Source organism: Flavobacterium rakeshii, from assembly GCF_009741375.1.
Taxonomy (GTDB): domain Bacteria; phylum Bacteroidota; class Bacteroidia; order Flavobacteriales; family Flavobacteriaceae; genus Flavobacterium; species Flavobacterium rakeshii.
On sequence record NZ_WOWP01000021.1, the window covers coordinates 1 to 93004 of the forward strand.

Consider the following 93004-nt stretch of genomic DNA (forward strand, 5'->3'; position numbering starts at 1 on the left):
TGCAAATATTTTCTAAACTTTTTTCAAAGCCTTTTTAAAGCAACTCCCTTTATTTAAAAGGGTTTCAGAACATTTACACTACCAAAGAACCTTGCTGTTATTGCGGGTGCAAAAGTAGCCATCTTTTCCGCTTTCACAAACTTTTAATGCTATTTTTTTAATGTTTTTTTAACCTTATTTTATAACTAACTGAACAGATGTGTTTTGAAAACAAAAGTTTTTTTTTGAGAAAGACTTGAGGTAATCAAAAACAACTATACTATACATAAGAATGATCCCACCTACTCTATTATATATAGTGTAATGATTACTTAATTAGAATGCTCATCATAGTAACGCACTGCAAGGTATATATTTTCAAAACCTAAAAAACCTGATTTAAAATGGTTAAGTACGCTTGGTTTATCGATAAATAACCTACTTAGTAACTCAAACCAGTCTTCATCCATACGTAAAAGATGCATTTCGTTATCCTTTTCTATAAAATAACAGGTTCCCTGATGACCGGTAGCATATCCGTACAGCTTTAAATCTTTACCTTTATATAGTAACAAGAGCCAATCTTCTTTTGAATCGAGCGTTTCTACTTTTGGTTTATCCCTATACTCATATATATACTGACCTGTTTTATACACCAAACCTACTTCGCCCTTAAACTTTATTTTCTTCCCCTGTTTGGAAATAATGTAACGGGAACCCAGCAAAGGCTTATATACATCACCATATATAGTGTCGTTATTTTTTATAAGATAATCATCGTGATTATTTATTGAAGTATCTTTTTTAGCATTGAGTCCAGTATAGATACCGTCTTTTAGCTCTTTATTAGTCGTAACATAACCGTTATAACGATACCCTTTCAGCTTATCGGCCTCATACCTGGTAAACGATTCGTCTTTATCATTATCAAATTTCAGGAGATAGGTTTTTAGCAACTCCTCTTTCACAGCTCCATATATAGTATCTCCGTTTTGGGTAACAACATAATCCAAAAAGAAATGCTCTCTACCCGCATTTGTTTCCTGCGCCCGCGCACTATTAAAAAAGAATGTGCAAAAGATATATAATAAGAATGCTTTAGTGAAGGACATATAATTGATTTGCTTTTACTGATTTCTAAATATAGTCATAACGATTTTTGAACTACACCTATATAATAGGTATTAATCCAGGAAATGGAGATCAAAAAAGTAACCTTCCGTATCGGGGTCATAATACACATTAATCTCTTTTTGCATATATAGCTTAATTAACAAATTGTCTTTATCAAGAGGCACACTACACTCAAAAGTATGAACTAAACCATCTATCTCTACATTTGCCTCAATTATACTATCTATATACTCTACCTCTATTTCATCATGACTGTTGTACATAGCCGACTTTAAGCTATCACTATAGTAATCTTTTGCCCGTACAGTAGCATAACGTCTTTTTTCTTTAACCGTGTAATCATTAAAGGAGAGTGCTATTTTAATCCCGTCATCGCGGAGTTTGGTTTTATATTCAGATGTTAGTATTTTTTGTGAACGCCTCAATTTCAAGTCATTCCTTTTAAACCATAGTAAAACCAATAACCATAGAGCTATTACCGTAAGCACCATATAATCTTGTGCTGACATTTGAAAGATAAGGGTGGTCATTTTTATTATTTTCCCAAATATAACAAATAGCCTTTATACTTTAGCCCCGATAGAGCCGGCATCCCTGCAACGCAGTGAAAGGATACAGGCGAAAGCGGGAAAATGGTTTGCCGGCACTCCCCCTGCATTTCGCTCCTGATAATTTTACCCCTGTTATTTTCAGGATTTAGCAATATACCCCCCTTTAATTTTGAACACATACTAATATTATGTTAAGCAATGTCTTACAATTTTAAAAGCTGTAAGAATTTACTATTTTTAAGCTTTCTCACTTTTAAATACTTTTAAAAATGAGCCACAGTAATAAACCTAATGCTACACGTACACTTATATATATAGGTATAGGTGTAGCCATAAGTATATCTGGTACTTTTATGAGTTGTAACGATAAATTTATTGAAAGCCAAACCGTGTTTGACCTTCCGGTAAACAGAACCATGCAGGAACTACTTGCCGGATATGACACCGACGGCGATAAGAAAATAACCAAAGACGATGCCCCTAACAAAGATTACTTTTTAGTAAGCACTAAAGGAGACACCGTTATTATAAGAAATACCTACTACCTGTCTAACCTGTTGCAGGAACTTGCCATTGCAAACGAAAATGCACAGGATACAGCCCTTATTACCCTTAGGCAGATACAGGAACCACCTGCAGAACGTATATCTCGCCGCATAAAAACCCAATTTTGGGACGACCTTACCCGTACTATTGACGAAAAAGGGATTAACCGTATTATGGACGATGATAAAATGCATGATGAACGCAGACGCATTTATGTTCCGTATGATGATCATGTAGGGATTGCCTATTTCCAAAACCTGCAAAAAAAGATGCCGAAACTGGAGGTGGTTGTGCTTCCGGAAAACATTACTCCCGAATATGTTGAGTCTATTAACAACATGCCGGGTATTTTGGCACTAAAAATAGAGAACAACAAAGGAGTTCCGTTTGTGGTTCCCGGCGGAAGATTTAACGAGATGTACGGCTGGGACAGTTACTTTGAGGGTGTAGGCCTTATTATTGACCATAGGCTGGATCTTGCCAAAGGCATGGTAGATAATTTTTGCTACCAGATAAGGCATTACGGAAAAATACTAAACGCCAATCGTTCCTATTACTTAACCCGAACACAACCTCCGTTTCTGTCGTCATATATAAGAGAGGTGTATGCTGCCATGCATCCTAAAGATAAAAAATGGCTGGAGGAATGCCTTGCTACCGCCATAACAGAGTATGAAAATGTATGGGTGCAAAGCAAAAGACACACACCCACCACAGGACTTAACCGTTTTTACGCTAGCGGAAAAGGGATTCCGCCGGAAACAGAACCGGGGCATTTTAAGGCGGTACTACAGGAATATGCCGACAGGCACAAAATTGCAGTGGAAGAATTTGAAGAACTCTATAAAGCGGGAGTAATTAAAGACAGTGCTCTGGACCGTTATTTTACGCACGACCGTACCCTGCGCGAAAGCGGACACGATACCAGCTGGCGACTGGACAACATTGCTGCCGACCTGAATTGTGTTGACATCAATGCTCTGCTATATAAATATGAAAAGGATTTTGAGTTTTTAATAGGTACCTATTTTAAGGACAACTTTACCGTAAACGGAAAAACCTACACATCGGCTTACTGGAGTGAAAAGGCTGCCGACCGACGTGAACTCATGGAAAAATACATGTGGGACGAAAAAGCAGGCTGCTTTTTTGACTACAACTTTAAGAAGGAAGAAATAACCGATTATATGTCGGCTACCAATTTCTTTCCGTTATGGGCTGGGTTGTGTACTCATGAGCAGGCCGAAAAAATGGTACCTATATTAATGAGTGACCTCAAGGCTAAGGGCGGTATACTGGCATCTACAAAACAATCGTTAGAGAAATATAAAACCAACGATGTACAGCGTCAGTGGGATTACCCTAACGGATGGGCTCCGCACCAAATGCTGCTATGGAAAGGACTTATTGATTATGGTTATGAAAAAGAGGCTCGCGAACTAATATACCGCTGGCTATGGACCATTACACAAAATGCGGTTGACTATAACGGCACAATCCCCGAAAAATATGATGTGATAAACACTACACACAAGGTATATGCCGAATATGGAAATGTAGGAACCGAGTTTGCTTACATTACAAAGTCGGGCTTTGGATGGATGAATGCGTCTTACCAGTACGGGCTCTCGTTACTGCCGCAGGAGTACATTCAAAAACTGGATAATTTAGAAAACCCCGATGTGGTTTTTGGGGAGTAAAAATGCTAATGGTTAACCTATTTTTTATCCATTAATTTAAAAGCATCGGTTCTGGTTACGTTTTTACCGTCAAAGTAAAAATAGGCGTACAGGGGGAAGTCGGTTTCTTTAACAATTACCTGCCTCTGTTCTCCCTTATTAATGTATACTACATTTTTTTGGGTGTACTTAATTTCTATTTTAAGTGAATCCATACGGGAAGTTACTGCATCATGATACAACATATTATCATCGGCCAAAGTATAAAAGCTCCCCTCACCTATTTCCTTTTTTAAATCGTTAATCTGACTGGAGTTTAACGCTACCACAATTACCGTAGGTTTATCCAGTATAAACTGTTCGGCTGTCATAACGAGTTTTGTATGCGGGGAGTCGGCATCAGTATTTAAGTCTTGATTATCATCATGCGCACTTCCACTTCCTCCGTTAACAGTTTGCTGTACTTCTGTAGTGGTTTCATTCCCACTGGTAAGCTCCGGTTCGGTTTTAGCATCCCGCTTGCAGGAATACAAAGCAAGCACTGCCAGTAAAATAACAATGCGGTTCATAGGATTATGGTTTTAGGTTGCCCCACTAAATTAGTCAATTTTAACGTTTTATAAGAAATAACATTATCTTTTTATTTGCAGTGTTTTATAATTTAAAAATAAAGTTAACTTTGAAGCAAAACAAAAACTAACTTTTACTATGAATGATGCTCAATTTCACCTGGTGGTAAACCACCTGCCTATTATCACTCCTATTATAGGACTTGTAATTATGCTTGGCGGATTCATTTCGGGTTCGGAAGCTGTAAAGCGCGCTGCTTACTTTATTTTTGTACTAACTGCTTTATTTGCTATCCCTGCAATGGCATCGGGCGAAGGTGCCGAAGAAATTGTGGAACACCTGGGTGCCGATCATCATTTAATCCATGAACACGAAGAGAAAGCCGAAACGCTTGCCATGCTTTGCTATATACTGGGCGGACTTAGCCTTGCCGGACTTTGGGCAAGTTTTAAAAACAAGTCGTTTGGTAAAGGCATCGCTATTGTAGTTTTACTGTTTAGCGGTGTTGTAGGTTACTTTGGTTATGAAACCGGACATACAGGAGGCGAAATAAGCCACCCTGAAATAAGAGCCGACTTTAAAGCCGAAGAGCATGAAGACCACGACCATGACCACGAAGGCCACGATCATGATGAGCATGACCATCACTAGGATATAACGATTATATACATAAAAAAATCCCGCTCAATGAGCGGGATTTTTTATTATCAGGTTATAATAGAGATTTCTCCACTTCACTCCGTTTCGGTCGAAATGGAAAAAACCAGTCTCCCGCTTATTGAAATTTGTTCCATTTCGAGTGGAGTGTAACGGAATCGAGAAATCTCAAATCTCAACTTTTAAAATATTTAAATTTAGTATTAAATTCCACAAAATCTAATCACCTACCATATTGCCTTTGTACAGTTAATACATTATATTTGCATTCAATAAAATTTTTATAATGATAAATATTACATTACCGGACGGTTCAGTCAAAAAATTTGACGCAGGGGTAACGCCAATAGACGTTGCCATGAGCATTAGTGAAGGATTAGCAAGAAACGTAATTTCGGCTTCCTTTAATGGTACAACTGTTGAAACCAAAACCCCACTAACGACCGACGGTTCATTAATATTATACACCTGGAACGATAAAGAGGGTAAAAAGGCTTTTTGGCACTCTACTTCTCACGTTTTGGCACAGGCATTGCAGGAAATGTACCCGGGCATTAAGCTTACTATTGGTCCGGCTATTGACAATGGTTTTTATTATGACGTAGATTTTGGCGATCAAACCATTACCGATAAGGATTTCAAAGCTATTGAAGAGCGCGTGCTTGCCATTTCCAGAGAGAAACACGAATTTAAAATGCGTTCGGCTACAAAAGCTGAGGCGCTTGAGTTTTATAAAAGCGAAAACAACCCATATAAGGTTGAGCTTATTGAGAATCTGGAAGACGGTACTATCACATTTTGTGACCACGCTACCTTTACCGATTTATGTCGTGGTGGGCACATCCCGAACACAGGCATTATTAAAGCGGTAAAAATTATGAGCGTTGCCGGTGCTTACTGGAGAGGTGACGAGAAAAACAAGCAGCTTACACGTGTATACGGTATATCGTTCCCTAAACAAAAAGAGCTTACAGAGTATCTTGAGTTACTGGAAGAGGCTAAAAGACGTGACCACAGGAAACTGGGTAAAGAACTTGAGCTTTTTGCGTTTTCAAGCAAAGTAGGACAAGGTTTACCGTTATGGTTACCTAAAGGTGCCGCACTTCGTGACCGCCTTGAGCAGTTCCTTAAAAAAGCACAGAAGAAAGCCGGATACGAGCAGGTTGTGAGTCCGCACATTGGTCAAAAGGAACTTTATGTAACTTCAGGCCACTATGCAAAATATGGGGCCGACAGCTTCCAGCCTATCCACACTCCAAACGAGGGTGAAGAGTTCTTACTAAAACCAATGAACTGTCCGCATCACTGCGAGATATACAATACAAAACCATGGTCGTACAAAGACCTGCCAAAACGTTATGCTGAGTTTGGTACTGTGTACCGTTACGAGCAAAGTGGTGAGCTACACGGTTTAACACGTGTTCGCGGATTTACTCAGGATGACGCACACATTTTCTGTACTCCTGATCAGCTGGATGAAGAATTCAAAAAAGTAATCGACCTGGTACTTTATGTATTCGGTTCGCTTGGATTTGAAAACTTCAGCGCGCAAATTTCGCTTCGTGATAAGGAAGACAGAGAAAAATACATTGGTACTGAGGAGAACTGGGAAAAAGCAGAAAACGCTATTATCAATGCAGCTAAAGACAAAGGTCTTAACACTGTAGTTGAATATGGTGAAGCAGCTTTCTACGGTCCAAAGCTTGACTTTATGGTGAAAGATGCACTGGGCAGACAGTGGCAGCTTGGAACAATTCAGGTAGATTACAACCTGCCGGAGCGTTTTGACCTAACATACAAAGGTGCTGATAATGAGCTTCACCGCCCTGTAATGATTCACCGTGCTCCATTTGGATCAATGGAAAGATTTATTGCGATTTTACTTGAAAATACAGCCGGAAACTTCCCGCTTTGGTTAATGCCAGAGCAGGCTATCATACTGTCTCTTAGCGAGAAATATGAAAATTATGCTAAAAAAGTTTTAGATTTGCTGGAAAATCACGAAATTCGCGCCCTAATTGATAACAGAAACGAAACGATTGGTAAAAAGATTCGTGAAGCCGAAGTTCAAAAGCTTCCGTTTATGCTGATTGTTGGTGAGGAAGAAGAGAAAAACGGAACGATATCTGTGCGCCGTCACGGAGACGCAGGTAAATCGAACCAAACAATGTCTATAGAACAATTTGCTGCCCTTGTAGAGGAAGAAGTGAATAAGACATTAAAACCATTTGAAGTTTAACATTTAAATTTTTATAGCCATAGCAATAAGAAACAACAGAGGATATCAACCTCGCGTAGAGAAAAAAGATCCGCACAGGATAAACAGTTACATCCGCGTACCTGAAATCAGGCTGGTAGGTGATAATGTGGAACATGGTGTTTACAACACATCTAAAGCTCTGCAAATGGCAGAGGAGATGGAACTGGATTTGGTAGAGATCTCTCCAAATGCTGCACCTCCTGTATGTAAGATCATGGATTATAAAAAGTTTCTTTACGAGCAAAAGAAACGCGATAAAATGCTTAAAGCAAAATCTTCACAAATTACTGTGAAGGAAATTCGTTTTGGTCCTCAAACCGATGAGCACGATTACGAGTTTAAAAAGAAAAATGCTGAGAAATTTCTTAAAGAGGGTTCAAAATTAAAAGCTTTTGTATTCTTTAAAGGACGTTCTATCATATACAAAGAGCAAGGACAAATACTTCTTTTAAGGCTTGCCCAAGATCTTGAAGAATACGGTAAAGTAGAATCTATGCCGGTTCTTGAAGGTAAAAGAATGATTATGTTTATCGCTCCTAAGAAAAAGAAATAAGACTGTAAAGTTATAAGGTCGAAAGTCTAAAGCAGAGGCTTGTTATTTACAACAGGCTTATTACTTTATGACTTTCGGCTTTAAAGCTAAAAAAAAGTAGTAAGTAAGATAATTTTAATACAGGAAGAAAATGCCTAAAATGAAAACTAAATCCAGTGCTAAAAAGCGTTTTAAGCTTACAGGTTCTGGTAAAATCAAAAGAAAGCACGCTTTCAAAAGTCACATCCTGACAAAAAAATCTAAAAAGCGTAAGCTGGCTCTTACTCACTCAACTCTTGTTCACAAAGTTGACGAAAGAAGCGTGAAAGAGCAATTAAGACTTATCTAATATATAAGTCCGGTTAAAACAATTTAATAACCCTGGAGTATGGCTTTTTAAGTCTCCTATAAATAACGGAGCGCCTACTACAAAAAACATTTAAAATTATGCCAAGAGCAGTAAATTCAGTTGCTTCAAGAGCTAGAAGAAAAAGAGTATTGAAGCAAGCCAAAGGATACTTTGGAAGACGTAAAAACGTTTGGACAGTAGCTAAAAACGCGGTTGAGAAAGCAATGGCTTACTCTTACCGTGACAGAAAACAAAAGAAGAGAAATTTCCGTTCTCTTTGGATTATGCGTATCAACGCTGGTGCAAGACTACACGGAATGAGCTACTCTCAATTCATGGGTAAAGTGAAAGCTAACGGTATTGAACTTAATCGTAAAGTTCTTGCTGACCTAGCTATGAACCACCCTGAAGCTTTTGCAGCTATCGTTAATAAAGTTAAATAATTACGTAAACAATATATTATCTTACTTATAATAAAACCCGCTCAATGAGCGGGTTTTTTATTTATATTGCCACCTGTAAACCATCCTGACCAAATTATGTTTTGGAATAAAAAAAACAAACCTCCTGTTACTCCTGAAGACAAAGAATGGGTAGAAGATAAACTTCTTGCAATAAAATCCATCTTTACTGAAGTTGATTATTATAAGAATATTGAAACAATTTTACCAACTAAAAGATTTTATGATAAAGAGTTTAACGGTACCGAAGATGATGCCTGGTTTATTTTAGAACAAACAAAAATATATATGGACATACCTCATGAAGGTATAAAACTTGAGTTCTTTTCAAACAGCCCTATAGAAATGGCTGATGGCACACTATTAAGCACACCTTCTGATAACATGCAAGGTACATGGATGAGTGCAACAGGAACATATCAAAGTAAAGGAGAAGAGATTATTATTTCTATAGAAAAAGAACAGCTTAAAAATCCACTGGAACTTATAGCAACCATGTCACACGAACTGTCACATTATATACTTCTGTATGAAGGGTGGATTTTAGAAAATGATGAATATCTCACAGACCTATTAGCTGTTGCTTATGGTTTCGGAATATTTATAGGAAATACAAGATTTAATTTCTCTACCTTTTCAAACTTAAAAGGAAGCGGTTGGCAAATGTCCAGAAAAGGTTATTTACCCGAACAGGTTGTTGCTTATGCAATGGCATGGTTAAGCATATACCGCAACGAAAATACCGACTGGAAAAAATTCCTGAACAAATCTATGCTAAAATATTTTGAACAAAGCGTACAGTATATAGAAAGCAACAGAGATAAAATTCGTTTTGAATAAAAAAGTCCGCTTAAAGCGGACTTTTTTATTATGTTTTAAGTTTCTTTTTCCTTGCTGCCGGGAACAACACATTGTTTAATATAAGCCTGTAACCCGGTGAATTAGGGTGCAGGTCTAACACTGTAGGTGCATCGCCTACCCTATGCTGATAATCTTCAGGGTCATGCCCTCCGTAAAAAGTGAACATCCCTTTTCCTTTCGTACCGTGTATATAGCGGGCTTCTCCGTTTTGAAGATTTTGCCCCATTATAAGTACGTTCGATTTTACTAAACTTTCATCAAACGATGTGGTTTGCCCCATAAAACCTTTTACCAGTTGTGTATGGTTTTGGCAAAGCATTGTAGGGATTGGGTCCCACTTTGCCGAATACTCCATTAACGTAAAATAATCGTTATCCATAAGCACCTTACGCTTGGTGGTCATATCAATGTCTGAAAATTCATAAACCACAGGGTTACGCTCCAAATGGAAATCTTTAAACGCCATTGTTTTGTTGTAATCAATACTTGCCTGATAGTTTGGATCACTAGGATCACCGTCAAACATGGTTTCACAAATATCTACTCCTTCTGCCGAAAGGGCAATATCAAAACTATCGGTAGCCGAACACATAGCAAACATAAAGCCGCCACCTATTACAAAATCCCTAATTTTATTAGCAACAGCCAGTTTCTCTTCAGATACTTTACTGTACCCCAGTTTTGCCGCCAGTGCCTCGGCCTCTTTTTTCTGTTCAATATACCACGGTGCATTGCGGTAGGCTCCAAAAAAGCGACCGTACTGTCCTGTAAAATCTTCATGGTGCAGGTGCAGCCAGTCATATAATAATAAGGCATCATTTAAAACCTCTTCATCATATATTTTTTCAAACGGAATCTCGGCATAAGTAAGCACCAAGGTTACGGCATCATCCCACGGCTGCTTTCCTGCGGGGGTGTATACCGCAATCTTAGGTGCTTTTTCAAGAACAACGGTCTCCATATTTTGAGACGGACTACTAATATCATCCTGAATGAATTTAGCCTCCCCGTCGCTTATTACTTCAAAGGTCACTCCCCTAATTTGGCACTCACGTCTTATCTCTTCGGCATCAGGAAGCAAAAATGAACCTCCCCTATAATTAAGCAGCCAGCTGGCTTTATAATTCTTCTCCAAAACCCAATAAGTTATCCCGTATGCCTTTAAATGGTTTTGCTGCGTACTTTCATCCATCGGTATTAAAATCATGGAAGCACGGCCCGCAAACGAAACCAGTAAAAATAATAGGAGTATGAATTGTTTTTTAAGCATTTTAAAATAGATTTTATTCAAAGATAAACTAAAAGCAGCGGTAATACACGGCTATTAGTTTACATAGAGTAACGATTTACAATTTAAGGTATTATAAAAGTATCAAAAAGAAATAAAAAAAGCACATCCAAACGATGTGCTTTCTATATTTTTTAAGGTTACATAATGTTTTACGCCTTAGGGTTCTAGTACTACCACATGTTCTGCTTCGTGTACTTCAATGTCCCAAAGGGCTTTTTCGGCTTCTGTACTGGCTTGTAAAAAGTCGTTGTTCATATGTTTGCGGGGTTATAATTGGTTACTTTGCTATTCTTTGTTATTTAGAACGGAACATCGTCATCATCATGCGCTCCGCCACCGCTGTTCATGTTACTACCAAAGGCTTCGTTTGCCGAAGGCAGGTTTTTAATTATACCGGCATTGTCGTTATCATTCATACTCGACGGAAGCTCGTCAAACGGCGAAGCGAAATCGTCAAGGTTATCAAACTTACCGAGACTACCTACGAATTTAAGCCTGATGTTATCCAAACCACCATTACGGTGCTTAGCCACGATAAACTCGGCCTGACCCTGTGTTGGCGATCTTTCTTCATCATCCCATTCGTCAATCTTATAATATTCAGGACGATAGATAAACGATACGATATCGGCATCCTGCTCAATCGCACCCGATTCCCTAAGGTCAGATAGTAACGGCCTTTTGCTCGATCCCCTTGTCTCTACCGCACGAGACAGCTGTGATAGTGCAATTACCGGAACGTTAAGCTCTTTTGCCAGTGCCTTAAGGTTACGGGAAATGGTCGAGATTTCCTGCTCACGGTTACCTCCGTTTTTCCCTGCCGCACCACCGGCGGTCATAAGCTGAAGGTAGTCAATAATAATCATCCTGATTCCATACTGGGAGGCAAGCCTCCTTGCTTTTGCCCTAAGGTCAAAAATGGAAAGAGATGGTGTATCGTCAATATATAAAGGAGCTTTTTCAAGATCCCTAACTTTAATACTTAGTTGTTCCCACTCGTGTTTTTCAAGTTTACCGGTACGCAGCTTTTCAGACGACAGTCCGGTTTCGCTCGAAATCAAACGGGTAATTAGCTGTACCGAGGACATCTCCAGGGAGAATACTGCCACACCATGGTTAAAATCGATAGCAATATTTCTTGCCATAGAAAGTACGAAAGCGGTTTTACCCATACCCGGCCTTGCCGCAATAATGATAAGGTCACTGGGCTGCCAGCCCGATGTAAGCTTATCCAAATCGTGAAAGCCAGTTGCAACACCACTTAGTCCTTCCTTACCTGCAATTTCCTCAATACGTTTCTTTGCCTGAATAACAAGGCTCTGCGCCGTTTCAGAACTACGCTTAATATTACCTTGCGTTACTTCATACAGTTTTGACTCTGCCTGGTCCAGCAGGTCAAAAATATCTGTTGTCTCATCATAAGCCTCTTCGATAATTTCGCTCGATATTTTGATAAGGCTTCGCTGAATAAATTTTTGTAATATAATCCTTGAGTGAAACTCAATGTGAGCAGAAGACGATATCTTTTGCGTTAACTGTATAAGATAAAAGTCTCCACCTACCTGATCCAGTTTTCCGTTCTTTTTAAGCTGAGCAGAAACTGTTAATAAGTCAATTGGCTGGGTGTCGTTAAATAGTTGGACTACGGCCTCAAAAATAAACTTGTGGGCCTCTTTATAAAAGGCATCCGGCTGTAATATATCTATTACCTCGTCTACCCCTTTTTTGTCTATCATCATGGCACCTAAAACAGCCTCTTCAAGGTCCAGCGCCTGCGGTGGCAGCTTACCTTTCTCCAAGTTGATAATAGATGATTTATCAACTTTTACCGGGTTTACGTTCCTGATGTTTTCCATTATGCTAATGTAATTAAATTTAAAATGGGTGCGTTAAGCAATTGTTAAGAACCTTGTGTTAATTAACTGTTGATAAACTGTTAACCAACTGTTTATAAGTCAAAAAAAATCCGAAGCTGCAAGGCTTCGGATTAATAATGCAGTTAAAACAAGGTTATTCTTTAAATTCCCCCATTTTACTATACTTATCCATCCTTTTCTCAATCAGCTCTTCTGTTGATAAGTCTTTAAGTTCTTTATGTGCTTTTAAGATGAATTTCTTTACACTTTCGAAAGTGGTTTCTCTGTCATAGTGAGCACCTCCAAGTGGTTCAGGAATAATATCATCAATAAGCTTTTGTTTTTTCATGTCAAAAGAAGTAAGCTTTAATGCCTCAGCAGCCTGCTCCTTAAACTCCCAGCTTCTCCAAAGGATTGAAGAACACGATTCTGGCGAAATAACAGAGTACCATGTATTCTCCAGCATGAATACTTTGTCTCCAACACCAATACCTAATGCTCCACCGGAAGCACCCTCACCTACTATAACGGTAATAACAGGTGTTTTAAGGCGTACCATCTCAAAAATATTTCTTGCAATGGCTTCTCCCTGCCCTCTTTCCTCTGCTTCAAGCCCTGGGTATGCACCCGGAGTATCTACTAGAGTGATTACAGGAATACCAAACTTCTCGGCCATTCTCATAAGGCGTAACGCTTTACGATATCCTTCAGGGTTAGCCATACCAAAGTTTCTGTATTGTCTTGTTTTGGTATTGAAACCTTTTTGCTGACCTACTATCATAAACGACTGATCGCCTATTTTTGCAAGTCCACCCACCATTGCCTTATCATCTTTAAAGCTACGGTCTCCAAACAGCTCAAGGAAAGTTCCGTCAGACAGTGCCTTGATGTAGTCCATTGTGTATGGACGACTAGGGTGTCTTGAAAGCTGAACCCTTTGCCATGCAGATAGGTTCTTATATATGCTTTTCTTAGTTTCTTCTAACTTTTTCTCAATTTGCTTACATGTATTAGATACATCCACATCCGATTCCTGACCAATTAGTGTGCATTTATCTAACTGATCTTCAAGCTCTTTAATCGGAAGCTCAAAATCTAAGTATTCCATAGTACAGGCAGATTTTTTAATATAGTTCGAACTACAAAGATAGAATTTTACCTTTAGAAAGAAAGAATTATATTTTTTTAAGTTTGTTTTTTGGGTAATTCTTTATTACCCCATTGAATATCACGGTGCTAAGAATTATAGCAGCTCCTAAATAAAATGCAGGGCTCATTTTTTCGTCCCCTTTAAACACTAAAACCGCAAGAATTATCCCATAAATAGGTTCCAGGTTTATAGTAAGCATAACGGTATATGGGCTTAAAAACTTCATTACCTTAACCGATGCTATAAATGCATAAGCCGTACATGCAGATGCCAGTACAAACAGCCATAACCAGTCTTCACCGGTAAGGGAGAAAAACTGAGGTGTAAAGTTACCTGCAAACAACATATATATAGTAAGGAAGAAAACTCCTCCAAGCAGTTCCCAAAACGATACCTGAGTTGCATTATGCTTTACAGCATATTTACCGTTAATGACCGAGAAGGTTGCCGACAGGAATGCCGATGATAATGCCAACAGTATACCATACAGGTAGTCACCCTCAAAACTAAATATAATGTATAGCCCGGCCACTACAAATAACCCGAACATTACCTCATACCATATTACCTTTCGCCCATATAGGAGCGGTTCTAATAACGAGGTAAAAAAGGCTCCGGTTGAAAGACATGCCAGTGTAACCGAAACATTAGACACTTTTATAGCCTTAAAAAAGGTAAACCAGTGCAGTGCTATAACAAGCCCTGCAAACAGGAAACCTAAAAGTGTTTTACTAGGTACTTTTAATGAAACTTTTGTGATTTTTGCATACAGCAAAACAAGCAGTACTGCTATACCCATTCTATACCACACCAGTGGAAGGGCATCAATCGTAATTTGTTTTCCGATAACAGCAGTAAACCCCCATATAAATACTATTAAATGAAGGTGTAAATAACTTTTTAATTTATCTCCGGGCATTTCTTAAAAGGAAAATAGCTAAAATACCAAAGGTTACATTTGGGATCCAAACAGCCAGAAGCGGTGACATACTTGATTTCTCCCCCATTGTACCAAAAACTTTATCAAAAAACACATAAGAAAACGCTAAACCAATTCCCATGGCCAGGTTTACTCCCATACCTCCCCTTCGCTTCATGGAAGATACGGCTACGGCGATAATAGTAAGGATAAATGCCGAAACGGGTATACTATACTTTTTATATTTTACAACCAGATAACTGTCTATGTTAGCTGATCCTCTTCTCTTTTCTTTCTCAATAAATTTGTTTAGTTCACCAAGTGTCATAGTCTCAGCAACATAAACCGTTGGAGTAAGTTCATCAGGCTCAAAAGGCAGTTTCATTACTTTTTGCGACTCCCTTATAATTACATCATTAGTAGCACCATCGCCCACAATTCTTTTATTGTAACCATATAAAGTATAGGTACTGTCTTTAGGGTTCCATGTAATGGTATTGGCATTTATCTTAGAAACAAGTACATCTCCGTTATATGTTTCAAGATTAAATTTACTTCCTGTTTTAGACACATAGTTAAATGTCCCTACATATATACTTTGAGTATCGTTAACCTGTTTATATACCTGATCGCTCTCCCTAATCTTGGCATTATTCTTTAAATAGGTATACCTAAAATCATTGAATCCTTTACTGGCTTTTGGCACAAAAAAGAATCCCATAACTAATGCAAGCAGTGATATAAACGTAGCTCCTATAAGATAAGGCCTTAAAAATCGCATAAACGATATACCCGACCCCAATATGGCAATAATCTCTGTATTATTAGCCAGCTTTGACGTAAACCATATAACCGAAAGAAACAGAAATATAGGGAACAGCATATTGGCAAAATACAGAGTAAAATCACCATAATAGCCTGCAACTTCGGCAAAGGGCACATTTTTAGCCAGTATTTTATTTATTTTTTCCGATACGTCTATAACAATCCCTATGGGAATAAACATAAGCAACATTACAAAAAACGTTGCCAGGTATCTTTTTAAAATGTACCAGTCTATTATTTTCACTCCGGTTCGTTTTGAATATAGTTACAGCCTTTGGCTCATTTGTTTTACCATTTTTTCTTTCCACTCACGGAAATCTCCCGCTAAGATATGTTTTCTTGCCTCACGAACCAACCACATATAGAAACCAAGATTGTGTATGGTTGCTATTTGTTTTCCTAAAAATTCGTTTGCAGCAAAAAGGTGCCTTAGGTAAGCTTTAGAGTATTCGGTATCTACAAAAGTGATGCCCATTTCATCAATAGGAGAAAAATCATCCTCCCATTTTTTATTTTTAATGTTAATACTACCGTTTGCCGTAAACAACATACCGTTACGGGCATTACGCGTAGGCATAACACAGTCAAACATATCTATACCAAGGGCGATATTCTCTAATATATTAATAGGAGTACCTACTCCCATAAGGTAACGTGGCTTATCTTCCGGAAGTATATTACATACCACCTCGCTCATTGCATACATTTCCTCTGCCGGTTCTCCTACAGAGAGTCCGCCAATAGCATTACCTACAGCGCCAGCGTTAGCGATATATTCGGCCGATTGTGCCCTTAAATCCTTATAAGTACTCCCCTGTACAATTGGGAAAAATGCCTGATCGTAACCATACTTTACCGGAACTTTTTCAAGGTGGGCAATACAACGATCCAGCCAACGGTGCGTCATGTGCATGGAGCGTTTTGCATAACGGTAATCACATGGGTATGGAGTACACTCGTCAAACGCCATAATAATATCGGCACCAATGGTACGCTGAATTTCCATTACGCTTTCGGGCGAGAAAAAGTGGTACGAACCGTCAATGTGTGATTTGAATTTAACTCCCTCTTCCTTAATCTTACGGTTGCCCGATAACGAATATACCTGGTATCCTCCACTATCGGTAAGGATGTTTCTGTCCCAGTTCATAAACTTATGAAGTCCTCCCGCTTTTTCCAGTATTGGGGTTTGCGGACGCAGGTACAGGTGGTAAGTGTTACCTAAAATTATATCGGGGTTAATATCGTTTTTAAGCTCACGCTGATGTACTCCCTTTACGGTAGCTACGGTACCAACCGGCATAAAAATAGGCGTTTCTATTGGTCCGTGGTCGGTAGTAATTAAACCGGCCCTGGCTTTAGACTGAGGATCTTTGGTAATTAAATCAAATTTCATATTCCGTTTTTACAAGGCGCAAAGATAGGTAATACATATGAGATTTTTACACTGAAAAACAGGGCGGTTACTAAGGTAAATTTGCAAAACGGCTGCAAAAAATAAATTTGTTAACCGTTTGCTGCCCGATGTAACCAACACTTCACACAAAAAATAACAATACTAATAATCGTATAATCTAAACTTTACCTGTAAAAAAACAACTTTAAAAACCTAAAGCCTTAATAATCAAAAAGAAACACCTTTACAAAACCCCTGCAAAGGTTTTGCAAAACAGATGCAAAACACTGACATTGACAATGACATTGACAATGATATTGAATATGATAATGATATTGAAATGAAAAGAGGGGTATGGGGAGAAAAACAGAAAAAAACGGATTACCGAAACGGCTTTTTTAGTAAGTGAAATTAATTTGCCAATAGCAAAAATAAGAATTACTTTTGCACCCAGTTTAACTTATTATAAAAATGAAGGCTAACACACAACAACTAAACGATTTAACGATTCAGGTAAGAAGGGACATCCTTCGAATGGTTCATGCGGTAAACTCAGGACACCCTGGAGGTTCGCTTGGATGTGCTGAATTTATGGTAGCACTTTACCAGGAACTTATGGACCGTAAGGAAGGTTTTGACATGGACGGAATTAACGAAGATATCTTTGTTCTTTCTAACGGACACATCTCTCCTGTATTTTACAGCGTGCTTGCAAGAAGCGGATACTTCCCTGTATCAGAGCTTGCTACGTTTCGTCACATTAACTCAAGACTTCAGGGTCACCCAACAACTCACGAAGGTCTTGAAGGTGTAAGAATCGCATCTGGATCACTTGGACAGGGACTTAGCGTTGCTGTAGGTGCAGCCCAGACAAAAAAATTAAACAACGACAATCACCTTGTGTACAGCCTTCACGGTGATGGTGAGCTACAGGAAGGTCAAAACTGGGAAGCTATCATGTATGCTGCTGCTTACAAAGTAGACAACATTATCGCTACGGTTGACCTTAACGGAAAACAAATTGACGGCCCTACAGACGAGGTTCTTAACATGGGAAGCCTTAGAGCTAAGTTTGAAGCCTTTGGATGGGATGTTCTTGACATTGAAAAAGGTAATGACATGGAGGCTGTTGTAGCCGGAATGACCGAAGCTAAAGCTAAAACAGGTAAAGGAAAACCGGTTTGTGTACTGCTTCATACCGAAATGGGTAACGGTGTAGACTTTATGATGCATACTCATGCATGGCATGGTAAAGCTCCTAACGATGAGCAACTTGAAAAAGCTTTAGCTCAAAACCCTGAAACTTTAGGAGATTATTAATAGAAGATTTGAGATAACAGATATGGGATTTGAGATTTCTGAATTCTCACTACTCAATTCTCACTACTAATTTTAGCAAAATGAAAAAATACACAAATACAGGAAATAAAGATACTCGTTCTGGTTTTGGTGCAGGCCTTACAGAACTTGGTAAAACAAACGAAAATGTTGTTGCACTTTGTGCTGACCTTATCGGGTCGCTTAAAATGGATGACTTTAAAGCTAACCACCCTGAGCGTTTCTTTCAGGTAGGTATTGCCGAAGCTAACATGATTGGTATGGCTGCAGGTATGACAATAGGTGGTAAAATTCCTTACACAGGTACTTTTGCCAACTTCTCTACAGGTAGGGTTTATGACCAAATCCGTCAGGCAGTAGCTTATTCAGATAAAAATGTAAAAATATGTGCATCTCACGCCGGTTTAACACTAGGTGAAGACGGTGCTACACACCAAATACTTGAAGATATAGGTTTGATGAAAATGCTTCCGGGCATGACTGTAATCAATACTTGTGATTATAACCAAACTAAAGCGGCTACTATCGCTATTGCAGAGCACCACGGTCCTGTATACCTACGTTTCGGTCGTCCTTCTGTACCAAACTTCACTCCTGAGAACGGAGAGTTTGTAATTGGTAAAGCTGTGATGTTAAACGAAGGTACAGATGTTACTATTGTTGCTACAGGTCACCTTGTATGGGAAGCACTTGTTGCTGCTGAGGCTCTTGAAGCTAAAGGTATCTCTGCCGAGGTTATTAACATCCACACTATTAAGCCACTTGACGAGGAAGCTATCCTTAAATCGGTTGCTAAAACAGGATGTGTAGTTACTGCCGAAGAGCACAATGTTCTTGGTGGTCTTGGTGAGAGCGTTGCACGCACACTTGCTGCAAATAACCCTGCTCCACAGGAATTTGTTGCTGTTAACGACAGTTTTGGTGAAAGTGGTACTCCTGCCCAGCTTATGGATAAGTACAAGCTTAACAACGAAGCTATTGTTGCTGCTGTAGAAAAAGTAATAAAGAGAAAATAATTCTCCCTTACAATACATTAAAAATCCCAACCTAACGGTTGGGATTTTTTTTACACCTATGCTTTCATTACTATAAAATACACCATAAAAAAAGCCTCTGCAATTGCAGAGGCTTTTTAAAATATCTTTATTATCTCTTAGTCTATTTCCTGATGACAGGCAGAATCAAGGTGTAATTTAATTCCGCTACTACAGGTAGGTATGTTTTCAAAATCATAAACCTCATCAGTACCCGGTATAGTAATTTCATCTCTTGTTGGGTAACCGTCGTTATCATCATCTGTATCAAGATAATTTGCTATACTATCGCCATCTGTATCATAATTTAAAATATCTCCGTCTTCAGGGTTTATTTCATAACGGTTAGGAATACCGTCACCATCTGAATCAAAAATATTCATATCATACAGTTTAAAACTAAATACAAGCGGACTATATGATGGGATATTTACCTGAGCACTGTCGTAGTAACCAAAAGCAGAAGGTAAAAACATTACACCAGCACCAAAATCTGTAAAACTTGCAGGATCAGGATTACCGGGTATATCATTATAAATACCTGTTTTAAACAAAGGGATTATTTCCTGCCATCCTGTAATAAGTCCAAATAGTGAGTTAAAACTTTCAGGATATGGGTTATAATCAAATTGTTTATCATCTAACTTCCAGCCTCTGTAAGCCACCTTTACCTGGTCGTATTTTGTAGGATTCTCGCCTGCACCTTCATTAAGTACAAGGTAGTATAATGTATGCTCTACGTCGTCAAGCGTAACAACCTTGTTCATTAAAGGATATTCTGTTTGTTCCCAAATAGATGTTTGCGGATTAGCTTCGGTTATAGAGTCTATAACAATAGTAAAATCTTCATCAACACTAACTATATAATGGGTATTCAGATAATTTTCTAAATCAGCCTTATCGGTCACATATTGTTCACCATAATCCCTTGGCGGAGCAATACTGGTATCGTCATCTTTTTTACATGAACCTAAAAAAGCTAAAGACAACAGGCTTAAAGCCATCAAACATCTCTTCATTTTAATTTTTTTTAATGGGCGCAAGATACAATTTTCATTTATTTTTGTATTGCTTTATAACAATGAATTTAAGGATTTAGTATGAGGATAGATAAATATTTATGGTGCATTCGCTACTATAAAACCCGCAATATTGCAACCGAAGCCTGTAAGAAAGGTCACATAACCATAAACGGGCAGCAGGCAAAGCCATCGCGTGAGGTATACCCTACCGATAAGCTTACCGTAAGAAAAGACCAGATAAACTATAAACTTACCGTGTTAGACATTCCGCCAAACCGTGTTGGGGCTAAACTTGTGGATATTTACCGTAAGGATGAAACTCCGGCAGAAGCGTTTGAACACCTGGAACTGCTTAAACTGTCTAAAGATTATTACCGCGCTAAAGGCACCGGACGCCCTACCAAAAAAGACAGGCGTGACCTGGACGATTATGCCGATGATTTTGACGACGATTTCATTACCGGAGAGGATAGCGAAATATAACTTTTAAAAGCTTCGTTATACCCAAACACTTTTTATCTTTGAAAAACTAAAACAATACCCAATGAAAAATATAATCCTTACACAACAGGAAATAGAACATAAAACTAAAAGAATTGCCTACCAGATATATGAAACCTTTGTAGATGAAAAGGAGGTTGTTATTGCCGGAATTGCATCTAACGGTTATGTTTTTGCCGAAAAGCTGGCCAAAATGGTAGACGAAATCTCTGACCTAAAGGTTACCCTGTGTGAGGTAAAAATAAACAAGCAAAACCCTATTGAGGAAGTTATCACCTCTATCCCTGCCGAAGAATATGCTAACAAAGCTCTTGTACTGGTAGACGATGTACTTAACAGCGGCACTACCCTTATATATGGCGTTAAGCATTTTCTTCATGTTCCGCTTAAAAAATTCAAAACTGCGGTACTTGTAGACCGCAACCACAAGCAATACCCCGTTAAAGCCGACTTTAAAGGGCTATCGCTTTCTACCTCACTACAGGAACATATACATGTAGTATTTAATGATAATGAAGAGTATGCCTATTTAAGCTAAAATTAAAACAGGCTCATAATTTCATTAACAATATTCTCGGTTGTTTTACCATCTGTCAGGATTACGTGTTTTGACTGATGGTAAAAATAACTGCGGTCAAACAAATGTTTGGCTACAAACTCCTCCTGCTCCTCCGGCGGTTGTTTATCAAACAACGGTCTTCCGCTCCCGTCTGCCCTTAACCTTTTTAACAGTTCGGGTATACTAGCCTTTAAATATATCGACATAACATCGTCACGCTTTAAAAACTCGTGGTTATTGGCATAACACGGTGTTCCGCCCCCTAAGGCAAGTATTAAACCTTTATCGTCGCTTAGAGCGGCTTTAAGCGCTTCGTGTTCCAGTTTGCGAAATTTTATTTCTCCGTCTTCCGAAAATATGTCCGAAACACTTTTTTGAGCATTTTCTGCTATAATATCATCCAAATCCCTGTAGGGAATTCCCGATGCTTTTGATAATAACTGCGCAATTGTTGACTTTCCGGAGGCCATGTAGCCTGACAGCAAAATTTTTTTCATATAATAAATCCCTATAAATTAAGGCGTTAAATAAATTAATAAAAAAAAACTCAAATTTATGACATTTTCGCTTTGAATTATAAAGAATACATGCGTATATTTGCACCCGCATTCAGGGAATGAATAATGACTCGATAGCTCAGTTGGTAGAGCACAACACTTTTAATGTTGGGGTCCTGGGTTCGAGCCCCAGTCGGGTCACTAAGAAAGACCAAAATTATTTATCCCTGAAAGCAATGACTCGATAGCTCAGTTGGTAGAGCACAACACTTTTAATGTTGGGGTCCTGGGTTCGAGCCCCAGTCGGGTCACAAAAAAAGTTAAGCGTTCTTTATGCTTAACTTTTTTTTTTTGCTTTATACTCAACGGCCATGTGGAGGAATTGGTAGACTCGCCATCTTGAGGGGGTGGTGCTGCAAGGTGTGCTGGTTCGAATCCAGTCATGGTCACAAACAAAAAAAGCCTGAGAATTTAGTTTCTCAGGCTTTTTTTATAGCTTCCGGCAAGCCATCCTTCTAAAGTTTTTTTATTGTTATTTAATTTTTTTTTAAAGATATTGGAGCTTCTGTTACTATCCATTAAAAAAATAATTATGACTCCGGAAAAACTTTTAGACTATATAGCAGAAAGAAACTACGAAGCTGTAGAAAACGTACTACAAAACGGATTTGACGCCAATACCCTTCTACAAAACGATACTACCGGTATACAATGGGCGTCCTATACAGATGATTTTAGAATGATAGAAATTTTCTGGAAACACGGAGCCAAACCTACTACTGAATACATTGAAGATATTGTGACCGAATTTGAAAAGGGTAAAACTTACCTCGATTTAAAAGAAGCTGAAGAAAATCCAGGTGATTATCCTGATTTGACAAATGATTTTTCGGTTACAAAATGGGAGATTCTAAAAGGACAGTTTAAAATAGAAGAAGAAAACTATTATTCTATCGTCCTACCTGTATCCAAATTTGTTCTGGACAATGAAATCATCTCTACATCGATAGATTTGCATGCCATTGAATTGCCTGAAAACCTACATAGCTATGTTGGAAAAACCGTTTCCTTCCCCGTAAACCCAAATGAAGGTTATATTGATGGTTCTGTTTTTCTAAGAAACGCTCACAACCCTGTAGATGTAACCGAAATCAGATTCTTAAAACTTGAAAAAGACTTTATCGAACTCGAACTTACCATGATGTTTGATTTTGAATATGAAGATGTCGGATTAAAAAATGAAACAACAAAATTTGTAGTACAATTGGCTATAGTAAAATGATGTTGAATTTGAAGTACATACCTAATTAAAAAGAACAATAGCCTCATCAAATTAAATAAAACCCGTTTTGTAACGGGTTTTATTTTTTAATACCTTTCCTGTATCTCCAAACATAGCAGGTTTCAGATTTTATAACCGGGCAATGATTAAAAAAAAGGAGTTACTGAATACAAAAAATGGAAAGATGGACTTATTTGACCAAACAACCGGTAAAGAAAAAAACTGGCTTCCGTATGAGGGTACAGTAAATTATTACGGTAGGATATTAAACAGAGAACAAGCCGACTTTTACCTGAAAAAGCTTTTGGAAACCATAGAATGGCGAAATGACGAAGCAGTAATTTTCGGGAAAAGGATAATAACCAAACGTAAGGTAGCCTGGTATGGCGAAAAGCCGTTTGAATACACTTATTCGAACACCACAAAACATGCATTACCCTGGACAAAAGAACTACAGGAACTAAAACTTTTAACCGAACAGGAAACAGGCGAAACGTTTAACTCCTGCCTGCTTAACCTGTACCACGACGGAAACGAAGGGATGGCATGGCATAGCGACGGAGAAACAGACCTAAAGAAAAACGGAGCAATAGGCTCACTGAGTTTTGGTGCAGAAAGAAAATTTGCCTTTAAGCACAAAGAAAGCAAGGAAAAAATAGATCTCTTTTTAGAACACGGTAGTTTACTGGTAATGAAAGATACCACACAAGAGCATTGGCTTCACCGTTTACCGCCTACAAAAAAGATTACTACTCTGCGGGTAAACCTAACCTTTAGAACTATTGAAGAGGAAAGATCTAAATATTAATACTTATAAGTACATTGCATCTTTAAAAAAGTAACATCTCACTTACATGAACGTACAGCAACAAATACAGGAACACATAGACAGCCAGCCCGAACCTAAGCGTGCCGACATGCTACAACTACACAACCTCATGCTACAAATACTACCCGAAGGGAAACTGTGGTTTGATAGTGGTGTTGACAGTAACAATAAAACGGTTGCCAACCCTACAATAGGGTACGGTTTCTTTGTTATTAAATATGCTAACGGTAGTACCCGTGATTTTTTCCAAATTGGTGTAAGCGCAAACAAAACAGGAATATCGGTATATATACTGGGACTGAAAGATAAAAAGTACCTTGCTCAAACCTATGGAGAAAAAATAGGCAAAGCCAGCGTAACAGGCTACTGCATTAAGTTTAAAGCCTTAAAGGATATAAATATAGATGTGCTTGAAGAAGCTATTCGTTACCGACTTGAAAATGAATAACTATTTCGCTTTCTCTACTTTTAAAAACATCCCTTTAGAAGCTGGCATTGTATCTTTAAACCCAAACTTTTCATACAGGTATGAGGCATCTCCGTCGGCTATTAGGCTAACATAACAGGAATCCGGAAGATGGTTATTAATAAAATCGGTAAGATTTGCCATAATAAGCCTTCCAAGTCCTTTACCCTGATAGTTTGGATCTACACAAATATCTACCACCTGGCAAAAACAGCCTCCATCACCAATAATACGTCCCATTCCTATAACCTGATCATTATGCACTAACATTACACAGTGTAATGAATTGCTTAGTCCGGTTTTAGCAGCCTGTAGTGATTTAGCCGATAATCCGCATTTTACTCTTAATTCGGTATATACTTCAAAAGGAATGGTATCATTAACAACTTTAATTTCTTCAATCATGTTTTTTATATAAAAGATGGTTTTAAGATGTACTTTCCATCAAAAGTAAAAACATTTTAAATGTTAGTTGGGCTATCCTACGTAGAAATTTTACTACTTTTAAATCATTGTACTATAAACAATGAAAAAGCTGTTTCAAAATATAAAACTTATAAGCGTTTTATTTTTAGCGCTATGTAGTATTTACTGCTCTTGTGGTAAGAATTACACAAAAACCGAATCACTGCCTAAAAGTGTTTCAATTTTAGTTAAGGATAGGAAACTAAAACTACAGGACAGTCTTATAGATCGTTTTATGACCGACTTTAATAATGTCGAAAAAGTAAACAAACAAGACTTACCATTCCCTGTGTTGTTTGAGCTACAACTGGAATATGAAGGACATACAAAAACGTATATATCAAGCGGGGGTATATACACTATAGACAGCACTTATATTAAACCTAAAACAGACCTTGTATATAAATACTGGAACATTGAAGAGGGACAAATTTTAATGCTACCCCAAGAGGTAAAAAAGCCATGAACAACGACACTTTTTATTGTAAATTCATAGAACCGGAAGAATCACTGGCCGACTTTGTGGAAAGCATCGGGGTGTTTCATAATCCGGCCGATGAACCACGGGATGTTGTTGTATTGCCCGACGGACGCATAGACCTGTTTTTTTCCCGTTCGGCTACCGAGCCTTTTCATGTAACACTCATGGGACTGGAAACCGAACCCGAGCAACGAAGCGTTACACCACAAACTCTAAACTTTGCTATTAGCTTTAAACCCCTGGCGGTAGAGTATATTTTACAGACTTCCATAGCCGAATTTCTAAACAGTGCACAAAACTACCCGAATAACTTTTGGGGTTTTAATGATACCGACCTCAACGATTTTGATGCCTTTTATAAAAAGATTTCCGATAAAGTAAAAACACTTATCCCGAAAGAGATTGACGAAAGGAAACGCAAACTGTTTAACCTTATCTACGAATCTAAGGGAGAAATGACAGTACAGCAACTATCCCAAAGCGTATCATGGAGCAGCAGGCAAATTAACCGTTACTTTAACCAGTACCTCGGGCTTTCCCTAAAATCCTATTGCAATATACTCCGCTTTAGGAAATCACTGGAACATGTTGCCAAAGGAAAACTGTTCCCCGAACTTAACTTTACCGACCAGAATCACTTCATTAAGGAGATAAAAAAATTCTCGGGCGTAGTACCAAAAGAACTGTCCAAAAACAAAGACGACCGATTTGTACTATTATCCCTCCTGAAACGAAAATAACTTTGTACCGTTAATTAAAATTAATGGTATGAAATTAAACAACAAAAAAATAGCAATTGTAGGTGGCGGTCCCGGCGGACTAACACTGGCAAGACTCCTGCAACTTAAAGGAGCCAATGTAAAAGTATACGAAAGGGATTTTAACAAGCATGCCCGTGTGCAGGGTTCGCCACTGGATCTTCATAAGGATTCGGGGATTGCAGCGCTGCGTGCCGCTAACCTGCTTGAGGAATTCAAAAAAGCCTACCGCCCCGGTGCCGACAGGCTCACCATGACAAACCATCTTGGCGAAGTACTGTTTAGCGACCACGACACTACTCACAGAGAAGACTTTGACAACGAAGGCTTCCGACCTGAGATAGACCGTGGTCCGTTACGAATGTTACTGCTGGACTCCCTGCAACCCGAAACCGTAGTATGGGATTGTCATTTTATCGCTATGGAAAAGCAAAACGAAGGCTGGTTACTGCATTTTAAAAACGGAACTACTGCTTATGCCGATATTGTTATTGCTGCCGATGGTGCTAACTCAAAAATACGCCCCTATCTTACCGATATAAAAGCATTCTATTCAGGTATTACCATGATTGAGGTAAGCGTTCCCAATGCCGAAAAAGGTGCACCAAACATTTATAAATTAACCAACGGCGGTAAGATAATGGCTTTTGGCAACGGAAAGTGTTTACTTACCGGACTTAAAGGTAACGGAGACCTTGGGTATTACATTAGCCTTAAAACCGATGAAAACTGGGCTGAGGCAAATAATATAGACTGTAACAGTAAAGAACAGCTGTTGGAATGGTTTAAAAACGAATATGCTGAATGGGACAGCAACTGGTATGAACTGTTTGAAAACATTGCAACACCTTTTATACCCCGCCCTATTTACTGCATGCCGCTTAACCAGTACTGGGAAGCACAGCCTAACCTTACCCTGCTTGGCGATGCCGCACACGTAATGCCTCCGTTTGCAGGAGAAGGTGTTAATATGGCAATGAAAGATGCTTTGGAGCTTAGTGAATACCTAACCTCAGCCGAGTATGTTACTGTACACGATGCCATTGCTGCCTACGAAAAAGGTATGCGCAAAAGGGCATCGGGCATAGCACAGGAGTCCCTTGATAACGGAGAACGTATGCACTCTAAAGATGCTGCTAATGCAATGGTCCAGATGTTTAGCGAAATGGAATAAAAAAAGCCAGTCTCCCGACTGGCTTTTTCAATAACTAGTAAACAATATAATTACGCTAAATCAAATCTGTCTGCATTCATAATTTTATTCCAGGCAGCCACAAAGTCGTTTACAAACTTATCTTTGGCATCGGCGCTGGCATATACCTCAGCAACTGCCCTAAGTTCTGAATTCGAACCAAAAACAAGGTCGGCACGCGTACCTACCCATTTCGCCTTACCTGTATTACGGTCGCTGCCTACGTAAGTTTCCCTTTCGTCAGATGTGGCTTTCCACTCGGTATTCATATCCAGCAGGTTCACAAAGAAATCGTTTGTTAACTGCCCCGGCCTATCGGTAAACACACCATAGTTCGATCCGTCAAAATTAGTATTAAGTACACGCATACCTCCTAAAAGCACTGTAAGTTCAGGCGCAGTTAGGGTAAGCAATTGCGCCCTGTCTATTAATAGTTCTTCGGTAGACACCTGCGATTTCCCTTTGCGGTAGTTGCGGAAACCATCGGCAAACGGCTCAAGGTAACCAAACTGTTCTACATCGGTTTGCTGCTGTGAGGCATCCATACGCCCGGCTGCAACTGGCACAGTAATATTATGCCCTGCATCTCTGGCTGCTTTTTCTACTCCGGCAGCCCCGGCAATAACAATAAGGTCGGCCAGCGATACTTTTTTACCTCCGCCCTGAGCGGCGTTAAAGCTGTTTTGAATATCTTCCAGTTTACCCAGTACTTTTTGTAACTGTACTGGGTTGTTTACCAACCAGTCTTTTTGTGGTGCTAAACGGATACGTGCTCCGTTTGCTCCTCCCCTTTTGTCTGATCCGCGGAAGGTTGAGGCAGAAGCCCATGCTGTAGATACAAGTTCTGACACGCTTAATCCCGACTCCAGTACTTTTGCTTTTAGTGCAGCCACATCACTGTCGTTTACCAGTTCGTGGTTTACTTCAGGGATTGGATCCTGCCACAGCAGTTCTTCCTGTGGTACTTCAGGACCAAGGTAACGCGTTTTAGGTCCCATATCACGATGCGTTAGTTTGTACCATGCCCTTGCAAAAGCATCGGCAAACTCATCAGGGTTTTCATAAAAGCGTCTTGATATCCTTTCATATTCCGGGTCAAATTTTAAGGAAAGGTCGGTTGTAAGCATTGTAGGCCTGTGTTTTTTACTTCCGTCAAAAGCATCAGGTATTATATTATCAGCATTTTTAGCCACCCATTGGTGTGCCCCTGCCGGACTCTTAGTCAGTTCCCATTCGTAACCAAACAGGTTTTCAAAAAAGTTGTTACTCCACTGTGTAGGTGTTTTGGTCCAGGTCACTTCCAGTCCGCTGGTAATGGCATCACCGCCTTTACCCGTACCGTAGCTATTTACCCAGCCCAGTCCCTGTAACTCAAGGTCGGCTCCTTCCGGTTCAGCCCCCACATTATCTGCAGATGCAGCTCCGTGTGTTTTGCCAAAAGTATGTCCTCCGGCAATAAGCGCCACCGTTTCCTCATCGTTCATTGCCATACGACCAAAAGTGTCTCTAATATCCTGTATTGCTGCTACAGGGTCGGGATTTCCGTCTGGCCCTTCAGGGTTTACATATATAAGTCCCATCTGTACGGCTGCAAGAGGATTTTCAAGGTCGCGTGTATGTTTGTCTCCGTCGGCATCATCGTCAGATACTGTTACACCGTGTCCTTCTACTACACCTTCAGAACCATGCCCGTAACGGATATCTCCGCCCAACCAGGTTGTTTCACTACCCCAGTATACATCTTCTTCAGGCTCCCATACATCTTCACGACCTCCGGCAAAACCGAATGTTTTAAAGCCCATAGACTCTAAGGCCACATTACCGGTAAGTATCATTAAATCGGCCCACGATATTTTTTTTCCATATTTCTGTTTGATAGGCCAAAGCAGTCTTCGAGCCTTATCAAGGCTAACGTTATCAGGCCAGCTGTTAAGCGGAGCGAAACGTTGTTGCCCTGCACCTGCACCACCACGACCGTCACCTACACGGTACGTTCCGGCGCTGTGCCATGCCATACGAATGAATAACGGACCGTAATGTCCAAAATCGGCAGGCCACCAGTCCTGAGAATCGGTCATCAGTGCATGCAAGTCTCTTTTTACTTCTTCAAGATCAAGGCTGTTAAAAGCTTCGGCATAATTAAAGTCTTTATCCATAGGGTCAGACAGCGATGAGTTTTGTCGCAGCACACTTACTTTAAGCCTTTTAGGCCACCAGTCGTTGTTTTGGGTTCCCCCACCGGCAACATTGCTTTTCATACTGCCGTTATGAAACGGACATTTACTGATATCGTTTTCTTTTCCCATAATTTAATAATTTATGATTGGTTAATACTTTGTTCATTTTTTTGTTGTTACTCAACCATATAAAGTTATGATTTTAAGACAGATAATCAAAGGAGTTTAAAATCAATTAATTCTATATCATAATAATTAAAACCTATTTTACACACTCTTAAAAATAGAATTACATGATAGTCTTATTTTTAGGAGTACCACTTTGAAAGAAAACCATCTTTATAAATTGATTAATTAGGCTACAGTTAAAGTATTTTAAAAGTGATATAGGTCACCCTTTTTAGCGTGTTTTAATAGCGAACTTTGTTTTGTAACCAAATTTTAAGACATGGATACTACAAAACAGGATAGTTTGGCTATTGCCGAAATATTGGAACAACTATATTTTAAAGGATTGTATGAAGGAGATATTAACCTGCTCAGGGAACTTTTTAATCCCGGCACTCTACTGTTTGGCGATGTAAACGGGCAACCCTATGCCAAAACACTGGAAGAATATTTAGAGGGAGTTGCTAACAGGGTAAGCCCAAAGGATTATGGCACAGTGTTTAAAGGAAAAATCATAGCTATTGATGTGATTAACACTATAGCAATGGCTAAAGTAAACCTAAAAATGTATACCTTTAATTACTACGATTTACTTACTTTTCATAAGCTTAACGGTAAATGGGTAATAGTAAACAAAGCCCTCACAAATGTAAACGAATAACAATTTTTAAACCCTTAAACCATGTGGTACAATAATAAAGTAACCGAGATGCTGGGTATTAAATACCCAATAATGCAGGGACCCTTTGGCGGCGGACTCTCTACACCAAAACTGGCAGCTACTGTTTCAAACATGGGAGGTCTTGGCGGGTATGGTGCCTACACCATGAGCCCACAGGATATTTATGACATTGACAAACAAATTAAAGCACTTACTAATAACCCTTATAATATCAATCTTTGGGTTTCAGACACCGATGCCATAAACGGCACCGTTAGCAATGAGGTATACGAATATACCAAACAACGCTTTAAACCTTATTTTGATAAGGCAGGAGTCGAAATGCCCGATAAACCTGCTCCGTTTAAGTCAAGGTTTGAGAATCAGTTACAGGCTATCCTTGATATAAAACCTAAAGTATTCAGTTTTATGTTTGGACTGTTGCCGGAAGATGTAATGGAACAATGCCGTAAACGCGGTATAAAACTGGTAGGTGCTGCCACAACACTCGATGAAGCCATTGCATTAAACAATACGGGAGTCGATATGATAATAGCCTCGGGGTTTGAGGCCGGAGGACACCGTCCATCGTTCCTTGCCCCTGCAGAACAGTCTACAACAGGTACTTTTGTATTAATACAACTTATAAAGGAAAAAGTAAGTGTTCCTGTTATTGCTGCCGGAGGTATTGCCACAGGTAGCGGGATAGCCGCAGCATTTACCTTGGGTGCCGATGCAGTACAAATTGGCACTGCCTTTTTAGCCTGCGAAGAATCGGGTGCATTGCCTGCACACAAAGAAGCCTTATTTAGTGATGCTGCAAAATACACAATGCTTAGCCGCGCCTACACGGGTCGCCTGGGCAGAGGCATCAGTACACAGCTAGGACTTGACTTAATAGGTAAGGAAAATGATTTACTCCCTTTCCCGTTACAAACTACTTTTATGTCGGTTTTAAGAAAGGCGGCACTGGAAAAACAAAAACACGATATGGTGCTTTTTTGGGGAGGACAAATAGCCCCAATACTTAAACACCGAAAAGCGGATGAACTCATGAAATCCCTTATTGCCGACACAACAGACATACTTCACTGATTACCATACAAATAAAAACATACCCGAAATAAGGTCTGTTTTTTTACTGATAAAGTCCGTCGCTAATTAGTGACGGACTTTTTTTATCCTTGTCAAACTAAGCCTTTAACCACAACAGGTGTTTTTACGCAGTGTAAAAAAACAGGTAATTATACTCGCGGAAACCTTTACGGATAGCCATAACTTTGCTACACAAACCAACCAACCAATATTTAACGATGGAAAGCTTAAAGTACAATCAGGTTATCTTTAAGGCTTCCGGCAATTGCAGTAAAAACAGAGAAACACTGGAGGAACAACTGGCTTTTAACCCAAATGTACCCGACAATTGCGGTTGTCTTAGTCTTGAGTTTCGGGCATGGAGGCATAGCACCCCTTTTAACCCTTACAAAAGCATAGAATCAAGCTTTTTTGCCCTGTCGCGATTTACTACAACCGAAACATCGTTAAGCATCCACTTAAAAAAGTTACAGGAATGGCACAATGCGACACCAAACCACTACCCGGTACTTATTAATCTTGAAATTAACAACCTTAATGGTATTGATGCTAACTTTCATGATGAAATAGACACCTACCTTAAATGTTATTTTGGAAAGGAGCTTATTTTTAAACCGGGACAACTTATAAAAAACAGTAGCCTTAGCCTTGCCGAAAACGTAAAAAATAACGGATGGCCTACTTTAGCCCAAATGCGCGGAAAGTTTATTTTTTGCCTTACAGGAAACTCCGACCGTAAAAATAAATATGCCAATAACGATATTGAAAACCGATACTGTTTTAGCGAAGGAGTAATATCTACACTAAAAGATATTCCTGAAAAAGGGAATATTGTTTTTTTCAGTACTATATATGCACCTTATCAGCCTTATAAGGAACTATTCAGAAAAAAACTGGGCTACTATCATGATGCTAATTATATAACCCGCCTATATAATGTAAACAGTAGCGATGCCTGGGAGTATGCCATTGCTCACAACTTTAGCGTTATAACTACCGATAAATTAAATGCATCGGGCGATGCCGAGATCTCCCCCCTTGTACCTATAAGGCGAAAAGCCATAACCGTAAAAGGGTATTTAAAAAATAAAGCCAATAACGAATATAGGACTAACAAAGCCAGTAAAATGTGCCGTAGTTTTAAAAATGATGTTTGCACTTTTATTTTTGAAAAGCACGGAAAAGGCTTTGCCCTTAAAAACGAGGAAACTCAGGAATACCTTAACAGTAACATGAATTATATTCCGCTTGCCGGATTTACCGAAGATGAACTGTGGGTAGCTATAAGAGCCGAAGGCGAAGAAAACGGCTATTATTTTAAAAACATAAAGAATAGTAAGTACCTTACCAAAAAGGCTTCAAGGCTATCGGACTCACAGGGAGCTACCGAAATTTTCCTAACCGGTATTCCACTGGAATAATACAAATACAAAAGCTATTTCATCGTCTTTATTTACCCTTAAACGAAAACATAGTGGTTTATTTTTCAATCCATTATACACTATATTATATTTGCACTAACCTTACAAAACCCAGCAATGACATCCAACTTACAAATATATTTTGTTCAAATTACAGGGATTATATCCCTGTTTTTTTGCACTCATGTAAACCCGCTATAAGCAATAACGAAAGCGACAGTATTGAGCCTGAAAAAAATACTACAGAATTGCCTGCTGATACTATGGGAATAGTGAAACCTACCCTTGGTGATCAAAATAATAAAAATTATTCTACACTAACTACAAGTAAAGAATCGGCAGAGAAAATTAAAACATTCCTACATCAAAAATATCTTGAAGACTTTGACATATTAAAGCCTGCCGACAGAAAATTCAGTTTCTTTCAAACCGATTTTAATAACGACGGAAAAGACGATTACTTTGTACACCTGTACGGAAGTTATTTTTGTAATGCAGAAGGATGCACTTATTTGCTTTTAGATAATAACCTAAATGAGATAGCTGTTTTAAACAACCTTTACTCCCCTATTTACAGAAGTGATAAAACTACAAACGGCTGGAATGATATAATTCTTTTCTCTCCCGATATTTTAAAGGATAAGCAACAATACATAAAGATAGCCTTTAAAAACGGTAAATATACTTATAGTCCTGCAAATGCAGAAAAGCTGGATTCCATTCCGTCTCAAAACTGTATAGTAATGTGGGACAACAAAGTAAGTGTTAAAGAATTTTCATTTTAAATTCTGTTAATCTAATCCATATTACATGAAAAAAGCCCCGTTGGTTATCGGGGCCTTTTTATCTCTAAAACTTGCGTTAATAGATTGATCGATTGGTTTGTTGTGGTACAAAGATGAGATTACCCCTACAATTTCGCAATACAGGAAAATACTGAATTTTATTGCGGAAAATACGTAATCTAAATTTAGAGCACAAAAAAACCCGCTTTGTCCCCAAAGCAGGTTATAATAGAACAAACATTGCATAACCCGTCGTAGCTCGGTTTACAAGCACAAAAGTCCAATTCTATAAAACGTTTTACAATACAGGAAAACACTAAATCTAAGTAAGTAAAATACGTAACCCTTTCATTAATTATGATTGGGTTAAAATTATTTTTATTAATTTTGTTTAATCATTTTACAAAAACAATGAACACAATTAAAAACGTATTCAATATTAAGGATCTGGAAAACCTTTCGGGTATCAAGGCACATACCATCCGTATTTGGGAAAAAAGGTATAATATCCTTGAGCCTATGCGTACCGATACTAACATACGTTTTTACGACATTGAAAATTTACAGAAACTACTCAATATAACCACATTACACAACTTTGGTTACAAAATATCGGCTATATCAAAAATGCCGCCCGAAAAGCTGCCCGTACTGGTTAAAGAGATCTTATCAAAAAACAACCTGGCCGATCATGTACTGAACAACTTTAAGCTGTCCATGATGAATTTTGACCAGGCATTGTTTTTAAACACTTACAATTCCCTGTTACAGGAAAAATCATTTAGAGAGATATTCCACGAATTCTTTATACCACTGCTTAGCGAAATAGGCTACCTGTGGCAAACCAACACTATAACACCGGCACACGAACATTTTATAAGTTTTTTAATTAAGCAGAAGCTCGCTTCTAACACCGAGAAGATACAAATAACCCCTCCTACAAAAACCGACAGGACTTACGTTTTATACCTGCCGCAAAACGAAATACACGAACTGGGACTTATGTTCCTTAACTATGAACTGGTATTAAACGGATATAAAACCGTATATTTAGGAGAGAGTGTACCAATGGAAAACCTAAGAGATGTAAAAACCTATTTTAACAAAATTACGTTTATAACCTATAGTACTATTGCGCCAGACAATAACGAGATAACTAATTACGTAAACAACCTTAAACAACAGGTAGTAAACGATACCGATACCAGGCTTTATGTTTTTGGCAGAAACGGAAAATTTCTGGATCAGGACACCTTAAACCATAACATTAAGGTGTTTAACAGCATAGCCCAATTTACCGACAGGATATAAATTAACAAAAGTTTACTTTGTTATTGTTTAATCTTTTTCTATTTTTATTAAACAAATGAACACTACCATAAACATAATCGGATCAGGATTTTCCTCTTTGGCAGCTGCCTCCTATTTAGCCCGTACAGGCTGTAATGTTACTGTATACGAAAAAAACAGCATTATAGGCGGAAGGGCGCGTCAGTTAAAAAAAGACGGATTTACTTTTGATATGGGACCTACATGGTACTGGATGCCCGATGTTTTTGAACGTTTTTTTGAAGATTTCGGGAAACGCCCTAAAGATTATTACGAGTTAAAAAAGCTATCACCTGCCTACAGCGTATGCTTTGGCATGAACGATTTTATAACCATAGGTGATAACCTTGACGAGATATGCCGTGTGTTTGATAAAACAGAACCCGGCAGCAGCAGCAAACTGCGCAAATTTATAGCCGAAGCAAAAAGCAATTATGATATTGCTATAAAAGATTTAGTATACCGCCCGGGTTTATCCCCACTTGAATTGGTTACCCCACAAACCATCGCAAAGCTCGGGCAATTTTTTGGTAATATTTCCAGAGATATCCGTAAGGAATTCAAAAACAAAAAACTGGTACAAATACTGGAATTCCCGGTACTGTTTCTGGGAGCAAAACCAAGCGATACTCCATCGTTTTACAGTTTTATGAACTATGCAGATTTTGGCCTTGGCACCTGGTATCCTAAAGGCGGAATGTTTAGCGTTGTGGAAGCCATGCAGCAACTGGCTATTGAACAGGGTGTGAAGTTTGTTACCGATGCTAATGTGGAAAAAATTGAAGTAGATGAAGACGGACGTGCCACACACATTATTGTAAACGGAGAAAAAATAGCAGGCGACATTACTTTAAGCGGTGCTGATTACCATCATACCGAAACTCTTTTAGATAAAAAATACAGGCAGTACAGTGAGGGTTATTGGGAAAAGAAAACTTTCGCCCCTTCTTCCCTGCTGTTTTATGTTGGTTTCAGCAAGCCTGTAGAAAATGTAGAACATCATACCCTTTTCTTTGATGTGGAGTTTGACGACCATGCAGCCGATATTTATGATGATCCTAAATGGCCTGAACAGCCTTTATTCTATGCCAGTTTCTCGGCAAAAACTGATAGTGATACCGCTCCGCAGGGAATGGAAGCCGGAACTTTTTTAATTCCGCTTGCCCCCGGGCTTGAGGACACTCCCAAATTAAGAGAAGTCTATTTCGAAAAAATAATCACAAGGCTTGAAAACCTTACACAACAAAGCCTTAAAGACAGTATACTTTTTAAAGAGTCGTTTTGTGTAAACGATTTTGTAAACGATTACAACTCTTATAAAGGAAACGCATATGGCCTTGCCAATACCCTGTTGCAAACCGCCTTTTTAAGGCCTGGGCTTAAAAGCAACAAAGTAAAAAACCTGTTTTTTACGGGACAGCTTACCGTTCCCGGACCGGGCGTTCCCCCTGCATTAATATCGGGGAAACTGGTAGCGGGACTCATAGAAAAACAATTATACAAACAATCCAAACAAACTTTTACCAAACGTTATGAAATCAATATTTGATAAAGTTTCCTTTGATTGCAGCAAGAATGTAACAAGGTCATACAGTACCTCGTTCTCCTCTGCCGTTAAAATGCTGTCACCCCGCATAAGACAGGATATTTATAATATTTATGGCTTTGTGCGCTTTGCCGATGAAATTGTAGACACGTTTCACGACTACAATAAGGAAGAGCTTTTTGATCTTTTTGAGAAAGACCTCAATAACGCCCTGCGTGATAAAATTAGCCTTAACCCTGTACTGAATTCGTTTCAGCATACGGCTAACCAGTACAATATACCTAAAGAACTGATTGATGCTTTTATGAAAAGTATGAAGCAGGATTTGGTAAAAAAGGAGTACAGCTCACTTGCCGAATACAACGAATACATTTATGGATCGGCAGATGTGGTAGGATTGATGTGCCTAAAGGTTTTTGTGAATAATGACGATGCCCGATATGAAGAACTAAAAGGACCTGCCATGCGATTAGGCTCGGCCTTCCAAAAGATAAACTTTTTAAGAGACATTAAAGCCGATACCGAAGAACTGGGAAGAAGCTACTTCCCTTCCCTAAACCTTAACGAAATTACAGACGATATTAAACAGCAGATAGTTCAGGAAATTGAAGCCGACCTTGCCGAAGGCTACAGAGGTATTTTAATGTTACCGGTAGAAGCTAAGTTTGGTGTATATACTGCTTATGCCTACTATAAAAAGCTACTTAAAAAACTAAAGGCTACCCCATCTCCCGAAATTAAAACCCGAAGAATAAGGGTTCCTAATTATCAAAAATTTGGCTTACTGGCACAGTGTTATTTAAATTATCGTTTTAACTTTATATAAAAATCAAAACCATGTTAGTTTACATACTGGTATTTATATTAACCTTTTGCATTATGGAGTTTATGGCGTGGTTTACACATAAATACATTATGCATGGTTTTTTATGGAACCTGCACAGGGATCATCACCGCAAAGATCACGACTCGTGGTTTGAGCGTAACGATGCCTTTTTTATATTCTATGCCTTAGTTAGCATTGGGTTCTTCCTGTTATGGAAGTACCAAATACTGGATATAGGGCTGGCTATTGGGTTGGGAATACTCGCCTATGGTATAGCTTACTTTTTTGTACACGATATTTTTATACACCAGCGCTTTAAGTTTTTGCGTAATGCCAACAACCGTTATGCAAAAGCGGTAAGAAGAGCACATAAAATGCACCACAAACACTTAGGGAAAGAACACGGCGAATGCTTTGGCATGCTAATCGTTCCGTTTAAATATTTCAAAAAATAAAAAAATCCGCTGCAAGAGCGGATTTTTCGTTTTAAGAACTATTATTTATATCAAATTAACCTTCACTGTTATTATTTACATTCATTGCATCAAGAGCCGGTTGCAGTTGCGCAATGTCTATTCCTGATTTTTGTATCAGTTGTACTACAGTAAATATATCTCCCGGAGTCATATCGTCTCCCAGCACCCTTATAAGCCCAAAACTGTCTCCGTTTTGATGCAGGTAAATCACAAACTCATCTATATCATCATTTTCGCCCAGCATGCTTATACTGCCTCCGCTTTTACCCGAACCGAAACGCATCAGTTCATCATAGCCTCCTGTTTTAAGCAGTCCTTTTACATTTTTAGCTTCGGTTGTATACAGTTGGTCGTTCTCATTCCCGCTTTTAAAAATCAGGATATTGAGTTTTTTAACTGCATCGAGCGCTTTTGTCTCCTTTTGTGATAAATCAAATTTATCCCCTTTTATAATACTGGTCCCTAAATCAAAGGCAAGGAAATCCTGAGACTCTGATTTTTCAACAAAGTACTTTTGTAATGACGGACCCGAATCGCAAGACACTAAGCTTAGCATAAGGGCAAGCATAATCCCGAAAAGATAATGAATGGTTTTCATGATTTTTATTTTTTACCTGATGCCTTTTTTAGTTTATCACCTCCCGGTATCTTCATATAATCGGTAAGGAAAGATATTTCCTTAAGATCAAAAGTACCTGTAAGTGACATTAAAACGGTATCGTCACCTTCTCCGCCGTTAATAAACATAAGCAGTTCTTTAACCTCAGATGGGGTTGCTCCGGTTTTTACATAAATCTTAATGGTTTGCCCGCCTTCATTAATACGCATTAGTTCTTCTAACGGGTATTTTTTAAGGTAAGCATCCACTGTTTTTTTCATTTCTCCTTTGAACTTAGCATTTTCGGTAGTGAATACCTTTAGGTTATCCAGTCTTTTAATAAGACTGAAAAGCTGTTTGGTATTTGGGTCGCCTGAGTCGGCTTTCACCTCACTCATAAGTTCAAACATTTTTTTATTAACCAGTATAGATACTATCTCATCTTCATTCTCAAACTTGTCAAACATTGACTGTGCGAAGAACAAAGTAGGCATTAGCACTAATACAAAGGTTATAATCAGCTTTTTCATTTTGTGGTAATATATTAAGTTTATGGTACTTTATTACAATTTTACTTTACCCGTAAAGGTAACAACTAATGTCTCATCACCGTCACCTCCGTCAACAAATACGAGTACTTCATCTAAAGTATCTGAAGATGTTTGTTTAGCATACACTTTTACTTCCTCGCCGTCATCTTTTACGCTAACCAGCGTTTTCATATTATTATCCCTAAGATAATCTTTTACCGCAGCTTTTAGCTGTTTTTTGTACTTTTTCACTTCAGTACTGTACACTTTAAGGTTATCAAGTCCTTCGGTAAATTTAGTTACCATGTCCTGTTCGCTCTTGCCTACTTTCATTTCTTTGGCAAGATCAATCATGCTTTTATCAACAACAATAACCGCTACATCGTCTATGTCGTTAAACTTATCAAATGCTCCCTGTGCATAAAACAGCACCGGTACCAGCATTACAATTAAGGTTACTATAAGCTTTTTCATTTTTTCACTTTTTAAAGATTGTTTTTCTTGATGATTCATATTCTTCGAGATACCCTATAGTGCTAGCCCCCTTATTTACATTTTGCGACAGCAGGTTTAATGCCTTTTGGGTTTCCCTTAAAGCCACTTCGGGATCATCAAAGGTACCAAGGTCATTATCATTAGGCTGCCTGTCAATAAAGGTAAACACCCCAAATAAAATCACCACGCTTGCTGCAACCGATAGCCATGTAACATATTGTTTTCTGGTTTTTAATGGTATCGTTTTTTCAAAGCGTTGGTTTTTCTCATGGGCAAAATACCCAAACATTGGCCTGTATTGCTCCAGATGAGGCGCCACATCGTGTGAAGAAAAGTACATCTTAAGCTGGTTTTCTTCAGCAATACTGGTTTCTGCGTCAAAGTATTTATCTATAAGTATTTCAATTTCTCTTAATTCCATAATTGTGCATTTTTGTTAATTCGTCCCTCAGTGCTTTCCTGGCACGGGATAAAGCTACCCTCACTGCCGTTTCATTCATTTCCATTATTTTGGCAATCTCTTCAAATTCGTATTGCTCTACATCCCGCATTTGCAAAATAAGCCGCTGCTGTTCGGGGAGCGTATTCATTATTTTTTCTGCCCACTGCCAGGTATCGCGGTCTTCGGTTTGCTTTTGCAGTCCCGGTTCACGATCACTGTAGTTGGAGTGCACTATCCGCAACTCGGTAGCCCTTTTAGACTTTAACTGATCCAGGCAGTAGTTTTTTGTTATAGTCATAGCCAGGGCTTCCACACTCGAATAGTTATCTAGCTTAGCCTTGTTTTTCCATAACCTTACCAAAACTTCCTGAGTAGCATCTTCGGCTTCTTCGTTACTAACTAACAGCCGTTTTGCCAGCCTGAAAACACGGTCTTTAAAAGGAGTAATAATATTTACGAACTCCGTTTGATTCATAATAATTTGCTATCGTTGTTTGCGGTTTTATAATAGGAAGACGAATACCTTTGTTTTTTGTTACAAATAATATTAAAAATATTAAATTTACGTTTTATACTTAAAACTGCTATACATGAAAAAAATAAGTATTGCCATTTGCTTACTGCTTATTTCTGCTTTTGCCCTGCAAAGCTGTGAAGATATGGATGATAATGCTGTTCCTGTAAACGATTTTATATGGAAGGGACTTAACCTGTATTATTTATGGCAACCGGAAATTCCAAACCTTGCAGACGACAAATTTGGCAACCAGGCAGAGCTTAATACATTTGTACAGAGCTACTCCAGCCCCGAAGCACTTTTTAACAGCCTTTTGTATGTAGATCCTGCAAACCCTGCAAAAAGTGACAGATTTAGTATTTTAGTACCCGACTATAACGTACTGGAAGCTGCCCTACAGGGTGTAGCTAAAAGTAATGGTGTGGAGTATGGACTAGTGTATACCGATGCCTCTCAAACCAGTATATTTGGATATGTACGCTATATATTACCTGATAGTGATGCCTCTACTAAAAATATTCAGCGTGGAGATATATTTTATGCTGTAAACGGCACTTCGCTTACACCTTCCAATTACAGAAGCCTTTTAGCTGCCGAAAGCTACACTTTAAATCTTGCCGATTATAATGAAGGTACTGTTACCCCAAATGGTGAAGAGGTTAGCCTTACCAAGTATGAATATGGTGAAGACCCTGTTTATTTTTCTGATGTGGTATATAATGAAGGCGGAAAAACTATTGGGTACTTAATGTACAATGGTTTTTACAGCAGTTATGACAGCGAACTTAACACTGCTTTTGGTAATCTTGCTGCACAAGGTGTTAATGAACTGGTGCTTGACCTACGTTATAACGGAGGCGGGTCTGTACGTACTGCAACTTATCTTGCCAGTATGATAACAGGTCAGTTTGAAGGCCAGCTACTGGCTAAAGAACAATGGAACCCTAAACTACAGGATTATTTTGAGAATAATAACCCTGATGCACTAATAAACAACTTTACAGGAGCATTAAACGACGGAACAGGAATTAACCATCTTAACCTTAATAAGGTATATATACTCACAACAGGTAGCACGGCTTCTGCCAGTGAGTTAATAATTAACTGCCTCAAACCTTATATTGATGTGGTACAAATAGGTACTAAAACCATAGGTAAAAATGCAGGATCTGTTACATTGTACGACTCTGCCGATTTTTCTAAAAATGATGTAGACCCAAGTCATCGCTATGCTATGCAGCCATTAGTGCTTAAAATAGTTAACAAAAATAACTTTGGTGAGTATGAAGAAGGTATAATTCCGGATATCGAAATGCCCGAAGATTATGATAACCTTGGCGAAATAGGAAACCCAAGCGAGCCTTTACTGGCAACGGCAATTAGCCAGATTACAGCAAACGGAAGGATGATGCCACAACAACCTGCCAGGGAACATAAAATATTTAAAACATCTAAAACCATGTTGCCTTTTGGCAATGAAATGTATATTGAAGAGGTGCCACAAAATTTAGGTCACCTTATAAAAGAATTACCATAAAATATATAAAATTCAAAAGGCTTCCCTAGGGAAGCCTTTCTTTTTAAACATAAACAAAATTACTTTATTTTTAGCTAGTAATTTAATTGTTAAAGTAGAAACTGTTTGGTCCAACTCCTACTTTTAATGTGTTTATTAATGTACCATTGGTACCGTAAATATAAATGTCGCTGTTTGAAATAAAGTCCCCACCATCTGCAATATATACTTTACCATTATAAGCACTAAATCCATACATAGCTCCCCATTGAGAATCTGAATTATAAGTAATTAACGCTTCTGTAGGCACTGTTGTTGAATTCAAAGGTAAGGTATAAACGCTAGTTCCAACAGTATAGTATATAGAGTTGTCAGAAATTGTAAGATTTTTTGCACCTGCCATTTCATCAGTTAGCTCAATAGTACCGCTAATTGTATTGTTAGCAAGGTTTATTCTGCTTATTTCAGTACCACCCATCACATATAAAGCTCCATCTTGCTCGTCAAATGAATTTGGAGAATAACCAAGCTCAACAACTGCCTCAACAGTATTGTTTGCAGGATTGAATACTGTTACAGATGAACCGCTACCGTAGTATCCGTTAGCAATGTAAAGCTTACCATTTTCTGTAAGTACTCTTTCAGCATAATCGTTAAGCTCTACTGTAGATGTGGTGAAGCTTGCAAGATCAATAACTGTTAAGAAATCATCCGGATCTGCATAAGCAGCAGAGTTAGTGATATAAGCTTTACCGTTAATAACTGCACCATATCGTGGGTTACTAAAATCAGTATCAATACTAGCAACAAACTCAAAAGTATATCTGTTCACTACAGTTACTTTGTTAGCCAAACCGGAAATGATAAACGCATAATCATTACTAAAAAACATTGACTGTAAGTAAGATCCCATAGCGGGAGCATCTGGGTTTACAGTCTTAAATATATCCTGCTCTACAGTACCGTCGCTTCCTATAAAAGATACTGAAGATGAAGATGGGTTACTGTTACCTTCGTTAAGTACAAAAGTTCCGTTCCCGTAAGCACCAGAACCCGATCCATTATCGTCGTCACTGCTACAAGACACAAAAAATAAAGAACCGGCCAAAAGCGCAAATAATGAATTCTTAAATTTCATAATAGTTGTTAAGTTTAAGTTAGAGTTTTAAAGTGAAATAAAAATTAAAGTTTCTTCCGGGCATTTGCCTGCTGTCTACACTAACATAATCAGCATTCCAAACATTAAGCACCTGTGCTCCCAGTTTATAAATAGTCGTTTTTCCAAAAGTATATTCGGCACCAATATTACCTGTAGTGTAGGCGTCTAAATTATACCTTGAGTTGTTGTCAGATCGTGTAAATACCTCTCCGGTATATAAAAACTGGTAGTAAGCCGTTAGCCTTTTATATCCGTAAGATAATGCTCCCGATGCCTTGTGGTAAGGCACATATACAAGCTGATAACCGGTATCTTCGTTCTCACTGCGGGTATAACCATACACGACGGTAAGCCCCAGTTTGTGTGCATTAAATTCCCTGTTGTATTTAAACACTGTTTCTATACCATAGGTTTTAACCCTATCAGTATTTTGTGGTCGCCACACACTGCCTGTAGGGAGCCAGCGCAGCATATCCTTTAGTTTAATATAATAACCCGTTACGCTTAGGCTTGCATTTTTAATGGTAAACTCGTTACCTATTTCTCCCTGTATTGAACTTTCGGGTTTCAAATCGGTATTACCGCTACCCTGCCAGTACAAGTCCTGGAAGGTAGGTATCCTGAAGTTTTTGGAACCGTTTACCCTTAGCAGGTAAAAATCGGAAAAACGGTATTTTGCTCCTGCCGAATACAAAAACGGACTCTCATAATTATTTGTAGCCTCTTTCCTTATACCCGCCTCATACATTAATTTATCAGTAACCGAATGACTAAACAATACACTTGCCGAACCTATATGCCTTTCGGCTCCTTCAAGGCTGGAACCATATCCTTTAGTTTGGGTAAAGTTCAATACCGAGTTCAGTTTCATCTTACTGTTAATCTGGAACAGCAAGTCGTACTTCCCTATTACGGATTCTGACTTTCCGTAGCTGTAATCTTCCGCATAAATATTATCAAAGTACTTGTACTTTTCACTCAGGTAAGCCGCCTTTAGTTTTGAGGTAAACCTGCCGTAATAGCCTGTCCATTGCAGCATGTTCCTGGTATCAAAATTATCATACTTTGTTCTTGTTTCCGATGGGAATATTAGCGAGAAATGCCTCTCCCCCTCAAACAAATAGCTATAATAGGTAAGGACATTTTTTTGATTGATTTTATAACCCACAGTAGCCGAGGCACTGTTGTTATAATACTGCCCGTTAAGATTATGTCCGTCCTTACCTACGTAATCATAGTCGTTGTCAGAGCTGTTTCGGGTAAAGCTAAGTGATGCGCTAAACTTATCTGTAGCCATAGTTCCGGCATAATGCAGCCCCAGTGTATTAAAGCTGCCGTAGTTTGCCCTAAGCTCGTTAGTGAATTTTTCTTTATACTCAAGTTCGTTGTTCAGGTGAATACTCCCCCCTATGGCGCTACTGCCATAAATAACACTTCCGCCCCCTGCCCTAACATCTATGGCATTAAAATCGCGGGTATTAATAACGTTAAAGTCGGTTTGCCCGTTTAACTGGGAGTTTATGTTTATACCGTTCCATATTACTGCGGTTTGCTGAGCAGTTGTCCCCCTGAATGACGGAGACGAAACCATACCCAGTCCGTTTTCCTTAAAGTAAATGGTGGTATTGTAGTTTAAAAATGAAGTAAGCGATGCCTGATTGATCCCTATAACCGAATCGTTTAGCACAAGCACCTGCTGTGTGTTAGAAAAATCACGCAATTGCGTGTCTGATATTATCACTTCTTTCAAAGGGACAATAGTATCCTGCTGCGCCCATAACTGGTGGCACATTACAACGGCTAATACAAGAATGAGTCTGTTAAATGTCATAATTTCCAGAACCTTTTTTCCCGAAGGTTCGATAATTGTTAACACTAAAGGCAGGTCTCCTGGCTTGCGTACTGTTGTTTACCTTCCCGCCTATACAGGCAGTGGCTCGCAGTTAACAACAGCCTCCCAAAAGGGATATAGCTTACAGTTGCGGGAACAGCTCAGGTATTACACCTGATTCCCTTTTAATACAGTGTGCTGCCGGCACACTATAACCTAAAGTTGGGTGCAAATATAGGATTAATATTGAAATTTATACATTTGCAGCAGCTTAATATTTGTTATGAAAATCTTACACTACCCTATTTTCCTTTTTTTATTACTGGCGGTAACAGGCTGTAAAAAACAGGAAAAAGCACACGAAGAAACTACCGAAACCGTAGAGAATTCAATAGTTTATGCCAAAGGACTGGAGCTGTACAAACACCACGGCTACACCATTGTAAAAGTGACTAACCCTTGGCCTAATGCTACCGAAAGCTTCACTTATGTGATGCAGCAAAAAGATGCTGTTGTGCCCGATAGTCTTAAAAAATATACTACGGTACAGGTACCATTGCAGTCAATTGTGGTAACTTCAACAACACATATACCGGCAATGGAAATGCTTGGTATGGAAAATACTTTGGTAGGTTACCCCGGTACGGATTTTATTTCAAGTGAAAAGACCAGAAAACGTATTGATACGGGACTGGTTAAAGACGTAGGTCAAAACGAAGGGCTTAATACCGAAATTATGATTGACCTCTCTCCCGATGCTGTTGTGGGCTTTAGTATAAGCAGTAACAACAAATCCATGAACACCCTTAAAGACAGCGGACTAACCGTTTTATACAATGGTGACTGGACAGAGCAAAGCCCGCTGGGAAGAGCCGAATGGATTAAATTTTTCGGGGCACTTTACAGCAGGGAAAGAGAAGCCAATATTATTTTTAATCAGATCGTAAAAGATTATAACGAGGCTAAAAAAATAGCACAAAACACTACCGAAAAACCTACGGTTATGGCAGGAGCTATATTTCAGGATCAATGGAACCTGCCACAGGGAGGAAGCTGGGGAGCGCAGTTTTTAAAAGATGCCAATGCCGATTATCTTTGGAAAGATACCGATGGAACCGGAAGCCTTAGCCTATCTTTTGAAACCGTACTGGATAAAGCCGAAAATGCCGAATACTGGATTGGACCAAACAGTTATACATCGCTTACCCAAATGACAGAAAACAATCCGCATTACGGACAGTTTCAGTCGTTTAAAAACAAGAAGGTATACTCCTTTGGTACTAAAAGAGGACCTACGGGAGGATATGTATATTATGAACTTTCGGCAACAAGGCCCGATCTTGTTTTAAAAGATCTTATCAAGATATTTCATCCGGAACTGTTACCGGATTACGAACTTTACTTTTTCGAAAAACTAAACTAAACCATTGTGCTGTACACCAAACGATATACACTGATTTTTATACTGCTGGGCATTAGCCTTGTGGCACTGTTTCTCGTTAATATCAGTTTGGGATCGGTTAGTATTCCCCTTAAGGAAGTATTTAACAGCCTTATTGGCAAAGGTGCTTCAAAATCGGCATGGGAATATATCATTATCAACTACAGGCTTCCTAAAGCTTTAACCGCCATTATTGTAGGCATGGGATTGTCAATAAGCGGATTGCTTATGCAAACGCTTTTCCGTAATCCACTGGCAGGACCTAGTGTTTTAGGATTGAGTTCGGGAGCCAGCCTTATGGTAGCCATTGTTATTTTGGGCGCGGGGATTGTACCTGCCGTAGGTACTTTTTTCTCATCATCATACGGACTCGTACTTGCCTCTACCTTTGGTAGTTTACTGGTATTACTGGCGGTATTGATAGTAGCACAAAGGCTAAAGGATACTATGGCGATACTTATTGTAGGCTTAATGTTTGGGAGTTTTGCAGGGGCTATTGTAGGCGTGCTGTCTTACTTCAGTAATGCCGAACAACTACAAAAATACACGTTTTGGGCACTGGGAAGTTTAGGTAACCTTTCATGGGAAAACATAACTATACTATGGGGTGCCAGCCTACTGGGACTTGCCATAGCCGTTACCTGTATCAAACCGCTTAACGCTATGCTGCTTGGCGAACGCTATGCTAAAAGCCTGGGGATAAACTTTAGCCAAACACGTTTTATAATCATATTGGCAACCAGTATTATTACAGGGTGTATTACCGCATTTACAGGCCCTATATCGTTTATAGGGATTGCAGTACCCCATATAGTGAAACTACTGTTTAAAACCAGTAGCCACTTAGTATTGTTTTGGGCAACACTGCTTGCAGGTGCTGCCATAATGCTTGTTTGTGATACGGTAACACAGTGGCCGGGAAGTAGTTTTGTACTGCCAATAAACGGTATCACATCTATAATTGGTGCGCCAATAGTGATATGGCTTTTGTTCAGGAAAAAGAAAGGGGTATTCAGTTAAAATAAAAAAGTGATGGAAACAGTATTAGCTGCAAATAATCTTAGTATTGGTTACCCTGACAAAAAACAGGAAGCCGTTATTGCACAGCATATTAACCTTAACCTTAAAAAAGGCAGGCTTATCGCATTGATAGGCGCAAACGGTATAGGTAAATCCACACTGTTACGCACTCTTACAGGGATTCAGACGCCTATTAAGGGGATTATTGAACTTAACGGAATTAACCTCACTCAGCACAACCCTAAAGAACTAGCACAAAACCTAAGCGTGGTACTTACCGAAAAACTTCCGCCAAGCAACCTTACGGTTTACGAACTGATTGCACTGGGCAGGCAGCCTTACACCAACTGGCTGGGTACACTTACCGAAGAAGATAAACTACAGGTAAGCAGAGCACTTCAGCTTACCCAACTGGAGCATCTTGCCAACAAAAAATACTATGAAATAAGTGACGGACAGTTGCAAAGGGTACTTATTGCCCGTGCCCTGGCACAGGACACGCCTTTTATTGTACTGGACGAACCTACCACTCACTTAGACCTACTGCATAAAGTGAGTCTGTTAAGGCTCCTGAAAAAGCTCACGCAGGAAACCGATAAATGCATACTTTACTCTACTCACGACCTCGACCTTGCCCTGCAGTTAAGCAGTGAAATTGTTGTTATGACACAGCAGGAAGTAATACAGGACTCCCCTGCTAATTTAATTAGCAACAAGGTTTTTGACAGGCTTTTTAATGACGACAGTATAACTTTTGATGCCGAAAAAGGCGGTTTTACCGTTAAGGAATAAAACAATTTGGGTTCGGCTTTTTCTTACGCATTTAACAAAAGGTAAACACAGCACTCCCTTATTATTGTGTAACTTTACTGTAAACCAATACCTAAATAATCATGGCTAATCAGTTTACAATAAGTTATCCGGGCGACAAAACAAGCCTGCTTAACAAGATAAAAGGATCTATAGGCGACAAGGGTAACCTTGCCGGAGACGACCAGCACGGTAACTTTGAAGGCAGTACCCCACTTGGAAAATTCTCGGGTTCCTATAGCATAGACGGAGATGATATTACCATAACCATTGATAAAAAGCCTATGCTAATATCAAACAACAGAATACAGGAGGAGTTTGAAAAAGCCTTAAACGACAAGTAGTATGCATAAAGTTACCTTACTACTACTATTTATATGCACAACTGCAGGAGCACAACCTCCGGTAATGGAGGTACATGCTAACGGCTTTGACCCTGTAGAGGTAAGTATTCCTTTTATGCAGGTTGAGTTATTTATGAAAGCAACAGATACATGGGCTTATGAATATAACCGACTGAAAAGCCCCGTAGATGTTACTAACACAAGTGCAAACAGCATAACCATTAGGGCTTATAAAAAAAATGCTTTTTTTTACCGCAACCGTGGCGAAGCTTTCTATTACAAAATACGCTATACCATGACCATTACTTTTCATGGTAACGGCTATACTATTGACTTTAAAGTAGGTGATATTTATACTGACGGAGACGTACTGGTTAAGTATAAACTACCTGATTATTTTACCTCATCGGGTAAGCTTAAGGACGGTTATGAAATGCTGGATAAATCCCTGCAAAAAACAGTAAACGATATAGTAAACTCCCACTACGATTTTATTATAAAACAGTAGTAGCTAAGGCTTTGTTAAACCCTTTTGCTTTACGCTTTATTAGTGGTAATATTATAATACCAACCTAAAAACAGGAAAGCTATGTCACAAGAAACAACAAACGACCATCAAAAAAACGAAGGCTTTAGCGGAGAAAACCTACCCGACAATTACAATCCCGGCAGCCGCTTTTTAAACCCTGAAACCGAGAAGGATGAAGAAGGCAACGAGGAGTTACAAAAACGTGCCCGAGATGTGAACGAAGGGAAAGCTGTACCGGTGAGCCAAAGCGACAAAACCGTGAACGATAAAGGTGAAGTGGTAGACAAAAACCGTGGTACCAAAAACGAAGCTGAAGATAAAGAAACTGCCGAGAACAGAGACTTTAATTCGGATATTGAAAAGAATCGTTATCCGGCATCACATCCCGAAAATAAAAGGGATCGCGGAAATACAGAACAATAAAAAACTTGTCTCAAAAGTTCCATTTCGAGCGCAACGGAGTGAAGTCGAGAAATCTATTAGAGATTTCTCCACAAGGTCGAAATGGAAAACAAACACTTTTGAGACAAGCTACATTTTTTAATCTTCTTCCTTAATAAACTGTATGTTGGCATGCAGGTGAATATCCTCCCCCAGTACAAGTCCGCCTGCTTCTGTAGTATCATTGGCATGGATATTAAAATCGTTTCGGTTAATCTCTCCGCTAATATCAAATCCGGCTCTCATACTACCAAATCCGTCTCTGGCTTCTCCGCCAAACAAAACTTTGAATGTAATTTCCTTAGTAACATCCTTAACGGTAAGATTCCCTATTAAATCATACTTATCGCCATCTATATGGTTAAATGCTTTTGAAACGAACTGCATTTCAGGGTAGTAATCAGCATTAAAGAAGTCGGCCGACTTCAAATGCTCATCCCTTTGCTCATTATTGGTATCAACGCTGTACACATCGATAGCCAGTTTAAAGTCGGCATCGGTAAAATCATCTTTTCCGGCATGCATAGTACCCGAAAATAACCTGAAATGCCCTGTAACATTAGCAATAAGCAAATGTCTTATTTTAAACTGTATATCTGAATGAGCTAAATCAAGCGTCCATTTTGCTGTTTTCATAATTATATGTGCTTTAAAAAAATTGGTAAATAGTGATAAATGATGTTTTTATAAGTAATACCTTATAATACACTACTAATTTACTCACTATTACAACCTGTTTTACACCTAACTGAGTGAATTGTTTGTTAAACTTTCCTTTATATATGCTAACTCCCAAAACGTTAATTAGCTACTATTACTGCATTTAGGGGTTTTGTTAAAGCTTTTTATAACATTTTACATAAAAATGAGTGTTAATTAACTTCAATATCAGTGAGTTATAACTGAACTTTGTATACATCAACATATAGGAACAAATTTGAGAGAAGAAGTTACTTAGTTGAAAAAGAATTTTTAAAAGGCGATGTGTAAAAGGAAAATCAACCTGACAATTAAAATTAAAACCAGTATTAATGTTTAAATGTAAGTGTTATGAGTACCGAAGAAAGCAACAACATCTACACGGGGCAAATGGGAAACAGACCAAGTGAACCTATAAGAGCCCGTGGTCGTAATGCCGACAGAAGTTATTACAAAGATGAAATGAACAGCGGGGCTTTTATTGCCCACAACATAAGCCAGGGAAGGGATGTACGTTCCAGAACCTATAACGAAGCCGAACAGACCTGGAAGGAGCAGCGAAATACCACTCCTGACAATAACCAATAATACACAGCCTGCAAGGGCTACAACATATAGGATAAGAGAGTTTTTTGTGTGGTTCTAAACTATCTATTTCGAAAGAAGCCTGCTAATAGCAGGCTTCTTTTATTATACACGTTGATTATCGGGTTTCCAGTGTTTTATGGATTGCTTTATCGCTTTAGGATCAAGGTTTTCGGCTATTGCCTTTTCCAGTAGTGCCGGCATTTCCTCATCGGGAGCAAAACGCAGGGCAAACAACTGCCCTTTGCTCAGCTTATCCTCATACGGTTCAAGGCGTTGCCCTGTAGTGGCAAAATAGCGGTAACGCAGTTCCTGCAGTACAATCCTGTCCTGTAGCGTTAAGGCATAATGTTGCCTTAGCATAAATGATAACAGGGTAACCGATAAGAAAGCCAGAAACAGGAATATCCATATAAGCCTATTTTCGTTATCCAATGAGCGCCCCACACAAAACCCCATTACTAAAAGCATTACAGGGTAAAATATAAAGTGGTGTGGGGCATAATACCTTATATGGTTTTTAAAATTCTGTTCCATGTTATTCTATTTCCTTAAGGAAGTTTACAATGCGTGAAGCAATTTCTTTTTGCCCGTTTTGTGATGTAAGGTATTGTCTGTCGTTTTCATTCGAAAGGAATCCCATTTCAAACAGTACACCCGGTGCCTCTGTATTTTTAAGTATATAAAACCTGGCTTCTTTTACGGGAGCTACTTCAAACCTGTCGCTCATTACGTTAGACAGTTTAGCAGCATACTCTTTTGATTTTTGATTTTGGGCAACATCCTGACCAATATAAAATTCCATCCCTGATTTATCTGATTTTCCAGTCATATTAATATGCAGTGATAAAACTAAATCAGGTTTAATGCTATTAATAGTTTCAACCCTGTCGGTCAGTTGTTGGAATTCATCCTCATTTCTGGTAAAATGAATCACCACTTCTTTATCATCATTAAGTTCCTTTACCTTTTGTGCGATAGATGCTACAATGTCTTTCTCTAAAAAGTCATCGTGCTTGGCTCCAAAGTCTTTACCACCGTGACCAGCATCTATAACAACATTAATTTTTTGGGTTTCGGTTTCGGGTAATGCAAAGGCAAAACAAACAATTACTGCCATGGCAGCAAGGTTTCTGATAAGGTGTTTTTTCATAATTAGCTGGTTTTTAAGGTTACTGTATATACAGTACAACACCAAAAATAACGAAAAAATTGTGTAAAACTGTAAGAAATACAGTGCTTTTAGCGGAGTCTTACACCATTTTCACTGGCTTCCATTAACTTTTCCAGTCTTGCTATTTTTGTTTTTTCCTGCTTGGCAGATGTAACCCAATGCCTCATAAGATTTTTATAGTAAGGCGGCTGATCGTTAAAAAACATCCATGCTTTTTCATTTTTTTCAAAAATACTCACCTGCTCGGCACTAAATTCGGCAGGAGCTTTCCTTTCATGAGAATATATTTTAGACCTGTCTTCATTAAGCTTTTTGTAGGCTGCAATTCCCATTGGGAACACCCTTCCCAACTGTAATTGCTCTTCCATCTTTTTTACGTTTACAGCACTCCAAACGCTGTTGGGACGACGTGGTGTAAACCGTATGGAATAAGCCTCCTCACTAACGGTACGCCTTATACCGTCTATCCAGCCAAAACACAAAGCCTCATCTACCGATTCCGGCCAGGTAATACTGGGCTTTCCCGTACCTTTTTTATAATAGCCTACAAGCAGTTCGGTTTTAACCTCATGGTGTTTTTCGAGCCATTCCCTAAAATGAGCCGGAGTTTCAAAAAAGTGTAATTCCATAGCTTTGTTATTAGGAAAGTATAGGTATGATTTCGTTAAGCTTTTTAATTTCGTAGAAATTATCGTGGTCAATTTCGTGGTCTATCATTTCGTGTGCCCATGTAGTTTTAAACGGAACATGGCAGGCATATCCGCCTATATTAAGTACCGGCAACACATCCGACTTTAATGAGTTACCAATCATAAAAAACTCATGTGGTTCTATATCCAGTCTTGAAAGCAGTTTGTTGTAATTAAGTTCCTTTTTATCGGCCATTACCTCAATGTGGTGAAAATAGTGTCCCAGTCCGGAATCATGTAGTTTACGTTGCTGGTCTTTAAGGTCACCTTTTGTAGCTACTACCAGTTTATAATTACCCTGTAGGGCTTTAAGGGTCTCTTCTACCCCATCCAGTAATACAATAGGTTTTTGAAGGAGCTCTTTGCCCAAATCTATAATTTTTTGAATAAGCTTTACGCTAACCGTCCCGTCTGATACTTCAATGGCGGTTTGTATCATGCTCAGTATATAGCTTTTTATCCCGTAACCGTAAAGCGGAAGATTATCTACCTGATGTTTAAAAACGGCTGCCGAAAGGCTTTGATGGGACAGGTAGTTTTCCATCAAACCACAAAATTTCTTTTCGGTTTCTTCAAAATAAGGTTCATTAATAAACAGGGTATCGTCTGCGTCAAAAGCGATTACTTTAATGGATTTCATGGCGTATTATAAAGGTTTTTCTACAAATTTACAGATTTTAACCTCATCACGCCACACTTATCTCACCCTTATCAGTTCAAACATACCCGGGTACTCTACTACCAGTCCGTTAGCATCAACAGTAATCTCGCCCTCAAAGTCTTTCAGATTATCAAAGCGGTACAGCCTGTTGCCTAAACGGGTGTATTTTTGTCGTTCACGGCGCACTTCATTTTGCAGTACATCAATATAAATAACACTTAGTTCGGTAGTTTCGCCCTCGGCAAGGTGTAGTCCGTTTACCGGAAGTGTATTGGTAAACGGCGAAATGGAAATATCTACATAATTACAGCCTTCAAAATTAAAATGAGGTAAATTCTTTTTGCATTTCCAGTGTCCGTTTTTGTCCAGTGAAAGTGCATGTTTATAGGTATTATCGGCTATACTGGCACTTATTTCAAACGACTGTACCTGCCAGTCCCTGTTAAGCTGCAACCAGTATTCGGTATACACAGGCTTGCGTTTCGCCCAGCCTTCAATTTCAGAATGTACCATGATACTCGTATCATGATAATTTACGGCACAGTATTCATCTGTGTCATACATCAACCCCTTCCATAAAATACTCAACTGCATAACCGTAAAAAATTAAAAAGCGGTTTTGACATATGCATCAAAACCGCATCTAATTTACTATTTTTCAGCGAAATAATCAATGTTAAAAATCACCCAATTACCTCCTTGCCCTAAGAATTCCCACTTTATTTCCCGAATCGTTCATTAGCACTCCCCCATGACCTATGTACAGGTTAGTATCGGCATTATCGGTAAGCATCATTTTATAACCCGCCTTGTTAGAACGTACCAGTTTTGCCACCATATATACCTTGTCTTTATCCACCTGTACAAGATTTCCCTTTTTGGTTAAGTAGTATTCCCCTTTAGGATCTGAACTAAAGTAAGCATCACTGGCTATATTGTTATTATATTTGGCACTTTGCTGAATCTTCTCTGCTCTTGTCGGCTCCTTTTTAACCGCTACCTGTTTAGGCTTTGCAGGTGCTTTTGCAACAGGTTTCACTTCAGTTCTGGTTTCAGGTTTTGGCTTTGAGGTAGTAGTTTTTACCTGTGCAACAGCAGCCGTATTTGCCTGTGCGCTTCCGCTTGCCCTTGTCCAGCCCGTTGCTATGGCAACCAGCCTGTCTCTTTTTGGCGGATGCGTATGCGAACCCTTTATACTCGCTATGGTTTCCATAACCGCCTGAGCATCGGTAAGGCTTGCTCCCAGTTTGTTTAGTACAAAGCCCGAAAACTCATCGGCATCCAGTTCGGTTTGGGGTCTGCTGCCTACATTATCCAGGGTATGTCCGTTAAGATGATGCCCTATTTCGTGTGCCAGTATACTCACGGCTGCCCAGTCGCTACCGCTTACGGTATTGATGCTCGACATGAATTTAGGATTATATAAAATGTATCGTTTACCTTTTAGTACAACCGCTGCCGCATTAGGTACATTTGCTGCACGCAGTTCAAAATTGGCTTTTAACCCAATTACCGACATGATGTTTTTTATCACCGTTTCGGCTTTTGCATCGGGTTTAAAGGCATGAATATCACCCGTAACCTTTTCGCCATAATAACTGCACATTTGGGTATATTTTGCCGATGCAAACACCTTTTGTGCATGTACTCCGGCGGCATTACATAAGGCTACGATAAGTAGTAAGGCTTTTAAAATCTTCATAGGCCAGAGAGAAAATAAATTTAACATTTGGTTATCAGCTACATAATACTAACGGAATATTTTTAAGTGTTAGTATGAATTTTAACACCCCGGGGTACTAAAACGTTTTCTGTTAACGACATGTTAATTTAACAATTAAACAAACGTTTAATTTAAACAATCGTTTAACTTTGCATCAGAATTTTGAAATTGGAAAACAATGACAGAATACAACGAAAAACAACTCGATATCCTCATGGCAGCAGAAAGCCTGTTTGCCAGCGAAGGTTTTGACGGGACATCAATAAGAAGCATAGCAAAAGCCGCAAAGGTTAATATTGCTATGATTTCCTATTATTTTGGGTCTAAAGAAAAAATGCTTGAAGCACTTATTCTGCACCGCACATCTGACATGAAAATGCAGTTAGACAACATTTTCAAGGAAGACCTTACCCCGCTTGAAAAGGTAGAACGCCTTATAGATCTTTACATTTCGCGCATTAACAAAAACAAATGCATGTACCAAATTTTGCACTTTGAACTTTCTACTAAAAAAAGGCTGATGGACATGAAATCGTATGCCGAAGTTAAGCAGCAAAATATGGCGGCTTTTAGAAAGATAATACAGGAAGGACAGGAATCAGGCTTGTTTAAAACAAACATAAACATTGAGCTTATCCCTCCTACCATTATGGGGACCCTTGTGCATTTCCAGATGAACAGACCATTTTTTGAGGCAGAACTGGGTATTAAAACAGATGAAGCCTACGAAAACTATATAAAAAACGAATTAACGAGTCACATTAAACAAACAATTAAAGCCCTTTTAGTTCATGAAAACTAAGAATTTACTATTGGGAGCCACACTGTTTATATCGGGGTTTGCAACACTGCAGGCACAGGAGAAAAAACAGTTAAGCCTTGATGATGCCATAGGCATGGCGGTTACCCAAAGTACCGAGGCAAATCTTGCCGATACAAAAGTTTCCACTTCAAAATTTGAAATGGAAAGCGTAAAAAACAACATTTACCCTGAGGTAAAACTTTCGGGTCAATACCAAAGGTTAACTAATCCTAATGTTACACTTAGACTACCTACCGGCGACAGTAATGATGGCGAAACAGCATCTGGTTCTCCAAAAGTAGACCAGCTTATGCTGGGTATGGCTACCGTGGGTATGCCTTTGTTCTCTGGTTTTAAGCTTAAAAACAGTGTAGAGGCATCTAAAGATGCTTATAATGCAGAGACTTTTAATGCTGCACACACTAAAGAGCAAATTGCCATGCAAACCATAGTGCTTTATTCTAACCTGTATAAGGCACAGGAGTCGGTTAAGCTTATAGAGGAAAACCTTAAGAGTGCTAACCAGCGTGTTACCGACTTTACAGCTATGGAGCAAAACGGTATCATTGCACGTAACGACCTTCTTAAAGCACAGTTGCAGGCATCAAACATTCAACTGTCTTTAGAGGATGCTAAAAAAACAGTTTCTACCATTAACTATCAGCTTGTAACTATGCTAAAGTTACCTGAAGGAACACAGGTAGAACCTAACCCGGCTTACTTTGAAAACTCTGAAGAGATGGTTACCGCAGTTACTGCCGAAGAGGCTATTAGCCAGAGAAATGACCTTGAAGCCCTTAGATGGGAACAAAAGGCAAGCGAGGCTAATATAAAAGTAGCTCAGGCAGACTACTACCCTACCGTTACACTTTTAGGAGGATATGCAGCGGTAGATATTAAAAATGTTTTCCAGGTTACCAATGCTATTAACTTTGGTGTAGGGGTATCATACGACCTGTCTAACCTGTTTAAAAACAGTAAGCATGTAAAATCGGCTTCAAGCCGTGCCGAAGCTACTAAGCAACAGGTAGAATTACTTACCGACAGGATTAAAGTACAGGTGCAGGAATCTCTTGAAAACTATAACCTTGCCATTAAGCAAAACAGAGTGTACACCGAAGCCGTTACCCAAGCCGATGAAAATTACCGTATTGTAAAAGATAAATACGATAACGGCCTGAGTGATACTAACGACCTTTTAGAGGCCGATGTACAACAGCTACAGGCAAAACTTAACGAAACATTCTCAAGAGCAGATATAACACAGCGTTACTACGAACTGCTTAATGTTTCAGGAAAATTAATCAATTCATTCAACATTACTCAACAAAATAATTAATATACCTCCTCATGGAAAAAAAGAAAACAAACAAGAAGTTTCTTATCATACTTATAGTACTTGTTGCCGTGGGTGCTACATATGGTACTTATAAATATTTACACTCCCTTGCTCACGAAACTACAGATGATGCACAGGTAGAAAGAAACATGAGCCCTATTATACCCCGTGTTACCGGTTATATCACTAAGGTATATGTAAAAGATAACGATTTTGTAAAAAAAGGTGATACCCTTTTTGTTATAGACAATAATGACTACATCGTTAAGGTAGAAGAGGCTAAAGCCGCTCTTTTAGCTGCCGAAGGTAACCTTGCCGTTGCAAAGGCAGATGTAGGTAGTGCTACAGCAAACGTATCGGTATCTGATGCTAATTTACAGTCTACAAAAGGTAACATAGAGGCTGCTAAAGTAAGATTATGGAGAGCTAATAACGACTTTGAGCGTTATGAGAACTTATATAAAAACCACTCAATAACTAAACAGCAATTTGAGCAGGCGCAAGCTACTAAGCAGGAGGCGGAAGCCCAACTGAAAGTACTTGAGCAACAACAGGCAGCCAGCAACTACCAGAAAAATGCGATTATTTCAAAATCAAATGTATCCAACAAGCAAACGGAAGTTGCTGCTGCCAATATTGAGCGTGCCAGGGCTGCACTTAATGCTGCCGAACTTAACTTAGGCTATACAGTGGTTACGGCTTCTGTAAACGGACAAATATCGGCTGTTGATATACAACCGGGTCAGCTTGTAGCTCCGGGTCAGGCATTATTCTATATTACAGATCACAGTGAAACATGGGTAGTGGCTAACTTTAAGGAAACTCAGCTTAACAAAATGAGAGCCGGACAAAAAGTAGGCATTAAAGTAGATGCTTATCCAGATATTGAGTTTGAAGGTGTTATTACATCATTCTCGCCTGCAACAGGAGCAAAATTCTCTCTTTTACCTCCTGATAATGCTACGGGTAACTTCGTAAAAACGGTACAGAGACTACCTGTAAAAATCAATTTAACTGAAAATAACGCGAAAGAAAAAGTAGACCTGCTTCGTCCCGGTATGAACGTAGAAGTAGATGTACACTTAAAATAATATGGCAGCAACAGTAACACAGGATGACAGCCTGGTAGAATATGGCTTTAGGCGGGTAATTATTACCATTACCGCGGTACTGTGTGCCCTGCTTGAAATTGTAGATACTACCATTGTTAACGTAGCGTTAAATGAAATGCGCGGTAGCCTTGGGGCAACGCTTACTGATATTGCCTGGGTAATTACCGCTTATGCCATCGCTAACGTAATTATTATACCAATGACGAGCTGGCTGTCACAGCAGTTTGGACGTCGAAACTATTTTGCCGTATCTATTGTAGTATTTACCATAGCATCGTTTTTATGTGGTAATGCTACCAATATCTGGGAACTTGTATTTTTTAGGTTCATACAGGGTATGGGTGGTGGTGCACTACTTGTAACGGCACAAACTATTATTACCGAAAGTTACCCTGCCGAGAAAAGAGGTATGGCGCAGGCCATATATGGTATGGGTGTAATTGTAGGGCCTACATTGGGTCCGCCACTGGGAGGTTACATTGTAGACAACTACTCATGGCCTTATATATTTTACATTAACGTACCACTGGGTATTATTGCAACCCTGCTTACGCTAATCTATGTAAAAAGCCCTAAGTATGGTGAAAAGATGAAAGCCAATCAGGTGGACTGGTGGGGTATTATTTTCCTTGCCTCCTTTATTGGGTCGCTACAATATGTACTGGAACACGGGCAACAGGATGACTGGTTTGCCGATGGTACCATAGTCACACTAAGTGTTGTAACCGTATTTGGTTTACTCGCCTTTATATGGAGGGAAATGACATACAAGTTCCCTATTGTAAACCTCAGCGTATTAAAAGACAGTAACCTGCGTATTGGTACGATAATGTGTTTTATACTTGGTTTCGGTTTATATGGTTCTACATTCATAGTACCTATATACACCCAGTCTGTTTTAGGATGGACAGCGCTCGAAACCGGTTTATTACTTATACCAAGTTCATTGACAACAGCCTTTATGATGCCTATTATTGGTAAGCTTATACAAAGAGGTATACCGCAAACCTACATGGTGGCATTGGGCTTCCTTATCTTCTTCTTCTTTACGTTTTGGATGCATAACATCATCACAAACGATACAGGGGCAGAACACATGTTTTGGCCACTTATATTAAGAGGTATGGGACTCGGATTGCTTTTTGTACCTATTACTACCCTATCGCTTTCTACCCTACAGGGTAAAAGTATTGGTGAGGGTGCTGCCTTTACAGGTATGATGCGTCAGTTAGGAGGTTCGTTTGGTATTGCAATTATTACCACATTTATCTCACGTTTCGGTCAGCAGCACAGAGTAGATTTAATATCTCACTTAAACGGAGCCAGTTTTGAGGTACAGCAACGTGTACACCAATATCAGCTTAAGTTTATGGGGAATGGTTTTTCTGCCAGTGAGGCATTGGCAAAAGCACATCAGTTACTGGATATTAATGTTACAAGACAGGCAACCATACTGTCGTACATGGATGTATTTATGTACCTGGGTATTCTGTTCCTGCTTTGTATACCGTTTATACTGCTTGTAAGACGTGGTAAAGGTAAAGTAGACATGAGCGAAGCCATGCACTAAAATTTTAAAACAGCTAAAAAATGAATTCAAAATATAATCATTATAAAGTAACGCTGGAGCACACGCATAACCCAAAAGGTGACGAACTGCAGGAAGCCGTTAGTATTGAATTTGATAACCACGATAACATTTTCAACATTATCAAAATACTACAGGAAAAAAACCTTTTTAGCAGCGATAGTGAAACAGCAGAGTTTGCCATAGGACTTAAAATGTTTGGGGAAGTAATGCTGAGAAACAGGGAAAACCCTTTGTTTAGCGAGCTATCTCCGGCTTTTAAAGAGTTCATGATGAAACTCAAATCAACATAAGAAAGGTTAATTGTTTGATTATATATAAATTGTTTTGGTTATTACACCTTTGCCGGGTGTGTTCAAACAAAAAACTCCGAAGACCTGTCTTCGGAGTTTTTTTATCTATAAGAATTTTATAAATCCTTGTGTAATACTTTTTAGTTTTACATCATAATATCTGTCAAAAATCCATTTGCCATCTCTAAACATAACACATGTAGAACATCTTATAAAATACCTGTTTGGCATATGCCGTAAATCGGGATATTTATAATCATATTGTATATTTAAAACATCGCCTTCTTCGGGCTCATAGTCAAAGTCAAAACAATAATCATTGTTAAGTATATCCAATAAATATTCTACAGATAAATCTTTTACCTTCTCTAAAGGTGCAGCATGAGAAAAATTAAAATCTAAATCCCATTCACCTACATATCTGGATAAGTACCATTTATATTCAGCTTCAAGATAAATCTCTTTAAAAATAAGCTTCTCCTCTTTAGTATTTCTTGGATACTTTACAGGAACAAAATTTTCATCCCTTTCAATAAATCGTATTTCCATATTACACTACTTTATAAATACCGGCTTATCCCCAGATTTTTTTTTACAAAAGCTTATCGTTTTTAACTTACTATTTTTATAAATCCCTGTGTAATCCTTTTTAGTTTTACATCATAGTGCCTTGCCAAAACCCACTTGCCTTTTGTAAAAATAAAAGCAGACCAACATTCTATATTTATTCTTTTGGGCATATGCTTTGCATCGGGCAGTTTATAGTTGTATACAAACTCTAAAATATCGCCTTCCTTTGGCTCATAGTCAAAATCAAAACAATAATCATTGTTGAGGATATCCAATAAATATTCTGCAGATAATTCTCCTATGGTATGTGAAACACCTCTATACTGGGAAAATTCCATTGAATATAAGTCGCACTTACCCAAGTATCCTGATAAAGTCCATATATATTCGGTTTCGAGATATGCCTCTTCAAAAATAAGTTTCTGCTCTTTAGTTACTCTGTGATATGTTACAGAGGTTGAATTCACGTTCCTTTCAACAAATTGTATTTCCATAAGGAATTACCTTGTAAACACCAGCTTATTTCCTTTAGATAGGCTGGCATCAAACTTATAACCTTCGTAGTCAAAACCTTTAAGTCCGTTTAGGGATCTAACGTTATTGTCTATTATATAGCGCACCATCATCCCCCTAGCCTTTTTGGCAAAAAAGCTTATCATTTTTAGTTTACCGTCTTTATAGTCCTTAAACTCCGGAGTGATTACAGGTACTTTAAGCGCTTTAGTATCTACAGCATCAAAGTATTCTTTACTTGCCAGGTTAATAAACAATTCGTCGTCTTTAAGCTCATCGTTTAAAGCTTGGGTAATTGTCTTTTTCCAAAACTCATATAGGTTTTTACTTCCTTCAACAGGCATTTGGGTACCCATTTCAAGTCGGTAAGGCTGTATCAGGTCAAGCGGTTTTAAAAGTCCGTACAGTCCTGATAATATCCTTAAACTATCCTGAAGCTTATCCAGCTTTGCGGTAGGGATAGTATAGGCATCAAGCCCTGTGTATACATCTCCGTTAAAAGCATACACGGCAGGTCTTGCATTTTTTGTGGTAAAGGGCGTGTGCCAGTCCTGATTGCGTTGCCAGTTCAAATCGGCAAGCTTTTTACTTATACTCATCAGCTTACCAAGTTCATCTGGCGACTTTTCTTTTAAGGTACTATGTATCAACTCACTTTGTGATAAAAAAGAAGAGTCTGAATGTTTCCTTGTAGGAAGTTTTGTATCAAAATCCAGCGATTTTGCGGGAGATATAACTATTTTCATATACTAATTTGTTATGTTTCAAAGTTAGTAATTGTAACATTATCAGCAAAACATATACATATAACCAAACGAGGAGTTTAATACTCCGCCAAACCATTAACCAACTAAAATAAAATGACAGACTACATTATAAGGACAGAGCACCTTACTTTTCATTATTCCAAAAACAGAAAAGCTCTCGACAATGTTTCTCTAAACATTCCAAAAGGTTCCATTTATGGCTTTTTAGGTCCAAACGGAGCTGGAAAATCAACCACCATGCGCCTGCTTACGGGCATACTGCCGCAACAGGACAAATCTATTTATCTTTTTAACCAGCCGTTAAACGAGCAGCTGCCTAAAGCTTTTGACCGCGTTGGGTCGCTCGTGGAAAGTCCGGCACTATACCTGCACCTTAGCGGATATGATAACCTAAAGTACATAGCAAAGCTACGTAATGTTCCCGAAAGCAGAATTAACGAAGTATTGGAGCTGGTAGACCTGCAAAGGGATGCCAAAAGAAAGGCTAAGGCTTACTCACTTGGTATGAAACAACGTTTGGCAATTGCAATGGCTTTACTGGATGAACCGGAACTTTTATTACTGGACGAGCCTGTAAACGGACTGGACCCTAATGGTATTCAGGATATACGAAAACTACTGGTAAGGCTAAATAAGGAAAAAGGGGTTACTATTTTCGTATCAAGCCACCTGCTTGCTGAAATTGAGAAAATGTGTACTCATGTAGGGATTATCAGTAAAGGGAAAATTCAGTTTGAGGGTACTATGGAAGAACTTTCCAAAAAATCAGGGCTGTGTAAAATACGCATCACAGTTAAAGATGCACAACGCTGGTATGATGAACTGGCTAAGGAAAACCCTACCGTAGAAATGGAGAGTACCACACAGTTTTCCCTTGAGCTTCAAAACCGCGAGGAGATTCCGGCATTTACAAAAGAGCTTGTAAATAAAGGTGCCGAGATTTATGAGATTAAAATCCTTGACGGCCTTGAAGAATGGTTCATGGCACTTGTAAACTAATTATAACCTTACCAACACATATATATAATAATGCAAAATTTTATAACTGCCCTAAAGGCAGAACACCTAAAGAAAAAAGGAACCGGTATATATATACTGTCTATTATATTGGGAGTCATCTCTCCCTTTATCATGTTATTAGTTGAATATTTTCAAAGCCGACCTAAATTTGGAGGGCTACCTTACAATTATTATTTAGCTTTTATTGAAAGTTGCCTTGAACCCTTTACTGTATTTTTTTTCCCATTACTTATAATAATAACCGTTAGCCGTATTACCCAGCTTGATCATAAAAACGGAGGTTGGCAGCTCATGGAGACTCAGCCTGTAAACAAACTCTCCATATACTTTTCAAAATTTGCAGTCATTATAATTTCAATGCTTATTGCAATAGTTAGCCTGGTAGTTTCGGGGTATTTATTTGCCTGGATACTATCGTTACTAATTGATATGCCTGAACAGGCAACTACAGGTTTTGCCTTTACAGAGCTATTATTACTTGTAACACGTATTTTCCTTGCCGGCTTAATTTTAGTTGCATTTCAATACATTATATCGGTAATAATAAGCAGTTTTATATGGTCTGTTCTTGTTGGCTTCTTCCTTTTACTTGCCTTTATTTTTCTTAAAGCATATAATATTACCCCTGATTGGTACCCGTTAGAGCCTTTAAGTAAAATTTCAGCCTATCCGAAAGGCAGTAACTTAGGCTATTGGATTACCTATTCTGAAACAGCAAGTTTCCTTTTAACTATTATTCTACTTTATATTGGGTTTAACTGGTACAGGCATAAAGGAATAAAATCAGCTTTTTTAGGAAACGGAAAAAGAATAGCCGGACTTGTAGCTATCCTTATTATCGTCGGGGGATTATTAAGTTATGTTTTATACCCTAAAACCTATTCCTCATATAACAAAACAGTAGTTTGTGGTAACATAGATAGTGACAGAGATGTAAAAACTATATATATTACCGATAACTTTATTGGAGATACGTTAGCCATCATTCCGGTAGAGAATAAAAAGTTCTATGCTGAGATTAAAAAAAATGTGCCTTTAGATTCTTACAATGTAACTTTCGATGAGATTGGAAGAGTACCAACAATATTTAGTAATAATGACAGTATCCATATTGATTTTAAACTAATCAAATCAGCTATGGATGTAGTAATAACAGGGACAAGGCTTCCCGAAAACCAGTCTGATAAAGAAGTAGGTTTGAGAAGTAGTGCCTCTTATTATATTGGTCAAAACACTTTTCTGGAAGATCCTGATTTTATCACCAATCAAATTGTTGACGACTGGGAAGAGTCTATATCTAATTCCAAGACGTTTAAAACCGTTGACAATTATATCCCTAAAAGTGACTTTACAGACAAAAAACAAAAACTAATGTCTGTTCAGTATCTTAATCTCTGGAATTCTTTTATTCAAAAAAGAGCTGCATTATACCCTGACAAAGAAACTCCTGAAACAGAAGGTATAAAAAAGATAAAAGAGATGATAACCCTTAATGATGAAAGTTTACTTACAAATGATGATTATGTAAGATATGTTATCTCTCAATTAACAATAAACAACAAAGAGGATATTGATGATGACACTAAGGCTTTTAAAGCGATAGAAAAATTACCTGCCGGACCTTTTAAAGACAAGATGTTATTTTCGCAAATGGATAAAAGCATTGAAGAAGCTTCAAAAACTTCTGAAAGGGATACACTTATTACACAATACAATAAACTCTTCACCAATAAAAAATTTGCTGCTATAATAGCTAATAAAGCAAGAATAATAGAAAAATTAAGCAGCGGTAAACAAGCCCCTCAACTTGAGGCTATGACCCTGGATAATCAAGCTATAAGCCTTGCTGACCTTAAAGGCAAATTTGTGGTGATAGATGTTTGGGCCACATGGTGCGGACCATGTAAATATGAGTCTCCTTATTTTGATAAAATGGCTATTAAGTATAAAAATGAACCGGTACAGTTTGTTGCTGCCAGCATTGATGATGATATTAAAAAATGGTTTATTGATGCCAAATCTAAATCTAAATCGGTATTACAAATCCATTTAAATGATAAAAAGAAGTTTCATGACGAGTATAATGTATCGGGAATTCCGCGATTTATACTTATTGATCCCGATGGTAACCTTGTAGAGGTAGAGATGCCACGCCCTAGTGAAAAACAATTTGAGAAAGTACTGAGGAATGCCTTAGGCCTTGATGAAAAAAAATAGTTTTTATATTTGCCCTGATGATCAAGGCAATTAAAAAACATAAAGGTGCTATACTATACGGTTCCAGCCTTGCGTTGCTGCTTTTACTGCTGCGCTGGCTGGAATTTCGTTTTTTAATACTAAGTACTTCACTCGATATTTACATTGGCATCATCGCTATTATTTTTACAGGGCTTGGGGTTTGGCTTACTTTAAAACTGTTTAAGCCCAAAGCAAAAACAATTGTAATAGAGAAAGAGGTAGAAGTATACATTACCCCCTCCCCTCAGTTTGAGCGTAACCAAAAAGAACTGGACAACCTCAACCTTACCTCCCGCGAACTGGAAGTACTCGAACTTATGGCAAAAGGAATGAGCAATCAGGAAATTGCTAACGAACTTTTTGTATCCTTAAACACGGTCAAGACACATTCGGGCAAACTTTTTGAAAAAATGGAGGTAAAAAGGCGCACCCAAGCCGTAGATAAAGCTAAAACACTGAGCATCATACCTTAGCACATATCACCCAAAAGTCGTAATTTTATAAAAGACAGTAAAATCACCCGAAAGGATGAGGCAGTTTTATGTGATATTATCCATTTTTGCACCATAAACAAACACTAAAACAATACAGGTATGAAAAAAACTATTCTTACTTATGGTTTAATTGGAGGGGTAATAAGTACCATCGGGTATGTTATTACTTTACTAACCGGACAAGAAAACATGAAAAGTGCCATGATCATTGGCTTTGCCTCAATGTTCGTTGCTTTCTCGTTAATTTTTGTCGCTATTAAAAGTTACAGAGACAAACAGGCAGGAGGCGTTGTTTCATTTGGGAATGCTTTTAAAATTGGTGCGCTTATGTCATTAATTACATCTTCCATTTATGTTATTGTATGGCTTGTAGCCCTGTATAACTTTTTCCCGGACTTTGCCCAGCATTATGCCGACATGCAGATAGAAGACATGAGGCAGGCAGGAGAATCGATAGAAAAAATAAACCTCCAGATTGCCGAAAACGAAAAGATGGTTGAGGCTTACAAAAACCCTATAGTAGTAATACTGTATACTTACATGGAAATTTTACCAATTGGGTTACTGTTTTCGCTAATAGCTGCTGCAATACTTCGTAAAAAATCAAAAAATAATACTGATGAACTTAAATCATGGCTAAAGTCACAGGAATAGGCGGATTATTTTTCCGATCAAAAGACCATGTTGCTTTAGGCAAATGGTATGAAAAGTATTTTGGCATTAAAACCGTAGGTAGTGGTGAAGTGTGGAAAACCGAAGCCGGCACTACTGTATTTGCTCCTTTTAAGGCCGATACCAAATACTTTAGCGAACCGCAACAGTTTATGGTAAACTTTAGGGTTGAAGGACTGGATGAGTTTCTTGAAACATTAAAAGCCGACGGTGTAAAGATTGACGAACACCGCGAAGAAATGTCGATGGGAAAATTTGCATGGGTTTATGACCCCGACGGTAATAAAATAGAACTATGGGAACCAACTCCCGAAAGTAATTAAACAAAGAGCTGTCTTAAAAGTATTGCCATTTTGAGCGAAACGCAGTGAAGTCGAAAAATCTCTGATAAACGATTAAAAAATTTCTCTACAAGGTCAAATTGAAAAAACAGTACATTCTACTTTTAAGGCAGCTCTTTTTTTGTACCCGTAAATCATCTATATTTGTTATAAACACTACACATTTATGGACAGGTATTCCCAAATTAACGAGAGCATTAGCCGCTATGTAACCTTTAGCCAGGAAGAGCTTGATATTTTAAACTCCCAACTGGAATACAGGGAAGTGCCTAAAAAAACCATCATGCTGCATGAGGGTGAAATGTGCAACTTTGAGGCTTTTGTAATTAAGGGCTGCATCCGTAAATATTATATTGACTCTAACGGACACGAGGTTATACTACAGTTTGCTATAGAAAATTCATGGGTTAGCGATATTTCCTTCAGTATATATGAAGACAGGCCCAGCCATACTTTTATAGAAACTCTGGAAGACTGTGAACTGCTTATTTTCTCTCCTGAATCTAAAGAAGAACTTTTTAAACAGGCTCCACGATTTGAAAGGGCTTTCAGGATATTACTGTACCGCAACCTTGCTGTTACCCAGGACAGGCTCTTTAATACCATCGCAAAAACAGCAATGGATAAATACCTTGAGTTTTTAGACCACTACCCTTCACTACCCCAGCGTGTGGCACAGCACTACATTGCTTCTTATCTGGGCATATCTGCCGAGTTCCTTAGTAAGGTAAGAGCCAAGATTGCCAAAAACTAAGTACTGATTTTAGACTTTTTACCAATAACTTTCGGTTAAAATGTATTTCTTGTCCTAGTTCAATGTTTTGGGTTTTAGTATTACGCAACTTTGTACTGTAATATTAAAACAACCACTACTATGAACCGTAAAGATTTTATAAAGAAAGGACTGATGGGCACCGGGATGTTCGTTGCATCATCTACCGTTGGAGATACACTTAATAACGATATAGACGAAATAAAACCATTAGACCCTATAGGTTATAACCATTTACCTAACGAGGACGCTAAGGTTAACGAAAGCACCGTACTACATAAAGCCAATACCCGCGGGCATGCCAATCACGGTTGGCTGGACTCTCACCATACATTTAGTTTTGCCAACTATTATAACCCCGACAGGATGCATTTTGGTGTACTAAGGGTTTTAAACGATGACCGTGTAGACCCCGGAATGGGCTTTGGTACTCACCCACACGATAATATGGAGATTATTTCCATTCCGCTTGAAGGCGACTTGGAGCATAAGGACAGTATGGGCAACACTGCCGTTATTAAAAACGGAGACATACAGGTAATGAGTGCCGGCACCGGAATTTACCACAGCGAATACAACAAAAATAAAGACAGGCTTACTAAGTTCCTTCAAATTTGGGTATACCCTAACAAAAGGAATGTAACACCAAGGTACGACCAGATAACGCTTAAAGCCGAAGAAAGACACAACAAACTGCAACAGATACTTTCCCCAAACCCCGACGATGCCGGTGTATGGATTCATCAGGATGCATGGTTCCACTTAGGGAAATTTGATAAGAACAAAAGCTTAAAATACGACTTTAAGAAAAAAGGCAACGGTGTTTATGCTTTTGTGCTAAACGGTGACTTTAAACTTAACAATATAGCACTAAACCACAGGGACGGACTGGGCATTTGGAATACTAACAGCATTGCCATTGAGGCTTTAAGCGACGATGCCGAAATATTATTAATGGAAGTCCCAATGACAATTTAATTTTACGTAACTTATTAATACAAAATCAATAACAATTAAATATTAAAAATTATGTCTACAACAAAATGGGTAATAGACCCTTCACATTCAGAAATAGGATTTAAAGTAAAACACATGATGTTTACTAACGTTTCAGGTAGTTTCCAAAAGTTTGATGCTTTCATCGAAACTAATGGTGACGATTTTGAAAACGCTAAAATAGAGTTTACAGGAGAGGTAGATTCTATCACTACAGGTAATGCCGACAGGGATGCTCACCTTTTAAGCGCCGACTTTTTTGACGCTGCAGAGTTCCCGCAGTTAACTTTCTCGGCTACTTCTTTCACAAAAGAAGACGAAGGAGAATACACACTTAAAGGAGACCTTACTCTACACGGTGTTACAAAACCGGTAAAACTTGACGTAGAGTTTGGCGGACTGGCAAAAGATCCTTGGGGAAATACAAAAACAGGTTTCTCTATTACAGGTAAAATAAACCGTAAAGACTGGGGTCTTAACTGGAACTCAGCTCTTGAAGCAGGTGGTGTTCTTGTAGGTGAAGAAGTAAAACTTGCTATCGAACTACAGTTTATCCAACAGTAATTAGTTTACTTTTATATATGTTTCCTAAAACCTGCAACCTTTTAAAGGGTTGCAGGTTTTTTTATTTAATAATCATAATATTTGTATGTTTAGCGTTATAATCTAAACACCTTGCGAATTATGAAATTTATAGCACCTCTGTTATTTCTGTTATTAGCAATCGCCTCCTGCAATGAAGCCGATAAAAAACAATCAAACCAAAAGATTAAAATATATAACACCGAAGACTTTAATTCTAAAGTTGAAATTGTTGATACTTTATGCATTAATGAAACAAACAGAGCCAAAGAGGATATAAAAAAAGGAAAAATAAGTCTTAATGGAGATTATTGGCTACAAAATCTTCATTACTACCGCACCAAATCATACTTTAATAAAGATGATGTTTTTAAAGAGCTAAGTAATTATAATATTACAAAAGACACTACTTTAATAATTTATAATGACATACGTACTCTTGCCGAAGACTATTTTAAAAAAGGCTGCTATCAAAAAATAATGAAATATGAGGTTGAAAAAATATTAAGAAAAAACGGAACCTCTTTAGACTCCCTTATTGCAAAATCTGAAAGGCAATATGTTTTTAATCATCCGGATGAAATTTATAAAACTATTGACAGCGATGATGATAGACCTGCAAGGAAGGATTGTTACAATTTTATGATTAAATCAGAAATAGATTTTATTGAAGAGTATCCTTATCCGGATGATTATAAATTCAAAAACGAAAAATATTATTCCTATATAAATGCTGATTTTATTTTAATGAAAGATGGTACCATAGAAAACCTTACAGTAGAGGCTACATTTCAAAATCCTGAAAATTTAAAATACAAATCCTATTTTGAGAATGGACTTAGAAAGTTTGTATTAAAAACCAAATGGATACATCCTAAATACTCCGGTATTATTAGAAATAGTGAAATGCATTTTAATATCTATTTTAAATAAAAAACTCCCGATTAAATCGGGAGTTTTTTATTTATGTCAACTCTGTTTAGATTTCTCCTTCGTCGAAATGACAGTTAGTATTAGCCATCAAATCAACAAATAACCAAATCCACAAACCATATACTATTCCTCTTCGTCAGCAGTATGCGATTTAGAGTAAGTTCTCCATTTATCAAGGCATTCTACCATATCTGCAGGTAGTTCGCTGTTAAAACGCATAAATTCTTTTGTGGTAGGGTGTTCAAAACCAAGTGTCTTGGCATGCAATGCCTGTCTTGGTAATGTTTTAAAGCAGTTATCAATAAACTGTTTGTACTTAGTAAACGTAGTACCTTTAAGTATTTTATCTCCGCCATAACGGGCATCGTTAAACAGAGTATGCCCTATGTACTTCATGTGCACACGTATCTGGTGGGTACGTCCCGTTTCCAGTCGGCATGACACAAGGGTTACATATCCCAGGCGTTCCAGTACTTTATAATGCGTTACAGCGTGTTTCCCCTGCTCTCCGTCAGGATAAACTGCCATTTGCATTCTGTCCTTTAAATGCCTGTCTATATTTCCTTCAATAGTACCCTCGTCTTCGGCTACATTACCCCAAACCAGTGCGATATACTCCCTTTCAGAAGTCTTATCGGCAAACTGCTTGGTTAGGTGTGACATCGCCTGTTCTGTTTTGGCAATAACCAAAAGCCCCGATGTATCCTTGTCAATTCGGTGTACCAGTCCCGGCCTTTCGCTACTGTTCATTGGCAGGTTCTCAAAATGGTAAGCCAGTGCATTTACCAGCGTACCACTATAGTTACCATGCCCTGGGTGTACAACCATACCAGGCTCCTTATTCACTATAAGCAACTGGTCGTCTTCATACACTATGTTAAGCGGAATGTTTTCCGGTTCCAAAAGGTGCTCATAAGGCGGATGCTCCAGTAATACGCGCACTACATCATTAGCCTTAACCTTGTAATTTGATTTTACGGGAACATCGTTCACATAAATATTCCCAGCAGTAGCTGCCTGCTGTATTTTGTTCCTCGTGGCATTTTCCACAAGGTTCATTAAAAACTTATCTACTCTAAGCGGTGCCTGTCCCTTTCCTGCCTCAAAGCGATAGTGCTCATATAGCTCATCTTCCGGTTCCTGCTCTGTTATAACCTGACTCATTATTTATTTTTGGTGTATATTATTTATCTTGTGAAGTTCATGGCATGTTAGCCCTGTCTTCATCTGAAATGTGGTAACCCGTTTTACCGTCACCCAGTACAAGGTCTACCTTAGATGCCTTTTTAACCTTATCTCCGGCACTTAGCCTTTTACCTTTTTGTCTTACCTCAAGCACAACATCTTCTGCAAGGTATGGTTTATAGGTTATCTCCCCTACTTCAAGACCAACACTTTTCAGGATAGATTCTGCCGAACGTTTTGTTTTCTGTACCAGCTCAGGCAGGTCAATATCGTTATATCCTCCGGCATTAAGCTTAATGTATATTTTCCTGTTTTCCTTTACGTTCACCTTAGGTAACGGATCCTGCTGTACAATAGAGTACGGAGGAAAATCAGGCCTGTAATCTACAGTATCTAAAATCACATAGTTAAGCATAAGGGCTTCGAGCTCTTTTTCGGCCTTATCAACCGTTTGTTTTGTTAGGTCCGGCACAGGGATTTTCTGATCGTGATTGGTGTAATAATTAAGCCATTTCATAACGGCAATTACAAGTAAAACAGTAATTACAACGGCTATAATTATCTGCTTTAAAAATGCTTTACTGGTCAAAAAGTTTTTAAGGCTCATCTACTATGATTTTTGGCAAAGATATAAATAATACTAAACTTTATAAGTTTACACAAATAATGATATTTTTGTGTTAGCAAAACCTAATATTTAACGCAGTTAGAATGAAAAATGTTGCCATTATCATGGGCGGATATTCCAGTGAATATCTAATTTCCCTTAAAAGCGGGAATATTGTGTACCAAAATCTGGACAAAACAAAATACAATGCCTACCGCCTGCACATCCTGAAGGACAAATGGGTAATGGCGGATGAAGATGATAACGAATACCTAGTTAATAAGCACGATTTCTCTGTAGACCATAACGGAAAAAAAATTGTGTTTGATGTGGTATTCAATGCTATTCACGGCACACCGGGAGAAGACGGACTAATGCAGGCTTACCTGCAGTTGTTAAACATTCCGCAAACCTCATGCGAATCCTATCAGGCGGCATTAACCTTTAACAAAAGGGATATGCTTTCGGTTTTAAAACCATACGGAATTAAAACTGCCGTATCACATTACCTTAATCTGGGCGATGAGATAAACGAGCAGACTATTATAGATAAAGTGGGGCTACCGTGTTTTGTAAAACCAAACCGATCGGGGTCGAGCTTTGGTATCTCTAAAGTAAAAACCCAAGAGGAACTTTTACCGGCTATCGAAACCGCTTATAAAGAGGATAACGAAATTATTATAGAAAGTTTTCTGGATGGTACCGAGGTTTCTGTAGGAATAATTAACTATGGAGGCGTGGTTACCGTATTACCTGTTACCGAAATAGTATCTGAAAATGACTTTTTTGACTACGAAGCAAAATACCTTGGTAAGTCGCAGGAAATAACCCCTGCCCGTATTTCGGACGAAATGGCACAAAAGGTAAGCAACGTAGCAAAACGCGTGTATGAGATATTAAAGATGGACGGTTTTTCACGTACTGAATTCATTATTGTAAATAACGAACCGCACCTGCTTGAAATGAATACCGTACCGGGTCTTACTTCCGAAAGCATATTGCCACAACAGGCACGCGAGGCAGGTATAACTTTACCACAGCTATTTGATAATGCCATAGAACAGGCTTTGGCAAAAAAATAAAAATATGAAAACAGCAGTATTTCCGGGGTCGTTTGACCCTATTACCCTTGGTCACTACGATATTATTAAAAGAGGTGTTAAGCTTTTTGATAAAGTTATTGTAGCTATAGGGGTTAATGCCGAAAAAAAATACATGTTCCCGCTGGAAGAACGCAAGCGCTTTATTGAAGAGGCGTTTAAAGATCAGCCAAAAGTAGAGGTGATAACCTACGAAGGTCTAACCATAGACCTTTGCCATAAAGTGGGTGCACAATTTATACTAAGGGGGCTTAGAAATCCTGCCGACTTTGAGTTTGAAAAGGCTATTGCCCATACTAACAGGGAGCTTTCTAAAATAGAAACGGTATTCCTGCTTACAGCGGCAAAAACATCATACATCAGTTCGAGCATTGTGAGGGACGTACTGCGCAACGGTGGAGACTATACCATTTTGGTACCCGACTCGGTAAGGACAAAATAATCATTATGAAGAAATCGCTTTTACTCTTACTGATAAGTTTTCAGCTTATGGCACAAAAAAACAATATGTACTTAACTCCGTATGAAAAAGGCAACGGTAACCAAACGGCGACCTATGCTGAAACCATCGCCTATTTTAAAATGCTGGACGACAGCTTTGAAACTATTCAAATGTTCCCTATGGGATTAACCGATAGTGGCGAGCCTTTACATATTGTGATTTTTGACCCCGAGAAAAGCTTTGATTTCAATACCATTCATAAAAACAGGGCGGTACTGCTTTTAAACAACGGTATTCACCCGGGTGAACCCGACGGTATTGATGCTACCATGATGCTGTACCGTGACCTTGCCACCGGGAAACTAAAAACACCTGAAAACACAGTTATCGTTAACATACCTGTATACAACATTGGCGGTGCACTTAATCGTAATTCGCACACACGTGCCAATCAAAACGGACCTGAGAGTTATGGTTTTAGGGGAAACGCCCGTAATTATGACCTTAACAGGGATTTCCTTAAATCAGACACCCGAAACAGCAGGAGCTTTGCCGAAATTTTCCAAAAGGTAAACCCTGATGTGTTTATTGATAACCATGTTAGTAACGGTGCCGACTACCAATACACCTTTACCTACATAGCTACCCATCACCAGAAACTGGGCGGAGAACTGGGTCGGTTTTTTAAGGACGAGATGATGGCTACTATACTGAGCGACTTGAAAAAACAGGGAACTGAAGCTACTCCCTATGTAAACATACACGACCAAAAGCCCGATGGTGGGTTTGAACAGTTTATGGATTATCCAAGATATTCTACCGGATATGCCTCTATGTTCAATACTGTAGGATCAATGCCCGAAACGCATATGCTAAAAGATTATGCTCCGCGTGTTAAGGTTACTTATGATTATATGGTAGCCTCTATAGATTATATAGAAAAGAACTATAAAAAAATTAAACAGCTACGCGCCGATAACCTGAACCTTTACAAACCGGGCATGAAATATACCCTGTTTTGGGAGCTTGATAAAACCAAAGTTACCCAACTGGAATTTTTAGGGTATAAGGGCGATTATAAAACAAGTGAAGTATCAGGAAAGCCAAGGTTATTTTACGACAGATCCAAACCGTTTAAAAAAACCATTCCGTACTATCAGGAGTACAATCCGGTAACGGAAGTGGTAATACCACAGGCATATATTATCCCAAAAACATGGTGGAATGCCATAGAGCTTTTACAGCTTAACGGTATTAAAATGCAACCACTGGAAAACGATACCGAGATTGAGGTGGAAAGCTACCGTATAGCAGATTATAAAACAAGTAAAACGGCTTATGAAGGACATTACCCACACAACAGTACAGAAGTTACAGTAACTACCGAAAAAGTACTGTTCCATAAAGGCGACTTTGTAATAAACACACAGCAACAGGGCGTTAAGTACCTACTGGAAACTTTAGAACCACAAGCGCCTGACTCCTATTTTAACTGGAACTTTTTTGACGCTATACTACAGCAAAAGGAATATTTCTCGGCCTATGTGTTTGAAGACACTGCTGCCAAATTACTAAATGAAGATGCTACACTAAAAGCAGCCTTCGAGAAAAAGAAAGCAGAAGACAAAGCCTTTTCTGAAAATGGTGAAGCCCAGCTGGACTGGATTTACAGACACTCTGTTTACTACGAAAAATCACATTTACAATACCCTGTGTACAGGAAAGTAAAATAAAAAAACAGGCCTTGAGCCTGTTTTTTTATTTGTAAGAAACTTTTTCTTTATTTTTATAGAAACTACTGTTTCATGACTTTCACCTTACAATTCCGTTTATTTATTTATCTCGTTTTAGGATTTATTGCTGCTACCGTAATAGGTACCGTAACTCATGAATGCGGTCATATTGCCGTTGCTAAAATGTTAGGCTATAAAACCAAACTTCATTATGCATCGATGAATACCCTGGAAAGGGAAAAAGACAAAGAGTTCGAACAATTTTATGAAGACAACAAAGAAAAAATACTATCTCCGTCACCACTCTATGCTGAAGAAAAAGCAGCTTTTAACGAATACATGCATGAAGAACAATCTAAATCCATGCTAATATTTACAGGAGGCCCCATTCAAACCATGCTAACCGGAACCATAGGCTTTTTACTACTTTGGTTTAACCGAAAAAACATAGGTGACAAACTAACGTTACTTCAGTGGATATTTGTGCTTCTCACTTTTTTCTGGTCAAGACAAATTTTCAATATGCTAACAGGTACAGTTCTCTATTTTAAACGTGGTAAATGGGTAATAACCGGCGATGAAGCAATACTTTCATATCATTATAATTTACCAACAGAAACTATTAATGCTGTAACAGCAATTATCGCAACAGTCATTCTGCTAATAACAGTTTTTAAACTAATACCTAAACAGCAACGTCTTACCTTTATAACTTCAGGTATTATAGGTGCTACAATTGGCGGATTGCTTTGGCTAAAATACCTGGGTCCAATAATACTTCCGTAAATATTTTATGTCCTAAATACAATTTAAAAATGAATTTTAATAGACCAGAGTTAATATCTAAAAAAACTTTTTCCTCAATGTCGAGAATAACTTTCTTTAAAAATTTGAAAGAAAATGACATAAATAAATTTCAAATATCAACTGTCATGTGGGAATTTGACAATATTAAAGATGACTTTACTCGTTTTAAGTATGAAGATTCGAATAAATTCGATTTTATTCATGAAAGGTTCGATATGATCTCATTTGGATTAGGTAAAATAATTCGCCTTGCCGAGATAATTAACTATGAATTATCAACTGCTATATTTATTTATTCAAAGAACAAACATGATATAGAATCTCTCTGTAAATTGAGTAAAGATTGTAGAGAAATTTTTGGTGAAAAGAAAACTTTTAAAGGCTTCACATTCGCAAAATTTGCATTTTTAATGAGCGCTATATTAAAAATGGACAGTGATTTTTATAGAATTACAGATTTAAACACTAAAGAAAAAAGGAAAACTTTCACTAAAACTTTAAATTATTTCATTGAAGACCGAAACTACTTTGCCCATGGACATCTTGAACTAATTGGAGATAATCTAAGACCTCATTTACAAGTAGTTATTGAAAATAGAGATTATTATATTAAAATATCCGAAGAGTTAATTAATACTTATATTAACACATTTCAATACCTTTTAGATATTATATATAATATTAATAGAGTTTCATCCAATATTCCATTACATTAATAAAATAAGTTTTTATCCTTCCGTAGGTACCTTCATGTTTTCAAACAACAGTTTTATGTTTTCGTATGAGTTGGTTAGCGCTTCCTTAATCTCTTCCGGGTTAAGCCATGCCACCTTTTCAATACCTTCGTTTTCCTGTCCCTGTAGTTTACCCTTATAATCGGTTTTCATTTCATACCAATGGGTAACCTTTAGCTTATAGCTACCATTCCTTTTAAAAACATGATATGTTTTTTGCAGTTTTTGGGTAATCTTAAGGTTTTTTACGCCGGTTTCTTCCTCCACCTCGCGTATGGCAGCATCTTCAATGCCCTCACCTTTTTCAATTCCGCCCTTAGGCAGGTCCCATTTTCCGTTCCTGAAAATAAAAAGCACCTCCCCTTTTTTGTTGTATACGAGTCCGCCTCCGGCCTTCGCCACCGGAATTTTCTCTTTAAGCTTCTTTAAAGTCTCCTTTTCATCAGGGTGATACAAAAAGGCTTTTTTAACCTTGTTATTAAACATACTTATAATAAGTTGCTCAATATCAACACTCTCTAAAAGAAACATTTTAAAGTCGGTTTCTTTTTCCACCTGGTTAGTTAAAAAAAGTGGCTTATCGTTAACAAAAACTTTATACATTTGCACTATGATTTTTAATACAGATACCGCTAAAAAAACAGCAGAATTGCTTTTACAAATAAACGCAATTAAATTAAATCCTAAAAATCCTTTTACATGGGCTTCAGGATGGAAGTCTCCAATATATTGTGATAACAGGATTACGCTGTCATTCCCACAGATTAGAAACTACATCCGTGAGGAATTTGCAAAACATATAGAAAAAGAATATGGCAAGCCCGATGTTATTGCCGGCGTTGCAACAGGAGCTATTGGTATAGGTATGCTTGTTGCCGATGTAATGGGGCTTCCATTTGTATATGTTAGGCCAGAACCAAAAAAACACGGTCGTCAAAACCAAATTGAAGGATACCTTCAGGAAGGACAGAACGTGGTTGTTGTAGAAGACCTTATCAGTACCGGAAAAAGCAGCCTTATGGCAGTTGAAGCCCTTAAAGAGGCAGGTGCAAACGTAAAAGGTATGGTAGCTATTTTTACTTATGGCTTTGATGTTTCTGTAGAAAACTTTACAAATGCAGGTGTTAAGCTAAACACTCTTGGCAACTACGACACGCTTTTAGAGCTTGCCGTTTCTAAACAATACATTACCGAAGAAGAGCACGACACTCTTAAAGAATGGAGAAAAACCCCTGATACCTGGGGACAGTAACAGCCTGAAACTTAAAACTCATAAACCTACCACTATGAATTTAGAAAGCCCTAAAGTAACAGTAGAAAAACCGGCACAGTATATTTTTGATGCGCTAAGCGATGTTAAGAATTTTGAAAAACTAATGCCCGAAAACATAGCTAAGTTTGAGGTAACAGGAGATGAATCGTTCATCTTTGCCCTTAAGGGAATGCCTGAAATCAAACTTAAAATGAAAGAAAAATCAGCTCCAAACAAAATTGTTCTTGGTGCTGCAAGCGATAAGCTTCCTTTTACCCTTACGGGTAATATTGATGCTGTATCTGATGCTTCGAGCGCTGTACAGTTAAAGTTTGAAGGCGAATTTAACGCCATGATGGCCATGATGGTTAAAGGACCTATCAGTAAATTTATTGAAACACTAGCCGCTAATATGCACAAGCTGTAATTGCGGAAAAACATAAAACCAAAAGCCTTTTAGTTGTCTAAAAGGCTTTTTTTATTACTTTTATCAGGACTAAACATTAATCCTTAATGAAAAAGGTTTTATACACATTACTACTCACAATAAATATCGTTTCAGTTTCTGTTGCACAAACTCCCGAACAAAATGTTTTAAAGCAGGCAAACGACATGGGGCAGTCTTTTCTTGATAAGGACTATGAAACTTTTGCTTCCTACACCTACCCAAAAGTAATGCAAACTATGGGCGGTAAAAGCAACATAATTAAAAACCTTAAACGAAGCTTTGACGGTTTTGCGAATGAAGGTATTACCTTTTTAAAAATGAACTATTCAACACCTTCAAAAATCGTAACCGTAGAAGATGGCTCTATGCAGTGTACACTTATACAAATGATAGAAATGAAGGTTAAGGGAGGTAAATTAACTTCTCAAAGTTGTTTGCTTGCCATATCTGAAAACAAAGGTAAAAACTGGTATTTCCTGGATACATCCGGGTACAATCACCCTACCATGAAAACGCTTATCCCTAACCTTAGTGACGAAATAGATATTCCGGGACGAATAGACCCAATTTTTGAACCGGATGAAAAAACACCCGATCAGGAATAATGTCTAAAATAATAGCACACATTACAGATACACACTTGGGAGACCCTTCGGCATTAGACCGTGGAGCAAACCCCAAAAAGAACCTTAAAGCTGTTTTGGAACACATTGCTTTAGATAAGTTTGACGATCTTGTTATTACCGGAGACTTAGCCGTAAGAGAAGATTTGGAATGGCTATTCTCAAAACTGGAAGATTACAAGCCGGGCTTTAAAATTACATTAGGAAACCATGATGTATTTAAGGATGTAATCCCTTACTACCACAGCACACACTCTCAAAGTGAAACCGAACTTTACTACACTCACGAAGACGAGTTCTATAAATACATTTACCTGGACTCCTCATCAGGAGAGATAAGTGAAGCCCAAATGGCATGGCTTACTTCCGAAATAAATACACTAAAAAAGATAATTGTTTTTATACATCACCCCATATTGGGTTTCCCTACAGGAGTAGACACAGCCTATCCGCTTAAAAACCGCGATACGGTTAACGGGATACTACAGGAAAGCAGGCAGCCCGTTACTGTGTTTTGCGGTCACTACCACATGCCCGATAAGCGTATGGACAGGAAAATAACACAGTATATAACCCCATCTATAGCATTTCAGGTAAAAAAGAATTCCCCTACAATTGAGGTTGATGTAAACTCGTTTGCCTACCGTATCATTACCCTTGAGGAAAACAGTATAAAAACCAGTCTGGTAACTAATTTTTATGACAGGTTCACAAAAAAATCCGGTTAAAAAATTTATAAAACCTTTGCCTTATCACGCGGTTTTTAACTAACTTACCATAAAAACTCACCAATTATGGAAAACTCAAACGACTTTGAATTTGAATACAATCTGGATGATGATATGGACATGCATGAGTTGGTTGAAATTCATGTGGGCGACCTTAATTTACCTACCGGAAAAATTATTGCAGCAGACCCGTTTTTCACCTACGACCAGCGTCCGTTTAAACGCACCGTATTACCAGATAAATACCCTGTTTATGTATATGTTACCGAAATAGACGAAGAACATTTCCGTATCGCTTACGCCAAAATTAAATTTAGAAGTAAAGATGCCTCAAAATGGGTGCTTGCTATTACAGATGACATTACTAAGGAAGAAATGGATGAACTTACAGATGATGAGTTCTTCGGCTTCCCTGTAGATTCGGGACTTGCCTGTTTCCTTGATGAAGAAACCAATGCTGCGCTTAATGCCAAAATGGATGCATTGCAGGAAAAAGACCCCGAAGCTAATTATTATGACGAGGTACTGGCAGATGAGTTTAAGGCTTATTCATCTAAAAACAAATTTTCAAGAGAGCTGGGCGACTGGAACGACCACCGTCCTGACAGGGAGTCTGACAATAATGTCATAATGTTTGCCTCCGGATGGGGTGACGGCTATTACCCTGCCTACTGGGGACTGGATGAAAACGGTGAAACTATTGAGTTGGTTATTGATTTTCTTATCAACGACTTTGAAGACAATGAAGATGAGGATTATGATTAATACAGCATTTGCAGCTCTTTAATCTTAAACTCTGCCACTGTGTCGTCTTCCAGCAATAACAATAGGTTACCGCTACTATTCACATCCTGTATAATACCCATAAATCGTTGTCCGTCTTTTTCAAAAGGCATAGGCACTCCTTTTTTATAGAGTTTTTTATGGTATTTAGTCCATATTGGAGCAGCATTTTTGTGAAGCAGCGCAGCAACGTTACGCTGAAGATTTTCAACTATAGCTTTTAGCAGTACTGTTTTATCGTGCTCATAACCTGTAACCACTGCTACAGATGATGCTTTTGGAAGTCCTTCAAAATCAGTTTGATTAACATTTAAACCAATACCCACAACCGAAAATATCTCACCATTGTTTTTAATGCTGTTCTCTATGAGTACCCCTCCTATTTTCTTATTTCCTGCCAAAATGTCGTTAGGCCATTTTATAGCAAGATCTTTTACATTATTTTCTTCAAGAGCTTCAATAATACTTACGGCTACTGCAGCGTTTAAGTTAAATATCTCATTGATTCCAAGCAGTAAATCTTTAACTAACACACTAAAGGTAAGGTTTTTACCCGGCTGCACATCCCATTTTGCACCCATTTGCCCTTTACCGGCAGTTTGGTGTTCGGCAACAACAATGGTAAAGTTTTCCAAATACTGGGTGGTTGACAATGATTTTAAATAGTCGTTAGTAGACGCTATGGCACTGAGTTTGATAATATTCATTAAAAGGATGGAAAATAAAGTCTTTTTTAATAACTTAACAAAGTCAAAAGTAAATACAAAAAATGGTAACTTTGTAGAATATATTAAATATTAAATGGCAAAAAAGAATATAAGTACAGATGTATTGCTAGCAAACATCATTAAAGGAATCGAAGAAGTTAAGGGAAATGATATAGATATTCTTGATTTAAGAGCAATCGATAATACCGTATGCGACTATTTTGTAATATGCAACGGTACCTCCAATACACAAGTTAACGCTATTGTTAACTCCGTTCAAAAAATAGTTTCCAAAGAGTTAAAAGATAAACCATGGCATGTTGAAGGAACTGAAAACGGCGAATGGGTACTTATGGATTATGTAAACATTGTTGTTCACGTTTTCCAGAAACACATACGCGAGTACTACAACATTGAAAGCCTGTGGGGAGATGCCAAGATAACATCAATTGGAAACAACTACTAATAAAAGAAATTCATGTCTAAAGATAATAAACCAAATAATAAATTTAAGGTAAGCCCCTGGCTTATATATGCCGGAATTTTTTTAATGCTTATTGCCATCAATTTTGTAGGTGGCGGATCGTTTTTGAATGACCCTCAAAAGCTTTCTATATCAAAATTCTACGAATATCTTGATAAAGGAGAAATAGAAAAAGTTATTACAAATAACTCGTCGGCAAAAATATACCTTAAAGAATCGGCACTGAAAAGTGACGAACATAAGACTGTGCAAAATGATTTTTTTGGCAACTTAAATACAAAAGGGCCTCAATATACAGTTACTAAAGGACCTAAAAATGAAATTTTCGACAAAAAGCTTTATGATGCCGAACAAGCCGGTAAATTAAGCGAATACTCTGTTGAAGAAGACAGCATGATGGGCGACTTATTCCTAACGCTTCTTCCTATTGTTGTACTTGTGGCATTATGGATTTTCATGATGCGCCGTATGGCAGGTGGCGGAGCTGCAGGTGGTGGCGGACAGATATTTAATATCGGAAAATCAAAAGCTAAACTGTTTGACGAGAAAAATGACATTAAAGTAACCTTTAAAGACGTTGCAGGGCTTGAAGGTGCTAAAGAAGAGATACAGGAAATTGTTGAATTTCTTAGAAACCCTGAAAAATACACCAGTATAGGTGGTAAAATCCCTAAAGGAGCTCTACTTGTAGGACCTCCGGGAACAGGTAAAACATTACTTGCAAAGGCTGTTGCTGGTGAGGCAAAAGTACCTTTCTTCTCCCTTTCGGGTTCAGACTTCGTAGAGATGTTTGTAGGTGTAGGTGCATCTAGAGTAAGAGATCTTTTCAAACAGGCTAAAGAGAAATCTCCGGCCATTATATTTATCGATGAGATTGATGCTGTAGGACGTGCACGTGGTAAAAACAACTTCTCCGGCTCTAACGATGAGCGTGAGAACACCCTTAACCAGTTACTTACAGAGATGGATGGTTTTGGATCTAATACTAACGTAATTGTATTAGCTGCCACTAACCGTGCTGATGTACTGGATAAAGCCCTTATGCGTGCCGGACGTTTTGACAGACAGATTTATGTAGACCTTCCGGACATTAGGGAACGTAAAGAGATTTTTGAGGTGCATTTAAAGCCGCTTAAAAAATCGGAAGATCTTGATACCGAATTCCTGGCTAAACAAACTCCGGGATTCTCTGGTGCAGATATTGCAAACGTATGTAATGAAGCGGCTCTTATCGCTGCCAGAAAAGACAAAAAATCAGTAGACAAACAAGACTTCCTTGATGCTGTAGACAGGATTGTAGGCGGACTTGAAAAGAAAAATAAAATCATCTCTACAGAGGAGAAAAGGGCTATCGCTATACACGAAGCAGGTCACGCAACAGTTAGCTGGATGCTGGAACATGCTGCTCCTCTTGTTAAGGTAACAATAGTACCCCGTGGGCAAAGCCTTGGTGCTGCATGGTACTTACCTGAAGAAAGGCTTATTGTAAGACCAGACCAGATGATGGACGAAATGTGTGCTACCATGGGTGGACGTGCTGCCGAAAAAGTAATATTCGATAAAATATCTACCGGCGCATTAAGCGACCTTGAAAAGGTAACCAAACAGGCCAGAGCTATGGTAACCGTTTACGGTCTTAACGATAAACTGGGTAACATTACTTATTACGATTCATCAGGACAAAGTGAATACAACTTCTCTAAACCTTACTCTGAAGAGACTGCAAAGGTTATAGATAAAGAGATTTCGGTTCTTATAGAAGAGCAGTACCAAAGAGCTATAAAAATTCTTGACGAAAACAGGGATAAGCTTTTAAAACTGGCCGATATCCTTATTGAGAAAGAAGTTATCTTTAAAGATGATCTTGAAGATATTTTTGGCAAAAGACCATTTGAAAGACCAGATGCAGAAGTAGTTACAGAAGCATAAACCGGAATTTCATAATTTATAGTAAAAATCTTAATTCAGTACCCGTATTGAATTAAGATTTTTCTATCTTTGAATGAAACTACAGAAAAACGCGAATAATTAGGTATGAGTCTTTTCAGAAAAATTTTTGGTTCCCCCAATAATGATTCAAACGAGGATAAAAACATGGAAACCAGTCCGTTTTTGCCCGAAAAACAAGTACCCGCAGACGAACTGTTTACTCACAACTTCAGAAAAAACGGCGGTAAATTTTTATACTGCGACAACTTAACTGAGGTTCACGATCAATTTTTGAACATTTTAGAAGAAAACGACTGGTTTGAATGTGAAGCTTTGTGTTTTGAACCAAAACTAAGCAGCTTACTGGAAGAAAATAAACTTTCTTACGACAACCCTAAAAACCCACGTTTCTTATTAGCCGGATGCGAAAACCTTATTGCAGACGAAGGATCGATTCTGTTCTCATCAAACCAGATAAAACAGAGAAAACCAAACGAACTTCCTGACAATATGGTGATTTTTGCTACAACCAGCCAAATACTTAATTCCAAAAGTGACGGGCTTAGGGAAATCAAAAGAAAATATGACAGGGAATACCCTACCAACATCACCACTATTAAATATTTTGAAAAGGCCAAAGAAGAGGATTTCCTGCATTATGGCAGTGTAGCCAAAAACCTGTACCTCCTTCTATTGGAAGATCTGTAAAATGAATGAAAGCTTAACCAGGGCACTATCAGGCATAGTTTACATAATCCTGTTAATAGCCTCAACACTATATTCCGAAATCAGCTTTATAGTACTATTTGGGCTATTTATGTTCCTTTCGGTATTAGAATTCTGTAACCTTATAAACTTTAGCAAAATACAGGCACTGTTACTCGCAGCGCTATTTATGCTATATACCCTTTTTATACCTAAAAGTTTTCAAAACAACTTAATACTAAACTGTGGTGCAGTTTTTATAGGGCTAATATTACTTAACGACTTATTTAAGCCGGGCAACCAAACCGGGCATTTAAAAAACTCGGCAAAAGTAGCACTGCTAATAGGTTATATCATTATCCCCTTTACCCTGTTAATGAAATACCCTTTCAATTCTGATAACGAATACAACCCTTACCTTATAATTGGTGCATTTATAATAATATGGATTAACGATACCTTTGCCTACCTTACCGGCAGAGCTATAGGGAAACACAAACTTTACGAGAAAATTTCGCCTAAAAAAACAATTGAAGGCTTTTTAGGAGGTTTGGTTTTTGCCCTTATAGGCAGTTACATCCTTAGTCGCTTTTACACATTCCAGTCGGCAACCGTTTGGATGACAGGAGGTACAATACTTGTAATATTCGGTACATTGGGCGACTTAGTAGAATCTAAATTTAAAAGGACAGCAGGCGTAAAAGACAGCGGAAACATAATGCCCGGACACGGAGGCATACTTGACAGGCTGGATAGTATTATTTTTGCGATACCTTTCTTATTTTTGTATTACCAAATAATCAATTATGTTTCATAAAGAAGGAGCTAAAATCATTTTAGGGTCGCTGGTTACAACCGTAGCTGTTGTATTACTGGCAGAAAAATTTATTGCCAACTACTGGCTTTTAAAGTTTATAGAGGTATTTGCACTGGTATTTATGGTGCTTATCCTTCAGTTTTTCAGGAACCCTAAACGTCCTGTAAATGCTGCAGACCATAGTATTATTGCACCGGTAGATGGTAAGATTGTGGTTATTGAGGAAGTATATGAACCAGAGTACTTTAAGGACAAGCGCCTACAGGTATCTATCTTCATGTCACCTATTAATGTACATGTTACACGTTATGCAGTTAACGGACTTGTAAAGTTTAGTAAATACCATGCCGGTAAATACCTTGTAGCATGGCACCCTAAAGCAAGCGAAGAAAACGAACGTACAACTGTAGTTATAGAGAACAGTGTATTTGGCGATATTCTATACAGGCAAATTGCAGGTGCGTTAGCAAGACGTATTGTAAATTATGCCAAAGAAGGTATGCATGTAGTACAGGGTACTGATGCGGGCTTTATTAAATTTGGGTCGAGAGTAGATTTATTCTTACCTTTAGGTACAGAAATAGATGTGGAGCTTAACCAAAAAGCTATAGGCGGTAAAACCATAATAGCAAAAAAAGCCTAATGCAGGAGAAAAATTTAGATACTCTGTTTCAGGAAGCTTATGAGAAAGCTTCAAATATGACGCAGGCTTTGCCTCAGGACGTCATGCTAAAAATTTATGCCTACTATAAGCAGGCAACTCTTGGCGATGCCAACAAAAGTTATTACCAGTCTTACGATTTGAGAAGCGCTTTTAAGATGAATGCATGGATGCAAATAAGACACTTAAGCGCAGACGAAGCCAAGCAGCATTATATCGATTTAATCAATTCTCTAATTAAATAAAATTACTATCATGAAAAACGTAAAGATGTTCTTTTCTGCTTTAGTACTGGTTGCTTCACTGCAATCGTGCAAAGAAAAAAATAATCTGGAAGAGGTGCAGGTACCTGAGCCGGAAAAAGCAGAAGCTCCAGCAATGGGAAACCCTGATGACGTAAAGGCAGAAGGTAAATTCCAACTGGTTAAACTAGGCTATGCTTACGATGCTCTGGAACCATATATTGATGCTAAAACTATGGAGACTCATTACTCTAAGCACCATGTAGGATATGCAAACAAATTAAACAAAGCCATTGCCGGAAGTGATTTGGAAAACAAATCGATCGAAGAAATCCTTAAAGGCATGGACATGAACAACAAAGCCCTTAGAAATAATGGCGGTGGTTACTACAACCACAACCTTTACTGGGAAATAATGGCTCCAAATGCAGGCGGACAACCAACAGGTGCTCTTGCAGAAGCGATTAACAAAGACTTTGGTTCGTTTGAAAACTTTAAAGACAAGTTTAGCGAGGCAGCAGGTACTCAGTTTGGATCAGGTTGGGCTTGGTTATATGTAGATGCATCAGGAAAACTTGCAGTGGGTCAAACTCCTAACCAGGATAACCCATTAATGCCGGGTGTTGGCATATCAGGTACTCCGGTACTTGCTATAGATGTATGGGAGCATGCTTACTACCTACATTACCAAAACAAAAGACCAGACTACATCTCTAACTTTTACAACGTAATTAACTGGGATGCAGTTGCAAAAAAATATGAAGCAGCTATAGCTAAATAATATTTTTAGCCTTAAATATTAAATCCGCTCTTATGGGCGGATTTTTTTATTTAAAAAATGATTCTCTCAATTGACTTTTTGAAAAAAAAAGCAGACTTTTGAAACTCTTAACACAATCTTAAAATGAAACGTATATTTTCTCTTGCATTACTGCTAATACTGGCCTCTTGCCAAAAGGAAGAAAAAAAAGTAATTGACCGATCAAAAGCCGACTGGGACAGCTATGAGCTTCTTGGAAATGTTGAAAGCATAAGCGAGAAATCGTATGCTCTTAACGGATCTGAAAAAGGCGAGCACAAACGCGAGGTTAAGTACAGCCATGATTTTGACCTTGTGTTTAATGACGAAGGTAAACTTGTAGTAGAAAGAAAATGGATTAAAGGCGATACTCCTTACGAAGAATCTATTTATGAAGGGAAAGATAAACTTATAAGCACTACCCAGTACATGGCAGGCAAACCGTTTATTAAAACCGAATACACCTGGGAAAACGGCAACAACACAAACATCATTAAAAGAAATACTGATGGCACTCAACTTAGCAGAACGCTACAGCGTTTTGAAGGAGACAAGGTGGTTGATGTAACCAAATACAATGCTCAGGATATTTTACAGGACAGAACCGGTTTTATTTATGATGAAAACGGAAATGTAAAAGAAGAAGATTCCTACCTTAAAACCGAAAGTATTCAGTTTAAAAACATTTATGAGTATGATGAAAACGGAAATGTAATTTCTATTTCACGTTATAATAAAGACGGCGGCGTTGAATACATAACCAACTCTAAATATGATGGTGACAAACTTGTAAGCAAAGAAACTATTAACCCTGATAAAACACTAGGGAGAGTTCAAAAATTCACTTACGACAACAACGGAAACTTAATTGTTGAATACCTTAAAGATGGCAATGAAGGTATAGAACACGTAACAGAATATCACTATGACAAAAATGGTAATAAACTGGGTATGGTTGTTAAACAGGACGGCAACATTACATATAAAGTAGGATATGGATATGACGAGCACAATAACATGACCGAATTTAATGTAGCCGATGATAAAAATGCCATTAAAGATGCTAAGTTTTACAGATATGAATATGATGACAAAGGAAACTGGACTAAAAAAAACATATCAATAAACGGTGTGGAAACTTTTGTTGTTGAGAGAATAATTACTTACCTGCCATAAGCGCAGTAGTACTATTTTAATTTTAGGTTATATATATAAAAAACGGGAGCTTATCAGCTCCCGTTTTTTGTTATTATATATCTTAATTATTTAAGACTTTCAAGACTTTGCTCTATCGTAGCAATTTTAGCAAGGGCATCAGCCTCTTTTTGGCGCTCTATTGCAACAACTTTCTCCGGCGCACCACTTACAAACTTCTCGTTAGAAAGTTTCGCCTGAACCGATTTAAGGAAGCCTCTGTTATATTTAAGCTCCTCTTCCAGTTTAGCAATCTCCTCTTCAATATTTACATTACCCGATACCGGAATAAAGTATTCATTTGATTTTACCCTAAAAGTAAGCGCTCCGTTTACCTTCTCGGTCACATATTCGAAAGATGAAACATTACCCAGCTTCTCAACAATAACATCAAAATAGTCTGATGAATTATCGTTGTTGATTACTTTAACCTCAATAGCATCTTTAAAAGGTATGTTTTTATCTTTCCTTATGGTTCTTATTCCCGAAATAACTTCGGCAGCAAGATCAAAGTCGGCAATAAGCTTTTCATCAACCTGTTTAGCTTCCGGCCATGTAGCTACAATAAGCGCATCTTCCGGAGTCCTTTCGGCAATATGCTGCCATATCTCCTCTGTAAGGAATGGCATAAACGGATGAAGCAGCTTAAGGTTATTTTCAAGCATTTCAATAGCCTTATTAAAAGTAGCCCTGTCTATAGGCTGCTGATAACCCGGCTTAATCATTTCAAGGAACCACGAACAGAAATCGTCCCATACCAGCTTATAGATCGCCATAAGCGCATCTGATATTCTGTATTTCTCAAAATGATCTTCAATCTCAACTAATGTTTTTTGCAGCTTAGCCTCATACCATTCAATAGCTTTTTTAGCATATTCCGGCTGCTCTATATCGCTTACCTCCCAGCCTTTTATAAGCCTGAAAGCATTCCATATCTTGGTTGTAAAACCTTTACCCTGATTACAAAGCTCTTCGTCAAAAAGAATATCATTACCGGCAGAAGCACTTAACAGCAGTCCTACACGTACACCATCGGCACCAAATTTCTCAATCAAATCAAGCGGATCTGGTGAATTACCCAGTGACTTAGACATTTTTCTTCTCTGGCTATCCCTAACAAGACCTGTAAGATAAACATTAGTAAACGGTTTTTCACCCGCATACTCATATCCTGCTATAATCATTCTCGCCACCCAGAAGAAAAGAATATCCGGACCCGTAACAAGATCGTTAGTAGGATAGTAATATTTAAAGTCTTCGTTATCCGGATTCATAACTCCTCCAAAAACAGCCATAGGCCATAACCATGAAGAGAACCATGTATCCAGCGCATCAGGATCCTGCTTAAGGTCGGCTACCGTTAACGCAGCATTACCTGTTCTTTGCTTAGCCAGTTCTAAAGCTGCATCGGCAGTTTCGGCTACAACAAAATCTTCTTTGCTTTCACCATAGTAGTAAGCAGGTATTTGCTGTCCCCACCATAACTGGCGTGATATGTTCCAGTCACGAATGTTCTCCATCCAGTGACGGTATGTATTTTCAAAACGCTTAGGATAAAGCTTAACTTCTTCAGTCTCTAAAACTGCTTTGATAGCAGGCTTAACCAGGTCTTCCATTTTAAGGAACCACTGGTCAGAAAGCCTTGGCTCAATAACAGCCTTAGTCCTTTCGGAAGTACCTACCTTGTTAAGATGGTTTTCTATTTTCTCAAGGCTACCTATAGTTTCAAGCTCTTTAGCAATCTCGTCCCTTACTACAAACCTGTCCTTACCTTCATAATGAAGTCCGAAACTGTTAAGTGTAGCATCCTCATTAAAAATATCAATTATCTCAAGGTTATGTCTTTCGCCAAGTTCCTTATCGTTAACATCGTGTGCAGGTGTAACCTTAAGGCATCCTGTACCAAACTCCATATCAACATACTCGTCAAATATGATAGGAATTACACGGTTAGCAATAGGCACAATAGCCTTTTTACCTTTTAAGTGAGTATAACGTTCATCATTAGGGTTAATACATATGGCAGTATCACCTAAAATGGTTTCAGGACGCGTGGTTGCAATGATAACAAAATCCTCGCTGCCTTCAATTTTATATTTTAAATGATACAGTTTACCATGTCTTTCCTCATAAATAACCTCTTCGTCAGAAAGGGTTGTTTTAGCCTCTGGGTCCCAGTTAACCATACGGTACCCTCTGTATATCATCCCTTTGTTATACAGGTCTACAAACGACCTGATTACAGAAGCCGACATATCTGGATCCATAGTAAACTTAGTACGTTCCCAGTCGCATGAAGCACCTAGCTTTTTAAGCTGATCCAGGATTACGCCACCATACTTCTCGGTCCAGTCCCAGGCATGTTTAAGGAACTCCTCGCGGGTAAGATCGCTTTTGTTTATACCTTCTTCTTTAAGTTTGGCAACAACTTTAGCCTCAGTAGCAATAGAAGCATGGTCGGTCCCAGGGACCCAGCAGGCATTAAAGCCCTTAAGCCTTGCTCTCCTTATTAATACATCCTGAATAGTGTTGTTAAGCATGTGCCCCATGTGAAGCACACCCGTAACATTTGGCGGAGGTATTACTATAGTGTACGGTGTCCTGTGATCAGGTTCTGAATGAAAATAATTGTTTTCCATCCAGTAATCGTACCATTTTTTCTCTGCTGCCTTAGCGTCAAATTGTGCAGGTATAGTCATAACTATCTGAAATATAATAATTTAAAAAATTATGGTCTGATTTTTGTAAAATGTATGCAAAAGTAACCATATAAGTACAAATTAAAAAAAAGAGCAGTGAATATTTGCTCTTAATTTAAATCTAATTATTTTTACTAAAATTACTAAAACTAAAATACACACCAAATGAAAAAGTTTTTAGGACTAATCGCTGTATTACTTATAGCTATTACAGCAAATGCTCAGTCGGGTGCCAAAATCGAATTCAAAGAGGATACGATTGACTATGGTACTGTGAGTAAAGAAACTGATGACGGATTACGAATTTTTGAATTCACCAATACCGGAGATGCCCCTCTTATCATTAAAGATGTAAAATCTACCTGCGGATGTACCGTACCTACAAAACCAAAAGAACCTATTATGCCTGGTAAAACAGGGAAAATAGAGGTTAAGTACAACATGCACCCGGGCCCGATAAGAAAAACCATTACTGTACAGTCTAATGCTGTTAACTACCCTGACGGAGTAGTTGCTCTTAAGATAAAAGGTAATGTAGTTAAGAAAGAAGAAGTTAATATACTGGAAAAGAAAAAAGCAATTCCAAACCAGTAAGCTACAAATTAAGAATATAGCAAAGCCCTGCCATTTGGCGGGGCTTTTTTATTACTATTAGCCTAATAAATTACAAAACTGTGAATTAGATGAATTTTATATTATAAAGTTTATAAAAAAAGTCGCAAATTTGCGCATCAAAAAAATTAAAATTCAATACAATGCCTAAAGTATCAAATAAGGGACAATTAATGCCTGAGTCTCCTATAAGGAAGTTAGTTCCTTATGCTGAGGGAGCCAAGAAAAAAGGTCACAAAGTATACCACCTTAATATTGGCCAGCCGGATATTAAAACTCCGGATGTAGCGCTTGAAGCTATAAAAAACAACTCCATCAAAATATTGGAGTACAGTCATTCTGCAGGTTTTGAAAGCTACAGAAACAAGTTAGCTGATTATTACCAAAACCACGGAGTATCTGTTAACGCTGCCGATATCATTATCACAACAGGTGGTTCTGAGGCATTATTGTTTGCTATGGGAAGTACTATGGACGATGGTGATGAGATCATTATACCGGAACCTTTCTATGCTAACTACAATGGTTTCTCTACTGCTTCGGGAGTTAAGGTTGTACCGGTAATCTCTACAATAGACGAAGGTTTTGCCCTTCCTCCTATTGCTGATTTCGAAAAACTTATCACTCCTAAAACTAAAGCAATACTTATTTGTAACCCGGGTAACCCAACCGGATACCTTTATACTCAGGAAGAAATACAGCAGCTTGCCGAACTGGTTAAGAAGCACGATCTTTTCCTTATTGCAGATGAAGTATACCGTGAGTTTACTTACGACGGAGACAAGCATTACTCTGTAATGAATGTACCTGGTATTGAACAAAACGCCATAATGATTGATTCTGTTTCTAAAAGATACAGTATGTGTGGCGCAAGGATAGGGTGCATAGTTTCTAAAAACAAAGAGGTAATGGCCACTGCCATGAAGTTTGCTCAGGCAAGGCTAAGCCCTCCTACTTTTGCTCAGATTGCAAGTGAGGCTGCCCTTGAGACTCCTCAAACTTATTTTGACGAAGTTATTAGTGAATACAAAGAACGTAGAGATACTTTAATCACCGAACTTAATAAAATTGAAGGTGTAAAGGTTGCTACCCCAAAAGGTGCTTTTTACTGTATAGCAAAACTTCCTGTTAAAAACGCTGATGATTTTGCTCAATGGCTACTTGAGAAGTTTGACCTTAACGGAGAAACCATAATGGTAGCTCCTGCGGCAGGTTTCTATTCTTCTCCTAATGTTGGATTAGATGAAATAAGAATCGCATACGTACTTAAAAAAGAAGACTTAGTTCGCTCTGTAGAAATACTTGCAGTAGCACTAAAACAATACAACAGCTAATCATTACAGTTCTGAAGAAGAGGGAGGCATTAGCTTCCCTTTTTTTATACCTTATATTCTGTTTATATCCTAAAGAAAAAGGCAGCCTGTTGGCTGCCTTTTCTGTTTTATAGTTTGTTAAAGAATATTATCTCTTCAATGAGAAGTGAGCTTTAAACTCTTTCTCTACAGGCTGTCCGTTTACCAGTTCACGGTAGGTTACACTAAACCAGTAGTCCG

Annotated in this window: 103 protein-coding genes, 3 tRNA genes and 1 riboswitch; of the genes, 71 read left to right on the top strand and 35 right to left on the bottom strand. The window is 38.3% G+C overall.

Annotated elements, in window-relative coordinates:
- Positions 1-311: 311 nt before the first annotated feature.
- A complete protein-coding gene (locus GN157_RS06610; protein WP_157482340.1) occupies positions 312-1091 on the bottom strand; it encodes a hypothetical protein in 780 nt (259 codons plus the stop codon).
- Positions 1092-1163: 72 nt separating this feature from the next.
- The gene (locus GN157_RS06615) at positions 1164-1643 is read right to left on the bottom strand and encodes a hypothetical protein (RefSeq protein WP_157482341.1); all 480 of its coding nucleotides are present in this window, start codon (positions 1641-1643) and stop codon (positions 1164-1166) included.
- Positions 1644-1933: 290 nt separating this feature from the next.
- On the opposite strand from GN157_RS06615, the gene GN157_RS06620 reads away from it, so the two are divergent.
- Entirely contained in the window at positions 1934-3910 is a 1977-nt protein-coding gene (locus GN157_RS06620) for a trehalase family glycosidase (protein WP_231749069.1), read from the top strand.
- A 17-nt stretch (positions 3911-3927) separates the two neighbouring features.
- Here the strand turns inward: GN157_RS06620 and GN157_RS06625 are convergent, their stop codons facing one another.
- Positions 3928-4458 (bottom strand): hypothetical protein, encoded by a 531-nt coding sequence (locus GN157_RS06625; RefSeq protein ID WP_157482343.1) that lies wholly within the window; start codon positions 4456-4458, stop codon positions 3928-3930.
- Between the two features lie 139 nt (positions 4459-4597).
- On the opposite strand from GN157_RS06625, the gene GN157_RS06630 reads away from it, so the two are divergent.
- The 6 genes from GN157_RS06630 (at position 4598) to GN157_RS06655 (ending at position 9558) form a co-directional block, all read left to right on the top strand.
- A complete protein-coding gene (locus GN157_RS06630; RefSeq protein WP_197429412.1) occupies positions 4598-5110 on the top strand; it encodes a hypothetical protein in 513 nt (170 codons plus the stop codon).
- 292 nt (positions 5111-5402) lie between these two features.
- Positions 5403-7355, top strand: a complete 1953-nt coding sequence (thrS, locus tag GN157_RS06635; protein WP_157482345.1) for a threonine--tRNA ligase — start codon at positions 5403-5405, stop codon at positions 7353-7355.
- A gap of 19 nt (positions 7356-7374) precedes the next feature.
- Positions 7375-7929: a translation initiation factor IF-3 gene (gene infC / locus GN157_RS06640; protein WP_394350059.1), complete on the top strand. Its 555-nt coding sequence runs from the start codon at positions 7375-7377 to the stop codon at positions 7927-7929.
- 130 nt (positions 7930-8059) lie between these two features.
- Entirely contained in the window at positions 8060-8257 is a 198-nt protein-coding gene (gene rpmI, locus GN157_RS06645; protein WP_084596089.1) for a 50S ribosomal protein L35, read from the top strand.
- 98 nt (positions 8258-8355) lie between these two features.
- Positions 8356-8700, top strand: a complete 345-nt coding sequence (gene rplT / locus GN157_RS06650; protein WP_035135856.1) for a 50S ribosomal protein L20 — start codon at positions 8356-8358, stop codon at positions 8698-8700.
- Positions 8701-8796: 96 nt separating this feature from the next.
- Positions 8797-9558 carry a hypothetical protein gene (locus GN157_RS06655; protein ID WP_157482347.1) on the top strand — a complete coding sequence of 254 codons (762 nt, stop codon included), beginning with the start codon at positions 8797-8799 and terminating at the stop codon, positions 9556-9558.
- Between the two features lie 28 nt (positions 9559-9586).
- Here the strand turns inward: GN157_RS06655 and GN157_RS06660 are convergent, their stop codons facing one another.
- The 6 genes from GN157_RS06660 to tgt form a co-directional block, all read right to left on the bottom strand.
- Complete coding sequence (locus tag GN157_RS06660) at positions 9587-10849, bottom strand: asparagine synthetase B (protein ID WP_157482348.1); 1263 nt, start codon at positions 10847-10849, stop codon at positions 9587-9589.
- Positions 10850-11169: 320 nt separating this feature from the next.
- Positions 11170-12726 (bottom strand): replicative DNA helicase, encoded by a 1557-nt coding sequence (gene dnaB / locus GN157_RS06665; RefSeq protein WP_157482350.1) that lies wholly within the window; start codon positions 12724-12726, stop codon positions 11170-11172.
- Positions 12727-12880: 154 nt separating this feature from the next.
- A complete protein-coding gene (locus GN157_RS06670; protein ID WP_157482352.1) occupies positions 12881-13834 on the bottom strand; it encodes an acetyl-CoA carboxylase carboxyltransferase subunit alpha in 954 nt (317 codons plus the stop codon).
- Between the two features lie 67 nt (positions 13835-13901).
- Positions 13902-14795, bottom strand: a complete 894-nt coding sequence (locus tag GN157_RS06675) for a DMT family transporter (RefSeq protein ID WP_157482355.1) — start codon at positions 14793-14795, stop codon at positions 13902-13904.
- A complete protein-coding gene (locus GN157_RS06680) occupies positions 14782-15864 on the bottom strand; it encodes an LptF/LptG family permease (protein ID WP_317163511.1) in 1083 nt (360 codons plus the stop codon). The genes GN157_RS06675 and GN157_RS06680 overlap by 14 nt, the downstream gene beginning before the upstream one ends.
- A 21-nt stretch (positions 15865-15885) precedes the next feature.
- On the bottom strand, positions 15886-17016 hold the full coding sequence (gene tgt / locus GN157_RS06685; protein WP_035135844.1) for a tRNA guanosine(34) transglycosylase Tgt: 1131 nt from the start codon (positions 17014-17016) through the stop codon (positions 15886-15888).
- Positions 17017-17293: 277 nt separating this feature from the next.
- On the opposite strand from tgt, the gene GN157_RS17995 reads away from it, so the two are divergent.
- From GN157_RS17995 to GN157_RS06695, 3 genes are all read left to right on the top strand, one after another.
- The gene (locus tag GN157_RS17995; protein ID WP_262884913.1) at positions 17294-17425 is read left to right on the top strand and encodes a hypothetical protein; all 132 of its coding nucleotides are present in this window, start codon (positions 17294-17296) and stop codon (positions 17423-17425) included.
- Between the two features lie 62 nt (positions 17426-17487).
- Positions 17488-18336 carry a transketolase gene (locus GN157_RS06690; protein WP_035135843.1) on the top strand — a complete coding sequence of 283 codons (849 nt, stop codon included), beginning with the start codon at positions 17488-17490 and terminating at the stop codon, positions 18334-18336.
- An 80-nt stretch (positions 18337-18416) separates the two neighbouring features.
- Complete coding sequence (locus GN157_RS06695; protein WP_035135841.1) at positions 18417-19370, top strand: transketolase family protein; 954 nt, start codon at positions 18417-18419, stop codon at positions 19368-19370.
- A gap of 137 nt (positions 19371-19507) precedes the next feature.
- Here the strand turns inward: GN157_RS06695 and GN157_RS06700 are convergent, their stop codons facing one another.
- Positions 19508-20407, bottom strand: coding sequence for an FKBP-type peptidyl-prolyl cis-trans isomerase (locus GN157_RS06700; RefSeq protein WP_157482357.1), 900 nt, complete (start codon positions 20405-20407; stop codon positions 19508-19510).
- Positions 20408-20488: 81 nt separating this feature from the next.
- Here GN157_RS06700 and GN157_RS06705 point away from each other — a divergent pair, with 81 nt between their 5' ends.
- Both GN157_RS06705 and GN157_RS06710 read left to right on the top strand, forming a co-directional pair.
- Positions 20489-20893 (top strand): RNA-binding S4 domain-containing protein, encoded by a 405-nt coding sequence (locus GN157_RS06705; RefSeq protein ID WP_157482358.1) that lies wholly within the window; start codon positions 20489-20491, stop codon positions 20891-20893.
- Positions 20894-20954: 61 nt separating this feature from the next.
- Positions 20955-21449: a phosphoribosyltransferase family protein gene (locus GN157_RS06710; protein WP_157482360.1), complete on the top strand. Its 495-nt coding sequence runs from the start codon at positions 20955-20957 to the stop codon at positions 21447-21449.
- 2 nt (positions 21450-21451) lie between these two features.
- Here the strand turns inward: GN157_RS06710 and GN157_RS06715 are convergent, their stop codons facing one another.
- Positions 21452-21967: a shikimate kinase gene (locus GN157_RS06715; protein ID WP_157482362.1), complete on the bottom strand. Its 516-nt coding sequence runs from the start codon at positions 21965-21967 to the stop codon at positions 21452-21454.
- Positions 21968-22095: 128 nt separating this feature from the next.
- Between GN157_RS06715 and GN157_RS06720 the strand changes: the two genes are divergently transcribed.
- The 6 genes from GN157_RS06720 (at position 22096) to GN157_RS06745 (ending at position 24526) form a co-directional block, all read left to right on the top strand.
- A tRNA-Lys gene (locus GN157_RS06720) sits at positions 22096-22168 on the top strand.
- Between the two features lie 37 nt (positions 22169-22205).
- Positions 22206-22278, top strand: a tRNA-Lys gene (locus GN157_RS06725).
- A gap of 56 nt (positions 22279-22334) precedes the next feature.
- Positions 22335-22416: transfer RNA gene (locus GN157_RS06730), tRNA-Leu, on the top strand.
- Between the two features lie 143 nt (positions 22417-22559).
- The gene (locus GN157_RS06735; protein ID WP_157482364.1) at positions 22560-23249 is read left to right on the top strand and encodes a hypothetical protein; all 690 of its coding nucleotides are present in this window, start codon (positions 22560-22562) and stop codon (positions 23247-23249) included.
- A 184-nt stretch (positions 23250-23433) separates the two neighbouring features.
- Positions 23434-24057: an alpha-ketoglutarate-dependent dioxygenase AlkB family protein gene (locus GN157_RS06740; protein WP_157482366.1), complete on the top strand. Its 624-nt coding sequence runs from the start codon at positions 23434-23436 to the stop codon at positions 24055-24057.
- Between the two features lie 46 nt (positions 24058-24103).
- Positions 24104-24526: a DUF1801 domain-containing protein gene (locus GN157_RS06745; RefSeq protein ID WP_157482368.1), complete on the top strand. Its 423-nt coding sequence runs from the start codon at positions 24104-24106 to the stop codon at positions 24524-24526.
- On the opposite strand, the gene GN157_RS06750 is transcribed toward GN157_RS06745, so the two are convergent.
- Entirely contained in the window at positions 24527-24949 is a 423-nt protein-coding gene (locus GN157_RS06750) for a GNAT family N-acetyltransferase (protein WP_157482370.1), read from the bottom strand. It lies immediately after the preceding gene.
- 121 nt (positions 24950-25070) lie between these two features.
- Between GN157_RS06750 and GN157_RS06755 the strand changes: the two genes are divergently transcribed.
- The 3 genes from GN157_RS06755 to GN157_RS06765 are packed head-to-tail and all read left to right on the top strand — an operon-like array spanning position 25071 to position 27422.
- Entirely contained in the window at positions 25071-25475 is a 405-nt protein-coding gene (locus tag GN157_RS06755) for a hypothetical protein (protein WP_157482372.1), read from the top strand.
- On the top strand, positions 25472-26230 hold the full coding sequence (locus GN157_RS06760) for a helix-turn-helix domain-containing protein (RefSeq protein WP_157482374.1): 759 nt from the start codon (positions 25472-25474) through the stop codon (positions 26228-26230). The genes GN157_RS06755 and GN157_RS06760 overlap by 4 nt, the downstream gene beginning before the upstream one ends.
- A gap of 28 nt (positions 26231-26258) precedes the next feature.
- Positions 26259-27422, top strand: coding sequence for an FAD-dependent oxidoreductase (locus GN157_RS06765; RefSeq protein ID WP_157482376.1), 1164 nt, complete (start codon positions 26259-26261; stop codon positions 27420-27422).
- Between the two features lie 50 nt (positions 27423-27472).
- On the opposite strand, the gene katG is transcribed toward GN157_RS06765, so the two are convergent.
- Positions 27473-29746, bottom strand: coding sequence for a catalase/peroxidase HPI (gene katG / locus GN157_RS06770; RefSeq protein WP_157482378.1), 2274 nt, complete (start codon positions 29744-29746; stop codon positions 27473-27475).
- Positions 29747-30065: 319 nt separating this feature from the next.
- Between katG and GN157_RS06775 the strand changes: the two genes are divergently transcribed.
- The 8 genes from GN157_RS06775 to GN157_RS06810 all read left to right on the top strand — a co-directional run bounded on the left by GN157_RS06775 (position 30066) and on the right by GN157_RS06810 (position 37903).
- Positions 30066-30446, top strand: a complete 381-nt coding sequence (locus GN157_RS06775; protein ID WP_157482380.1) for a nuclear transport factor 2 family protein — start codon at positions 30066-30068, stop codon at positions 30444-30446.
- 21 nt (positions 30447-30467) lie between these two features.
- A complete protein-coding gene (locus GN157_RS06780; RefSeq protein WP_157482382.1) occupies positions 30468-31541 on the top strand; it encodes an NAD(P)H-dependent flavin oxidoreductase in 1074 nt (357 codons plus the stop codon).
- Between the two features lie 218 nt (positions 31542-31759).
- The gene (locus tag GN157_RS06785) at positions 31760-32962 is read left to right on the top strand and encodes a Ca2+-dependent phosphoinositide-specific phospholipase C (RefSeq protein ID WP_157482383.1); all 1203 of its coding nucleotides are present in this window, start codon (positions 31760-31762) and stop codon (positions 32960-32962) included.
- Between the two features lie 176 nt (positions 32963-33138).
- Positions 33139-33747, top strand: a complete 609-nt coding sequence (locus GN157_RS06790; RefSeq protein WP_157482385.1) for a hypothetical protein — start codon at positions 33139-33141, stop codon at positions 33745-33747.
- A gap of 411 nt (positions 33748-34158) precedes the next feature.
- Positions 34159-35058: a MerR family transcriptional regulator gene (locus tag GN157_RS06795; protein ID WP_157482387.1), complete on the top strand. Its 900-nt coding sequence runs from the start codon at positions 34159-34161 to the stop codon at positions 35056-35058.
- Between the two features lie 55 nt (positions 35059-35113).
- Complete coding sequence (locus tag GN157_RS06800) at positions 35114-36625, top strand: phytoene desaturase family protein (RefSeq protein ID WP_157482389.1); 1512 nt, start codon at positions 35114-35116, stop codon at positions 36623-36625.
- Entirely contained in the window at positions 36609-37448 is an 840-nt protein-coding gene (locus GN157_RS06805; protein WP_157482390.1) for a phytoene/squalene synthase family protein, read from the top strand. The genes GN157_RS06800 and GN157_RS06805 overlap by 17 nt, the downstream gene beginning before the upstream one ends.
- A gap of 11 nt (positions 37449-37459) precedes the next feature.
- Positions 37460-37903, top strand: a complete 444-nt coding sequence (locus tag GN157_RS06810) for a sterol desaturase family protein (protein ID WP_157482392.1) — start codon at positions 37460-37462, stop codon at positions 37901-37903.
- Between the two features lie 55 nt (positions 37904-37958).
- Here the strand turns inward: GN157_RS06810 and GN157_RS06815 are convergent, their stop codons facing one another.
- The 5 genes from GN157_RS06815 to GN157_RS06835 are packed head-to-tail and all read right to left on the bottom strand — an operon-like array spanning position 37959 to position 40464.
- On the bottom strand, positions 37959-38522 hold the full coding sequence (locus GN157_RS06815) for a DUF4252 domain-containing protein (RefSeq protein WP_157482393.1): 564 nt from the start codon (positions 38520-38522) through the stop codon (positions 37959-37961).
- A gap of 5 nt (positions 38523-38527) precedes the next feature.
- A complete protein-coding gene (locus GN157_RS06820; protein WP_157482395.1) occupies positions 38528-39052 on the bottom strand; it encodes a DUF4252 domain-containing protein in 525 nt (174 codons plus the stop codon).
- 33 nt (positions 39053-39085) lie between these two features.
- The gene (locus tag GN157_RS06825; protein ID WP_197429413.1) at positions 39086-39526 is read right to left on the bottom strand and encodes a DUF4252 domain-containing protein; all 441 of its coding nucleotides are present in this window, start codon (positions 39524-39526) and stop codon (positions 39086-39088) included.
- Between the two features lie 4 nt (positions 39527-39530).
- Positions 39531-39968, bottom strand: coding sequence for a hypothetical protein (locus GN157_RS06830; protein ID WP_157482399.1), 438 nt, complete (start codon positions 39966-39968; stop codon positions 39531-39533).
- A complete protein-coding gene (locus GN157_RS06835; protein ID WP_157482401.1) occupies positions 39949-40464 on the bottom strand; it encodes an RNA polymerase sigma factor in 516 nt (171 codons plus the stop codon). Before GN157_RS06835 ends, GN157_RS06830 begins: the two co-directional genes overlap by 20 nt.
- A 115-nt stretch (positions 40465-40579) precedes the next feature.
- Here GN157_RS06835 and GN157_RS06840 point away from each other — a divergent pair, with 115 nt between their 5' ends.
- Entirely contained in the window at positions 40580-42043 is a 1464-nt protein-coding gene (locus GN157_RS06840) for a S41 family peptidase (protein ID WP_157482403.1), read from the top strand.
- 82 nt (positions 42044-42125) lie between these two features.
- Here the strand turns inward: GN157_RS06840 and GN157_RS06845 are convergent, their stop codons facing one another.
- Together GN157_RS06845 and GN157_RS06850 are read right to left on the bottom strand one after the other, a co-directional pair.
- On the bottom strand, positions 42126-43160 hold the full coding sequence (locus GN157_RS06845; RefSeq protein WP_157482404.1) for a DUF5074 domain-containing protein: 1035 nt from the start codon (positions 43158-43160) through the stop codon (positions 42126-42128).
- A 19-nt stretch (positions 43161-43179) separates the two neighbouring features.
- Positions 43180-45012 (bottom strand): TonB-dependent receptor plug domain-containing protein, encoded by a 1833-nt coding sequence (locus GN157_RS06850; protein ID WP_157482406.1) that lies wholly within the window; start codon positions 45010-45012, stop codon positions 43180-43182.
- A gap of 32 nt (positions 45013-45044) precedes the next feature.
- A riboswitch (cobalamin riboswitch) is annotated at positions 45045-45247 on the bottom strand.
- 48 nt (positions 45248-45295) lie between these two features.
- Here GN157_RS06850 and GN157_RS06855 point away from each other — a divergent pair.
- From GN157_RS06855 to GN157_RS06880, 6 genes are all read left to right on the top strand, one after another.
- Positions 45296-46435 carry an ABC transporter substrate-binding protein gene (locus tag GN157_RS06855; RefSeq protein WP_157482408.1) on the top strand — a complete coding sequence of 380 codons (1140 nt, stop codon included), beginning with the start codon at positions 45296-45298 and terminating at the stop codon, positions 46433-46435.
- A 6-nt stretch (positions 46436-46441) separates the two neighbouring features.
- On the top strand, positions 46442-47473 hold the full coding sequence (locus GN157_RS06860; protein ID WP_317163513.1) for an iron ABC transporter permease: 1032 nt from the start codon (positions 46442-46444) through the stop codon (positions 47471-47473).
- Between the two features lie 12 nt (positions 47474-47485).
- The gene (locus tag GN157_RS06865; protein WP_157482410.1) at positions 47486-48265 is read left to right on the top strand and encodes an ABC transporter ATP-binding protein; all 780 of its coding nucleotides are present in this window, start codon (positions 47486-47488) and stop codon (positions 48263-48265) included.
- A gap of 101 nt (positions 48266-48366) precedes the next feature.
- Positions 48367-48627, top strand: coding sequence for a lipocalin/fatty acid-binding family protein (locus GN157_RS06870; RefSeq protein ID WP_157482412.1), 261 nt, complete (start codon positions 48367-48369; stop codon positions 48625-48627).
- Between the two features lies 1 nt (position 48628).
- Entirely contained in the window at positions 48629-49135 is a 507-nt protein-coding gene (locus tag GN157_RS06875; protein ID WP_157482414.1) for a hypothetical protein, read from the top strand.
- Between the two features lie 81 nt (positions 49136-49216).
- On the top strand, positions 49217-49579 hold the full coding sequence (locus GN157_RS06880) for a hypothetical protein (protein WP_157482415.1): 363 nt from the start codon (positions 49217-49219) through the stop codon (positions 49577-49579).
- A gap of 117 nt (positions 49580-49696) precedes the next feature.
- Here the strand turns inward: GN157_RS06880 and GN157_RS06885 are convergent, their stop codons facing one another.
- On the bottom strand, positions 49697-50233 hold the full coding sequence (locus tag GN157_RS06885; protein ID WP_157482417.1) for a YceI family protein: 537 nt from the start codon (positions 50231-50233) through the stop codon (positions 49697-49699).
- Between the two features lie 414 nt (positions 50234-50647).
- Between GN157_RS06885 and GN157_RS06890 the strand changes: the two genes are divergently transcribed.
- On the top strand, positions 50648-50884 hold the full coding sequence (locus GN157_RS06890; protein WP_157482419.1) for a hypothetical protein: 237 nt from the start codon (positions 50648-50650) through the stop codon (positions 50882-50884).
- 102 nt (positions 50885-50986) lie between these two features.
- On the opposite strand, the gene GN157_RS06895 is transcribed toward GN157_RS06890, so the two are convergent.
- The 6 genes from GN157_RS06895 to GN157_RS06920 form a co-directional block, all read right to left on the bottom strand.
- On the bottom strand, positions 50987-51418 hold the full coding sequence (locus GN157_RS06895) for a DUF6526 family protein (protein WP_157482421.1): 432 nt from the start codon (positions 51416-51418) through the stop codon (positions 50987-50989).
- Between the two features lies 1 nt (position 51419).
- Entirely contained in the window at positions 51420-52034 is a 615-nt protein-coding gene (locus GN157_RS06900; RefSeq protein ID WP_157482422.1) for an N-acetylmuramoyl-L-alanine amidase, read from the bottom strand.
- A gap of 89 nt (positions 52035-52123) precedes the next feature.
- The gene (locus tag GN157_RS06905; protein ID WP_157482424.1) at positions 52124-52684 is read right to left on the bottom strand and encodes a YdeI/OmpD-associated family protein; all 561 of its coding nucleotides are present in this window, start codon (positions 52682-52684) and stop codon (positions 52124-52126) included.
- A gap of 10 nt (positions 52685-52694) precedes the next feature.
- On the bottom strand, positions 52695-53384 hold the full coding sequence (locus tag GN157_RS06910; RefSeq protein WP_157482426.1) for an HAD family hydrolase: 690 nt from the start codon (positions 53382-53384) through the stop codon (positions 52695-52697).
- Between the two features lie 57 nt (positions 53385-53441).
- Positions 53442-53999 (bottom strand): putative glycolipid-binding domain-containing protein, encoded by a 558-nt coding sequence (locus GN157_RS06915; protein WP_157482428.1) that lies wholly within the window; start codon positions 53997-53999, stop codon positions 53442-53444.
- 97 nt (positions 54000-54096) lie between these two features.
- Positions 54097-55107, bottom strand: a complete 1011-nt coding sequence (locus tag GN157_RS06920; RefSeq protein ID WP_157482430.1) for a hypothetical protein — start codon at positions 55105-55107, stop codon at positions 54097-54099.
- A 199-nt stretch (positions 55108-55306) separates the two neighbouring features.
- On the opposite strand from GN157_RS06920, the gene GN157_RS06925 reads away from it, so the two are divergent.
- The 5 genes from GN157_RS06925 to GN157_RS06945 are packed head-to-tail and all read left to right on the top strand — an operon-like array spanning position 55307 to position 60262.
- Positions 55307-55930, top strand: a complete 624-nt coding sequence (locus GN157_RS06925) for a TetR/AcrR family transcriptional regulator (protein ID WP_157482432.1) — start codon at positions 55307-55309, stop codon at positions 55928-55930.
- Positions 55920-57269: a TolC family protein gene (locus tag GN157_RS06930; RefSeq protein WP_157482434.1), complete on the top strand. Its 1350-nt coding sequence runs from the start codon at positions 55920-55922 to the stop codon at positions 57267-57269. Before GN157_RS06925 ends, GN157_RS06930 begins: the two co-directional genes overlap by 11 nt.
- An 11-nt stretch (positions 57270-57280) precedes the next feature.
- Positions 57281-58360, top strand: coding sequence for an HlyD family secretion protein (locus GN157_RS06935; protein ID WP_157482436.1), 1080 nt, complete (start codon positions 57281-57283; stop codon positions 58358-58360).
- 1 nt (position 58361) lies between these two features.
- Entirely contained in the window at positions 58362-59951 is a 1590-nt protein-coding gene (locus GN157_RS06940) for a DHA2 family efflux MFS transporter permease subunit (RefSeq protein WP_157482438.1), read from the top strand.
- A 20-nt stretch (positions 59952-59971) separates the two neighbouring features.
- Entirely contained in the window at positions 59972-60262 is a 291-nt protein-coding gene (locus tag GN157_RS06945; protein WP_157482440.1) for a DUF3861 domain-containing protein, read from the top strand.
- Between the two features lie 105 nt (positions 60263-60367).
- Here the strand turns inward: GN157_RS06945 and GN157_RS06950 are convergent, their stop codons facing one another.
- From GN157_RS06950 to yaaA, 3 genes are all read right to left on the bottom strand, one after another.
- Positions 60368-60811, bottom strand: a complete 444-nt coding sequence (locus tag GN157_RS06950) for a hypothetical protein (RefSeq protein ID WP_157482442.1) — start codon at positions 60809-60811, stop codon at positions 60368-60370.
- A 62-nt stretch (positions 60812-60873) separates the two neighbouring features.
- A complete protein-coding gene (locus tag GN157_RS06955) occupies positions 60874-61326 on the bottom strand; it encodes a hypothetical protein (protein WP_157482444.1) in 453 nt (150 codons plus the stop codon).
- Positions 61327-61332: 6 nt separating this feature from the next.
- The gene (gene yaaA / locus GN157_RS06960; protein ID WP_157482445.1) at positions 61333-62091 is read right to left on the bottom strand and encodes a peroxide stress protein YaaA; all 759 of its coding nucleotides are present in this window, start codon (positions 62089-62091) and stop codon (positions 61333-61335) included.
- Positions 62092-62205: 114 nt separating this feature from the next.
- On the opposite strand from yaaA, the gene GN157_RS06965 reads away from it, so the two are divergent.
- The 9 genes from GN157_RS06965 (at position 62206) to GN157_RS07005 (ending at position 70160) form a co-directional block, all read left to right on the top strand.
- On the top strand, positions 62206-63111 hold the full coding sequence (locus tag GN157_RS06965) for an ABC transporter ATP-binding protein (protein ID WP_157482447.1): 906 nt from the start codon (positions 62206-62208) through the stop codon (positions 63109-63111).
- 30 nt (positions 63112-63141) lie between these two features.
- Entirely contained in the window at positions 63142-65349 is a 2208-nt protein-coding gene (locus GN157_RS06970) for a redoxin family protein (RefSeq protein WP_157482449.1), read from the top strand.
- Between the two features lie 17 nt (positions 65350-65366).
- The gene (locus GN157_RS06975; protein WP_157482451.1) at positions 65367-65843 is read left to right on the top strand and encodes a response regulator transcription factor; all 477 of its coding nucleotides are present in this window, start codon (positions 65367-65369) and stop codon (positions 65841-65843) included.
- Between the two features lie 120 nt (positions 65844-65963).
- Positions 65964-66518 carry a DUF4199 domain-containing protein gene (locus GN157_RS06980; protein WP_157482453.1) on the top strand — a complete coding sequence of 185 codons (555 nt, stop codon included), beginning with the start codon at positions 65964-65966 and terminating at the stop codon, positions 66516-66518.
- A complete protein-coding gene (locus tag GN157_RS06985) occupies positions 66497-66859 on the top strand; it encodes a VOC family protein (protein WP_157482455.1) in 363 nt (120 codons plus the stop codon). Before GN157_RS06980 ends, GN157_RS06985 begins: the two co-directional genes overlap by 22 nt.
- Positions 66860-67043: 184 nt before the next feature.
- Positions 67044-67631: a Crp/Fnr family transcriptional regulator gene (locus GN157_RS06990; RefSeq protein ID WP_157482457.1), complete on the top strand. Its 588-nt coding sequence runs from the start codon at positions 67044-67046 to the stop codon at positions 67629-67631.
- A 120-nt stretch (positions 67632-67751) separates the two neighbouring features.
- Positions 67752-68627: a pirin family protein gene (locus GN157_RS06995; RefSeq protein ID WP_157482459.1), complete on the top strand. Its 876-nt coding sequence runs from the start codon at positions 67752-67754 to the stop codon at positions 68625-68627.
- 51 nt (positions 68628-68678) lie between these two features.
- On the top strand, positions 68679-69209 hold the full coding sequence (locus GN157_RS07000) for a YceI family protein (RefSeq protein WP_157482461.1): 531 nt from the start codon (positions 68679-68681) through the stop codon (positions 69207-69209).
- 120 nt (positions 69210-69329) lie between these two features.
- On the top strand, positions 69330-70160 hold the full coding sequence (locus tag GN157_RS07005; RefSeq protein ID WP_157482462.1) for a hypothetical protein: 831 nt from the start codon (positions 69330-69332) through the stop codon (positions 70158-70160).
- A gap of 123 nt (positions 70161-70283) precedes the next feature.
- Here the strand turns inward: GN157_RS07005 and GN157_RS07010 are convergent, their stop codons facing one another.
- Entirely contained in the window at positions 70284-71324 is a 1041-nt protein-coding gene (locus GN157_RS07010; RefSeq protein ID WP_157482464.1) for an RluA family pseudouridine synthase, read from the bottom strand.
- Positions 71325-71361: 37 nt separating this feature from the next.
- The gene (locus GN157_RS07015) at positions 71362-71952 is read right to left on the bottom strand and encodes a PASTA domain-containing protein (protein ID WP_035135731.1); all 591 of its coding nucleotides are present in this window, start codon (positions 71950-71952) and stop codon (positions 71362-71364) included.
- Positions 71953-72056: 104 nt separating this feature from the next.
- Between GN157_RS07015 and GN157_RS07020 the strand changes: the two genes are divergently transcribed.
- The 5 genes from GN157_RS07020 (at position 72057) to GN157_RS07040 (ending at position 76750) form a co-directional block, all read left to right on the top strand.
- Positions 72057-73034, top strand: coding sequence for a D-alanine--D-alanine ligase (locus GN157_RS07020; protein WP_157482466.1), 978 nt, complete (start codon positions 72057-72059; stop codon positions 73032-73034).
- A 4-nt stretch (positions 73035-73038) separates the two neighbouring features.
- The gene (gene coaD / locus GN157_RS07025) at positions 73039-73494 is read left to right on the top strand and encodes a pantetheine-phosphate adenylyltransferase (protein ID WP_035135728.1); all 456 of its coding nucleotides are present in this window, start codon (positions 73039-73041) and stop codon (positions 73492-73494) included.
- 5 nt (positions 73495-73499) lie between these two features.
- Positions 73500-75227, top strand: a complete 1728-nt coding sequence (locus tag GN157_RS07030; protein WP_157482468.1) for a M14 family metallopeptidase — start codon at positions 73500-73502, stop codon at positions 75225-75227.
- Between the two features lie 72 nt (positions 75228-75299).
- Positions 75300-76013 carry a hypothetical protein gene (locus GN157_RS07035; RefSeq protein WP_157482470.1) on the top strand — a complete coding sequence of 238 codons (714 nt, stop codon included), beginning with the start codon at positions 75300-75302 and terminating at the stop codon, positions 76011-76013.
- A 77-nt stretch (positions 76014-76090) separates the two neighbouring features.
- Positions 76091-76750, top strand: a complete 660-nt coding sequence (locus GN157_RS07040; protein ID WP_157482472.1) for a hypothetical protein — start codon at positions 76091-76093, stop codon at positions 76748-76750.
- 12 nt (positions 76751-76762) lie between these two features.
- Here GN157_RS07040 and GN157_RS07045 read toward each other — a convergent pair whose 3' ends face one another.
- Positions 76763-77371 carry an NUDIX hydrolase gene (locus tag GN157_RS07045; protein ID WP_157482474.1) on the bottom strand — a complete coding sequence of 203 codons (609 nt, stop codon included), beginning with the start codon at positions 77369-77371 and terminating at the stop codon, positions 76763-76765.
- Between the two features lie 7 nt (positions 77372-77378).
- On the opposite strand from GN157_RS07045, the gene pyrE reads away from it, so the two are divergent.
- From pyrE to GN157_RS07070, 5 genes are all read left to right on the top strand, one after another.
- The gene (pyrE, locus tag GN157_RS07050) at positions 77379-78020 is read left to right on the top strand and encodes an orotate phosphoribosyltransferase (protein WP_157482476.1); all 642 of its coding nucleotides are present in this window, start codon (positions 77379-77381) and stop codon (positions 78018-78020) included.
- Positions 78021-78054: 34 nt separating this feature from the next.
- Entirely contained in the window at positions 78055-78447 is a 393-nt protein-coding gene (locus GN157_RS07055) for a hypothetical protein (protein WP_035135719.1), read from the top strand.
- 86 nt (positions 78448-78533) lie between these two features.
- On the top strand, positions 78534-79073 hold the full coding sequence (locus tag GN157_RS07060; RefSeq protein ID WP_157482478.1) for a hypothetical protein: 540 nt from the start codon (positions 78534-78536) through the stop codon (positions 79071-79073).
- Complete coding sequence (locus GN157_RS07065) at positions 79073-79819, top strand: metallophosphoesterase family protein (RefSeq protein ID WP_157482480.1); 747 nt, start codon at positions 79073-79075, stop codon at positions 79817-79819. The genes GN157_RS07060 and GN157_RS07065 overlap by 1 nt, the downstream gene beginning before the upstream one ends.
- A gap of 66 nt (positions 79820-79885) precedes the next feature.
- Positions 79886-80584 carry a DUF4241 domain-containing protein gene (locus GN157_RS07070; protein WP_157482482.1) on the top strand — a complete coding sequence of 233 codons (699 nt, stop codon included), beginning with the start codon at positions 79886-79888 and terminating at the stop codon, positions 80582-80584.
- Here GN157_RS07070 and GN157_RS07075 read toward each other — a convergent pair.
- On the bottom strand, positions 80581-81309 hold the full coding sequence (locus GN157_RS07075) for a biotin--[acetyl-CoA-carboxylase] ligase (RefSeq protein WP_157482484.1): 729 nt from the start codon (positions 81307-81309) through the stop codon (positions 80581-80583). The genes GN157_RS07070 and GN157_RS07075 overlap by 4 nt on opposite strands.
- Before the next feature lie 94 nt (positions 81310-81403).
- Here GN157_RS07075 and rsfS point away from each other — a divergent pair, with 94 nt between their 5' ends.
- From rsfS to GN157_RS07115, 8 genes are all read left to right on the top strand, one after another.
- Positions 81404-81775, top strand: a complete 372-nt coding sequence (gene rsfS, locus GN157_RS07080) for a ribosome silencing factor (protein WP_035135710.1) — start codon at positions 81404-81406, stop codon at positions 81773-81775.
- 12 nt (positions 81776-81787) lie between these two features.
- Positions 81788-83722, top strand: a complete 1935-nt coding sequence (gene ftsH, locus GN157_RS07085) for an ATP-dependent zinc metalloprotease FtsH (protein ID WP_157482486.1) — start codon at positions 81788-81790, stop codon at positions 83720-83722.
- A 105-nt stretch (positions 83723-83827) separates the two neighbouring features.
- Positions 83828-84430, top strand: a complete 603-nt coding sequence (locus GN157_RS07090; protein ID WP_157482487.1) for a lactate utilization protein B/C — start codon at positions 83828-83830, stop codon at positions 84428-84430.
- 1 nt (position 84431) lies between these two features.
- Entirely contained in the window at positions 84432-85244 is an 813-nt protein-coding gene (locus GN157_RS07095) for a phosphatidate cytidylyltransferase (protein WP_157482489.1), read from the top strand.
- Positions 85234-85887 carry a phosphatidylserine decarboxylase family protein gene (locus GN157_RS07100; protein WP_157482491.1) on the top strand — a complete coding sequence of 218 codons (654 nt, stop codon included), beginning with the start codon at positions 85234-85236 and terminating at the stop codon, positions 85885-85887. The genes GN157_RS07095 and GN157_RS07100 overlap by 11 nt, the downstream gene beginning before the upstream one ends.
- On the top strand, positions 85887-86150 hold the full coding sequence (locus GN157_RS07105) for an acyl-CoA-binding protein (protein WP_157482493.1): 264 nt from the start codon (positions 85887-85889) through the stop codon (positions 86148-86150). Before GN157_RS07100 ends, GN157_RS07105 begins: the two co-directional genes overlap by 1 nt.
- 133 nt (positions 86151-86283) lie before the next feature.
- A complete protein-coding gene (locus tag GN157_RS07110) occupies positions 86284-86928 on the top strand; it encodes a superoxide dismutase (protein WP_231749077.1) in 645 nt (214 codons plus the stop codon).
- Between the two features lie 123 nt (positions 86929-87051).
- The gene (locus GN157_RS07115; protein ID WP_157482497.1) at positions 87052-88122 is read left to right on the top strand and encodes a hypothetical protein; all 1071 of its coding nucleotides are present in this window, start codon (positions 87052-87054) and stop codon (positions 88120-88122) included.
- A gap of 86 nt (positions 88123-88208) precedes the next feature.
- Here GN157_RS07115 and GN157_RS07120 read toward each other — a convergent pair whose 3' ends face one another.
- Positions 88209-90839, bottom strand: coding sequence for a valine--tRNA ligase (locus GN157_RS07120; RefSeq protein WP_157482498.1), 2631 nt, complete (start codon positions 90837-90839; stop codon positions 88209-88211).
- A 165-nt stretch (positions 90840-91004) separates the two neighbouring features.
- Here GN157_RS07120 and GN157_RS07125 point away from each other — a divergent pair, with 165 nt between their 5' ends.
- Both GN157_RS07125 and GN157_RS07130 read left to right on the top strand, forming a co-directional pair.
- Positions 91005-91433 (top strand): DUF1573 domain-containing protein, encoded by a 429-nt coding sequence (locus GN157_RS07125; RefSeq protein WP_035135693.1) that lies wholly within the window; start codon positions 91005-91007, stop codon positions 91431-91433.
- Between the two features lie 161 nt (positions 91434-91594).
- Complete coding sequence (locus tag GN157_RS07130) at positions 91595-92785, top strand: pyridoxal phosphate-dependent aminotransferase (RefSeq protein ID WP_157482500.1); 1191 nt, start codon at positions 91595-91597, stop codon at positions 92783-92785.
- The last annotated feature ends 219 nt before the right edge of the window (positions 92786-93004 follow it).

Coding starts and splice junctions, on each gene's coding strand:
- GN157_RS06990 (WP_157482457.1), top strand. CDS start 67,044: ATGGACAGGTATTCCCAAATTAACGAGAGCATTAGCCGCTATGTAACC.
- GN157_RS07110 (WP_231749077.1), top strand. CDS start 86,284: ATGGGAAACCCTGATGACGTAAAGGCAGAAGGTAAATTCCAACTGGTT.
- GN157_RS06820 (WP_157482395.1), bottom strand. CDS start 39,052: ATGAAAAAGCTGATTATAACCTTTGTATTAGTGCTAATGCCTACTTTG.
- GN157_RS06815 (WP_157482393.1), bottom strand. CDS start 38,522: ATGAAAACCATTCATTATCTTTTCGGGATTATGCTTGCCCTTATGCTA.
- GN157_RS06875 (WP_157482414.1), top strand. CDS start 48,629: ATGCATAAAGTTACCTTACTACTACTATTTATATGCACAACTGCAGGA.
- tgt (WP_035135844.1), bottom strand. CDS start 17,016: ATGAAATTTGATTTAATTACCAAAGATCCTCAGTCTAAAGCCAGGGCC.
- GN157_RS06710 (WP_157482360.1), top strand. CDS start 20,955: ATGAAAAATATAATCCTTACACAACAGGAAATAGAACATAAAACTAAA.
- GN157_RS06800 (WP_157482389.1), top strand. CDS start 35,114: ATGAACACTACCATAAACATAATCGGATCAGGATTTTCCTCTTTGGCA.
- GN157_RS06995 (WP_157482459.1), top strand. CDS start 67,752: ATGAACCGTAAAGATTTTATAAAGAAAGGACTGATGGGCACCGGGATG.
- GN157_RS06700 (WP_157482357.1), bottom strand. CDS start 20,407: ATGAAGAGATGTTTGATGGCTTTAAGCCTGTTGTCTTTAGCTTTTTTA.
- GN157_RS06945 (WP_157482440.1), top strand. CDS start 59,972: ATGAATTCAAAATATAATCATTATAAAGTAACGCTGGAGCACACGCAT.
- GN157_RS06865 (WP_157482410.1), top strand. CDS start 47,486: ATGGAAACAGTATTAGCTGCAAATAATCTTAGTATTGGTTACCCTGAC.
- GN157_RS06980 (WP_157482453.1), top strand. CDS start 65,964: ATGAAAAAAACTATTCTTACTTATGGTTTAATTGGAGGGGTAATAAGT.
- GN157_RS06835 (WP_157482401.1), bottom strand. CDS start 40,464: ATGAATCAAACGGAGTTCGTAAATATTATTACTCCTTTTAAAGACCGT.
- GN157_RS06695 (WP_035135841.1), top strand. CDS start 18,417: ATGAAAAAATACACAAATACAGGAAATAAAGATACTCGTTCTGGTTTT.
- GN157_RS06905 (WP_157482424.1), bottom strand. CDS start 52,684: ATGGAATTACACTTTTTTGAAACTCCGGCTCATTTTAGGGAATGGCTC.
- GN157_RS07000 (WP_157482461.1), top strand. CDS start 68,679: ATGTCTACAACAAAATGGGTAATAGACCCTTCACATTCAGAAATAGGA.
- rplT (WP_035135856.1), top strand. CDS start 8,356: ATGCCAAGAGCAGTAAATTCAGTTGCTTCAAGAGCTAGAAGAAAAAGA.
- GN157_RS07130 (WP_157482500.1), top strand. CDS start 91,595: ATGCCTAAAGTATCAAATAAGGGACAATTAATGCCTGAGTCTCCTATA.
- GN157_RS06610 (WP_157482340.1), bottom strand. CDS start 1,091: ATGTCCTTCACTAAAGCATTCTTATTATATATCTTTTGCACATTCTTT.
- GN157_RS06625 (WP_157482343.1), bottom strand. CDS start 4,458: ATGAACCGCATTGTTATTTTACTGGCAGTGCTTGCTTTGTATTCCTGC.
- katG (WP_157482378.1), bottom strand. CDS start 29,746: ATGGGAAAAGAAAACGATATCAGTAAATGTCCGTTTCATAACGGCAGT.
- GN157_RS06715 (WP_157482362.1), bottom strand. CDS start 21,967: ATGAAAAAAATTTTGCTGTCAGGCTACATGGCCTCCGGAAAGTCAACA.
- GN157_RS06880 (WP_157482415.1), top strand. CDS start 49,217: ATGTCACAAGAAACAACAAACGACCATCAAAAAAACGAAGGCTTTAGC.
- thrS (WP_157482345.1), top strand. CDS start 5,403: ATGATAAATATTACATTACCGGACGGTTCAGTCAAAAAATTTGACGCA.
- GN157_RS06985 (WP_157482455.1), top strand. CDS start 66,497: ATGGCTAAAGTCACAGGAATAGGCGGATTATTTTTCCGATCAAAAGAC.
- GN157_RS07015 (WP_035135731.1), bottom strand. CDS start 71,952: ATGAGCCTTAAAAACTTTTTGACCAGTAAAGCATTTTTAAAGCAGATA.
- ftsH (WP_157482486.1), top strand. CDS start 81,788: ATGTCTAAAGATAATAAACCAAATAATAAATTTAAGGTAAGCCCCTGG.
- GN157_RS07060 (WP_157482478.1), top strand. CDS start 78,534: ATGAAAAAGGTTTTATACACATTACTACTCACAATAAATATCGTTTCA.
- GN157_RS06970 (WP_157482449.1), top strand. CDS start 63,142: ATGCAAAATTTTATAACTGCCCTAAAGGCAGAACACCTAAAGAAAAAA.
- GN157_RS06825 (WP_197429413.1), bottom strand. CDS start 39,526: ATGAAAAAGCTTATAGTAACCTTAATTGTAATGCTGGTACCGGTGCTG.
- GN157_RS06690 (WP_035135843.1), top strand. CDS start 17,488: ATGAAGGCTAACACACAACAACTAAACGATTTAACGATTCAGGTAAGA.
- GN157_RS07095 (WP_157482489.1), top strand. CDS start 84,432: ATGAATGAAAGCTTAACCAGGGCACTATCAGGCATAGTTTACATAATC.
- GN157_RS07030 (WP_157482468.1), top strand. CDS start 73,500: ATGAAGAAATCGCTTTTACTCTTACTGATAAGTTTTCAGCTTATGGCA.
- GN157_RS06845 (WP_157482404.1), bottom strand. CDS start 43,160: ATGAAATTTAAGAATTCATTATTTGCGCTTTTGGCCGGTTCTTTATTT.
- GN157_RS06805 (WP_157482390.1), top strand. CDS start 36,609: ATGAAATCAATATTTGATAAAGTTTCCTTTGATTGCAGCAAGAATGTA.
- GN157_RS07075 (WP_157482484.1), bottom strand. CDS start 81,309: ATGAATATTATCAAACTCAGTGCCATAGCGTCTACTAACGACTATTTA.
- yaaA (WP_157482445.1), bottom strand. CDS start 62,091: ATGAAAATAGTTATATCTCCCGCAAAATCGCTGGATTTTGATACAAAA.
- GN157_RS06755 (WP_157482372.1), top strand. CDS start 25,071: ATGAAAAAGCTGTTTCAAAATATAAAACTTATAAGCGTTTTATTTTTA.
- GN157_RS06920 (WP_157482430.1), bottom strand. CDS start 55,107: ATGAAGATTTTAAAAGCCTTACTACTTATCGTAGCCTTATGTAATGCC.
- GN157_RS06930 (WP_157482434.1), top strand. CDS start 55,920: ATGAAAACTAAGAATTTACTATTGGGAGCCACACTGTTTATATCGGGG.
- GN157_RS06830 (WP_157482399.1), bottom strand. CDS start 39,968: ATGGAATTAAGAGAAATTGAAATACTTATAGATAAATACTTTGACGCA.
- GN157_RS06795 (WP_157482387.1), top strand. CDS start 34,159: ATGAACACAATTAAAAACGTATTCAATATTAAGGATCTGGAAAACCTT.
- GN157_RS06840 (WP_157482403.1), top strand. CDS start 40,580: ATGAAAAAAATAAGTATTGCCATTTGCTTACTGCTTATTTCTGCTTTT.
- GN157_RS06890 (WP_157482419.1), top strand. CDS start 50,648: ATGAGTACCGAAGAAAGCAACAACATCTACACGGGGCAAATGGGAAAC.
- GN157_RS06850 (WP_157482406.1), bottom strand. CDS start 45,012: ATGACATTTAACAGACTCATTCTTGTATTAGCCGTTGTAATGTGCCAC.
- GN157_RS06765 (WP_157482376.1), top strand. CDS start 26,259: ATGAAATTAAACAACAAAAAAATAGCAATTGTAGGTGGCGGTCCCGGC.
- GN157_RS07035 (WP_157482470.1), top strand. CDS start 75,300: ATGACTTTCACCTTACAATTCCGTTTATTTATTTATCTCGTTTTAGGA.
- GN157_RS06900 (WP_157482422.1), bottom strand. CDS start 52,034: ATGAAAAAACACCTTATCAGAAACCTTGCTGCCATGGCAGTAATTGTT.
- GN157_RS07010 (WP_157482464.1), bottom strand. CDS start 71,324: ATGAGTCAGGTTATAACAGAGCAGGAACCGGAAGATGAGCTATATGAG.
- GN157_RS07020 (WP_157482466.1), top strand. CDS start 72,057: ATGAAAAATGTTGCCATTATCATGGGCGGATATTCCAGTGAATATCTA.
- GN157_RS06950 (WP_157482442.1), bottom strand. CDS start 60,811: ATGGAAATACGATTTATTGAAAGGGATGAAAATTTTGTTCCTGTAAAG.
- rpmI (WP_084596089.1), top strand. CDS start 8,060: ATGCCTAAAATGAAAACTAAATCCAGTGCTAAAAAGCGTTTTAAGCTT.
- GN157_RS06855 (WP_157482408.1), top strand. CDS start 45,296: ATGAAAATCTTACACTACCCTATTTTCCTTTTTTTATTACTGGCGGTA.
- GN157_RS06655 (WP_157482347.1), top strand. CDS start 8,797: ATGTTTTGGAATAAAAAAAACAAACCTCCTGTTACTCCTGAAGACAAA.
- rsfS (WP_035135710.1), top strand. CDS start 81,404: ATGGCAAAAAAGAATATAAGTACAGATGTATTGCTAGCAAACATCATT.
- GN157_RS06660 (WP_157482348.1), bottom strand. CDS start 10,849: ATGCTTAAAAAACAATTCATACTCCTATTATTTTTACTGGTTTCGTTT.
- GN157_RS07055 (WP_035135719.1), top strand. CDS start 78,055: ATGAATTTAGAAAGCCCTAAAGTAACAGTAGAAAAACCGGCACAGTAT.
- GN157_RS07125 (WP_035135693.1), top strand. CDS start 91,005: ATGAAAAAGTTTTTAGGACTAATCGCTGTATTACTTATAGCTATTACA.
- GN157_RS06750 (WP_157482370.1), bottom strand. CDS start 24,949: ATGATTGAAGAAATTAAAGTTGTTAATGATACCATTCCTTTTGAAGTA.
- pyrE (WP_157482476.1), top strand. CDS start 77,379: ATGATTTTTAATACAGATACCGCTAAAAAAACAGCAGAATTGCTTTTA.
- GN157_RS06785 (WP_157482383.1), top strand. CDS start 31,760: ATGGAAAGCTTAAAGTACAATCAGGTTATCTTTAAGGCTTCCGGCAAT.
- GN157_RS06675 (WP_157482355.1), bottom strand. CDS start 14,795: ATGCCCGGAGATAAATTAAAAAGTTATTTACACCTTCATTTAATAGTA.
- GN157_RS07065 (WP_157482480.1), top strand. CDS start 79,073: ATGTCTAAAATAATAGCACACATTACAGATACACACTTGGGAGACCCT.
- GN157_RS07115 (WP_157482497.1), top strand. CDS start 87,052: ATGAAACGTATATTTTCTCTTGCATTACTGCTAATACTGGCCTCTTGC.
- coaD (WP_035135728.1), top strand. CDS start 73,039: ATGAAAACAGCAGTATTTCCGGGGTCGTTTGACCCTATTACCCTTGGT.
- GN157_RS06735 (WP_157482364.1), top strand. CDS start 22,560: ATGACTCCGGAAAAACTTTTAGACTATATAGCAGAAAGAAACTACGAA.
- GN157_RS06760 (WP_157482374.1), top strand. CDS start 25,472: ATGAACAACGACACTTTTTATTGTAAATTCATAGAACCGGAAGAATCA.
- GN157_RS07045 (WP_157482474.1), bottom strand. CDS start 77,371: ATGTATAAAGTTTTTGTTAACGATAAGCCACTTTTTTTAACTAACCAG.
- GN157_RS06705 (WP_157482358.1), top strand. CDS start 20,489: ATGAGGATAGATAAATATTTATGGTGCATTCGCTACTATAAAACCCGC.
- GN157_RS06745 (WP_157482368.1), top strand. CDS start 24,104: ATGAACGTACAGCAACAAATACAGGAACACATAGACAGCCAGCCCGAA.
- GN157_RS06620 (WP_231749069.1), top strand. CDS start 1,934: ATGAGCCACAGTAATAAACCTAATGCTACACGTACACTTATATATATA.
- GN157_RS06915 (WP_157482428.1), bottom strand. CDS start 53,999: ATGCAGTTGAGTATTTTATGGAAGGGGTTGATGTATGACACAGATGAA.
- GN157_RS17995 (WP_262884913.1), top strand. CDS start 17,294: ATGCAAAACACTGACATTGACAATGACATTGACAATGATATTGAATAT.
- GN157_RS06630 (WP_197429412.1), top strand. CDS start 4,598: ATGAATGATGCTCAATTTCACCTGGTGGTAAACCACCTGCCTATTATC.
- GN157_RS07040 (WP_157482472.1), top strand. CDS start 76,091: ATGTCGAGAATAACTTTCTTTAAAAATTTGAAAGAAAATGACATAAAT.
- GN157_RS06885 (WP_157482417.1), bottom strand. CDS start 50,233: ATGAAAACAGCAAAATGGACGCTTGATTTAGCTCATTCAGATATACAG.
- GN157_RS07070 (WP_157482482.1), top strand. CDS start 79,886: ATGGAAAACTCAAACGACTTTGAATTTGAATACAATCTGGATGATGAT.
- GN157_RS07005 (WP_157482462.1), top strand. CDS start 69,330: ATGAAATTTATAGCACCTCTGTTATTTCTGTTATTAGCAATCGCCTCC.
- GN157_RS06955 (WP_157482444.1), bottom strand. CDS start 61,326: ATGGAAATACAATTTGTTGAAAGGAACGTGAATTCAACCTCTGTAACA.
- GN157_RS06895 (WP_157482421.1), bottom strand. CDS start 51,418: ATGGAACAGAATTTTAAAAACCATATAAGGTATTATGCCCCACACCAC.
- GN157_RS06615 (WP_157482341.1), bottom strand. CDS start 1,643: ATGACCACCCTTATCTTTCAAATGTCAGCACAAGATTATATGGTGCTT.
- GN157_RS07090 (WP_157482487.1), top strand. CDS start 83,828: ATGAGTCTTTTCAGAAAAATTTTTGGTTCCCCCAATAATGATTCAAAC.
- GN157_RS07105 (WP_157482493.1), top strand. CDS start 85,887: ATGCAGGAGAAAAATTTAGATACTCTGTTTCAGGAAGCTTATGAGAAA.
- GN157_RS07100 (WP_157482491.1), top strand. CDS start 85,234: ATGTTTCATAAAGAAGGAGCTAAAATCATTTTAGGGTCGCTGGTTACA.
- GN157_RS06670 (WP_157482352.1), bottom strand. CDS start 13,834: ATGGAATACTTAGATTTTGAGCTTCCGATTAAAGAGCTTGAAGATCAG.
- GN157_RS06780 (WP_157482382.1), top strand. CDS start 30,468: ATGTGGTACAATAATAAAGTAACCGAGATGCTGGGTATTAAATACCCA.
- GN157_RS06975 (WP_157482451.1), top strand. CDS start 65,367: ATGATCAAGGCAATTAAAAAACATAAAGGTGCTATACTATACGGTTCC.
- GN157_RS06910 (WP_157482426.1), bottom strand. CDS start 53,384: ATGAAATCCATTAAAGTAATCGCTTTTGACGCAGACGATACCCTGTTT.
- GN157_RS06965 (WP_157482447.1), top strand. CDS start 62,206: ATGACAGACTACATTATAAGGACAGAGCACCTTACTTTTCATTATTCC.
- GN157_RS06940 (WP_157482438.1), top strand. CDS start 58,362: ATGGCAGCAACAGTAACACAGGATGACAGCCTGGTAGAATATGGCTTT.
- GN157_RS06935 (WP_157482436.1), top strand. CDS start 57,281: ATGGAAAAAAAGAAAACAAACAAGAAGTTTCTTATCATACTTATAGTA.
- GN157_RS06810 (WP_157482392.1), top strand. CDS start 37,460: ATGTTAGTTTACATACTGGTATTTATATTAACCTTTTGCATTATGGAG.
- GN157_RS06740 (WP_157482366.1), top strand. CDS start 23,434: ATGGACTTATTTGACCAAACAACCGGTAAAGAAAAAAACTGGCTTCCG.
- GN157_RS07120 (WP_157482498.1), bottom strand. CDS start 90,839: ATGACTATACCTGCACAATTTGACGCTAAGGCAGCAGAGAAAAAATGG.
- GN157_RS06870 (WP_157482412.1), top strand. CDS start 48,367: ATGGCTAATCAGTTTACAATAAGTTATCCGGGCGACAAAACAAGCCTG.
- GN157_RS06925 (WP_157482432.1), top strand. CDS start 55,307: ATGACAGAATACAACGAAAAACAACTCGATATCCTCATGGCAGCAGAA.
- GN157_RS06775 (WP_157482380.1), top strand. CDS start 30,066: ATGGATACTACAAAACAGGATAGTTTGGCTATTGCCGAAATATTGGAA.
- dnaB (WP_157482350.1), bottom strand. CDS start 12,726: ATGGAAAACATCAGGAACGTAAACCCGGTAAAAGTTGATAAATCATCT.